Below are 114,250 nucleotides of genomic sequence, written 5' to 3'. Positions count from 1 at the left end.
CCCGCGGGCGCCACCACCACCTACATCCACGATGAGCGCGGCCACATCGCCGCCGTCACTGACGCCTTGGGCAACACCACCCGCCTCTACTGCGACAAGGCGGGCCTGCCGATCTCGGTCACCGACCCCCTCGGCGCGGTGACCCACTACCGCCGCGATGCCTTCGGCCGCACCACCTCGGTCACGGACCCGCTCGGCGAGACGACGCACATGGTGTGGACCGTCGAAGGCAAGCTGGCGGCCCGGATCGACGCGACCGGCGCCACAGAGGAGTGGACCTACGACGGCGAAGGCAACCGCCTCACCCACACCGACGCCATCGGCCAGACCACCCGCTTCGAATACACCCACTTCGACCTGCTGACAGCCCGCACCGACCCCGACGGCGTACGCCACGAGTTCACCCACGACACCGAACTCCGCCTCACCCAGGTCACCAACCCCCAGGGCCTGACGTGGAATTACGGCTACGACGGCGCCGGCCGCCTGATATCGGAGGCCGACTTCGACGACCGCGTGCTGACGTACGCCTACGACACCATCGGCCAGCTCGTCACCCGCACCAACACGCTCGGCGAAGTAACCACGTACACCCACGACGCTCTCGGCCGCATCTCCGAGAAGAATGCCGCGGGCGTGGTCACCACGTACGCCCACGATGCCAGCGGCAACTTGCACCAGGCCGCCAACCCCGACGCCACTATCACCTACGCCCGCGACATACTCGGCCGCATCACCGCCGAAACCGTCAACGGGCGCACCATGTCGTTCAACTATGACGCCCTGGGCCGCCGCACCTCCCGCACCACCCCCACCGGCCACACCACCACCTACACCTACGATGCCGCCGGCAACCGCACCGCCATGGACATCGCCGGCCACGTCCTCGCCTTCGACCACGACTCCGCAGGCCAGGAACTCACCCGCACCATCGACGGCAATTTCGCCCTCACTCACACTTGGGACCCAACCGGCCGTCTCACCTCCCAGTCGCTCACCACATCAGCCACCGCCGCCCTCCAGTCCGCTACCGGGACCGCCCCCGTACCAAGCGTCACCGCCGAAGCACGACGGCTCCTCCACCGCGGCTACGCCTACCGACCCGATGGCAACCTCATAGCCATCGACGACGCCCACACCGGCCGCCGCACCTTCTCCCTCGACCGAGCCAGCCGCGTCACCGCCGTCCATGCGACCGACTGGACCGAGACCTACGCCTACGACGAAGCAGGCAACCAAACCCACGCCACCTGGCCCGACCGACACACCAACCCCTCAGCCCGAGGCGATCGCGCCTACACCGGCACCCGTATCACCCGTGCCGGCGCCATCCGCTACGCGCACGACGCCCTCGGTCGCGTCACCCTCCGACAAAAAACCCGCTTGTCCCGGAAACCGGACACCTGGATATTCTCCTGGAACGCCGAGGACCGCCTCACGTCAGTGGTGACACCGGACCGCAGTACCTGGCGCTACCTTTACGACCCCTCAGGCCGCCGAATAGCGAAACAACGTCTAAGCGACACATCAACAGTCGTCGAACAAACGGAATTCACTTGGGACGGACCCACACTCACTGAACAAACCACCTACATCACAGGCTCATCGAAGTCGATCACCCTAACCTGGGACCACAGCGGCCTCGCACCGCTCGCCCAGACCGAACGGAAGACCTCTACAGCGCAAGACCTTCCTTCTCCACAACAGGTCGTTGATGCGAGATTCTTCGCCATCGTCACTGATCCTATTGGGACGCCGACTGAACTCATCTCGGAATCGGGCAAGGCCGCCTGGAAAAGAACGGCCACAGTGTGGGGTGCTGCCACCTGGGATAGTAGCGTGACGGCATATACACCGCTACGCTTTCTCGGCCAGTACTTCGATGCGGAAAATCAGCTCCACTATAATTTGGACCGCTACTACGACCCACACACAGCCCGCTACTTGTCCGCAGATGTCCTGGGCCTCAGCACTAGCCCTAACCCAATTACGTATGTCAGCAACCCGCTCACGCATTCAGACCCGCTAGGTCTCTTCGACTGCGAAACGACCGGCGAAGGGACCAGGAACTCCCAGCGGAACCCTGGGGGGCGACATGGCCCGCCGGTCACCATTGACCACGTAAAGCGAGAGCTAGGTCGCGCAGGCATGCCGGTTCATCAATATGACATCGAGCACGTTCCTCGCATCGATGGCCCGTCAGGGCCAGCGTACGGAAATAGTCCACACACCGACGGCCTCCCTGACCTCGGAAGCAGGGGGCGACCTAAAATTGAAATTTCCGACATCGGACTGCGGGACATTGACCAAGCGGTAGCCACAATCCATCATGAAATTTTTCATCACAAGCACTTCATCTTGACACGCAACAATAGAATGCTATGGCAAGACGAAGGGATATTGCCAGCAAACAGGTGGGGCGGAACGGAGGATGCGGCGGAGGCGTACGGCCAGAAGATGCTAGAAATATTCAAAAGGCGCACCCACTAGGCACTGGAGGCTGAAATGCGTGAATTTAGCAGCTTGGAGATCAAGTCCCTTCTCTCCGATGAACGCTTCATTGACCACCCTAGGGAACAGTCATGCCCCGCATGCGGTTCGAAATCCGTGCGCACGTACGTGTACCGTAGGCAGGTGGGTGAGCGTCTAAATCTCGTCACTTATTCATGGTGTGCAGAATGCCGGAGATTCAAGGGCTGGACAGGACCCGATCTGGGCGATCTAGAATTCACTGACCCGCTTCTGACGCTACCAGAAAGCGTGAGAGAGGAACTCATGAGCAACTTGAATTCCTTGTTCCGTCACCTCGATACGCTCTGGGAGGGTGACTTCCTTCCGCAGAATTTTAGTAAGATTCCTGCGCGGTAGCGACGCATCGGGATCGCCCCCTTGACCGGAACCCCGGCCCATACACCTTCGCCCGCCACCGGCTTTGGGTGTCGGCAGCAAGAGCCCCCTCCCCCGCTCTGACGCCCAAAAACACCGACCCGCTTCCAAATTTCGAATTCTACTTGGCGAGGTACGGGAAGAGCCCGCTCTGGACCAGCCTGGAGTCGCTTGACGGCGATTCAGAAAGTAGCTCAGACGTAGGATCTCGCGTCTTCGGCTTCACCTTCGGACTGAGAGAGTGATCACTGTGGCTCGCACCACACTCCAAGTTAGCGAGCCATGTGAGTTGGTGCCTGGTGCGTCGCCGTTGCTCGAGGCCCTCCTCTCTGCAGTGGTTCAAGATGATCTCCGATCGCCGGACTTCATCAATCCTTCTCGGGCTTTCGGTCGTGCCTCGGAAAGAAAGAAGCAAATGACAACGCCGCAACAACCTCCAGGTGGCTATGGACAAGCGCCGGGCTACAGCTCACCCCAAGGAATGCCGCAGCCCGGCCCGCCGGTCGGGTATCCGCCAGGTGCCGCCCCCGGCGGACCGGGGCCGTACGGGCAGCAGCCGCATCCCGCCGGGCCGGGGCCGTATGCGCAACAGCCGGGGCCGTACGGAATGCCGCAGCAGGCCCCCCAATTCGGGTACGGCGGGCCGGGAATGCCGCCGCCCATACCGCCCAGGCAGAAATCCGGGAAGGTGGTGGGCATCCTTGGGGCCGTGGCCGCGGTGCTGGTGATCGGGACACTGGCGTCGGCCGGGGCGTTCCGTGGTGGAGGGAGTTCGTCGGGTGGGCCCGACGCCGGGCCGAAGTACCGGATCACCGTGCCGCAGACGCTCGCGGGCGGCGAGTACAAGCTCGCCAAGGACATATCCCAGCAGGCCGCCAGTGCGGTGCCGTCTGACGGGGCAGGTGCGCACAACATCAAGGCTGTGGGCGGCCAGTACTCGTCCGGAACGAAGTCGCTGGTGATGCTGGGCCTCTACGGCGCCATCGACGATCCCGAGACGGCCGTCGACCACACCATCCGCGGGATGACGCGCGATGGCAAGACGGAAGCCGTCGTGACGGACAAGGAGTTCACGCCCAGCGGGGGTGGGGATTCGCTCACCTGCGGTGTGGATGTGCGGACGGAGATGGGGCAGAAGGTCACGCTGCCGTTCTGCGTCTGGGCCGATTCCAGTACGAGCGGGAATGTCGCCGAAACCGACGCGGCGCATCTGTCGAAGGACCCGCGGTCCATCGATCTTCAGGCCTTCGCCGACAAGGCGGACAAGATTCGCAGTGAGGTCAGGAAACCGCTGGGGTAATGGCACGTGCTCGCGTCCGTACCTGGCGCGAGCACGTGCCCATGTCCGGGTCCGTCCCCGTGCGCGTCCGCGGCCTCTCTCGCCGCCGCCGCGCGCTCCCTACGCCTCCTCAGCCAACTCCAGCCACCGCATCTCCAACTCCTCCTTCTCCGCGCTCAGTTCGCGGAGTTGAGCGTCGAGGCCGGCGACCTTTTCGAAGTCCGTGGCGTTTTCGGCGATCTGGGCGTGGAGCTTGGTCTCCTTGTCGCCGAGCTTGTCCAACTGGCGCTCGATCTTCTGGAGTTCCTTCTGGGCGGCGCGGTTGACGGCGGCGGCCTTCTTGGGGGCCGTGGTCTGCGGTGCGGGGGCCGGGGTGGCGGCGTCGATGACCTGTTGGCGGCGTTCCAGGTACTCGTCCAGGCCGCGGGGCAGCATCCGGAGCGTGGCGTCGCCGAGGAGGGCGTGGACGCGGTCGGTGGTGCGCTCGATGAAGTAGCGGTCGTGGCTGATGACGATGAGGGAGCCGGGCCAGCCGTCGAGGAGGTCCTCCAGCTGGGTCAGGGTCTCGATGTCGAGGTCGTTGGTGGGCTCGTCGAGGAAGAGGACGTTGGGCTCGTCCATGAGGAGGCGCAGGATCTGCAGGCGGCGGCGTTCACCGCCGGAGAGGTCGCCGACCGGCGTCCACTGCTTCTCCTTGGTGAAGCCGAACTTCTCGCAGAGCTGGCCGGCGGTCATCTCGCGGCCCTTGCCCAGGTCGACGCGCTCGCGCACCCGCTGGACGGCCTCCAGCACCCGCAGTGCCGGGTCGAGTTCGCCGACCTCCTGGGAGAGGTAGGCCAGTTTGACGGTCTTGCCGACGGTGATCCGTCCGCCCGCCGGCTGCGTCTCGCCCTGCGTACGGGCCGCCTCGCCCAGCGCGCGCAGCAGCGAGGTCTTGCCGGCGCCGTTGACGCCCACCAGGCCGATCCGGTCGCCGGGCCCCAGCTGCCAGGTCAGGTGCTTGAGCAGCACCTTCGGCCCGGCCTGGACGCTGACGTCCTTCAGCTCGAAGACGGTCTTGCCGAGGCGGGAGCTGGCGAACTTCATCAGCTCGGCGCTGTCGCGGGGCGGCGGGACGTCGGCGATCAGCTCGTTCGCCGCCTCGATGCGGAAGCGGGGCTTGCTCGTACGGGCCGGGGCGCCGCGCCGCAGCCACGCCAGCTCCTTGCGCATCAGGTTCTGCCGCTTGGCCTCTTCGGTGGCGGCGATCCGCTCCCGCTCGGCCCGCGCGAAGACGTAGTCGCTGTAGCCGCCCTCGTACTCGTGGACGTCGCCGCGCTGGACGTCCCACATGCGCGTACAGACCTGGTCGAGGAACCAGCGGTCGTGGGTGACGACCACGAGGGCGGAGCGGCGGGCGCGGAGGTGCCCGGCCAGCCAGGAGATGCCCTCGACGTCGAGGTGGTTGGTGGGCTCGTCGAGGACGATCAGGTCCTGCTCGGCGATCAGCAGCTTGGCCAGCGCGATACGGCGGCGCTCGCCGCCGGAGAGCGGGCCGATGACGGTGTCCAGGCCGTGGGTGAAGCCCGGCATGTGCAGGTCACCGAAGAGGCCGGTGAGCACGTCGCGGATCTTGGCGTTGCCGGCCCACTCGTGGTCGGCGAGGTCACCGATGACCTCGTGCCGGATGGTGGCGGCCGGGTCGAGGGAGTCGTGCTGGGTGAGGACGCCGAGGCGCAGGCCGCCGTTGTGGGTGACCCGGCCGTTGTCCGCGCCCTCCAGCTTGGCGAGAATCCGGATCAGGGTGGTCTTGCCGTCCCCGTTGCGTCCGACGACGCCGATCCGGTCCCCCTCGTTGACGCCGAGCGAGACACCGTCGAGCAGGGCACGGGTTCCGTACACCTTGCCGACGGCTTCCAGATTGACGAGGTTGACGGCCATCTCACTCCTGCGGTTCACACCTGCGGTTCACATCGGGCGACCTTCCCAGCCTAGTCGTCGTGCGGAGCAGGGCCGCCGGGAGATCAATACCTGTGGATAACTGCCGGGAGGTGAGTGCTCGGGAGATGAGTATCCGTACCGATGGCAGGGCCGGCGGGCGCTCCTAGCGTGGACCGCATGATCAACGACCGGGCTCCGGAAGCCCTTCCTGTGCGCGACGCGGCACCGTCGGTGACGGGCGCCACCGTGGGCCGCGTCCTCATCGGTCTGCTGGTGCTGGCGTTCGCCGGGGTGACCGGGCTGTTCGCGCCGCTGCTGGTGATGGCGAGCGACAGCTGCTCCGAGGGGGACGCCCGCGCGATCTGCTCCGCGGGCACCCAGCAGGTCGTCGGCGGCCTGCCGGTCGGCGCCGCCTTCGTGGCCGCCCTCCTGGCGGTGGTGGGCATGGCCAACAGGAGCGCGGCGGGCTGGGGCTGCCTCCTGGCGGCGCCGTTTCTGCTGGTCGTGTCCTGGGTGGTGGCGCTGGGCCTCGCGGGCAGCTGAGGCACCGGCTCGCCGTTGTAACGTGCCGTCATGGCACCGGACATGGGCACGGCGGGCAGCAAGGTGGAGACGGTACGCGGGCTGGTCTACGGGCCGAGCGGCAAGCAGCTGGACGTCCACCGTCCGGCTGAGGCATCGGGGGCGTCCGGCACGATGCCGACCGTGCTGCTGTGGCACGGCATCGGCCCCGACGAGCGCGACATCCTGGAGCCGCTGGCGCGGACCACGGCGGCCCTCGGGGCGCTGGTGCTCGTCCCGGACTGGCGCTCGGACGCCGCGGACGGCGGCCGGGCGCAGCTGCTGGAGTCGCTGGCCTTCGTCCGCGAGGAGGCGGGCGGCCTGGGCGGCGACGAGGCGTCGTACGTACTGGCCGGGTGGTCGGCCGGGGCCGGGGCCGCCCTCGGGGTCGCCCTGCGGCCCGAGTCCATGGCGGAGTGGCGTCCGCGGGCGGTGGTGGCCGTGGCGGGCCGCTACGACCTGCCGGCCCGCACCACCGGGACCGCCCCGCTGGACGATCTCGCCGCGGGTCACGACCCGGGCGTACCGGTCCATCTGCTGCACGGCACCCGCGACACCGTCCTGGACGCCCAGCACTCCCGCGACCTCGCCGCGGTACTACGGACAGCGGGCCGGGCGCTGACCCTCCAGGAGCCGGAGACCGACCACGCGGGCGTCATCATGACCGCGTACGACCCCGCGTCGGACCGCTGCGTCCCGACGACCGCCGAACACGCGGTACGGGCGGGACGGCTGGTGGCGGGGGTGCTGGCGGGGGTCGGCGGGGGCGAGGCGTAGGGGGCCTGCCGCTGGCCGGTGGCCCGGTGTCTCAGCGGCGGCCGCCACCACCGGACGACCAAGGGGCTGAGCCTCCGGGCAGCCGGCCACCAGGGACCCAGAGCCCCCTCCCCCTGGTCAGCTCAACGCCTTCTCGATGGCCTCGAAGATGTCGGCGTCGGTCTCCTGCTGCCAGGCCGGGAGGTCGGGCCAGTCCGCGACGTAGCCCGGCTTCGGGTCGTCGAAATGCTTGAACATCTGGGCGGTCCAGCAGGTCGCGACGAAGCGGCCCTTCTGCTCCCGCGACAGCCGGGACGTGTGCCCGTCGCTGGACTCGACGAACTGGCGCACCTGCTCGTAGACCGACCCGGCCGCCTCGCGCTCCCACTGCGGGGTGTCGGCCCACGGAGTGACGTAACCGGCCTTGGGCTCCCCGGGGAAGTGCTGACGCACACCCGCGATCCAGGTCTCCCGGAACAGTCGTGCACCCTCGGTCTGCGACATGCCATCCCCTCTCGTCACGGCGTGCTCAACGCGGCGATCTCCGCCACCATCTCAGCTGTACCCGGAGGATGAGGCGCGAGCCAGTTGTGCGGACGGCGGCGGAAAGGAACTGCGGGGCTCGTCTCGGCCACCCCGGCCGCCGCCGCGGGCTACGAGCACTTCCAGCAGGTCACGTGCTGGAAGTTGAAGTACACGCGGACGAGTTGGAGCGGGTCGTGCAGTGTCCCGTTCGGCCACGCGCGAGCAGTGGTCGAGTGCGCCGACGGAAAGATCCGTAAGGGCGCGTGGACGGGGCGCGGCACCTGGAAGTTCGGCATGAGCTGCGGCAAGAGCCGGATGGGCGCCATGAATGTGGAGACCAAGAGCAAGTGAAGGCTTGCGGGGATCGCTCCGCACCCGTGAGAAGTCGCCACTGATATATCCGTCGGGGGCGCCACCCCCGACGGATCGCGGCGGGTCAGCGGCGGCCGCCGCCACCGGACGACCAGGTGTTGAGCCTCCGTACGGCCTCCTCCAACTCCCGGCGCCGGGCCGCCTGATCCGCGGGAGGCCGCGCCTGCTCCGACGGGCGGACGGGGACGTACGGCCGGACGAGACGGCCGTCCTCACCGCACAGCGGCAGCAGCTCGGGCGGCAGTCGCCGGACGTGTACGAGGCGGCGCCGCACCGGAGGCTCCGGCGGCCAGGCCGTGGGCGAGAGGGCACCGGTACCGCGGGGCGCCCGGTGGCCGCCACGGCCCGGGAGTAACCAACACAGCAGTCTGCCGAAGGCGGTTCGGACGAGACCGTGCACTCCGTTCAACGGGTCGCCGCCTCGCGCAGCACCTCGGCGAGCCGGCGGGCGGTCGCCGCGTTGCAGTTACCGAGCGCAACCAGCGAGACGCTGTAGACGCCCGCGAAGCCGGGCAGGTCGACGCCGAGCGACGGCAGCGTGATGCCGTGGGCCTGCAACGCCGTGCGCAGCTCTTCGGCGCTGTCGTGCACATCGTCGGTGAGGGAGTGGTCGAGGGGCATGGACCCCGCCTTTCTGTACGCATAGCGACGAACCGCCTACAGAGTGACGTGACGCGGCGTAACGTGAAAGGGGGTTGGGCTCCCGGTCGCGGTGCGGGGAACGCGCGGTGCGGCGTGGTGGAAATGCGGAAACCGCCGGGGCTCGTCCGCAACGACTGTGAATCAGCTCTACGTACGGCGGTGAACCGTGTCACGACGCAAGGACATCGACGGGTCGGCGGGAGTTCCGACCTTCTACGGCAAGGAGCTGCGCTACCAGCGGGAGTTGGCCGGACTCACGCTCCAGCAGCTGGTCGAGGGCAGCTTCTACGGCCAAAGCCACCTGAGCGAAATCGAACGCGGCGAACGCCGGATGCCACCGGAACTGGCCGAGCACGTGGACAAGGTGCTCAAGACGGATGGCTTCTTCCAGCGGTGCTGCGAGGACGTGCGGAGAGCGAAGCGGATGGGCCATCCCACCCACTACGAGCACGTCTTGGAGGCGGAGAAGCGCGCGGACACCATCGAGGAGTGGTGCCCGACCCTCATCCCCGGCCTACTGGAGACCGCCGCGTACACGCGGGCAGTAGTGCGAGCGACGCAACCGTTGGCGACCGACGAGGAGGTGGAGGTGAAGGTCAGCGCCCGCATGGCGCGGGCCCACCTGTTCGAGGACGACCACAAGACCCCTGAATACTGGGTGATCCTGTCCGAGTACGTGTTGCGCTGCCCGCTCCTCCCTCCAGAGGGGATGGCCGATCAGCTCGACCGCATCGCGGGGCTGGCGAGGCGCCACCGGGTCATTCCACAGATCCAGCCGTGGAACTGTGGCCCGCACCCTCTCATGCTGGTGGGCTTGTTGCAGCTCATGACCTTCCCGGATGCCCCGCCGCTGGCCTATCTGGAATCGGAGTACAGCGGTCACTCCATCGACGATCCGGCCCTCGTGAAGAAGTACCGCAAGGCATACGATCGCCTCAGGGCCGCCGCACTACCGCCGGAGGCGTCCCTCACAATGATCGAGGCGGCCGCAGAGGACTACCGAAATGGCAAGCAGCCGGATTGACTTGAGCGCCGCCGTCTGGCGCAAGAGCAGCTACACCAGCGGTGAGGGCGGCAACTGCGTCGAGGTCGTAGACGACCTCCCCGGCATCGTCCCCGTCCGTGACTCCAAGGACCCGCACGGCCCGGCGATCGTCTTCCCCGCCGCCGCCTGGTCCACCTTCGTCGCCGCCGTCAAAGGTGCCGACAGCCGGAACTGAGGCGCGAGCCGTCATCACGTCACGTGAGGCAACCTCTAAGCCTTGACTGGTGCGGCCGACCTGGCGGCCTGTTCGATCTTCGCGCGGTGGGCCGCACGGGCTTCCTCGTCGATGCGCTGCTCGTGTTCGGCGCGCAACCCGGTCCGGCCGTCGAGGTTCTCGCGCAGGATGTCGGCGTGCCCGGCATGCCGGATGGACTCGCCGAGGACATGGACCAGGATGGCGAACAGGTTCGTGTCGGCATGAGGCTCCGGCCACCACGGCACGTGGCCGGGGGCGTCGAGGGGAAGCTCGTTGATCGTCGCGTCCGAGTGTTCCCACGTGCGCCGGTAGAACGCGATGATCTGCTCGCGGGTCTCGTCCTCGGTCGCCCACAGGTCGCTGCCGTCGGAGTCCTGCCACCGGGGCAGCGGTTCCGGGGAAGGGCGGTCGAAGACCTCGCCGAAGTACCTGGCCTCGACGGTGGCCACGTGTTTGACCAGGCCGAGGAGGTTGGTCCCGGTCGCGGTCAGAGGCCGGCGGGCGTCGTATTCGGACAAGCCGTCGAGTTTCCAGAGCAGCGCCTCGCGGTCCCGCCGCAGTCTCCCGTGCAGGTTGTCTTTCGCGAAGTCATCGATCATGCGGCATGAGCCTGCCATGGGCTGCTCGTGGCCTCAACGGTGCCTAAAGAACCCGCGCCCCCACCGCCGGGGAATCCGCCACCCGCACCTGACGGCAGGTCCCGGACGCCATGAGCGCCGACGCGACGACCTCTGCCGCCTCCGCGTCCTTGACCAGGAAAGCGGTGGTCGGGCCCGAGCCGGAGACCAGGGCGGCCAGGGCGCCGGCCGCGGTGCCCGCCTCCAAGGTCGCGGTGAGCGACGGCCGCAGGGACAGGGCCGCGGGCTGGAGGTCGTTGGACAGGGCCGGGGCGAGCGCGGTGGCGTCGCCGGATTCCAGGGCGGCCAGCAGGTCCGGGGCGGGCTCCGGCTCCGGGACGTCCGTGCCGGCCGTCAGACGGTCGAACTCACCGTAGACGGCGGGCGTGGAGAGGCCGCCGTCGGCGACCGCGAAGACCCAGTGGAAGGTGCCGCCGACGGGCAGCGGGGTCAGCAGTTCGCCGCGGCCGCGGCCCAGCGCCGCGCCGCCGACCAGGCTGAACGGGACGTCGCTGCCCAACTCGGCGCAGATGTCCAGGAGTTCGTCCCGCGAGGCGCCCGTCGACCAGAGGGCGTCGCAGGCCAGGAGGGCGCCGGCGGCGTCCGCGCTGCCGCCGGCCATGCCGCCCGCGACGGGGATGTCCTTGGTGATGTGGAGGTGGACGTGCGGCTCGATGCCGTGCCGGGCGGCGAGGAGTTCGGCGGCGCGGGCGGCCAGGTTCGTGCGGTCCAGGGGGATCTGGTCGACGTCGTGGCCCTCGGCGGTGATCCGCAGGGACTCGGCGGGGGTGGCGGTGACCTCGTCATAGAGGCCGACGGCGAGGAAGACGTTCGCCAGGTCGTGGAAGCCGTCCGGGCGGGCGGCGCCCACCGCCAGCTGGACGTTGACCTTGGCCGGTACGCGGACGGTGACCGAGGCGGCGGTCGGGTCGGTCGTGTCGGTCATGCCTGCTCTCCCCCTGATGTGTGTGCTCCCCCCGACTGACGGATGCCGGGCGCGCCGCCCGGACCCTTGTGTTCGGCGATCCGCGCGAACTCCTCGACGGTCAGTGCTTCCCCGCGGGCCTGCGGGGAGACGCCCGCGGCGACCAGCGCGGCCTCCGCGGCGGCGGCCGATCCGGCCCAGCCCGACAGCGCGGCGCGCAGGGTCTTGCGGCGCTGGGCGAAGGCGGCGTCGACGACGGCGAAGACCTCGTCGCGGCTGGCGGAGGTTTCGATGGGCTGGTCGCGGCGTACGAGGGAGACCAGGCCGGAGTCGACGTTGGGGGCGGGCCAGAAGACGTTGCGGCCGATGGCGCCGGCCCGCTTGACCTCGGCGTACCAGTTGGCCTTCACCGACGGCACGCCGTAGACCTTGTTGCCGGGGCGGGCGGCGAGCCGGTCGGCGACCTCGGACTGGACCATGACCAGGGTGCGGTCAATGGTGGGGAAGGTCGCGAGCATGTGCAGCAGCACCGGCACGGCGACGTTGTAGGGGAGGTTGGCGACCAGCGCGGTGGGCGCGGGGCCGGGCAGCTCGGTGACGTGCAGGGCGTCGCGGTGCACCAGCGCGAAGCGGTCGGCGCGCTCGGGCATCCGGGCCTCGACGGTGGACGGCAGCGCCGCGGCGAGCACCTCGTCGATCTCGACGGCGGTGACCCGGTCGGCGGCCTCCAGCAGCCCCAGGGTCAGCGAGCCGAGTCCCGGGCCGATCTCGACCACGACGTCGTCGGGCCGGACCTCGGCGGTCCGGACGATCCGGCGGACGGTGTTGGCGTCGATGACGAAGTTCTGGCCGCGCTGCTTGGTGGGACGGACGCCCAGGGCGGCGGCCAGCTCGCGGATGTCGGCGGCGCCCAGCAGGGGTCCGGGATCGTCGGTGGTGCTCTTGCTCATGCCACAGCCTCGTTGCGCTCGTTCACCCGTGAAGCTTACGGCCGCAGACCGGCCACGGGCTCGCCCCCCTTCGGATGTAGAGCTTCTTGGCCCGGAAGGTCTGTTCCTGGGGGGAGGCGTCCTGCGGCCTGCCGCGGCCGCCGAGGGCCCGCCAGGTGGCGACATCGAACTGGTAGAGCCCGCCGTAGGTGCCGGAGGAGTCGACGGCGTTCGGCCGGCCGCCCGCCTCGCACTGGGCGAGCGCGTGCCAGGCGAGGTGGTCGGCGCCGCGCACGGAGGTGGGCAGGTCCCGGATGCCGAGGTGCACGACCTGCGGGCGCGGGGCGCGGACGACCTCGCTGTGCAGGCGCTTCGGTTTCTGTTTGACGCCGTTGACCATGCGCGTGCGGTAGGTGACGCGTCGCACGCCGGGGCGGCCCTGCTGGACGACCATGACGGTGCCGCGGGCCAGGCGGGAGTCGGCCCGGTGGACGGTGCGGAAGGGGATGGCTTTGTCGCGGACCTCCTTGGAGCCGGTGATCCGCAGCACCGAGAGGGTCTGGCCGTCGTGCGGGAAGCTCTCCGGCGGCACCGAGGTGGTGTCCTGGCCGTGCAGGGTGAGCCCGGCGTCGGCGAGCGCCTCGCGGACGGTGGCGGCGTTGGTGCGGAGCCGGTGGGCGCGGCCGTCGGCGACGATCACCACGGAGCGTTCGGTACGGACCGCCAGCTCCATGCCGCGCTGGGCGATGCGCCGGGAGCGGGAGGCCGAGAGGTAGGCGCCGTCGGCGCGTACGCCGATCTGGTGCAGGGCGCCGGCGACGGTGTCCGCGGTGGTCCACACCGTGCGGCGCTGTCCGTCGATGGTCAGCACGACGGGGCGGCCGTGCCGGACGACGACCTCGTCGCCGCTGCTGAGGGCGGTGCCGGGGGCGGGCGCGACGATGTCGTGGGCGCCGATGTCGAGGCGCTGGGCGGCCAGCAGGTCGTCGACGTCGGAGGCGAAGGTGTGCAGGGTGCGCGGGGCGCCGTCGACGGTGAGCCTGATGGCCTTGTCGTGGGCGATGAAGGCGGTGGTGCCGCCGGCGAGGAAGGCCACGACCAGGGCGCGGGGCAGCAGCCGGCGCAGCGCGTCGGGGTGTTCGGCGCGGCGTCTGCGACGGCCGCGCGCCGCGCGGTGGCTGCTCTGCGAAGGACTCACGGCGCGCTCCCCATGCCACGGATGCGGTTGACGGCGGGAATGTAGCGGAGCCGCCGTCACTCTCCCAACTCGACCCGATACGGAAAGTGATCGGATCGGGGGATGCGGGAGGGCGTTCCGGAGGGGCGTGCGGCCCCTCCGGAGGGTGTCGGGCGCCGGCCGCGAACCGTCAGTAACCGAAGGCCCGGGCCGTGTTCGCCGCGACGGCGGTGGCGAGGGCGTCCTCCGTCATCCCCGTGACGTCGGCCATGGCCCGCAGGGTGACCGGAATGAGGTACGGGGCGTTGGCCCGTCCGCGGTACGGGGCGGGGGTGAGGAAGGGGGCGTCGGTCTCGACGAGGACCAGCTCGGGCGGGGCGACGGCGAGCGCGTCGCGCAGCGGCTGGGCGTTCTTGAAGGTGACGTTGCCGGCGAAGGACATGAAGTAGCCGGCCGCGGCGCAGACCTTGGCCATCTCGGCGTCGCCGGAGTAGCAGTGGAAGACGACCCGGTCGGGGGCGCCCTCCTCGCGCAGGATGCGCAGCACGTCGTCGTGTGCCTCGCGGTCGTGGATGACCAGGGCCTTGCCGTGCCGCTTGGCGATCTCGATATGGGCCCGGAAGGAGGCTTCCTGGGCGGCCATGCCGTCGGGGCCGGTGCGGAAGTAGTCCAGGCCGGTCTCGCCGACGCCGCGGACGTGCGGGAGGGCGGCGAGCCGGTCGATCTCGGCCAGCGCCTCGTCCAGGGCGCCGTCGCCGCCGGGCTCCCGAGCGCCCTGCCGGGACCAGCCGTCGGGGTCGCCGAGCACGATGCGGGGCGCCTCGTTGGGATGCAGGGCGACGGTGGCGTGCACGCTGTCGTGGGCCGCCGCGGTGTCGGCGGCCCAGCGCGATCCGGCCAGGTCGCACCCCACCTGGACGACGGTGGTCACCCCGACGGAGGCGGCCTTGGCGAGCGCCTCCTCGACGGTGCCCATGGGGGCACCTCCCAGCGGTAGCTGGGGGAGCATGTCCAGGTGGGTGTGCGAGTCCGCGACCGGTACCCGAAGCGGTTCGGGCAGCGGGGGCGGGGTGTTCTTGTCCTGCGGTGCCATGGCCGCGATCCTACGAGGGGCGCGGCGCGGGGCTCACTTGCGGTGGTGCTGGAAGGGGTGCAGCAGGTCGGAGAGGTGCCAGTGGTGGCGTCCGGAGTCCTTGTGCCCGGCGGTGCCGGCGGGGTCCGGGTCCGCCGCGGGGGAGGTCTTCTTCTCGCCGCCGTTCCCGCGCTGGTGCATGCTCGCCATCGCGGCGGAGACCATCGAGACCTGGCCCGAGCGCATGATGCGGACGATGTCGGTGCCGCAGTTCACGCAGGTGGGGCAGGTCAGCGGGGACCGGACGCGCTCGCCGTCCGCGTAGTAGACGACATGCAGCTCGCCCTTGCCGTCGACCTGGTGGACTATCTCGTAGGCCTGCTCCCAGCCGTGGCCGCATCGCATACAGGCGAAGGAGTACGCCTCGTGCGCGGCGGCGTCGGGCCGGTGATCGTGATGCTCTCCGCCTGTGGTGGTCGCGGAAACTCCGGTGGTCCTGGCGAAATCGCTCATGCCGAAACCTCGCTTCGCTCGGCCTCGCACTCGCTCGGCGCGCACCTCTGGATGACTCGCTCACTGCGTTCGCTCATGTGCTGCGCTCCTCTTGTCCTCCGGACAAGGTCTTCGGGAACCGTTCGTCCCTCGTCCAGTGGACGCCTTTCCCGGTCACAAAGCAGCAGATCGGCGACCGTATTGGCCCAGATTTGGCCGGAGGCAGGGAAAAGTCCCCGCCATCGCGGCCGGAGCTTTACCTTGCAGGCCAGTCATTTACCTTCTGATGAGTCGGTTTTCACGGCGTTCTTCGCGGCGGTCTTCGCCGCGACCACCGCGTCGAAGACCTCCCGCTTGGGCAGCCCGGCGTCCGCGGCGACCGCGGCGATGGCCTCCTTGCGGCGCTCCCCGGCCTCCTCGCGCACCCGCACCCGGCGCACCAGCTCCTCGGCGTCCAGATCCTGCGGCCCGCTGTCCGGGGCGCCCTCGACGACGATGGTGATCTCGCCGCGCACCCCCTCGGCCGCCCAGGGCACCAGCTCCGCCAGCGGCCCGCGCTTGACCTCCTCGTAGGTCTTGGTCAGCTCCCGGCAGACCGCGGCCCGCCGGGAGGCGCCGAAGATCTCCGCCATCGCGGCGAGGGTGTCGTCCAGGCGGTGCGGTGCCTCGAAGTAGACGAGGGTGCGCCGCTCGCCTTCGACCTCGCGCAGCCGGGTGCGCCGCTCGCCGCCCTTGCGGGGCAGGAACCCCTCGAAGCAGAAACGGTCCACCGGCAGCCCGGAGACGGCCAGGGCGGTGAGCACGGCACTGGGGCCCGGTACGGCGGTGACCTTGATGTCCCGTTCGACGGCCGCAGCGACCAGCCGGTAGCCGGGGTCGGAGACCGAGGGCATGCCCGCGTCGGTGACCAGCAGCACCCGCGCCCCGCCGGCCAGCGCCTCGGCCAGCTCGGGCGTCCTGGCCGCCTCGTTGCCCTCGAAGTACGACACGATCCGCCCGGTCGGCTGGACCTCCAGCGCCTGGGTCAGCCGGCGCAGCCGCCGGGTGTCCTCGGCGGCGATCACGTCGGCGGCGGCCAGCTCGGTGGCGAGCCGCGGCGGCGCGTCCGCGATCTCCCCGATGGGCGTCCCTGCAAGTACCAGCGTTCCAGTCACCCTCCCATCCTCCCAGGGCGCCGCCGCGCTCCGGCCGGTCGGTGTCCCGCCGGTGCGCTCCCGCCGGTCCACAGGCGGTTTCCCTACGATGGGCCGGGTGACGAGTGACACCACCGCGACCGACGCCGCCGCGCAGCACGCCCCGGAGCCACCCGGAGCGCCCCCCGTGTGGCAGCGGCGGCTGCGCCGCTTCGGGCTTCCCGTCCGCCCGCAGACCGATGTCCGCACGCGGCTGGTGCCCGCCTTCCCCGAGCCGAGCGGCCGGCTGTGGGCGGTGTTCGGCGCGGGCCCGGAGGCCGCGGTCCGGCTGACGCGCTGGGCGGCCTGGCTCGGTCCGCTGCTGGTGGCGCTGTTCGCCGGGGTGCTGCGGTTCTGGAACCTGGGCAGCCCGCGGAAGGTGATATTCGACGAGACGTACTACCCGAAGGACGCCTGGTCGCTGCTGCAGTACGGCTACGAGGGCACCTGGGCGAAGAACGCCAACGACGCGCTGGTCGGGCACCCGGCGGAGCTGCTGCTGTCGCCGGAGCACTCGTACGTCGTCCACCCGCCGATGGGCAAGTGGCTGATCGCGGCGGGCGAGGGCCTCTTCGGGATGAACCCCTTCGGCTGGCGGTTCACGGTGGCGCTGCTCGGCACCCTCTCGGTGCTGCTGGTGTGCCGTATCGGGCGCCGGCTGCTGCGCTCGACGGCGCTGGGCTGTCTGGCGGGTGCCCTGCTGGCGGTGGACGGTCTGCACTTCGTGATGAGCCGGACCGCGCTGCTCGATCTGATCGTGATGTTCTGGGTGGTGGCCGCGTTCGGCTGTCTGCTGGTGGACCGGGACCGCACCAGAGCCCGGCTGGCGGCGGCGCTGCCGGTGGGCCCTGACGGGATGGCGCGCCCGGACGAGAGCGTCGGTGACCGGATGCGGCTCGGGTGGCGCCCCTGGCGGATCGCGGCCGGGCTGTGTCTGGGCCTGTCGGCGGCGACGAAGTGGAACGGGCTGTACTACCTCGCGGCCTTCGCCCTGATGGCGGTGCTGTGGGATGTCGCGGCCCGCCGCACGGCCGGGGCCCGGCGCCCCTTCCGCTCGACGCTGCGCCGCGACGTGCTGCCCGCCTTCGCGTCCACCGTCGTCGTGGCCCTCGCCGCCTATCTGGCGTCGTGGTCGGGCTGGCTCGCCACCAAGGGCGGCTACTACCGGGACTGGGCGACCTCACCGGAGGGCCGTACGGGCCACTGGACCTGGCTGCCGGACTGGCTGCGCAGCCTCTGGCACTACCAGACCGAGGTCTACTCCTTCCACACCGGACTGACCACCCCGCACACCTACCAGTCCAACCCGTGGAGCTGGCTGGTCCTCGGGCGTCCGGTCTCCTACTTCTACGAGGACCCCAAGGCCGGCCAGGACGGCTGCACGGCGGCCGAGGGCTGCGCCCGTGAGGTGCTGGCGCTGGGCACCCCGCTGCTGTGGTGGGCGGCCTGCTTCGCGCTGCTCTACGTCCTCTACCGCTGGCTCTTCCAGCGGGACTGGCGGGCCGGGGCGGTGCTCTGCGGCGTCGCGGCCGGTTACCTGCCGTGGTTCCTCTACCAGGAGCGGACCATCTTCCTCTTCTACGCGGTGGTGTTCGTCCCGTTCCTGTGTCTGGCGCTGGCGATGATGATCGGCGCGATCATCGGGCCGCCGGGCTCGACCGAGCGCCGCCGCACGATCGGCGCGGTCGGCGCCGGTGTCCTGGTTCTCCTGATCGCATGGAATTTCATCTACTTCTACCCCCTCTATACGGGGATGCCGATCCCCAAGTCGGCCTGGCACCACCGGATGTGGTTCGACACCTGGGTCTAGGAGCCGGAATTCGACAGTTCCGTAACAGCCGTACAACAGCGCGTCACCGGACCGTGCCCGTATCGAGACTCACCGCCCTCCCGTGTCCCATAGAGTGCGGGGCACGTTCTTGTGTGCGTATTCAGGGACGAGGCTCTGGGAGGGAATCGGTGGCATGCGCCGTGAGGTGAAGTTCGGGCTGATCGGCGGATCGGTGGCCCTGGTGGCGGGAGTCGTGGGCGGCTTCACGCTGTTCGGCGGCTCGGACGAGTCGTCGCAGGAGGTCAGCTCCACGGACGCCAAGTCGGGCGAGGAGGGCACCAAGGTGCCCACCGGCCCGCTGTCGGCCAAGGAAGTGCAGACGACGTCACGGGAGTTCCTGACCGCCTGGCAGTCCGGCGACACGGCCAAGGCGGCCGGGATGACGGACGACCCGGAGAAGTGCAAGGCCGCGCTCGCCGCCCTCAACAAGCAGGCGCGGTTCTCGAAGGTGGCACTCACCCCGGGCACCCCGGCCGGCGACAAGGTGCCGTACACCGTCGCCGCGCAGATCGACTACAAGGGCGCCAAGGCGGCGTACTCGTACCGCACCTCCGCGACCCTGCAGCGCGCCAAGGCCACCGGAAAGCCGCAGATCGCCTGGCAGCCGGCGATGATGCACCCGGGCCTGGCCAAGGGCGACCAGCTGCGGACCGGCGAGGCCGAGGCCCCGCCGATCAAGGCCGTCGACCGCAAGGGCGCGGAGCTGACCCCCGAGGCGCATCCGGCGCTGGCCGGGGTGCTGGACAGCCTGCGCGACAAGTACGGCGACAAGACCGACGGCAAGCCCGGTGTGGAGCTGTTCATCCACCGCGCGAAGGCCGCCAAGCCCGCCGACCAGCTGCCCGACAAGACCCTGAAGGTGCTCTCCAAGGGGACGCCGGGCACCCTCAAGACCACCCTGGACGCCGGGATGCAGACGGCGGCCGAGCGGGCGGTCAAGGGCAAGAAGTCCGCGTCGGTGGCCGCGGTCAAGCCCAGCACCGGTGAGATCCTGGCGCTCGCCAACGCCCCGGAGAAGGGCTTCAACCTGGCCACCCAGGGCTCGATGGCGCCAGGTTCCACGATGAAGGTCGTGACCGCGGCGATGCTGATGGACAAGGGCATGACCTCGCCCGGCAAGCAGCACCCGTGCCCCAAGTACGTGACGGTCGGCGGCTGGAAGTTCCAGAACCTCAACAAGTCCGAGATCAAGAACGGCACGTTCGCGCAGAGCTTCGCGGCGTCCTGCAACAACGCCTTCATCTCGCAGGCCAAGGACCTCAGCGACGACGACCTGACCAAGGAGGCCCGGGACGTCTTCGGCATCGGCATGAACTGGCAGACCGGCATCCCCACCTTCGACGGCTCGGTGCCGGTGCAGAGCGACGCGCAGATGGCGGCGTCGCTGATCGGCCAGGGCGGGGTGCGGATGAACCCGCTCACCGTCGCCTCGCTCTCCGCGACGGTGAGGGCCGGGTCCTTCCACCAGCCGTACATCGTCTCGCCCTCGCTGGACCACCGGACGCTCGCCAAGGCCTCCCGCACGATGAAGCCGTCCACCCTCAGCGGGCTGAAGTCGCTGATGAAGCTGACCGCGACGTCCGGTACGGCCGCCGAGGCGATGGCCGGGGTCAGCGGTGACGTCGGCGCCAAGACCGGCTCCGCCGAGGTCGACAACCAGAAGAAGCCCAACGCCTGGTTCACCGCCTACCGCGACGACCTCGCCGCAGCGGCCGTCGTCCCGGCGAGCGGCCACGGCGGCTCGAACGCGGGCCCGGTGGTCCGCGCCGTCCTCACCGCCCGCTGACCCGCGCGGGGCGCCCGCGGGGGCGCCCCGTCTCAGCGACCGGATCTGGTTCGCATGGCCCGTACAGCTTTCGCTAGCGTGCGGGCCATGAGCGATTCCGCTTCCGGCACCGCCCCGGGCTCCCAGACCGCCATAACCGCCGAGCGCGAGCACACCTCATGACCCCGCTGGTCGTCGCCGCGGTCCTGATGGCCGCCGTCACCCACGCCAGCTGGAACGCCATCGCGCACGGCATCCGCGACCAGCTGCTGGCCTTCACCCTGGTCGGGGGCGGCGGCGCGGTCTGCGGCCTGGCCCTGGCCGCCTTCACCCCGCTGCCCGCCGCCGGCGCCTGGCCCTACCTGCTGGCCTCCGCCGTGCTGCACATCGTCTACCAGGCCCTGCTGATGCAGTCGTTCCGGCTGGGCGACTTCGGGCAGATGTACCCCATCGCCCGCGGCACCGCGCCGCTGGTCGTCACCGTCCTGGCCGCCGTCTTCGTGCACGAGATCCCCGACGGCTGGGCCCTGGCCGGGGTCGCCCTGGCCTCCGCTGGCCTGGTCGGGGTCGCGCTCTGGGGCATCCGCGGCGCCGGGACCCGGCCGCACTGGCCGGCCCTGCTCGCCGCGCTCGCCACCGGCCTCGCCATCGCCTCCTACACGACCGTCGACGGCCTGGGCGTACGTGCCTCCGGCAGCGCCCTCGGCTACATCGCCTGGCTGATGCTCCTGGAAGGCATCGCGATCCCCGTCTACGCGCTCGCCACCCGCCGCCGCCAACTCCTCACCGAGCTGCGCCCCTTCGCGCTGCGCGGGCTGGCCGGCGGGGTGCTCTCCGTGTTCGCGTACGGCCTGGTGCTGTGGGCCCAGACCCGCGCCCCGCTGGCGCCGATCGCCGCCCTGCGCGAGTCCTCGATCATCGTGGGCGCCGCCATCGGCGCCCTCTTCTTCAAGGAACGCTTCGGCGCCCCCCGGATCGCGGCGGCGGGCCTGATGGTGCTCGGCATCGGCCTGATGCTGCACACCGGCTGAGGGGCGCCGGGCCGGCGGCTCAGCGGGTACGGACGCGCCGCACCAGGTCGTCCGCGGCCGCCGGCCAGGCGTCGTACGCGAAGGTGAAGCCCGCGTCGCGCAGCCGGCCGGGCACCACTCGGCGGCTCTTGAGCAGCAGTTCGGTGTCGGAGCGCAGGGCGAACGCGCCCAGCTCGGCCATCCACTTCGTGGCCGGCAGCCCCACCGGGACGCCCCAGGCGGCCCGCAGCGCGCGCATGAAGTCCCGCTGCGGCAGCGGACCGGGCGCGGCGAGGTTCACCGGCCCGGCGAGGTCGCTCCGGTCGACCAGGAACTCGACCGCGCGGACGAAGTCGTGGTCATGAATCCAGGACACGTACTGGGCGCCGCCCGCGACCGGGCCGCCGAGCCCCAGCCGCGCCAGCCGCAGCAGCACGTCGAACACCCCGGCGCGGTCCGGGCTCATCACCATGGCGGACCGCAGCGCGACCTTGCGGGTGTCCGGGGTATCGGCCTGCTCCTGCGCCCGCTCCCACTCCTTGGCGATCTCCACACTGAACGCCCAGTAGTCCGGGACGCCCGGCTCCGCACCGCCGATCTCCCCCGTCGCCTCGTCGTGGGGCGCGTCGAAGCGGTGGGCGTAGACCGTGGCGGTGCTCATCTGGAGCCAGACGCGGGGCGGCCGTTCGGCCGCCGCGATCGCCTCGCCCACGACCCGGGCGGAGTCCACCCGGGAGCGCATCATCTCCTGGAGGTTGGCCCGGGTGTAGCGGCAACTGACGCTGCGTCCGGCCAGGTTGATCACGACATCACTGCCGTCGACCGCCGCCGTCCAGGGCCCGGGCGTCCTGCCGTCCCAGGCCACCTCCCCCGCCCGCGCCGGACGCCTGGTCAGCACCACGACCTCGTGTCCCGCGGCGGTCAGCGCACGGTTCAGAATCGCGCCCACCTGCCCGGTCCCACCGGGTATCACAATCTTCATCGGTCTCCCCCTCGTCACCGGGAGCACACCGCCCCCGAACCAGAACATGCCGCGCACCCGGCCCTGTCAACGAGGCACATGGACCGTCCCGTCGGCCAACACCCTCAGGCTACGGAGACAGTCCCCGCCCACCCCCACCGGGCCGTCCCCGCCCACCAACAGGAGGGGTCAGCCCACCAACCTCCCCCGCTCCCGCCGAAGGCGGGAAAAACCACAGACGAGGTACGCCGGATCACCCGGCACCGTGGGAAACCGCCCGCAGCAGCGCCTGCGCACGAGGATCAGCCGTAACCCCCCGCTGCATCCCATTGGTCACATAGCCGAACGCCAGCCCCCGCTCGGGATCGGCGCAGGCGAGCGCGCCCCCGCGCCCGGGGTGGCCGAAGGCGCCGGGCGCCAGGAGCGGGGAGGACGGCCCGTGGAGCATGAAGCCCAGGCCGAACCGCGTCTGGACCAGGAGGGTGCGGTCGAGTCCGGCGGACTCCTCGGTGCGGGCGAGGGTGAGGGTGGCGGGCGCGAAGAGCCGGGAGCGGCCGTCGACGGGGCCGATGAGCGCGGCGTAACAGCGGGCCAGGGAGCGGGCGGTGGCGATGCCCCCGGAGGCGGGCAGCTCGGCGGCCCGGTACTCCGGCGCGTTCTCGTCGGGGTCGGGGGAGATCGCGCCGAAGGCGCGGCGGGTGAGCGAGTCCGGATCGGCGTACGCGTCGGCGACGGCCTGCTTGGGGCGGACGCGGAGGCCCGCCGCGGCGGAAGGGGCCGGGGGCTCGACGGCGGCGATCCGCCCGACGCGGGACCGCTCCGCCTCGGGGAGGCCGATCCACAGGTCGAGGCCGAGCGGCCCGGCTATCTCGTCGGCGACCCAGCTGCCGAGGGTGCGGCCGGTGGCCCGCAGCACCAGTTCGCCGAGCAGCCAGCTGTAGGTCTGCGCGTGGTAGCCGTGGTCCGTGCCGGGCTCCCAGGCGGGTGCCTGGTCAGCGAGGGCGGCGGGGCCGCTGACGCCGTCGAGGGCCTGCGCCGGGGTGAGCGGGGTGTCCAGTACGGGCAGTCCGGCGCGGTGCGAGAGCAGATGGCGGACCAGGACGCGTTCCTTGCCGGCGGCCTTGAACTCGGGCCAGTACGTGCCGACCGGTGCGTCGAGGTCGAGCTGTCCGCGCTGGTGCAGCAGCAGCGGGACGATGGCGGCGATGCCCTTGGTCGCGGAACGGATCACCTGGGCGGTGCCGGCCTCCCAGGGGGCCGCGCCCGCCGCGTGCTTGCCCGCGTCGCCGTCCCTGGTGCCGCCCCACAGGTCGACGACCTTGCGCCCGTGCCGGTACACGGCGACCGCCGCGCCCCGCTCACCGCGCCGCGCGAAGTTGGCCATGAAGGCGTCCCGGACCGGCTCGAAGCCGTCCTCGACCGTGCCCTGGACGTCCACCACTGACTCCCGCTTCCCATGCATCCGTCGCTTTCGTGACCCATCCATGGTGCAACGCGCGGGTCGGTGCTGATGACCAGGACCGCGGCCCGTGGCCTTCGTCACACGCCGGAAGCGCGGCCTGGGGTGCCGGGAAAGAGCGCCGGCGGTGGGTCAGCGCGGGACGTGGACCGACCGCGGGTCGAAGCCGAAGGGCAGCTCCAGCCGGTGGGTGCGCATCAGTTCCTCGTCGCACAGCAGCTCCTGGGTGGTCCCGTCGGCGACGAGCACACCGCCGGAGAGCACGACGGACCGCGGGCACAGCTCCAGCGCGTACGGCAGGTCGTGGGTGACCATCAGGACGGTGACGTCCAACGACCGCAGGATATCGGCGAGTTCGCGGCGGGAGGCGGGGTCGAGGTTGGAGGACGGCTCGTCGAGGACCAGGATCTCCGGCCGCATCGCCAGCACCGTGGCGACGGCGACCCGGCGGCGCTGCCCGAAGGAGAGGTGGTGCGGCGGCCGGTCGGCGAACTCCGCCATCCCGACCTGGGTGAGCGCCTCGGTGACGCGCTCCTCCAGGGCGGCGCCGCGCAGCCCCGCGGAGGCCGGCCCGAAGGCGACGTCCTCCCGGACGGTGGGCATGAACAGCTGGTCGTCGGGGTCCTGGAAGACGATGCCGACGCGGCGGCGGATCTCGGCGAGGTGCTCCCTGGCGACCGGGAGCCCGGCGACCGCGACGCTGCCGGCGCCCGCTTCGAGGATGCCGTTGAGGTGCAGGACGAGGGTGGTCTTGCCGGCGCCGTTGGGCCCGAGCAGGGCGACCCGCTCGCCCCGGCCGATGGTCAGGTCGACGCCGAAGAGCGCCTGGTGCCCGTCGGGGTAGGCGTAGGCGAGGCCGGAGACGGCGAGGGAGGGGGCGGGCGTGGTGGTGCTCAAAGGGTCCATCCCAGGAGGCAGACGGCGAGCGCGGCGAGGGGCAGGGCGGCCGCGCGGGACCATTGTGTGCGGGTGGCGGCGCTGCCGTCGACCACGGGCATGGTGCCGGTGTAGCCGCGGCTGACCATGGCGAGGTGGACGCGCTCACCGCGCTCGTAGGAGCGGATGAACAGCGCCCCGGCGGACTTGGCGAGCACGCCCCAGTGGCGGACGCCGCGCGCTTCGAAGCCGCGGGAGAGCCGGGCGATCCGCATCCGCCGCATCTCGTCGGTGATCACATCGCCGTAGCGGATCATGAAGGACGCGATCTGTACGAGCAGCGGCGGCATCCGGAGCCGCTGCAGGCCCAGCAGGAGTGCGCGCAGCTCGGTGGTGGACGCGAGCAGCACGGACGCGGCGACGCCGAGCGTGCCCTTGGCGAGGATGTTCCAGGCGCCCCACAGGCCGGACTCGCTCAGGCTCATCCCGAGGACGGTGACCCGCGGCCCCTCGGCGACGAACGGCATCAGCACGGCGAAGGCGACGAACGGCACCTCGATCAGCAGCCGCTTGAGCAGGAACCCGGCCGGGACCCGGGCGGCCCCGGCGGCGGCCGCGATCAGCAGCGCGTACAGCCCGAACGCCCAGACCGCCTCGCGCGGGGTGGAGACGACGACGAGGACGAAGCAGAAGACCGCCGCGATCTTGCAGTGCGCCGGCAGCGCGTGCACGGGCGAGTGCCCGTGCCGGTAGAGCTTGTGCGCATGTCCGGCGCCCATGTCAGACGCTCTCCGACGGGCGGCCGGCGCCCGTGTCCGGCCGCTCCGCGGTGGCGGCGCTCCGGCGGCGGCGCACCACGACGAAGACGCCGGTGCCCACGGCCAGCGTCGCGCCGACGCCGATGACCCCGGCGAGGCCGCCGGACAGCCGCGGGTCGGTGATGTCCTTGACGCCGTAGTCGGCGAGCGGGGAGTCCTTGGCGGCGTGGTCCTCGGCCTTGGCGTCGATGCCGTGGTCGTGGGCGACCTTCTCCAGGCCGTCGGGGTTGGCGGAGGCGTAGTAGCTGAGGCCGCCCGCGCACACCAGGGCGGCGGCGAGTCCGGCCAGCCAGACGCGGCGGACGGAGCGGCGCGCGGGGGCCGGTTCGGCAGCGGGGACGGGGGCGGTGGCCGGGGCATCGGCCGGGGTGGTCCCGTCGGCCGGGGTGGCGAGCGGCGAGGTGCGCAGCTCCAGGGGCTTGGCCAGCCCGCGGGCGCCGTGGACCAGGTCGGGGCGCACCGCGATCACGGCGCCGACGGTCAGGGCGGTGATGGCGGCCTCGCCGATGCCGATGAGCAGGTGCACGCCGACCATGGCGGTGAAGACCTTGCCGATCGGCACGTCCGCGGTCCCGCCGAGCGCGTAGAGGGCGGTGAAGGCGACCGCGGCGGCCGGCACCGAGAGCAGGGCGGCGACGAAGGAGGCCACGGTGATGGAGCGGCGCTTGCGCGGCAGCACCTTCACCAGCCCGCGGAACAGGGCGTAGGCGACCACGGTCGTCACGATCGCCATGTCGGTGATGTTCACGCCCAGCGCGGTCAGCCCGCCGTCGGCGAACAGCACGCCCTGCATCAGCAGCACGACCGAGACGCACAGCACGCCGGTGTACGGGCCGACGAGGATCGCCGCGAGGGCGCCGCCCAGCAGGTGCCCGCTGGTGCCGGCCGCGACCGGGAAGTTCAGCATCTGCACGGCGAAGATGAACGCCGCGACCAGTCCGGCCAGCGGCGCCGTACGCTCGGCGGCGGCCGCACCGACCGGCCCCGCACCCGCCAGCTCACGCCGGGCACCGCGCAGGCTGACCGCGACCGCGGCGGCGGCGACCACACCGGTCGCCGCCGACACCGGCGCGTTGATGAATCCATCGGGTACGTGCATCTCGGGTTCTCCGCTCCAGGCTCTGCAACCCACCAATGGTGGTGCCTCCTGCAAACATGTTGCAAGAGCGCCCATGATGCGGAACGGCTCCGGCGCCTCCGACAGCGGGTCCCGCCCGGGCACTCTCCCCCGATGGCACATCCGTGCGAACGGGCGGACGCCGGTGCCCGCGGGCCGTGCGCGGGGCGGCCGTCACCCGTCCGGGTTGCCGCCCTCTGCCCGTGCCGAAACGATGGGTGCGTGAGCGATGCACCCGAGGCCGTCGGGCAGCGCCCGGAGCCGGACCCCGCCAAGCCTGGTGGGCGGCTGCGCCGGATGCCGGCCCGGCCGGACCCGCCCGGCGGCTCCTATCTGCGCTTTCCGCATCTGCACGGCGACCTGCTCTGCTTCGCCGCCGAGGACGACCTGTGGATCGCCCCGCTCGCCCCGGACGGCGGGGAGCCCGGCCGCGCCTGGCGGCTGACCGTGGACCGCACCCGCGTCGGCCACCCCCGCTTCTCCCCCGACGGGCGGCAGATCGCCTTCACGACCTGGCGCAGCCTCGACCCGGAGGTCCATCTCGCGGCGGTCGAGGGCGGCCCGGCCCGCCGGCTGACGTACTGGGGCAGCACGGACGCCCGGGTCTGCGGCTGGGCGCCCCCCGACCACGAGGGCCACAGCCACGTCCTGGCGGTCTCCTCGCACGGCCAGCCGTTCTCGTACTACTCGTGGGCCTACAGCGTGCCCACCGACGGCAGCCCCGGCGGTCACCTGCCCTGGGGGCCGGTCTCCGACATCGCGGTCGCCGATGTCGGAGGGGAGCACCGCACCCTGCTGCTGACCGGCAAGCCGCCGCACGAGCCGGCCTCCTGGAAGCGCTACCGGGGCGGCGCGATGGGCCGGATGTGGCTGCACGGCACCCGGCTGCTGCCGGATCTGTACGGGCACCTGGACTCGGTGATGTTCGTCGGCGGCCGGATCGCGTTCCTCTCCGACCACGAGGGCATCGCCAACGTCTACTCCTGTCTGCCCGACAGCACCGACCTGCGCCGCCACTCCGACCACGCCGACTTCTACGCCCGGCACGCCTCGACCGACGGCGAGCGGATCGTCTACCAGTGCGCCGGTGACCTCTGGCTGATCGACGGCCTCGGCCCGGACGCGGTGCCGCGCAGGCTGGCGGTGCGGCTGGGCGGTCCGCGGGCCGGGCGGCGCGGCTACCAGGTCCCGGCCGCCTCGCACGTCACCGCGCTCGCGGTGGACACGACCGGGCGGGCCAGCGCGGTGGGCGTCCGCGGCAGCCTGTACTGGCTCACCCACCGCGACGGCCCGGCCCGGACCATCCACGACGTCCCCGGCGTACGGGTCCGGCTCCCCGAGATGCTGGGCGCCAGCGGCCGGATCGCCTATGTCACCGACGCCGAGGGCGACGACGCGATCGAGATCACCAACCTGCCGCGGGCCAGCGCGGCGGGGGAACCGCGCCGGCTGGCCGCCGGTGAACTGGGCCGGGTCCACGAGATGACCGCGGCGCCGGACGGCGAACGGCTGGCGGTGGCCGCGCACGACGGCCGGCTGCTGCTGGTGGACGTGGCCCGCCCGGAGGAGGGGGCGGGCACCGAGGAGGCCGGCTCCGGCGGGGTCACCGAGCTGATCCGCTCCGTCAACGGCCCGGTCCGCGACCTGGCGTTCTCCCCCGACTCCCGCTGGCTGACCTGGTCGCACCCCGGCATCGGACGGACCCTGCGGCAGATCAAGATGGCCCGGCTGTCCGACGGGCACATCGTCGACGTCACCAACGGCCGGTTCGAGGACGAGCAGCCGGTGTTCACCCGCGACGGCCGCTATCTGGCGTTCCTGTCCTGGCGCGGCTTCGACCCGGTCTACGACGTGCACACCGGCGACCTGTCGTTCCCGCTGGGCTGCCGCCCCCACCTCGTCCCGCTGTCGTCGGCGACCCCCTCCCCCTTCGCGCTGTCCCCGGAGGGCCGCCCCGCCGCGGGCGGTCTGGACCCGGACGAGATCCCCCCGCCGGCCGGTGAGGGGCCGCTGCTGGTCGAGGTGGAGGGGCTGGAGAACCGGGTCACGCCGTTCCCGGTGGCGGCGTCCAAGTACTCGTCCCTGGAGCCGGTCGGCGGCGGCGGGCTGGTCTGGCTGCGCTGGCCGATCTCCGGCGCGCTGGGCGAGACCTTCGCCAACCCGGCCGAGACCTCCGGCCGCCCCACCCTCGAACACTTCGACCTGACCAAGGCCCGGCGCACCGAACTCACCAGCTCCCTGGACGGGTTCGCGCTCAGCGGCGACGGCTCCCGGCTGGTCGTCAACGACGAGGGCGACCTGCGCGCGGTACCGGCGACCGAACCACCCGACAGCGACTCCACGGTCTTCCTGGACCTGCGGCGCATCCTGCACGACGTCGATCCGGTCGCGGAGTGGCACCAGGCGTTCGAGGAGGCGGGCCGGATCACCCGGGCGTACTTCTGGGAGCCTCGGATGTGCGGGGTCGACTGGGACGCGGTGCTGGCGCAGTACCGGCCGCGGCTCGACCGGGTCGCCTCCCCCGACGAGTTCGCCGATCTGCTGCGCGAGGTGATGGGCGAACTCGGGACCTCGCACGCCTATGTCACCGGCGCGCGCCGCAACGAGGGGCCGCCGCACTACCAGCGCGCCATGGGCCTGCTCGGCGCGAACCTCGTGTGCCGGGACGGCCGTTGGGTGGTCACCCGGATTCTGCCCGGCGAGTCCTCGGACTCCAGGGCCCGTTCCCCGCTGGCCGGTACGGGTATCCGCGAGGGCAGCGCGCTCACCCATGTCGACGGCCGCCCGGTGGACCCGGTGACCGGCCCCGCTCCCCTGCTGGCCGCGGCCGGCGGCACCACCGTGGAGCTGACGTTCTCCCCGCCGGACGGCGAGGGCCCGGCCCGCCGGGTCGCGGTGGTCCCGCTGGTCGACGAACGGCCGCTGCGCTACCAGGACTGGGTGGCCAAACGCCGCGCGGTGGTACGGGAGTTGAGCGGCGGCCGGTGCGGCTATCTGCACATCCCCGACATGGGCGGCTCCGGCTGGGCGCAGTTCAACCGCGATCTGCGGATGGAGGTCTCCCGGCCCGCGCTGATCGTGGACGTCCGGGGCAACGCGGGCGGCAACATCTCCGAGCTGGTGATCGAGAAGCTGACCCGCACCATCATGGGCTGGGACCTGACCCGGGACGCCGAGCCCGTCTCGTACACCAGCAACGCGCCGCGCGGCCCCGTCGTGGCGGTCGCCGACGAGATGACCTCGTCCGACGGCGACATGATCACCGCGGCCTTCAAGCTCCAGGGCCTCGGCCCGGTGGTCGGCATGCGCACCTGGGGCGGGGTGGTCGGGATGACCGGCCGCCACCGGCTCGCCGACGGCACCGCGATCACCGTCCCGATGAACGCCGCGTGGTTCCGGCTCTACGGCTGGGGCGTGGAGAACCACGGCGTCGAGGTCGACATCGAGGCCCTGCGCTCCCCGCTGCACTGGGCGGAGGGCCGGCACCCCCAGCTGGGCGTCGCGATCCGCACCGCGCTGGAGCTGCTGGAGCGGCATCCGGCGGCCACCCCTCCGGACCTGTCGGACGTGCCGGACCTGCGGCGGCCGCCGCTGCCGCCGCGCAGCGGAGGGACGGCGGAGGCGGCCGGGGCCTGACGCGCACCGGTCCGCGCCGGTGGCCCGCTGTCCGCAGTGGCCCCCCATCTCCGGTGCCCCGCTGTCCCCGGTGGCCCGTTGTCCCCGGTGACCCGCCGCCTCCGGTGACCCGCCGTCTCCAGTGACCCGTTGTCCCCGGTGGCCCGTTCGCCTCACCCCGGGCCGATCAGGAACGTCCGGTCGTCCGCTCCCGCACAGGACGTCGGCGAGCGTGCTGCCGGCGAGCGCCTCGCCCCGCTCCGCCGCCCGCTGTTCGAGCTGACGACAGGTCAACCCGGGCTGTTCCCTGAGCTGTTGTGTCAGGCCGACGAGTTCGGCCGCGTGACCGGACGACCGGTGCCCAACTGACCTGCACGAACGGCCGGGTTCCGGTCCGAGACAACCGATCATCTTCCGGTTACGTGCTCATTACATGGCGGTCCTAGCGTTCCCGGCCGGGGCCTGCGCACGAGCCCCGGCACCACCCCACCGCAACGGAGACTCACCCATGGCAATCCGTCACCGGATCGCGCCGCTGGCCGCCGTGCTGGCACTGGCCGGCGGCCTGACCGCCACCGCAGCAGCCCCCGCGCTGGCCGCCCCGCCGGCGTCCGGGAAGACCACCGAGGCCGCCGCGGCCGGCGGTACGTACCTCTACTTCAACAAGAACCAGAGCGACCCGGGCGACTCGCGGCTCTACCTGATGAAGAGCGTCCCGGACGCCAAGGACACGGTGCTCGCCAAGTACCGCGCCGGCTCCGGCGACGGCGGCCCCAACGGAAAGGACGAGTGCGCCACCTCGCAGGGCTGGCTGCCGAACGGCAGCTACCAGGTGCTGGCCCACGACGCGCACTACAACGGCGGGGACCAGGGGGTGAACGGGAAGGTGATCCACGTCCAGGACAAGGTGTGCGGGAACGGCCGGACCACCCGCGCCGAGCTGTTCGTGCACAGCGAGATGTGGCCCGAGGGCAGCCAGGCCGACCCGCAGCCCGGCAAGGACAGCCCCTACCGCTGGGAGGGCGCCGATGACTACCGCTCGCTGGGCTGCATCAAGCTGAGCCCGGACGACATCACCAGCCTCTTCACCAAGGCCGGGCGCTACGGCTGGCCGACCGAGCTCAAGGTCGTCAGCTGACCGCGGCCACCGACTGACCTCACGGTCACGGGCGTTGAGGGAAACGGGGTAACGGGGCAGCAGGGCAACACGGTGGGGCGCACCCGGTCGACCGGGTGCGCCCCTTCACGCTTGGCGCGTACGTCGCCGTGCGTGGTGTTCAGGACGAGCCACGTCAGCTCTGGTGACGGCCCTCGGCGGCGTCCATCGCGTCCTGGGCCGGCCGGCGGCCCTGCTGGCCGCGCTCACGGGGCTGCTGGCCGCGGTCCTGGCCGCCCTGGCGCCCGTTCTCACGGTCCTGGCGCTGACCACCGCGCTCGTGGTCCGGGCGCTGGCCGCGCTCGTTGCCCTGCTCGCGAGCGTCACCCATGGCCATGTGCGCCTGGTCCTTGCGCTCGTTGGCCTTGTCCTGGAACTGGTCCTTGATGCCCATGCTGTTCACTCCTAGTGGGGTGTAAAGGGGGGTTTTGGGCCCCGTTCAGCGTGACACGCCCGGACATTGCTCGCATTTCGATCACGGTTGACTACGCACCGTGAGCATCTTGGGGGCTCGGCGGCTCGGCCCTGGCTCAGCGGCCGCTCACCGGTCCGCCCGCGCCTTCTCGTCCGCCTCGCCCCCGGCGCCCACCAGCCCGACCCGCATCCCGTCCAGCCGGTCCCCGAAGCGCCGCATCTCGCGCCGCCCCGCCGTCCCGATGAGCGAGGGCAGATATCCGCGCACCGCCTGCATACCGCGCAGCCAGCCCTGCCCGTAGACATGCGCGGAGCGGCGCTCGATGCCCGCGACGATCCGGTCGACGGCGGGTCCCAGCGGATAGGTGCGGTTCGCCGGCCAGGGCAGCCGGGAGCGCAGTTCGCGCATCACCTCGTCCTGGTCGGCGCCCCGCACCATGTCGGTGTCCGTCCAGCTCAGATAGCCGACGCCGACCCGTACGCCCTTGTGGCCGACCTCGGCGCGCAGGCAGTGCGCGAACGCCTCGACGCCCGACTTGGACGCGCAGTACGCGGTCATCATCGGCGCCGGGGTGATCGCGGCCAGCGAGGCGATCTGCAGGAAGTAGCCGCGGGACGCCGTGAGGAGGGGGAGGAAGGCGCGGCCGGTGACCGCGCCGCCGATGAGGTTGACCTCGATGACCCGCTTCCAGGCGACCGGGTCGGAGTCGGCGAACGGCCCGCCGGTCGCCACCCCGGCGTTGGCGACGACCACATCGGCCTTCCCGAAGCGGTCCTTGACCTCGCCCGCCACCCGGGCCATCGCCTCGTGGTCGGTGACATCGGCGTGCCAGTGGTGCGCCGGGCCGTGCAGACCGGCGGCGACGGCACGCAGTGCGTCCGCTTCCAGGCCGACCAGCGCCAGCGTCGCACCGCGCGCCGACAGCTTCCGCGCGAGCAGCGCACCGACCCCGCGCGCCGCACCGGTCACCACGACGACCTGCCCGGTCAGATCCCTGCTCGCCCTCATGCCGTCTCCCCCTTCTCCTGCCGTGCGCCGTGCGGCACTTCGGCGGTCGCGGCCGCCGGCGCCCCGGCGCTTGGCAGGTGGTCCCGGACGAGGGTGCGCAGCAGCCCGGAGACCGCGCCGGGGTCCTCGATGGGCGTCATGTGTCCCCGCCCCGGCAGCTCGGTCAGCCCGCGGAAGTCGGGGAGGACGGAGGCCAGCCGACGGGCCTGCACCAGCGGGGTGAGCCGGTCGGCGGTGCCCGCGAGGACCGCGGTCGGCAGCTCCAGCCGGCCGGCGCCACCGGTCAGTTCGAGACCGTCCAGCACGGCGCCCCAGCGGGCCCGTACCCCGGTCGGGCAGCCGTGCACGATCCGGGCGCAGGCCTCGATCTGCTCGGCGGTGGCGCCCGGCCCCATGGTGGCGTACTTCAGGGCCCGCCGGGTGAGCGGCGAGACCGGGCCGAGCGGGGCCCGTGAGCGCAGCATCAGCTGGTGGGCGCGCCGGCGGCCCCGCGGGCCGCGCAGCGGGAACACCCGTGACTCCGCGGGCAGATCGGCGCTGCCGGTGCTGCACAGCAGCGCGGCCGCGGCCCGTTCGCGCAGCTGTGGCCGCTCGGCGGCGGCCATGATCGTCATGCCGCCCATGGAGTGGCCGCCCAGCACGGCCCGTTCGCCCGCCGCCAGGGTCGCCTCCAGTACGGCGACCAGGTCGTCGGCGAGGGCATGGGTGCTGTGGCCCGCCGGGCGGGCGGCGGGGCTGCGGCCGTGGCCGCGCTGGTCGTAGAGCACGACCTTGTGGTCGGTGGCCAGGTCGCGGACGACCGGGGCCCAGAAGGCGGTCGAGCAGGTCCAGCCGTGCGCCAGGACGACGGCGGGGGCGGACTCGGGGCCATGGATCTCGGTGTACACCCGGGCCCCGTCGGCCGAGGTGACGCTCCGCGTCGTACGCGGTACCGGCGGGGCGTAGGGGCCGCTGGTGACATGGGCGGGCCGGCGGCTCATACGGCCACCTCCGCGCGCTCGCCGGTGCTCCGGCCCGCGGCGCCGCCCGGTGGCCGCAGCACCGCGTACTCCGCGAGGTCGACCTGCCGGGTGACCTTCTTGAACTCCCCGGTCGTGCCCGGCCAGACGGTGGTGTTGCGGCCGTCGGCGTCCAGGTACCAGCTGTCGCAGCCGCCCACGTTCCACACCGTGCGGGTCATCCGCTGCTGGAGCCTGCGGTTCCAGTCCTGGACGGCGGACGGCCGGGCGTCCAGCGCGATCTTGCCGCCGAGGACGTCGAGCTGGCGCATGAAGTCGGCCAGGTAGTTCAGCTGGGCCTCGATCATCAGGATCATCGAGCTGTTCCCGAGGCCGGTGTTGGGCCCGATGATGGTGAGGAAGTTGGGGAAGCCGGCCGCGCTGGCGCCGCGCAGCGCCGCCATCCCGTCCTTCCACTCCTCGGCCAGCGTCGTCCCGTGGACGCCCGTGACGCGCTGGGCGATCGGCAGGTCCGTCACATGGAAGCCGGTGCCGAAGACGATCGCGTCGGCCTCGGTCTCGCTCCCGTCGGCCCCGACGAGGGTGCTGCCGCGGACCTCCTTCAGCCCCGCGGAGACCAGGTCCACATTGGGCTGCGCCAGCGCCGGGTAGTAGGTGTTGGAGAGCAGGATGCGCTTGCAGCCGATGCGGTAGTCGGGGGTGAGCGCGGCCCGCAGCGCCGGGTCCTTGACGGCCTTGTTCAGGTGGCTGCGGGCCAGGCGTTCGATCAGGCCCAGCTCGTTGGGGCGCTTGGTGAAGGCGCTGACCTGCAGCTCCCGGATGCCCCACAGCAGCCCGCGGCGCGCGGCCCGGGTCGCCGGGACCTTGGTGTGCAGCCATTTCTCGGCCGCGCTGATCTTGCGGTCGGCGCGCGGCAGCACCCAGGGCGGGGTGCGCTGGAAGAGCGTGAGGCGCTCCACCTCCGGCTGGATGGCCGGCACGATCTGGATCGCCGAGGCCCCGGTGCCGATCATGGCGACGCGCTTGCCGCGCAGGTCGTAGTCGTGGTCCCAGCGGGCGGAGTGCGAGACCTTGCCGGGGAAGGTGTCCAGCCCGGGGATGTCGGGCACCTTGGGGTCCGACAGCGGCCCGGTCGCCGACACCACCACATCCGCGATCAGCGGCCCGCTCGCGGTCTCCACCTCCCAGTGCAGCGCGTCCCCGTTCCACCGCAGGGCGCGCACCTCCGAGTTGAAGCGGAGGTGCGGGCGCAGCCCGAAGGTGTCGGTGACCCGCTCCAGGTACGCGCGGATGTGCGGCTGCCCGGAGAAGTTCCGCGGCCACTCCGGGTTGGGTGCGAAGGAGAAGGAGTAGAGGTGCGAGGGCACATCGCACGCACACCCCGGATAGCTGTTGTCCCGCCAGGTGCCGCCGACCGCGTCGGCCCGTTCCAGGATCACGAAGTCGGTGATCCCCTGGCGCCGCAGCCGGACCGCCGCCCCCAGGCCACCGAACCCCGATCCGATCACCGCAACCCGCACATGCCTGCGTTCGCGCCCGTCCATCCCGCCGCCTCCCGAGTCCGACGTTCTTCCTGCCATTTTCGGTGCCGTGCTCCCGGGCACGGCAGCCGTCCCAGCCCTCCGGTCAACCGCGCCAGCAATCACTGGCGCAATGGGAGCGTAGGGCAGCCACGTACCGAGCGGTAGGGGGCGGACGGCAGGAAGTTACCCCCGGTCGCACCCCGGCCCCGATACTCACCCCCCGGCATAGGCTGAACCCGTGGCAGCGAACGAGAACCCCCAGGACGCGCGGACGGAGCCCGCGGACCCCCGCCCCCCGCGCGAACTCCGGATGGCCGACCTGGCCAGGGAAGCCGGCATCACGGTCCGTACGCTGCGCTTCTACCGCGAGCGCAAGCTCATCCCGCCGCCGCGCCGCGAGGGCCGGATCGCCTGGTACAACGAGCACCACCTCGCCCGGCTGCGCACCATCGGCGCCCTCCTGGAGCGCGGGCACACCCTCGGCGGCATCGCCGAACTCCTCGCCGCCTTCGACACCGGCCGCGACGTGGGCGAACTCCTCGGCCTGGACAACCCCCTGGTCCCGCCCTGGTCCGAGGAGACACCGGTCCGCCTCACCCCCGAGGCGCTCGCCGACCACTTCAGCGAGGACATCACCCCCGAGAACCTCAGCACGTCCCTGGACATCGGCTATCTCGCCGTCGACGGCGACGAGTTCGTGCACATCAGCCGCCGCCTCCTGGACGCCTCCACCGAACTCGTCCACAAGGGCGTCCCGCTGGCCGCCGTCCTGGAGGCCGGCCGCCAGGTACGCGCGCACGCCGACGCCCTCGCCGACGTCTTCACCGGCCTCATCCGCACCCACCTCCTCTCCGACGTCCTCGGTCGCCTCGCGGCGTGCGAGGACGTCGCCCCCCACGAGGTCGACCGGATCAGCGAGACCATCGAGAAGCTCCGCCCGCTCTCCAAGGGCGTGGTCGAGGCCGAACTGTCCATGGCCATGGACCGCCGGGTGCGCGCGGAGGTGGCGAAGTGGCTGCCCCCGGAGAGACCGGCGGGACCGGAGGGGCCGGACGGACCGGAGCAGAGGTGACCGCGGGCCGCCGGGGGACGGCCTCGCGCCGTCACCGCCCGTGGAGCGCCATGTGGTCCCGCAGCCGCTCCCGGGCGAGGTCCCGGTCGGCCGGGGTCTCCTCGGACGCGACCCGCTGCGCGGCGTAGAGGCGCACCAGCTCGGTCCGTACGTAGTGCCCCTGCGCATGCTCCTCGACCAGGTGCGCGTCGCTCAGTTCGGCGAGGTGGCGGTGGGTGCGTTCGGCATCGCGGCCGGCCAGGGCCGCGGCGGCGGGCAGGTCCACGTCCGGGCCGGGGTGGAGCCCGAGGAGACGGAACAGCCGGGCCGCCCCGCTCGACAGTGCGCGGTAGCTGAGATAGAGGCAGGCCTCCACCGCCAGGTCGGCGTCGTGTGCGGACAGTTCCTGGAGCCGGCGGCGCTCGTCGGCCAGCTTCCCGGTCCAGCAGCCCAGTGGCCAGTCGGGGTGCGCCATCAGCCGGGCCGCGGCGATCCGCAGCGCCAGCGGCAGCCGGTCGCAGCGCTCGACGAGCTCCCGGGCGGCCGCCGGGTCCGCCGCGAGGCGCGCCGGGCCCAGCACGTTGGCCAGCAGCTCCAGGGCGTCGTCCGCGGCGAACGGCCCCACCGTGACCAGGGCCGCGCCGTCCCGGACCACCAGCCCGCTCAGCCGCCGCCGGCTGGTCACCACGGCCAGACAGCCCGGCGTCGCGGGCAGCAGCGGGCGCGCCTGTTCCGCCGTGCCGGCGTTGTCCAGCACCACGAGCATCCGCCGCCCGGCGAGCAGCGCACGGTAGAGCGCCGAGCGCTCCGCCAGTCCGTCGGGTATCCGCCCCTCGGGCACCCCCAGGGCCCGCAGGAACATCCCCAGCACGGTGTCGGGCCGCATCGGGGGACGCTCGAACCCCCGCAGATCGGCGAAGAGTTGCCCGTCGGGGAACTCCGCCCGGTGGCGGTGCGCCCAGTGCACCGCCAGCGTGGTCTTGCCGGCCCCGCCGCCACCCGCGAGCACCACACAGTCCGGCCGCGGCAGCCGGTCCAGCGTCTGGTCCAGCGCGACGATCTCCCGCGCCCGTCCGCAGAAGTCGGCGATACGGGGCGGGAGTTGGGCCGGTCGGGGCGGGGGCGGGGTGGAGGGGCGGTCGGGTCCGTAGGGGCTGGCCTGGCCGTAGGGGGCAGTCGGGTCGTAGGGGGCGGCGGGGACGTACGGGTCGGTGAGGTCGTATGACGAGGTGGGGCCGGGGTGGGGGCCGCGCGGCGCGGCCGGGCCGGGGGCGTACGGCGCGGCCGGATCGGGGGCGTACGGCGCGGCGGCACCCGGACCGGAGCGGACGCCGGCCCCGGGACCGGCACCGATACCCACACCGGCACCGACACCGGACCCGGCCCCCACCCCGCTCCCGGCCCGCGCCTGAGTGGCGAAGGGCGGGGTGGCCACGGGCTTCCCGCTGAGCACCGCCAGATAGGTCTCGCTGAGCGCCGGGCCGGGGTCGATACCCAACTGCTCTTCCAGATGGCGTCTGGTGCGGTGGTAGTGGTCGAGGGCCTCCGCCTGTCTGCCGCTGGCCTGGAGGGCGCGCATCAGGAGCGCGGTCAGCTCCTCGTGCAGGGGGTGCTCCGCGAGCCAGGCGGTCAGCTCCGTGATCAACTCCCCGTAGCGGCCCAGCATCAGCAGCCTGGAGCCCAGCTCCTGCAACGCCGCCACCCGCGCCTGCGTCAGCCCGACGCCCAGCATCCGCCGCACCCGCTCACCGGGCACGTCCGCCAGCGCCTCGCCCCGCCACAGCCCGAGCGCCTGGCGCAGTTTGGCGACGGCGGTCCGCGGCTCGTCCTCATAGGCGCCGGACACCAGGTACCGGAAGCGGTTGACGTCCACCGCGCACGGATCGGCGAGCAGCGCGTACCCCTGGCCGCGGGTGGCGATTTCGGCCTGGCCGACCAACAGCCGCCGCAGGCGGTGCACATGATTGTGGACCACACCTCTCGCCCTGGCCGGCGGGTCCGCGTCCCAGGCCAGGTCGATCATTCTGCTCACCGTGATCACCTGATTGACCTCGCTGATCAGAATCGCCGCCACACTGCGCAGCCGGCCGGTTCCCAAACTCAGCAGTCGCCCATTGTTCACTTCAATTTCAACTGGCCCTAGTAGCCGCAACTGAACCATTGTGACCTCGACTTCACGCCGCCGGTGGACGCACGGCAAACCGCCCCTTTTTCCAGGAAGACCACCGATAGGAACACAGGGTTCCGTTTCCCTCATTCGCTCTCACTATATGGACACAGTCAGCGAATTGACGAAAAGTCAAGAAAACGCGGGCCGTTGACGGACTCCGTGATCACGACGTGAGCGAATCATGAGCCGGGCCGCGAATCATCGTTTCCGCACCGGCGCAGTGGCATTCCCCAGCGGCTGCCCCGGGCCGCCTCTCCGTCCCCGCAACCGCACCGGGGGCGGGGAGGTCTGCCACCCCCTACACATGGAGGACAACCATGTCCCGGAAGAACCTCGTGAAGAAGAGCCTCGCCGCAGCCGCTCTGTGCGCCGCGCTGACCGGCACCGCCGTGGCCTTCCCGGCGACCGCCTCGGCCACGCCGGTGGCCGCCGCCGCGGCCGCGGGCGAGTCGCCCGTCAGCGTCGGCGCCAACGCGAACCTGAACCTCAACGTCGACGTTCTGGGCATCGCCAACAAGATCGAGGCGTCGATCAAGACCGCCCAGAACCGCGAGGGCTTCGTCAAGAGCTTCATGGAGTCCGCGTTCTACGCGGCCGGCGGCAAGTACAACGTCATGGTGCACAACCTGAGCCAGCCGTACGAGGACCACTTCAACGGCGTGAAGTCGTTCGGCACCGCCACCTACGACGGCGTCGTCTACGGCATCTGGGTCTTCGAGGACGGCGAGTTCACGAACCAGGGCGACGGCGGCTACATCAACTGGGCCTTCCGCGGCATCTGGGAGCGCCCCGACAACGGCGGCTACGTGAAGTTCTCCCGCGTCTCCTGACCCCTCCCCTCACAACTCACAACGGCCCGCCGGCCCACCCGGCGGGCCGTTGTGCATACCCCCCACCGCAACACAAAAGCCCCGAGATATCCCTTGCGCAGGACCGCCCCCTGAATTCCCTGCGGCCGGACCTGGACACCGCAGGCGGAATTGCGGCGCGAGAGGGCCCCTCTTCCGGGCGTCAGTCGTTCCGCCGGAAGAACCCCCGCACCTTCTTGACGCCGCGATAGCCCACGTAGCCGAAGAAGCCGACGTAGACAACGAGGACGAGGACCACCTCCCACGGCTCCTTCAGGTGGGAGTGACCGTTCGTCCCTACGCTGTGGCTCCTGTAGGCGAGTTGCACCTTGCCGACGCCGGCGCTGCCGAGCTCGCCGTGACGGCCGCTGGGGGCACTGTGACCGCCGCCCCGCCCGTACGCGACACGCGAGACCGCGTCGTTCGACGGCGCCGCATGGGCGGCCGTGGCCGGCGCGGCCCCGAGCAGGGCAGCAAGCAGCAGAAGGACGGTTGCCGGACGCATGAAGATGAAGACTCCCTGGATGGCGGCGGATCACCGCCGCGTCATGTACACGGCGATGCACGCTAGGGCATCCGGTGGGCGGGTGCCACCTGCGCCCACCGTGCGAGAGCCGCAGGAGCTCCGTTCCTCGCCGGCCCTTCACCAGCGGTTCCCGTGCGGGGCGTCCCGGCAGTGAACTACCGCTCGAACACCACCGTCACCGGCGCATGGTCCGACCACCGCTGGTCATGGCTGGCCGCCCGCTCCACGTAGGCCTTCGTCGCGCGGGCGGCGAGGCCGGGGGTGGCCATGGCGTAGTCGATGCGCCAGCCCGCGTCGTTGTCGAAGGCGCGGCCCCGGTAGGACCACCACGAGTACGGGCCGTCGGTGTCCGGGTGCAGGGCGCGGACGACGTCCACGTAGCCGCCGTGGGTCTCGTCCAGGACGTCGGTCAGCCAGGCGCGCTCCTCCGGGAGGAAGCCGGCGTTCTTCCGGTTGGCCTTCCAGTTCTTGAGGTCGGCCTCCTGGTGCGCGATGTTCCAGTCGCCGCACACCACCACCTCACGGCCGTCCGCCGCGGACCGCTTGCGCAGGTCGACGAGGTAGGGCAGGAACTCCGCCATGAAGCGTTCCTTCTCGTCCTGCCGCTCCGTGCCGACCTCGCCGGAGGGCAGGTAGAGGCTGGCGACGGTCACGCCGGGCAGGTCCGCCTCGACGTAGCGGCCGCTGCCGTCGAATTCCGCCGAGCCGAAGCCGACCCGGACGCGGTCCGGCTCCCGCCGGGTGTAGAGCGAGACGCCGGCGCGCCCCTTGGCGGCCGCCGGCGCGTGCACGGTGTACCAGCCCGCAGGCTGCCGCACCTCCTCCGGGAGCTGGGCGGCCTCGGCCCGTACCTCCTGCAGGCACACCACGTCCGCCGCGGTCCCCGCCAGCCACGGGACGAATCCCTTCTTGGCCGCGGCGCGCAGCCCGTTCACATTCACAGAGGTCACGGTGAGCATCCGGGCACGATACCCACCCCCGGTGGCTCCTCGCGCCGGGCACCGGCCCGCCCGTACGATTTCTGGAATGGAGATACGCCCCGTCCGCTATGACCACCCCGACGCGGTCACCCTCGACGCCCTGGTGCAGCAGGAGTACGCCTGGCGCTACGGCGACGACGGCGACATCACCCCGCTCGCCCCGGAGATGTTCGCCCCGCCGCGCGGCATGTACCTGATCGCCTACGACGGGGCCCGCCCGGTGGCCACCGGCGGATGGCGACAGCAGGAGGACGCGGCGGAGGGGTACGCGGTCGGCGACGCCGAGATCAAGCGGATGTACGTGGTGCCGGAGGCGCGCGGGCGGGGGCTGGCACGGCAGATCCTCGCCGTCCTGGAAGCCGACGCACGCGCCGCGGGGCGCTCCCGCATGGTGCTGGAGACCGGGATCAAGCAGCCCGAGGCGCTGGAGCTGTACGCCTCGTGCGGCTATGTACCGGTCGAGAAGTTCGGCCTCTACCGGACGTACGACGACAGCCGCTGCATGGCGAAGTCGCTGGCCGCGGAGGGCTGAGGCGGCCGGACCGCCCCGCTCCCCCGAGCGGGCGGCCGCCCCGCCCGCCCGCTCCTCGCACCGCCCCTCCCCCTCCCTTTGTTGACAGGCGTCCGGGCCGCTCCCCATACTCATTCCACTAATCAACTAGCTAAAGGGGGGATCTGGGTGAGCGACCCGAGCCCATGGGCCATCGAGGCCGAAGGACTGGGGAAGCAGTACGGTCGCGGCTGGGCGCTGCGGGACTGCTCCTTCCGGCTCCCCGCGGGCCACATCTGCGCCCTCGTCGGCCCCAACGGCGCCGGCAAGAGCACCTTCCTGGGCACCGCGACCCGCCTGGTGCAGCCGACCACCGGCACGCTGAAGCTGTTCGGCGTCCCGGTCTCCGACCCGGAGGTCCTGACCCGGGTCGCCTACCTCGCCCAGGACAAGCCCCTCTACCCCCGCTTCACGGTGGCCGAGACGCTGCGGCTGGGCCGTGAGCTCAACCCGCGCTGGGACCAGGAGCTGGCCGAGCGGATCGTCCGCTCCGGCAAGGTGCCGCTCAACGCCCGCGTCGGCACCCTCTCGGGCGGCCAGCGCACCCGCGTCGCCTTCGCCCTCGCCTTCGGCAAGCGGCCCGAGCTGCTGCTGCTCGACGAGCCGATGTCCGACCTCGACCCGCTCGCCCGGCACGAGCTGTCGGGGCTGCTGATGGCCGAGGCCGCCGAACACGGCACGACCGTCCTGATGTCGTCCCACATGCTCTCCGAGATGGAGGTCATGTGTGACTACCTCCTCGTCCTCACCGAGGGCCGGCTGCGGATGGCCGGCCAGACCGAGGACCTGATCCCCGCGCACCTGCTGGTGACGGGCGTCGCCGAGGGGGACGACGGGGTGCCCGAGGAGCTGCGCCGGCAGCACACCGTGGTCGAATCCCGGGTCACCGGGCGGCAGTTCAGCGCCCTGGTGCGGGCCGGCGGCCCGCTCTCCGACAGCTGGGAGGTGCTGGCGCCGAGCATGGAGGAGGTCCTGCTGGCCTACCTGCGCGCGCCCGACGCCCCCAGCCTGATCGCGGACGAGGCCCGCGTCGACGGACCGCGGGAGGCCGCGGCGTGAGCACCACCCGCACGTCCGGCGCCGCGGACGTCACGGCCGCGGCGGCCGGGGCGAGCGGTACGGCCGGCGCCCGCCGCGGGCTGCTGCACGGCCTGCCCTGGCTGGTCTGGCGCCGGCACCGCGCCCTGCTGCGCACCACCCTGGTGGTCACCGCCGTCGGCTGCGCCGTCTTCGCCTACCAGCGCATCGGCGTGCAGGACTTCCTGCACGACCACGGCGGCACCCCCGACGCCGACGGGCGGCTGTACACCGAGTTCCAGAGCCGGTTCGGCCGCATGTTCGGCCTCGACTTCGCCCTCGTGCAGTACTTGCCCGTCCTCTTCGGGATCTTCCTCGGCGCCCCGCTGATCTCGGCCGAGCAGGAGCACGGCACCGTCAAGCTGGTCACCACCCAGTCGGTGAGCCGCAGCCGCTGGATCGCCGCCGCGCTGGGCCTGCCGCTGGCCGTCGCGGCACTGTGCACCGCCGCGCTGTCGGCCGTCCTCACCTGGCTGTGGGCCCCCGCCCACGCCCTGGTCAACGGCGGCGACTGGCTGACCGGCGGCGCCTTCGACAGCACCGGCCCCATACCCGTCGCCAGGACCCTCTTCCTGGCCGCCTGCGGTGTCGCCCTCGGCATGCTGATCAAGCGGGTGGTACCGGCCATGGCGGCCACCGCCCTGCTCACCGCGGTCACCGGCCTGCTCTGGGCCGAACGGGTCCGCCCCCGGCTCGGCACCCTGCGCAGCTCCACCTACCCGTACGGCTCCGACAGCGGCCCCGCCCTGCCGCCCGACGCCGTACGGATGGACGACTGGGTGTCCACCGCGGACGGCAGGCTCTACGGCTTCGGCACCTGCACCGGCGGCGACGCCCAGGCCTGCCGCGCCAAGCTGGGCATCGTCAGCCGGGTGACCCAGTACCTCGACTACGGGCAGATGGCGGGGATGCAGTGGCTGGGCGCGGCGCTGCTGCTGGCGCTGACCGCCGCGGTGCTGGCGTTCGTCGTCCGGCGGACCCACCGGCGGCCGCTCTGAACGGGCGGCGGCGCGACGGCCGGGACGGGCGGCCGGACATGTGTTCCCGCCGTACGGGGCACGTCCCGGGCGGCGCTTTGACACCCGGCACGGCCGGGCCGATCATCAAGCGGTCGGGCAGTCCGGCACACAGGACGGCACGGACGAAAGCAGCAGAGAGGTGGTGAGCGTCGTCGAATTCCGGATCGACCGGCGCAGCGGTGTCGCCACCTACCTCCAGATCGTGCAACAGGTCCAGCAGGCACTGCGGTTGGGCGTCCTGGTGGAGGGCGACCGGCTGCCGACCGCCGCACAGGTGGCCGCCACGACCAAGGTCAACCCCAACACGACCCTCAAGGCCTACCGCGAACTGGAACGCGAGGGCCTAGTCGAACCGCGCCCCGGCCTCGGCACCTTCGTCAGCCGCACCCTCGCCCGCCCCCAGTCCGCCGCGGACACCCTGCTCCGCGAGGAACTCCGCGCCTGGATGGACCGGGCCCGCGCGGAGGGCCTGGCCCGGGAGGACGTCCAGGCCCTGGTCAGCTCGGTGCTCCAGGACCGCTACCCGGACGGCTGAGGCGGACGGGGCGATGGTGCCGGGGTACCGGCCCACCGCTCCGCCCCCCCGCTCTCCCGCTCTCCCGCTTGACCCTCACCCGACGTCAGGCCGCACGGTGACGGAGCGGCACGGCCCCGGCCACCGGTGACCGCACCACGGAGGACAGCGGGCCGGCCGGACATCACGGGAAGAAGGGCGCTGCGATGAGCTACTCGGTCGGGCAGGTCTCCGGTTTCGCGGGGATCACGGTGCGGACCCTGCACCACTACGACAAGGCCGGCCTGCTCTCCCCCAGCGACCGCAGCCCCGCCGGCTACCGCCTCTACAGCGAGGCCGACCTCGCCCGGCTCCAGCAGATCCTCTTCTACCGGGAACTCGGCTTCCCGCTCGACGAGATCGCCACCATCCTGGAGGACCCGCAGGCCAACGCGCTCGACCACCTCCGCGCCCGGCACCGCCTCCTCAACGACCAGATCGCCAAGCTGCACCGGCTGGTCGAGGTCGCCGAACACGCCATGGAGGTCCAGCAGACCGGCGTGGAACTGACGCCCGAGGAGCGGTTCGAGGTCTTCGGCGAGGTGACCTTCGACCTCACGTACGCCACCCAGGCCCACCTCAAATGGCAGCACCGCGAGGGCCATCAGCGCTCGATGGCACGGGCCGCCGCGCACTCCAAGGAGGACTGGGCGACGATCATGGCCGAGGCCGCCGACTGGCGCCAACGGCTCCTCGCCGCCTTCGACGCCGGGGAACCGGCCGACGGCACCGCCGCGATGGACCTCGCGGAGGAGCACCGGCAGCACCTCACCCGCTGGTTCACCCCGTGCCCCACCGACATGCACGGCCGGATCGCCGACGACTTCGCCGCCGACCCCCGCGCCTTCGCCCTGCTCGTCCCGCCCACCGAACAACGCCCCGGCCTCGCCCCGTACCTGCGCACCGCCGTCCACGCCAACGCCGTCCGTCGGTCCCCTGCCCACGAGGACTGAGACACCCCACGGGGCCGCCCGGGGTCGGGTAGCCGCGGGCTCACGGCGCAGAGGCGCGGTACGGGACTCCCGCGCGGAGCGGGGACTCCCGCGCGGTACGAGCACTCGCTCCCCCGCCCATCCACCCACCCGCTCCGCCCGAAGAAGGCTGACCACAGAAGGCTGACCACCCATGACCAAGATCCTGATCACGGCCGCCGGCTCCCACGGCGACATCGCCCCGTACACCGGCCTGGGCGCCCGGCTCAGCGCCGCCGGGCACGAGGTCGCCTTCGCCACCCACGACAGCTACTCCGCGCTCGTACGGGCCGCCGGCCTGGAGTTCCGCCGGCTGCCCGCCGACCCCCGCACCCGTCGCACCGACACCGCGGTCACCACCGGACAGACACGCCCCACAGGCCCCGACGGCAAAGGCGCCCTCATGCGCCAGGCCGCCGCCTTCATCAGCGAACTGGGCGGCGGCATCGCCGACGCCGTCCACGACGACACCGGCCTCCTCCTGCTCTCCGCCACCACCGCACCGCTCGGCCACCACCTGGCGGAGGCGCGCGGCATCCCGTTCCTTGACCTGCCCCTCGTGCCCGGCGCCCCCACGGGTGACTTCCCCCCGGTCGTCAGCGGCGGCCGCTCACTGGGCCGCTGGGGCAACCGCGCCGCCGGCCGGCTCTCCCTCCACATCATCGACCGCCTCTACGCCGACGCGGCCCGCGAACTGCGCGCCCGCCTCGGACTGCCGCCCGCCACGCCCCGTACGGTCCGCCGCCGTGCCGAAGCCGCCGGCCGGCCGGTCCTGCACGGCTTCAGCGAGGTCCTGGTGCCGCGCCCCACGGACTGGCGCCCCGGCCTCGGCGTCGTCGGCAACTGGTGGCCCTGGCACGCGCCGGACGCCCAACTCCCGCCCGCCGTGGAGGACTTCCTCGCCGCGGGCCCGCCCCCGGTCTTCATCGGTTTCGGCAGCATGGCGGGCGGCGAGGGCGAGCGCCTGAGCACGATCGCGGCGGCCGCCCTGCGCCGGGCCAAGCTCCGCGGCGTCCTCCAGTCCGGCTGGGCCGGCCTGTCCACCGGGCCCACCGCGGCGGACGCCGACCTCCTCACCGTCGGCGAGGTCCCGCACGCCCTCCTCTTCCCGCGGATGGCCGCGGTCGTGCACCACTGCGGCGCCGGCACCGCGGCCGCGGGCGTCCGCGCCGGAGTCCCCACCGTCCCGGTCCCGGTCACCGCCGACCAGCCCTTCTGGGCCGCCCGCCTGTCCGCCCTGGGCGTCGCCACCGCGCCGATCCCCTTCACGGAGCTGTCCACGGACCGCGCCGTGGCCCGCCTGTCCCACGCCCTCACCCAGGCCACCGCCGCCCCGGCCCGCCGCGACCACGCGCGCGCCGCCGCCCACCGCCTCACCGCCGAGGACGGCGCCGGCGAGGTCCTCAAGGCGGTCGAACGCCTGACGGACTGAGCCCGCGCCACGAGTACGGCCGGGCGGCCGGCGGGGCCCGCCCGGCGGACGTTCCGCCACCCGTTCGGCGGGCCGGTGCCCCGCCCCGGGATGCGACCACCCGCCACAAGGCGTGGGCTCGCAACTATGACCACGTTCCGCAAAAGCACCCCGCTGCGCAGAATGCTGCTGCTCGCCATAGCCCCGACCGCCACCGGCTGCGTCCTCGCGCTGGCGGCGTCCCAGGTGGCCCTGGCCGCCCCGGCGGGCACCGGGAGCCACCCCACGAAGGCCCGCCACCGCATCAGCTCGCCCTACGGCGTCCGCGGCACCTGGCAGGCCGGTCACCACACCGGCATCGACCTCGCCGTCCGCACCGGGACCAAGGTCAGGTCCGTGGGCTCCGGCACGGTGGTCCTCGCCAGACGGTCCGGCGCATACGGGAAGGCCGTGACGATCCGGATGAAGGACGGCCGCTACACCCTCTTCGGCCACCTCTCCCGCATCACGGTCCGCCCCGGCCAGAGGGTCCGCGCTCGCACCCACCTCGGCTACAGCGGCGCCACCGGCCGCGCCACCGGCCCCCACCTCCACTTCGAGGTCCGCACCACCCGCCACTACGGCTCGGACATCAACCCCCTCCCCTACCTGGCCCGCCACGGCATCCACCTCACCCCCCACACCCCCAGATCCCGCCCCCACCGCACACACGGCCCCCACCGCCCGCACCGTGTCCAGGGCCATCACCGCTCGCACCATGTCCAGGGCCACCACCCCCGTCCCCACCGCACACACGGCCTTCTCCGCCCGCACCGCGCCCAGGGCCACCACAGCACCCACCGCGCCCAGGGCCACCACCACCGTCCCCACCGCAGCCACGGCCACCACCGGCCGCACCACCGTCGATAACGGCCCCCGAAACGGCGGAATCCCGCCCGGCCGAAGAGACCGTGCGGGATTCCGTGCCTCACGGGGCCACGGGAACGGTGACCGTGGTGTGGTCAACGGTGGGCTGCCAGTTCGCCGGGGATGATGAGGTGAACCAGGTCGTCGACAGTCCGTGCGGCGTTGAAGGAACGGAGGTCGAAGTCGACGCCGAGCCGGTCCTCGAGCAGAGTGAGGGCCTCCAGGGACCTCAGGCTGTCCCAGGCATGGGTGGCGAGCACCGGATTGGCCCGGAGATCATCCACCGGGGTTTCGAGAACCTGGCCGAGGGTTTCCAGCACGGCCAGCCTGGTCGCTGCGAGTTCACTCATGATCATGCCCTGCTTTCTTCGTTTTCGACGATGTTGATCCATGCGGGTGCCGGGCCGTTCCCCATGGTCAGGTCCAGCTCGAAGACGCCGTCCTCGTCGGTGGGGGTGAACCCGGCCCTGGTCCAGAACTCGGCGGCCACACCGTTTCTGCCGGAGGGCACGAACCTCCCCTGGAGAGTCGAGGCGCCGGCCGCCCTGGCCCGGTCCGCGAGCCAGCCAGCGATGGCCAGCTCGATACCCCGGCCCAGCACCCGGCAGCTGAGCACCAGGTTGGTCACGCGCCAGGTGCCGGCACCGCGCTCCACCCAGACGGCGCCGGTGACGCCTTCGTCACCGAACCGGTCGCGCACCGAGAACGCGGCGACCAGATGAGCCGGGTCGGCACTCATCGCGGCCGTGCCCGGCTCGTCGTAGCGGATTCCGGTGAGGTTGAACTGGTTGGTACGAGCGGCGAGTTGAGCGATTCGGGGCACGGAGTAGGCAGTGGCCTCAGCCGCCGTCAGCTCCAGGCCCAGGGCGTGCAGATACTCCTCGGGGGAGCCATGCTCACCGGCGAACTCGTTGCGCCGGGCCCGGGTGCGGTACAGCTCGGGCCGTTTGCGGTCGGTGGTGGTCAGCTCCATGACGTCGAACCACCCGTGCCGCAGCAGTGAGCGCACCAGGTGCGCCGGATCGCCGTCGGCCGGCACGAGCGCGACTTCGGGCAGCTCGGCGGCGACCTGACCGCGCTCGAAGGGCGAATCGTCCATGAAGACGAACGAGCCGGTGGCCAGGTCGAGAGCATCGGCCATGGCACGCAGATTCCCCGCCTTGGGCTGCCAGTTGACGGCGGTGGCGGAGAAGGACTCGGGCCTCAGCAGCATCTCGGGGTGTTCGGTGAGGGCCTTGTCGACCGGTTCGGCGTCGTTCTTGCTGGCCAGTGCCAGCACGACGCCCTGGTCGCGCAGGCGGGTGACCGTGCGCTGCAGTTGCTGGTAGCAGTTGCCCGGGTAAAGCCCACCGAGTTCCACGCCCTCGGCACCGACCTCGCCGAGGACGCCGCCCCACAGGGTGTTGTCCAGGTCGAGCGCGAGGACCTTGCGGGACAGGCCCAGCTTGGCCTGCACGAACCGGCGTACCTCGTGGGTGAGCACGAGTAGCGCCCCGTCGGTGTACGGCATGTCGCCGAAGGCGTGGAGGCGGTCGTCGCGGGCGCGTACCGCGTTCTCGGCGAGGGCGCCCGCCAGGTCCACGGCCTCGATCCGGCTGCTGTCGTCGGCCAGGGCGAGGATGTCGGCGTTCAGCCTGTGCCACGCCTGCGCCAGCCGGGTACGGGCCCGGCGGCTGATGATGCTGTCGCTGACCCGTGCGGGCAGTGGCAGCGTGTGCACGAGCAGGGTCGCCGAGGACCGTTCGTTGCTCGTGCTCAGCAGCTGCCGCAGATCGGCAAGGCGCGTCGCCAGATGCTCCTCCAGGGCGGGGACATCGGTGGCGTCCCAGTCCTCCGGCAGGAAGTACGACTCGTCCAGCAGACAGCTGACGACGTCGGGGTCGCCGTTCTCGGCGAACGCGGCGGTGGCAAGGGATATCTCGAACATCCCGTATCCGCCGGGCTCGACGGTCGGCAGTGCGCCCGCGCCGACCAGAGCGGTCCGCAGGAGGCCGGGATAGGAGCCGAGGGTGCAGGTGGCCAGTATCCCGACGCGTATGGGCCGGAGCTCGCCGCCTTCGGGGCGCAGGCTCTCCAGGATCTTGCCCGCGCGCAGAGCCTTCTTCGGGTCGTCGAGCTGCAGCAGCTCGCCGCGAACCGCGGGCCCGGGTGCCAGGCCGGCTTCCACGGCGTCACGCAGAAGCGCCAGGAGATCGGTTTCCACAGTGGTGTCGGTCATGTCTTCCCCCTCACAGTCCGCTAGATCTCGAACAGAGTGCAGATCCAGCGCATACCGGCTGATATGCCGCATAGCGCCACGATCTCCCCACGCTTGAGATCGCCGCGTTCCAGGTGCAGGCCGAGCGAGACGAGTTGGTCGGCGGCGCCCATGTGGCCGTGGTTCCGGGCGAATTCGGCGTTGGTGCGCTCGATCGGCAGACCGAGCGGATCGGAGACGGCCTCGATGGCGCCCGGCCGCGCGTCGTTGATGTAGATGACGTGGTCCAGATCGGCTCGGGTGAGGCCGACCCTGGCGCAGGCCCGGTCGACGATTTCCGCGACCCGTTCGTCACGCTGCTCAAGGAATGCCCGCAGCCGCTTCGGGTCCTTGCCGAAGTGCGCCTGGAACCATCCCACGCTGGAGCCGTCGACGTTCTTCCAGTCCGCCGGAGGAACAGGGTTGACGGCCCCGCCGTATTCACCGCGGAATCCGTCGACCAGGTCGGGGTCGGTGAACTGTTCGGTGGTCAGCCAGCGATTAGTGCCGTGCCCGCGACGCAGAACGACGGCCACCGCCCCGTCGCTGTGTACGCACTGATTGATGGCCATACGGTTGCGGCGGTATTCGTCGACGCGGTTGACGACGACGAAGAGCGCGGTGTTCAACTCGGGCTGGAGGGCCAAGGTGCCCGCGATCTGGCCGAAGGCGGTGGTGCCCGCGCCGCAGCCCTCGTTGTCGAAGAGCAGGGTCTGCGTCTTCTTGATCTTCAGCGCCCGGGCGAGTGCGGAGGCGGAGTCCCAGTACAGGTACTCGGGGTTCTCCGCAGTGGCCAGCGCGACCAGGTCGACCTCGTCGGCACCGATGCCCGCGCGCTCCAGCGCCTGTTCGGCCGCCTCAGCGGCAAGGTCGACCGCGTACACGCCGTCCGGGGCCCGGTGGAACGTGGTGCAGCCCCACTGCAGCACCCGCTCGGGGTCGTCAACGTAGTCCTTGGCGACCTTTTCGACGTGCTGGTCCTCTCCGAATGCGAATCCGAAGTCCGATATACCGAACTCCACAGGCCGGTCGCCCATCAGGCATCTCCTCCACATTGCCGATCAGTCGCTCACGCCTTGACCATGCTAGGGGCCGAATAGCGACAGAGGGAACGACGTTCGAGCAATTACAGAGGAATTCAATTCCTTCAGGAGATCGAATATGGAGCCAATATAGAAATGGACAGGAAAAAGAGCCGGCCCCGGCCTGTGTAGGCCGGGGCCGGAGTACCGGTAGCACGGGGGATGTTGCTACCGGTCGTCAATTTCGTTCGGCAGGCTTGATGTTGTGGGTGAAACGAAACAGGTTGTCCGGGTCGTGGCGCGCCTTGATGCGTGCGAGCCGCTCATAGGCGTCCGCGTCGAACAGTTCACGCACCTGCTCCTCGTCCACAGGAGAGCCGTCGTGGTAGACGAAGTTGAGGCTGCGCCCCACGGTCCACTGCTTCATCGCGTCGTAGACCCGCTGGTGGGCGGCGCGCACGGCCTCGGCGGGGGCCGGTGCCCCGCCGGTCATCACGCGCAGGATGTACTGGGCGTCGCGTCCGCCGACCGCGCTGGCGCGGGCCGGCGGGCGGGAGAATGCGCCGCCGAGGTGGCGGATGTCGATGATGCACGGGACGGCCGAGCCGGGGCCCGCGAGGTCCATGAGGGTCTGCAGTGCGGTGGGGTCGAGCTCACGAAGCAGCACGTTCCCGCCGAAGTAGGGGTGGGGGAAGTCCGGATCGTGGTAAACGGAGCCGGCTTCCTCGTACGGCATCTCCCGGAGGGAGTCGATGAGGCGCGGCCCGAGTGCGCGCAGCGGGGCCACCAGCTGCTCGCCGTCCGCCGGGTCACCGTTGAAGACGATGCGGATCTCGGCGACGTACCGTCCCTGCAACTCCTGGGGGAAGACCGGCATCGGCGGATAGAACATCATCCCGATCGAGGAGGTCAGCTGCTCGGGCGCGGTCAGCGTCCACTCCCGGTAGGCCCGCAGCATCTCGACGGGGTCGTCCGCCTCGAAGTAGAGCCCACCGCCGTAGAACCGGGCGACCGGGAACAGGTCGGTCTCGACGGCGGTGACCACGCCGTAGTTCCCGGCGCCGCCGCACAGCGCCCAGAACAGGTCGGGGTCTGAGTCCGGGGTGACATGGTGCGGTGTGCCGTCGGCCGTGACGAGATCGACGGCTCGCAGATGGTCACAGGAGTAGCCGAACTCGCGGCCCATGATTCCCGTTCCGCCGCCGAGCAAATACCCCACGACGCCGACGTGCGGGGCGGAGCCGTTGAGCGGGGCGAGCCCGTGCGGAGCGGTCTTCTCGATCACCTGGCCCCAGCGCGCACCGGCCTCGATGCGCACGGTGCGGTTCTCGGCGTCGACCTCTATGCCCGTCATGCGGCGCGTGCTGATCAGAACGCCTTCGCCGTCCAGGGCGGTGACGATGCCGTGCCCCGTGGAGTGCACGGCGACGGGCAGTCCACGCTCGGCGGCGAAACGGACCGCGGCACGCACGTCCTCGGCGCCGGTTGCTCCGACGATGACTGCGGGGCGGTGCTGGAATCCGGCCTGGAAGCCGGCCCGCTCCTCGTCATAGCCGTCACTGCCGGGCTGCAGGACGGGCCCTCGTACCGTGGCGGTCAGCGCTTCCACGTCGACGCTCATCTGCTCGTTCCTTTCCGGGGGGCGGGTCCTCACCCTGCCCCCGTGTCCATCCGAAGTCCACTGTCCGGCCCCTTGCACACCCGCAGGGTTGATCAGCCGGCGTCACCGGCGACGCGCCGCCAGTGCAGGACCCTGCGCTGCGGCCGACCGACCAGGGCGTTGCCGTGCAACACCAGCTCGTCACCTTCCAGTTCGAGGTCACGGGACTGCTCCGTACCCAGCCAGCCCGGCTCGGGGGCAACGTCGATGGTGTGAACAACACGGTCCCCCTCACGTCGCCAGGTGCCCGCGTAACTCATGTAGTTGCTGCGTTCGGTGTGGGCGGGCCCGGTGCGCATCATGGTCACGGAGACGTGGCCGTCGGCCGAGTAGAAGAGCAGCCCCCGTGGCTCGGGCCCGAGCGGCCCTTCCTGCGGTGTTCCTGTGCCGTCGATGTCGCGGAAGGACTCCAGCCGCCATACCCCGACGAGTTCCTGTGCCGTCATCGTGTCCTGTCACTCCGTCCGTTCCCGGTGGTCTTCGTGTCTGCGGGTCTCCGGCTCACGGCACGGGGACAGCGGGGGCGGTCACCCGGCCCGGATCGCCGCCGAGTACGGCGTCCCGGGCGAGAGCGTTGACCTCATGGGGCGCGCCCGCGGGCACCGTGCCCGCCGCACACAGCCGGGCGTACTGCTCGTCGGTGAGGGTGAGGTCGAGGGCGGCGAGGTAGTCGTCGAGTTGTCCAGGGCTGCGGGGGCCGATGACGGGCACCAGGGCGGTGGCAGCCCGCCGGGCGCGTTCGCGCACCCAGGCGACAGCGACCTGGGCGGCAGGCGCCCCGGTCTCCTCTGCGACAGCCCGCACCACGTCGACGACCGCCTCCTGGCGGCCACCATCGCCGCCTCGGATGGCCCGCTTGCCGTCGCTGACCCAGCCGTCGGCGCCCCGCCGGTACAGGCCGGTGAGCAGCCCGCCGCCCAGCGGCGACCACATGGCGACGCCCAGCCCGAGGCTCTCCGCCATCGGCAGCAGCTCCCGGTCAGGGGTGCGCTGCGTCAGGCTGTACTCGGTCTGCACGCCGATCAGCGGCGACCAGCCCCGCAGGTCCGCCATGGTGGCGGCACGGGCGATCCGCCACGCAGGGAAGTTGGAGAGCCCCGCGTAAAGGATCTTCCCGGCACGAACGAGGTCGTCGAAGGCCGCCAGGATCTCCTCAACGGGCGTGAGATCGTCGGGGAAGTGGGTCCAGTACAGGTCGATGTAGTCGGTACCCAGGCGTTTCAGACTGGCCTCGACGGAGCGCACCATGGTCTTGCGGCTGTTGCCGGTCCCGGTGACCCGGGGCTGCGGCGACGTGCCGTTGGTGAACTTGGTCGACAGTACGAAGTGGTCCCGGTCGGCGGCGAGGAACTCACCGAGCAGCTCCTCCGCCTCGCCGAACTGATAGCAGTCCGCGGTGTCGACGAAGTTGCCCCCCGCCTCGGCGAAGCGCTCGAACAGCGCCCGGGCCGTGTGCCGGTCGGCACCCGCGCCGCGCCTGGCCCACAGCAGCTGTGAGCCCTTGCCGCTCTCGCCGCAACGGGTACCGAAATTGCCCGTCCCGAGTGCGTACTCCGACACGCGCAGGCCCGTGTTCCGTCCGAAGGTCTGATAGCGCACGGCATGCCTCCTCAGGCGGCCAGGGGAACGACGGGGGAGTGGTCCTCAGCGAGCGCCCGCCAGTCCACGGAGGCTCCGGCCTCCCAGAGCCTGCCGAGCGTGGCCAGCAGGCCCGCCGGCTCCGGTGTCCGGCCGCCGGGGTGCGGCAGCGAGGAAAGGGCCAGGGTGTGCGGCGGCAGATCGGAGCGGCGCTTGACGAGGCTGGTCAGGGCAGGGCCGGGGCCGGTCTCCAGGATCACGTCCGGAGCTTCGGCCAGTACGGTGCCCACCGCCTCCGAGAACCGCACCGGCTGCCGCAGATGACGGGCCCAGTAGTCGGGGTCGGTGGCCTGGTCCGCGGTGATCCAGGTGCCGGTGACCCCCGAGACGAAGCGCTCGGTGGGCGGCCGCAGGCCGATCCGGGCGGCGGCCTCGCGCAGTTCGTCCACACAGCCGTCCATGAGCCTGCTGTGGAAGGCGTGCGAGACACGCAGCCGCTGGCCGGGGGTCCCGGCCGCGGTCAGCATGTCCTGGACGCGGGTGATGGTCTCCTCGGTTCCGGCCAGCACACAGGACGCCGGAGCGTTCACCGTGGCGAGGTCGGCGCCCAGTTCGAGGTACCGGGCCAGCCCCTCCTCCGGCAGCGGCACCGCCAGCATCGCGCCGGCCGGCGCCCGCTGCATCAGCCGGGCCCGCAGCGCCACGAAGCCCAGGGCCTCGCGCACCGGCATGACCCCGGCGAGGGTGGCGGCGACGTACTCGCCGAGGCTGTGCCCGACCATCGCGGCGGGCCGCACACCGAGTCGCTGCCAGGTCCTGGCCAAGGCGTACTCCAGGACGAAGAGGGCCGGTTGGGCGACGCCGGTCTGCTGGAGTCCGTCGCCGGCCGCAGCCTCCAAGACGGGGCGCAGGTCGTGCCCCGACTCCTTCTCCAGCAGGGTCAGGCACGCGTCGAACTCCGCCCCGAACAACGGGAGTTCCTGGGCGAGCCGCAGTCCCATACGGGCGTACTGGGAGCCCTGGCCGGGGAAGACGAGGGCGACTCGGGGTCCGTCCGCCTTCGGCGTCGGCGTGGCCGGCTTGGCAAGGGCCCTCACCAGGGCCTGGTGGGTCTCCCCGGCGGCGAACCGGCGGTACGGCAGTACCGCGCCCTCTTCGGCTCCGGCGCCGGGGGCGGGCGCGGGCCCTGCTCCGGCCAGGTGGTCCCGCATCCGTCCGGTCGCGTCATCGAGGGACTGCGGGGTGTCCGCGGCCAGCATCAGCAGGTGGTACCCCCCGGCCCGGCCGAGCACGGTGACCGCTTCGGAGGCCGGCGCCGCGGTCGCGGTCGTGGCCACGGCGCCGGGCGGGGCAGCCATGCCCTCCCTTATCCGGCCGAGGAGTTCGTGGCGCTGCTGCGGGTCGCGGAAGTAGAAGTGGCCACCGGGCAGGTGGGTGACGTCGAACGGGCCGGTGGTGTGGGCCTGCCAGTTCTCGATGTGCAGGGTCTCGCGCTCCTGGTCACCCGCGAAGACGGAGACCGGTACCTCCAGCGGTGGGCCCGGCTCGTACCGGTAGGTCTCGAAGATCGCGAGATCGGACCGGAACGCCTCCAGTACGATCTCGCGCAGCGTGGCGTCGGTGTGGACCTGGGCCGGCAGCTCACCCCAGCGCCGTTCGATCTCGGCGAGCAGTTCCTCGTCCGGGAGGGTGTGGAGCACAGTCGCGCCTCGGGTGTGCGGGGGCGGCGGGCTGGACGACAGGTACAACCGTCGCGGCAGCTGCCGGCCGCGGTCCCGCAGTGCCCGGGTCACTTCGAAGGCCACCAGGCCGCCGAGGCTGTGTCCGAGGAAGGCGAACGGCCGTCGTGGGTCGAGGGCCCCGACCACGGCATCGACAAGCTCCGGCATGCCGGTGACGGCGGGCTCGGCGCGCCGCGAGGCGCGGCCGGGCAGCTGCAGTCCGTACACCTGTAGTTCGGGCAGGTCGTCGCCGAAGCGCACATACTCTCCGGGCGATCCTCCGGAATGGACGAAGCAGTAGAGGTCCGCGACGGCGTCCGGGCGGCGGGTGCGGGTGACCAGCCACCGGCCGCCGCCGCGGGCGGCTGCGGCCCTCGGCGTACCGGCATTCATTCCTGGTGCTCCTTTCAGAACGTGGGGCGCCGGGGTCGGCGCCCTGTGGTCACGCCGCCGACGCCGGCTCGGCGGCGCCCCGGCGGCCCAGCCGCTCATCGATCAGCTCGGTGAGTTCGGCCGCTGTCTGCGCTTCGTACAGCGCGCCGGTCTCCAGCTCCACCGAGAACAGTTCACGGGCACGGGCCAGCAGCTGGGTGGCGATGAGGGAATCTCCACCGAGATCGAAGAAGCTGTCGTCGGGGTCGATGTCGTCGAGTCCGAGGGTCTGCGCGAACAGTTCGGCGACGGCCGGGAGGGTCCCGAGGGCACCGGCGTCCTCCACGGCCTGCGCGGGCGCCGACTCGACCGGGGGTACCTGCTTGGTCGCGGCCTGCCCCGCCGGCTCGACGACGTAGCGCTCGCGCTGAAAGGGATAGACCGGCAGTGGGACCCGCAGGCGCGGCAGTTCCTCGTGCACGCCGGTCCAGTCCACCGGTGTGCCGGCCAGCCACAGCCGGCCGAGGGTGTCGAGAAGCGCGGCAAGGACACCGGGGTGGCCCGTCGTGTCGGTGAGGACGGGCAGCACGGTGTGGTCGCTGTCGCCGGCGAGGGGGCGCGGAACGTTCGGCAGCACGGGGATGCGGGGGGTGCCCTTCGTGCTCCCGCCCTTTGTTCCCGGGCCGGTCCCGTCCCCGTCGATGACCCTGCGCACCGCGTCCCGGAGGGTGTACGCCCCGGCCACCGTCTCGGCGACCAGGACCCCGGTGCCGTGACCGGCAACCGCTGCCGGCCGCACACCCCACGCCGCCCACAGTTGGGCCAGGGCGAACTCGGTCGCGAAGACGTCGAGTTCGGCAGGTACCTCGTCGCGGACGCCGGCCACGGCCAGGCACTCGTCGACCGCCCGGCGGAAAGCCGGCTCCCCCTCGTACAGTTCGCCGGTCTGTTCGGACGTCACCGTACCCGGGAACACCAGGGTGACCGGCCCGGTCCGAGGACGGCCGGCGGAGCCGACCAGCCGCCCGCGGTCCAGCCCTCCGAGCACCCGCACCGCGTCCTCTGAGCGGTTGACCACGGCGTACCGCCGGACGGGAAGCTCACGCCGGCCGGTCTGCAGGGTCCAGGCCACGTCGGCGAGCGGCACGTCGGGGTGGGCCCGCAGATGCTCGGCGAGCCGGCCCGTCGCGGCTTCCACGGCGGATTCGGTGCCGCCGGAGACCACAAGCAGCTGCCAGGGGCGGGCGGGGCCCGGCGGGGCCGGTTCGGGGGCCTGTTCCAGGACGACGTGGGCGTTGGTTCCGCCGATGCCGAAGGAGCTCACCCCGGCCCGCCGTGGGACCCCTCCCTCGGGCTGCCACTCCTCCAGGGTGGTGGCCACGGTGAAGGGACTCGATGCGAAGTCGATGGCGGGGTTGGGCGCGGTGAAGTTGAGGCTCGGCGGGAGCACTCCGTGTTCGAGGGACAGCACGGTTTTGATGAGTCCGGCCGCACCGGCCGCGGCGTCGGTGTGCCCGATGTTGGACTTCACCGCGCCGATCCGGCAGAAGCCGGTGTGATCGGTGTCCGCACGGAAGGCCTTGGTGAGGGCGGCGATCTCGATGGGGTCACCGACCGGGGTCGCCGTGCCGTGGGCCTCGACGTAGGTGATGGTCCGGGCGTCGACCCCGGCGACGAGCTGGGCGTCACGTACCACCGCGGCCTGCCCCTCGACGCTGGGCGCGGTGAACCCGACCCGGTTCGAGCCGTCGTTGTTGACGGCCGAGCCGCGGAGCACGGCGCGGATTCGGTCGCCGTCGGCCAGCGCGTCACCGAGCCGCTTGAGGACGACGATGCCGGCGCCGTCACCGCCCACGGTGCCGCCCGCGGCGGCGTCGAAGGTGCGGCAGGTGCCGTCGGCGGAGATGATCCCGCCCTCGATGTACGGGCTTTCCTTGGCCGGGACCCGGACGGCGACGCCGCCCGCGAGGGCCATCTCGCAGTCGCCGGACAGCAAGGCCTGAACAGCGGTGTGCACGGCCACCAACGAGGTGGCACAGGCGGCCTGCACCACTACGGCGGGCCCGCGCAGCCCCAGCTTGTAGGCGACCCGGGAGGCCAGGTAGTCGGGTGCGTTGGCGACCAGGATCTCCATGTCGGTGACCGAGGGCAGCTCGTCCTGGCGGTCCTTGAGGATCTGCGCGTACGCGGTGTCGGTGCTGCCGGCGTAGACGCCGATGGAACCAGGGTGGCGCGCGGGGTCGTGGCCGGCGTCCTCCAGTGCCTCGACCGCGCACTCCAGGAAGACCCGGTGCTGGGGGTTGAGCAGGCGTGCCTCGCGCGGCGAGTAGCCGAAATACCCCGCGTCGAACCACTCTGGGTCCTTCAGCAGCCCGCGGGCAGGGGTGTACTCGGTGCCGCCACGCGGCGCGGGGCGGCGCGGGAAGCGGGTGACGGTCTCCAGACCGTGGCTGAGGTTGTGCCAGAACGCGTCGGGGCCGTCGGCACCCGGGTAGCGGCAGGCCAGGCCGATGACGGCGACGAGCGAGTCGTCGCCGTCGTCGTGCTCCTTCTGGTGCATGGGGTCACTTGCCATCGCCGGTGCCTCCCGTTTCGGTACGCGTCCGGCGGTCACGGCGGCCGGCCAGCCGGGCGCGGCCGCCGGAGCGCAGGGCTTCACGGCGCAGCGGCTCCTCTGCGACGCCCCCGTCGAGATGACCCGCGAGGCCGCGGACCGTGGGGTATTGGAAGAGGTCCACGAGAGGGGGGGTCTTGCCGAGCCGGGTGGTGATCCGGTCTTGGACCATGTGCAGCAGGACGGAATGGCCGCCAAGGTCGAAGAAGTTCTCCTCCACTCCGACCTCGGAAAGTTCGAGGACTTCGCTCCAAATGCCGGTGAGAACACGCTCGGTGTCCGTTGCCGGGGGATGAGAAATCACGGTCTTCTCCCAAGTCTTTCGTGGCTTGACGAATTCAGTGCTGATAAGTGCGGGCCGCGGTCAGCGGCTTCGGCTCCGCGTGTGCAACTGGTGTTTCCCCTCGGTTGCACACGGACCGTCCCGCGCACATGCACAGCAGTACCGCGACGACGAGTGCGCCGATGCTGATGAGGAGGGTCGCGTGGAGCGCCGGGAGCACGGTCGCGACGAGCAGGCCGCCCAGGACCGAGCCGAACTGGCGGTTGCTGTTGATGACACCGGAGGCGGCCCCGGCGAGTTGTGGCGGGATGCTGTGGGTGGCCACGGTCTGCAGCGGCCCGAAGGTACCGCCGACTCCGACGCCCGCGACGAGGAAGCCGGGCAGGTACGCGTACCAGGGCCCGTTGACGGCCACCACGAGCGGGACCGTTGCGGTGCCGAGCGTGTAGAGGGTGAGTCCCGAGGTCAGGACGTACTTACCGCCGATCCGGTCGGCCAGCCGTCCCGCGAACGGCGCGACGAAGGCCGAGACCACCGCCTGCGGGGCCATCAGCAGGCCCGCCTGCAGGGCGCTGTAGCCCAACGCGGACTGCATGTGCATGTTCAGCGGCAGATACACGCCGACCACCGCGACCGAGATCAGCACGATGACCGCGTTCATCAAGGTGTAGTCGCGATGGCGGAACAGGGTGAAGGGGATGAGCGGATCGCGGCGCGGTCTGCTGTGCCGGCCGTGCTTGCCCCGTGCGTGCTGCTTGCGTGTCTGGTCCACCAGGAACAGCAACAGGAGGACAGCGCCGCCGCCGACGATCCCGGGAATGGTGACCGGGCCACGCACGGTACCCCAGTGGTAGCGGCTGCCCTCGGTCAGCCCGTACGTGAGCAGCAGCAGTCCGGCGGTGGAGAGCGCCACGCCGAGGACGTCGATCCTGCCTTTTTTGCCGGGGCGGACGTCCGTCAGCAGCAGTGGTCCGAGAAGCAGGACCGCCAGCCCGATCGGCACGTTGATCAGGAACACCCAGCGCCAGCCGGCGAAGGTGACGAGCAGCCCGCCCGCGGTCGGGCCCACCACAGTGGCGATGCCGGTGATGGAGCCCCACACGCCGAGGGCCGTGCCCCGCTTCCCGGCCGGGAAGGTGGCGATGATCGTGGTCATCGTCTGTGGCAGCAGTAGTGCGGCGCCCAGTCCCTGCAGGAAGCGGCTGGCGATGAGCTGCCCCGGGGTGGCGGCGAGCCCGCAGGTGACGGAAGACAGCGTGAACAGGGCGGTCCCGACGAGGAAGAGGTTCCGGGGGCCCCACACGTCACCGAGCCGTCCAGCGGTGATCAGCAGGACGGCGAGCACGAGAACATAGCCGTTGACCACCCAGGCGATGTCGTCGAGTGTGGCGTGGAGATCGTCGGAGATGCTCGGCACGGCGACATTGATGATGGTCACGTCGAGCATGGTCATGAAGTAGCCGAGGGAGAGCGTCACCAGCATCGCCCACGGGTTGCCGCGCCACTTCTTCACGTCGGTGCTCCTTGTCGCGTCGTCGCGTCCAGCGCCGGTCACCCGGTCCGCGTCAGGCGAAGAAGGGCCGGTCGAGGACGATCAGCCAGCTGCCGTCGGACTGCCGGTGGGCGACCTCGGCACGGGCCCCGCCGTCATCGGTGCGCGAGGCGGTCTGCGCCCAGTCGCCGCTGACGATGGTGGGCAGTGCGGTGCCGGGGCCGAACTCGGGCTTCCTGGCCAGCATCTGCTCGTACGCGGCACGGATCGCAGCCTGTCCGGCGACCGTGCGGCCGCCCGGAAGGGCGACTACCGCGTCGGGTTCGTAGAGCTCCACCAGCCCTTCGAGGTCCCCGGCATTGGCGCGCTCGACGAAAAGCCGGGCCAAATCCCCGGGAGCGGCGGCCTTTTCACGTACAGCAGTCATTTCCAGCTCTTTCCCTACGGGTTCCGGTGGTACAGGCATCCTGGGCCGCACGACCTCCAGAAGTCCCATAGCGGGTCTATAGAGCAACTGACGCCCCGGTGACCTGTGCTGCTTTGCAGGGTGAATTCCGTGGGCAACTGCGGATACTTGCTCGCTTTCGAAGCCGCCCCGTACGGTTCCGGCTGCTGCGTTCGAACGGGAGGAATCTGAATGATCGCGACGAGCACGACCGGCCGGCAGCTGCCGGAATTCCCGCTCCGGGGCGCCGAAAGGCGCGCGGACGCGGCCGAGGACTACGCCAGGATCGCGGCCGGGGAACCGGTCACCCGGGTACGGCTGCCCAGTGGCCGTCCCGCCTGGCTGATCGCCGGGTACCGGGAGGTACGTACCGCACTCACCGATCCGCGGTTCTCCCGGCAGGAGGCGGTCCGCGACCCCGGGGGCCACCTGCTGGCCGTCGAGGCCGTGGGCACCTCGATACTCAATCTGGACCCACCGGACCACACTCGCCTGCGCCGGGTCGCCGCACGGGGCTTCACGGAAGCCCGCATCGCACGCCTGCGGCCGCGTATCGCGGAGATGACCGGTGAGCTGCTCGACGACCTGGCGCAGCAGCCGGCCCCCGCCGACCTGTGCGAGAGCTTCTGCATGGTGCTGCCGATGCGCGTCATCGGCGAGATCCTGGGCGTGCCCCTGGAGGACCGGCACCGGATCGAGAAGTGGCGGGACGGGCTCCACGCACCGATCACCGGAACCGGCACCCCCGACACCTCGGCCCACACCGAACTCCTCTCCTACATCGGCGAGTTGGTGCGGGAACGGCGTGCCGACCCGCGGGACGACCTGCTCAGCGTCCTGGCCCGGGGCGGTGCGGACGGTGAGGCCGAGGACGTGCTCACCGATCAGGAGATCGTCGCCCTCGGCGGCACCCTGCTGGTCGCCGGGTTCGAGACGACCGTGGCCCAACTGGGGCTGGTTCTGCGGGAGGTGCTGGCAAGCCCCGAGGGGCTGCGCGGCCTGCCCGAGGACCCCGAGAAGCTGGCGGCGGAGGTGGAGGAGCTGATCCGGAGGCTGCCCATCGGTGACTACGGCGGCACTCTGGCGCGCAAGGCGACCGAGGACGTCGAACTGGGCGGGGTCACGATCAGGGCCGGCGACATCGTGATCGCCGCGACCCAGGCTGCCAACTTCGACGCCGACGCTTTCCCCGGGCCGCGCCGCCACGACCCGGACCGCGACACGGTCGCCCATCACCTGGCCTTCGGCTACGGGGTACACCGCTGCCTGGGCGCCCCGGTGGCCCGGATCGAGCTGCAGGAGTCTCTGCGGGCGCTGCGCGAGCGCCTCCCCGGCATGCGGCTGGCCGTACCGGACGACACGCTGCGCTTCCACCCGGCGGCGGTCAACAAGCGGCTGGTGGAACTGCCCGTCACCTGGTGACCGCGGGATGCACAACGGGTGATGCCCGGCCTCCGCAAGGAGCCGGGCATCACCCGTTGTGGGCTGGGCCGTTCAACCGCGGATGACGCCCTTGGTACGCATCAGGAAGTGCGCGAGGTAGCCGTCGTGCGGGATGCCCGTGGCCGTCCAGTACGTGGGGTGGTCACCGATGTACACGTTGGCGATGGTGGGCTCGTCGAGGAACGCGTCGATGAGCCGGTCATCTTCGGTGTACGCCCCGAGGATCAAGGTGTCACGCAGCGGCGCGACACCTTCCTCGCGCGACCAGGGCGCCACCCACACGCAGGGGAAGGGAAGTTCGGCACCGGCCCGGGGATCGTCGGCGCGCTCCAGCTGGTGGACGACGGGACGCAGCACCGCGCTGCCGTCGCCGAGTTCCTCGACGAAGCCGTCGCCGCCCAGATGGGCGAGGGCGCCGGCGGCCCGGTCGCGCACGTACTTCTCCAGCGCCCGCGCGGAGACGGCCGACTGGACCGGAAGGATCGCCCTGTCGTCCTCGGGCGGCAGACTGGGGAGAGCCGAGAGACGCTCCGCGATCGCCTCGGCGACCGGGGTGGGGTCGCCCTCTACGAGGACGGCGGTGGCGTTGACGCAGCCGGTTCCGCCATGGTGGGCAATCGAGTCGACGACGGTGTCCAGATGCTCACGCCAGTCGGTGTCCGCCGTGAGCAGGATCTTGGAGCGGCCCGGGATGAGCGGCAGCACGGCGGGGTCGCCGGCGTACTGGCGGATGACCTCGTCGCTGCCGTAGGCGAGGTCGGCGCCGCGCAGCAGGGCCTCCGCGGCGGCGTGGTCGGTAGGCAGCAGGACCACCTGGTCCTCGCCGAATCCGGCCATGCGCAACGCGGTCACGAGGCGGTGAGGGGTGAACGGCTCACGGCGCGAGGGGCGTACTGCGACGCGGTAGCCGAGGGCCAGTGCCTCGGGCCAAAGAGTGTGGGTGCCTGGGTGGTTTCCGGCGGCGTGTACCGCGAAGACCTCACCGCGCCGGGTCCACACGGCCCGCCCGGCGCGGGTGAGCGGGTCGCGCCAGTCGCCCACCGCGCCCCAGGGGCGGGCATGCTGCAACCCCTGGTGGAGCTGCGCGGAGCGCTCCAGTGCGGTGCGGGTGGCGGCGCGGACCACCTGGAGGGGTACCCCGCCCACGCGGCTCACCGCGTACTCGTACTCCCCCACGGTCAGACCGTTGATGGTCCCGGTGGCGAACAGCCGCCCGGCGCGGACGATGGCAGCGACCCGCTCGTCCACCGGCAGCGGCCGGGCCCGGCGCAGCGCGGTCATGGCCCGGTCGACGTACACGGCGGGCGCGAGGGAGAGTTCCACGGCCGGCCGGCCGGAGACATCCGGCACGGTGGCCCGGTTGCGGGAACGGTAGGTTCCCGACGGCCCCAGCACGTCCAGCTGGATCAGACCGTCGGTCCGATCGGTCTCCTGCGACGCCACCATCAGTACACCCCCTCGATGACTGCCTCGTTCTCGAAGCGCCCGACCGGGGCGATGTCGGCGGCCGCGTCACCGACGTGGCCGCCGACCGGCTCGACACGGGTGGCGAGGTCGCGCTCCAGGTTGTTGGGGAGGAGCAACGCCTTGGAGACGTGGTTCATGACGACCTGTCCGCGCTCGCCGTAGGGCACCGGGCGACGGGTGGCCGGGTCGACGACCGAGAAGGTGACGTACGGCGAGAAGGTGTCGAAGACACAGGAGTCGCCGGAGCCGGGCCGCTGGCCGGCGATCCCCATGATCATGGTGCTGCCGTAGTGGCCGTACAGGACGGTCTCGGGGAAGATCTCGGTGCGGTAGAGGTGGTGGGTGTCGGGGTCCAGCTGGGTTCCGCCCCAGCGGATCGCCCTCACCTTCTCGTTGACCAGCGCGACCAGGCCCTCACGGCGCACCAACCGTTCCAGGAGAGCGGGGGTGATGGTGAGGACCCCGATCTCCTGGGTCCGCAGGATGAACTCGGCCTGGTCGATGACGTGTTCCGCGTAGGCGTCGGCCTGATCGCCCCTGCCGTCGGCGATGAGCCTCTTCACCCAGCGCGGATCGAGGTCGACCTGGAAGCCGTGACGGCCGTGGGTGGCGGCGGACCGGCGGAAGATCTCACCGACGATGTGCGGGCCGGAGGGGGTCAGGCCAAGCCAGTCGACGCCCCTGGGGAAGCCGTGCTCGTCCAGGTTGGCGTTGCTCCATTCGACCAGGCGCTCCATCCAGTCCCGGGTGCACACCACGCGTTTGGGGGCTCCGGTGGTACCGCCGCTCTCGTAGACGCCCACGACGTCGGGGCGCGGTCCGTAGCCCTTGGGTATCAGGGCGTGGACGGGCACCTTACGCATCTCGTTGACGACGTTCGGGAAGAGCTGAAGGTCGTCGTGGCTCTTGACGTCCGTACGCGGATCGAAGTCCAGCGACTTGGCCCGCTCCAGCCAATAGGGCGAACCGGTATCCGGATGGAAGTGCCACTCCATCGCGGCACGGATGAACTCCTCCGGGTCGGGGTGACTGTCGAACGGGAGGTCCAGAACCGGATGGGCTGCTGTCGACACGGTCTCTCCTTGGTCGCGGGACTGGCTGCTCCACCAGACCACGCGGGGGCCGGACCGGGCGTGAGTAGCCACCACTCATCCGCACCGCCGGTCGCTCGGCGGCGTGCCCGCTGACGGACTGCCGGTGCTTCGGCTCCTTCACCGGCAGCGGCGGTCCTGATCGCCCTGCTCCCCGGCCTGCTGCTGTTCGGCCGGCTGCTGCCGCACGACGTCGTGGCGACGCCCCGCCCTGCGTGCCTGGCCCCGCCCCGTACCGGACCGGTTTGAGTGACGGCCACTCACGAACTCCGGCCCCCCGGATGGTGTGCTCATCGGTGCCGAGGGCCAACCACCCCCGCGGCCCCCTCTTCAGGCCCGTGACACCAGGCCACTCGAAGGAGACGACTCCATGGCCGACGCCGCCATCCCCGTCATCCCCGCCTACGCCATGCCGACGGCCGACCGGCTGCCGGAGAACACCGCCTCGTGGACGGTCGACCCGCGCCGTGCGCTGCTACTCGTCCACGACATGCAGCACTACTTCCTGAGATTCTTCGCCGGCCGGTCCCCAGGGACCGAGCTGACGGCCCATGCGGCCGCCCTGCGCAAAGCAGCCGCCACCGCCGGTGTACCGGTGGCCTACACCGCGCAGCCCGGTGACATGACCCCCGAACAGCGCGGCCTGCTCGCGGACTTCTGGGGTCCGGGCATGCGGGCCACGGCTGCCGACCGGGACATTCCGGGGGCGCTCGCGCCGACCGCCGAGGACACGGTCTTCGTCAAGTGGCGGCCCAGCGCCTTCTTCCACACCGGCCTGCTTGATCTGATGCGCGCGAACGGCCGCGACCAACTCGTGCTGTGCGGGGTGTACGCACACGTCGGGCTGCTGCAGACCGCGTGCGAGGCCTTCGCCCACGACATCCAGCCGTTCCTCGTCGCCGACGCCGTCGCCGACTTCTCCGCCGAAGAGCACCGGATGGCGCTGGAGTACGCCGCGAAACGCTGCGCCATGGTCGTGCCCACCGACACGGTGCTGGACGCGCTGGCGCTCGAGACCACAGGAGCCCTGCGATGACCGGACACCCGGACCACTGCCTGCTGGACGAGTTGACCGGTCCGGCGCCGCCGGTCGCCTTCGCGCTGCTGCACCGCCCGGAGGCGGACGGCGGCCGGGTGGAGCTGCTCACCGGCGACCTACGCGAGGCCGACGTCATCGCGGACGTCCCCCTCCCGCCCGAGGGCGGCCGCAACCGCCACGAGGCGCTGGTGCTGCTGCCGTACCGGCAGATCGCCGAGCGGGGCTTCGAGGCCCCCGACGACGGCGCGCCGCTGCTCGTCATGGACATCGCCCGGCAGGCCGCCGCCCCCGTCGACGAGGTGCTCGCACGTCTCCCCGACGTCCCGGTCACCGCCCACGACCTGGGGTTCGACCTGGACGACGACGCGTACGCCGACGCCGTGCGACGGGTGATCGACGAGGAGATCGGCACCGGTGCAGGGGCGAACTTCGTGCTGAAGCGCACCTTCGCCACGCAGCTCGACCACTGGTCGCCGCGCACGGCGCTGGCCCTCTTCGGCCGGCTGCTGCGCCACTCGGCGGGCGCGTACTGGACGTTCCTGGTCCACACCGGGGACCGCACCCTGATCGGCGCAAGCCCGGAGCGCCACATCACGGTGGACTCCGGTACGGCGGTGATGAACCCGATCAGCGGCACCTACCGCTATCCGCCGTCCGGCCCGTCGGCGGACGGGGTGCTGGAGTTCCTGGCCGACCGCAAGGAAGCCAATGAGCTCTACATGGTCGTCGACGAGGAACTGAAGATGATGAGCCGGGTGTGCGAGGGCGGTGGCAGGGTGGTCGGGCCGCGGCTGCGCGCGATGGACCGGCTCGCGCACACCGAGTACTTCGTCGAGGGCCGCTCCCGCCTCGACGCACGGGAGATCCTCCACGAGACGCTGTTCGCGCCGACGGTGACCGGCAGCCCGCTGGAGAGCGCCTGCCGGGTGATCTCCAAGTACGAGCCCGATGGCCGCGGTTACTACGCGGGGGTCGCGGCACTCGTGGGCCGTGACGCGGACGGGGACCGTGCGCTGGACTCGGCCATCCTCATCCGTACGGCCGACGTCGACCGCTCCGGAAGGCTGCGGCTGAGCGTCGGTGCGACGGTGGTACGCGACTCGGACCCGTACAGCGAGGCCGCCGAGACCCGGGCCAAGGCCGCCGGACTTCTCAGCGTGGTCCACGGCGGACCCGGCGCGGGCCGGGGCGCCGAGCCGGGTGAGGTCTCCCCGGCCGCAGCGGCGGCCCGTCGGCTGACCCTGATGCCGGCGGTGAGCTCGGCTCTGGCCGCCCGCAACGAGCCGCTGGCACCGTTCTGGCGCACCGCCCCCGAGCGGCGGCGGCGTGATTCCCCGCTGGCGGGACTGCGCGTGCTGTTCGTGGACGCGGAGGACACCTTCACCGCTATGGGCGCGGACCTGATGGGTTCGCTGGGGCTCGATGTACGCGTCCGCCGCTTCGACGAGGCATACGAGATCGACGGCAACGACCTCGTCGTGGTCGGCCCCGGACCGGGTGATCCCCGGGACTCCGGTCAGCCGAAGATCGCCCATCTGCGCTCCCTCACCCGGGAGTTGCTGGCACGCGGCACCCCGTTCCTGTCGGTGTGCCTGGGCCACCAGGCACTCAGCGGCGTCCTCGGCCTGGAGCTCCGGCGCAAGGAGGTGCCCCACCAGGGGGTGCAGCGCAGCATCGAGCTGTTCGGGCAGCGTGAGGACGTCTACTTCTACAACACGTTCACCGCCGTCAGCGCGGCGGATGTCTTCCCCGGCCCACCCGAACGGCCCGGCCTGGTCGAAGTCGCCAGGCATCCCGTCACCGGGGAGGTGTACGGGCTGCGCGGCGCGGGGTTCGCGTCCGTGCAGTTCCACCCGGAGTCGGTCATGTCACGCGGCGGCGTGAGCATCTTGGAACGGCTGGTCAGCGGCGTCTTCCCGCACGGGCAGGCGTTTTTGGAATCTTCTCCCTCTTCCACGGATCGTGAGGTCGTCGCATGAGTGCGCTCCTGGTCAGTTCGCCCACCACCGCCCCGGAAGCCTTGCAGCAGCCGGTATGGCCCGACGGCGCCGAGCTGGAGACGGTCACGGAGCGGCTCGCCGCCGGGCTGCCGCTGGTGCTGCCCGCGGAGTGCGACACCCTGCGGCGGCGGATGGCGGCCGTCGCACTCGGCGACGCGTTCGTGCTGCAGGGCGGCGACTGCGCCGAGACCTTCCGGGACCTGTCTCTCGATACCGTCTCACGCAGGATGGACACCCTGTTCGCGACGGCGGACGAGCTGAGCGAGGCCATGTTCCTGCCCGTCGTGGTCGTGGCCCGGCTGGCCGGCCAGTACGCCAAGCCGCGGTCCCAGCCCGTCGAAACCAAGGACGGGGTGACACTGCCCTCGTACCGGGGCGACGCCGTGAACGGCCTGCAGTTCACCGCCGGGGCCCGCACCCCCGACCCGCACCGGATGCTCCAGATGTACGCGGCGTCGGGCGCGACGCTCAACGTGGTGCGTTCGCTGCTCGCCGAGCACGGCGGGCAGGCCGCGTGCCGGGAGCTGTTCGTCTCGCACGAGGCGCTGCTGCTCGACTACGAGCGCCCGCTGGCCCGTACCGACGCCCGCACAGGTGAGGCGTACTCCGGCTCCGGCCACCTGCTGTGGGCGGGAGAGCGGACCCGGAACGCGGACGGCGCGCACATTGATTTCCTGTCCCGCCTCCGCAACCCCGTCGCGGTGAAGGTCGGTCCGACGGCCACGCCGCAGGAGTTGCTCGCCCTCGTGGAGCGGCTCGATCCCGGCCGGGAACCCGGCCGGCTGACCTTCATCGCACGGATGGGCGCCGAGCGGGTACGGGACGTGCTGCCGGGCCTGGTGGAGAGCGTCACCGCGGCGGGGGCACCGGTCGCCTGGGTGACGGACCCGATGCACGGCAACACCTTCAGCGCGCCGTCCGGGCACAAGACCCGTCACTTCGACACCGTCCTGGACGAGGTCACCGGCTTCTTCGAGGTGCACCGGGCGCTCGGTACCCACCCCGGCGGCCTGCACCTGGAGATGACCGGCGAGGAGGTCACGGAATGCGTCGGCGCAGGGGTGGGGCTCAGGGATGTGCCACGTCGCTACGAGTCGGCCTGCGATCCCCGTCTCAACCGCAGCCAAACGCGGGAACTCGGCCGTCTGGTGGCCGAGTTGGCGACTCCGGTGGGCGTGTGAGGCGGGACACGGAGGAGGGCCCCGGCCGCTCGCCGGCCGGGGCCGCCCCGCTGCCCTCCCTACAGGTGGTGGGCGAGTTCGCTGCGTGCGGTCACACCGAGCTTTCCGTAGACGCGGTGCAGATGGTTCTCCACGGTACGGACCGACACCACCAGCCGGTCCGCGATCTCCTGGTTGGACAGCCGGGAGACCGCCAGCCAGGCCACCTCGCGCTCGCGGGTGGTCAGCCGGGCCGTGACGGCGGCGGGCCCGGCCGCGGGAGCCGCCACCCAGGGCGGCAGCCGCCCGTCGCACCCGGCGAGGAGTTCGGCGCAGCGCACCCGTGCCGTGCGGCTCATACGGCGGCGACCCGCGGTCCGGTGGGCGCGGGCGGCCTGCGCGGCGGCCTCCGCGGCCAGCGGCAACACGCCGAGAGCGGCGAACCGGTCGGCGACGGCGTCGAGCGCGTCGCCGTCGTACCGGGAGAGGGCGCGCACATGGGCCACCAGCAGCGCGAGGTATCCGCGGCCCTCGGCCGGTACCGCCAGGTCGGCAAGGCGTGCCGCGGCCGGTCCCGGGTCACCGACGCGGCCCGCCAGGTGCCATGCCGTGACCGCCTGCTGGAGGCGCCCGGCGGCCGCCGCGCCGACCCCGACCCGCTGGGCGTGGCGTACCGCGCCGAAGCGGTCGCCGACGTGCGCGAGGACCAAGGCGTGCTCCAACGCTGTGCCGTCGGCCGCGAGCGGGTACTCCACCGCCTGCCGCTGGACGGCAAGGGCGTCGACGACGGTGTGTACCGCCTCGGCGTGTTCGCCGGCCTCGGCCAGCGCGCCGGCGAGCTGCGCCGTCGTCCAGGCAGGGGTGGTGAACCAGTCGAAGGGGTCGGCCAGGGCGCACGCACGGCGCAGGAGTGCCACGGCCTCGGCGTAACGCCCGGCGCTTCGATAGGTACGGGCCCGCAAGACGGCGGCCCTCGCCTCACCGCGGTGCCCGGCGCCGTACCGGCGAGTGCTGTCCAGCGCCGTGGCGAGTTCGGCCGTCTCGCCGGTCTGGAAGGCGGCGCGAGCGGCCAGCAGCTGTGCGGCGAGCCGGTTCTCCCGGTCCCAGCCGTCGAGTGCGGGGCGTACCTCCCGCAGCAGGGCGAGGGCCCCCGCGGCGTCGCCCCGCTCGATGCGGGCGAAGGCGGCGAGGGGCATCAGGGCCGGTGCCGCGGGGGAGTCCGGAGAGCCGGCCGCCGCCACCTCGCCGGTACGGTCCTGCAGCAGTCGCAGCTCGGACCGCGCGCCGAGCAGCCCGGCATCCGCTGCACCGGCCGCCAAGGCCGCCGCCACGAGGCCGTCTGCCTCCGCCACCCGGTGCAGTCCCCAGGCCATGTTCACCGCTCGTTGCGCGGCGCCTCCGTCAGCCCGCGCGAACTCCTCTTCCGCCTCCTCGTGGCGCCCCTGTCCGGCCAGCGCCTGCGCGAGCACCGGCCCGGTCCCGGCGGGCGCCGGGCCACTGCCGGCGGCCCGCGCCCGGCGGCCCAGCCGTTCCGCGAGAGCGAAGTCGCGACGGTCCAGGGCGGACCGGGCCGCGGCCGCCAGCTGTGCGGGGGGCGGTTCAAGGCCGGCGGCGAGCCGGAGGGAGACCACCCGGGGGCCGTCTTCGGAGCGGCACCCGCCCGCGGCTTCGATGGCGTCGGCCAGCCGCAGCCGCAGGCGGCGGGCCGTGAGGTCGGGAAGGTCCGCGGTAAGGACCGGCCCGAAGAGCGGGTGGGCGAGACGCAGCCGCAGCCGGCGGCCGGCCCGTTCGGCCACGACGATGCCGCGTCGGTTCAGGGACTCGGCGGCGCGGGCGAGTTCTTCGACGGGCGCCAGACCCGCCTCCAGGGGCTCGGCGAGAGCGATCATCTCGGCGAGTTCGGCCTCGTCCGGTGCGAGCCGCCCGAGGTGCAGCCGTACCACTTCGGCAAGCCGCGGGTAGGGCTCGCGGGGGAGGCCGGGCCACTGCCAGGCCTCCCCCACCGGCCGCAGGGTGCCCGCTTCGAGGGCGGAGTCCACCAGTTCGCACAGAAACCGCGCGTTGCCGAGGGTGAGTGACCACAGCCGGTCCCGTGCCGCCCCGGCAACATGGCCGCCGAGCCGTGCGTGCAGAATCCGGGCGAACGCGGAGCGGTCGAACACATCGACATCGATGCGCTCGACCAGCCGCTCCACCCAGAGCCGGGAGATCCCTTCCGGCAGTACGGCTCCCGCCGGGGCCGCCGCGACCAGGGCGGCCCGGCCTGCTCGCACCAGTCCGTAGAGGCGCTCCGCCGCGCCCGGGTCAGCGAGGTGTACGTCGTCGGCGCCGAGCACCAGCCGCCTCCCGTCACCGCCGTCGGCCGGGGCCTCGCCCAAGTGCCGGACGAGGTCCGTGTCGAGCGGGCCGTGCAGCCACGCGATGGCGTGCCCGGCCCGTTCCGCGCGTTCCAGGGCGGCGTGCAGCAGCCGGCTCTTACCGGTGCCCGGCCCACCTGTCAGCAGCGCGCCGCCCCGCACCAACGAGGCGGCGACACCGTCGAGTTCGGGTTCTCTGGCCGTCAGGGGCCATTCGGTTCCGCTGTCTTGCGGCATGACTGTGCCACTCCCCCGTCCTTCAGGCCATGAGCCCGGCGCGGGCAACGATGACCGCCGAACCGCCCACCTCGATCGACTCGACGTGTTCGGCCTTGCCCGTCGCCGTGGCGAACATGGTGGAAAGGCGCCCCATTTCGACGCCCTGCTGGATTTCGATCTGTTCGTCGAACTTGATCAGGCCGTGCCGCGCCAGGTGCAGTGCAAGTGGACCGGCGGCCGATCCGGTGGCCGCGTCCTCCACCACCCCGTACGCGGGCGAGAACATCCGGTTGCGCCAGTGGGTGCCGGACCCCGCGAAGCAGTTGGCGGCCATGTCCGTGAACTTGGTGAGCGCCTTGTGGTCCGGTTCGAGAGCCGAGAGCGCCTCGATGCTCTCCAGTCCCACGTAGACGTGACGGGGGCCGTTGCGATAGGCCGTCACCGGCAGTGTGGAGGCGTCCAGACCGAGCGCGGCCAGCAGTTCCTCGGCGTGCTCGTAGACCTCCCAGGTGGGTATGGGCTGTTTCATCCGGGCGGAAACGATCTTGCCGTCGTCGCCCCGGTCGAAGACGAACGGGATGACGCCCATCCCCGTTTCGAGCCGCAGGCGGTTGGCGCGGATCGATTCGCCCAGGACAATGGCGGTACCCAGCATGGGATGGCCCGCGAACGGCAGCTCGTTGACCGGGGTGAAGATGCGGATACGGGCGTCGCCGCCCTCTTGGGGCGGGAGGACGAAGGTGGTCTCCGACAGGTTCATCTCCCGTGCGATGCGCTGCATACGCGGGCCCGGTATGTCAGCCGCATCGAGGAAGACGGCCACCGGGTTGCCTTCGAGGCGCGTACTCGTAAAGGCGTCTGCGACCATGTAGGCGTGCATCATCCGTCCATTCGCGCGGGCGCCGGAGCCATGTCCGTCACCTTTCTGTCGTGTGGGAGGGGTGGGTCGAGCCCGGCAGGGTGAGCCGAAGCGCCCGCCGGCGCGCGCGGCCGTACGGGCGGGCTTCGGACTCACTCGTCAGGGCTGGAGCCAGCGCGTGGTCCAGCCGTCGCCGGTGCTGAGGTAGTTCAGGCGAAGGTGCAGCCGGTCCTGGCGGGACTGCCAGAACTCCACCGATTCGGGGACCAGCAGATAGCCGGCGAAAGGCGCTGGCCGGGGCAGCACTCCGAGCGCGGACAACCGGTCCGCCTCGGCGCGCAGCCCCGCCTCGTCGTCGAGGGTTTCGCTCTGCCGGGAGACCGTGGTCATCGCATGGGTCTGCACCGGGCGCGAGAACCACAGTTCGTCCGCCTCGGCGTCCGGCAGCCGTTCCACCGGTCCGGCGAGGACGATCTGCTGGCCGCTCTCGCGCCAGTAGAGCACCCCTGACGCCCACGGCCGGGCGGCCAGTTCGCGGCCCTTGCGACTGCTGTCGTGGCTGGTGAACACCAGGCCCCGCTCGGTGACGGCACTGATCTGGACGATGCGGCTGGAGGTGCGTCCTTCCGCGTCGGCGGTGGCCAGTGCGAGGGCTCCGGGCTCCCGGACACCACGCTCGGGCGCCGTGCCGAACCATGTGCGGAAGAGCTCGATCGGGTCGGCGGGAAGATTCTGGAATTCGGACGAGTCGCTCACGTGTGCCTCCACCGTGCTCATGCTTGAAGGGCGAGGCCCTGACCGGCGAGGCGGGGCAGCGCATGGACGCCTTCGGCGATGGCCTCGATGTCGAACACCCAGCGGTGTGTGGGCGGGTATCCGATGAGTTCGGCGGCGCTGCGCGGGTGCGGTGGCGCGGCGGCCTCGGCCGACTCCCAGATGAAGACGGCGCCCCAGCGGTCGTTCTCCTGGTCGGCGATCCAGTACTTGTGGATCAGCCCCGGCACGCGGTTCCACGCGTCGACCGCCTCGTCGCGCAGGAAATCCCGCAGGGACTCGATGGTCTGGTCGGATTCCCCCAAATCCCACCAGGCGATCATTGCCCTCATGACGTATAAACCCTTTCTACGGTAGTGGTGGACGACGGGTGCCGCCCCGGTCGGCGTACGGCCCTCGTTTCCGGTCGGTGCCGCGCGGAAATGTGTCGCGTACGGCACGTCCGCGCAGCCGGCCACCTGGAACGGAGCGCAGCTTGCCCTTCCCTAGGTGGGAATTCCCTTCCGCTCGATCACCGGCACATCAATTCCCAGTGCCCGGAGCTGGTTGAAGGGATTCATGAACTCCCGGGCCTGCTTGATCTTGCCGTTCTCCAGCAGGAACGAGTGGATGAAGTGGTTCTCGTAGTAACCCTCGGGATAGCCGGGGAAGCGGATTTTTCCCTTGCCGTCGCACTCGACCCAGAAGCGGTTCGGGTCCTGCGTCTCGTGGATCTCGATGTTGTACCAGACCCAGTCGGGGAAGCACTGCAGCGACCAGACGGCGTGCTCGCCGAGCCTGTCCCGGCCGTGTATGGCTATCGGGCCGGGGGTGTCGGCAGTCCACAGGCCGCCGACACCGTCGTCGGTGAAGAGGTGATGACGTTCCAGCCGGTCCTGACCGAGGGTGTGCATATACCTCTCGACCACGGACCGGTTGGTGCGGCGGAGTTCGACGTCGGTAGCGGTGCCGCCCAGCTGTGCGGTGTCGGACACGGATGACCTCCGGCGGATCGTGGATGGATGGATACTGCCGCCGGTCACCGTGAGCCCGGCATCTATAGCCTCGGACCCCTCGCCCATATTTCCTCTATACGGCCCTGGCAGCGTCCTGCCGTCGCAACTTCCTGACTCCGTGCTCTGCAGTTGCGCAGGCGCCGTGCGCCCAGAATGACAAGCGCAAGGATCGATCCCACTGATCCTTCGTCAGTCCGGGGGGAGCCATGAAATTCCAGCTGCTCGGAAACATCGGGGCGATCAACGCGGACGGCATGGTTGTGCTGTCGGGGGCAAAAGTGCGGACGTCGCTCGCGGCACTGGTGCTGGCACGCGGCTGGACCGTGCCCGACAGCACGCTGAGCTCGGCGCTTTGGGGCTGGAATCCCCCGGGGACGAAGACAGCGCAGCTCTATACCTACATGTCACGGCTCCGCGGAGTCCTGGGGCCCGAGGTCGAGTTGGTGCGCCGGCAGTCCGGCTATCTGCTCCGGGCCGAGGACGCCGTCGTCGACGTGCTGGAATTCGAGCGGCTGGCGGCCGAGGGAGCCCGGGCATTGCGCGACCGCCAGTTCGAACGGGCGGGACGACAGCTCGCACTGGCCTTACGGCTGTGGCAGGGACGCGCTTTGGCCGATGTCACCGAGCCGTTCGCGAACGCCGAGCGACCGCGGCTCGAAGAGGCCAGGGCGGTCACCCTGGAGGACCGGCTGGAGGCGGATCTGGCGATGGGCCGGCACCGGGAACTGATCCCGGAACTCACCGGGCTGGTGCACGCCTTCCCGGTGCGCGAACGGCTGCGCGCCCAGTTGATGACGGCGCTGTACCGCTGCGACCGGCAAAGCGACGCGCTGGCGGTGTTCCACCACGGACGGCAGCTGCTCGCCGACGAGCTGGGGGTCGACCCGGGCACCACACTGAGCGCCACGTACTACGCGGTGCTCAACAACGATCCGGCGCTGGTCGCCCCTGCACCGGGAGCGACGGAGGCGGTCCGCATCGACGTCTCCGCCGCACCGCCCGCAACGGGCGCGCCCGGTTCCGTACCGGCCATGCTCCCGCCGGAGGCCGGCGACTTCACCGGGCGGCAGCGGGAAGCATCCGAACTGCTGCGGCTGCTTCCTCCGGAGCACCCGGGCGCGCCCGACGGATCGACGCGGCGGCCGAGGCGTTTCCTGCTCACCGGCACGGCGGGAATCGGGAAGTCCACGCTGGCCGTCCACGTGGCGCACACCGCGGCGCCGGCCTTCCCCGACGGCCACCTGTACGCCGATCTCACTGACCGGGACGGCTCGGCGAAAGATCCGCGCAGGGTGCTGGTCCCGCTGCTGCGAGCGCTCGGCGACGACGCCCCGGGCGACGCAGAGCTGACCGAACTCGTACAGCGCTACCGTACGAGGACCGCGGGCAGCGCGCTGCTGGTGGTCCTCGACAACCTGGTGTCCGAGCTGCAGTTGGACGCGCTGCTGCCCGGCGGGAGCCGGTCCGCGGTGATCGTCACCAGCCGCACGCCCCTGGCGGCCACCCCCGGCATCCACGCGGTGCTGCTGGAGCCACTGCGGCCCGGGGAGTCACTGGCCCTGCTGGAAGCGGTGGCCGGACCGGAGCGCTTGGTGCGGGAGCCGGACGCGGCACGCGACGTGGTGGCGTACTGCGCCGGACTGCCGCTCGCGTTGCGGATAGCGGGGGCCCGGCTCGCCGCCCGTCCCCGTCTGCCCATGACCTGGCTGGCCGACCGACTCGCAGAACCGGCCGCGCGCCTGGGGGAGTTGCGTTACGGCGGGCTGTCGGTGGCGGAGAGCATGGGGCGTTCGGCGCGGCAGCTGGATGCGGAGTCCCTGGCGGTGCTGCGCGCGCTGCCGGGTCTCGGCGGGCGGCCCTTCACCACCCGGGATGCGGCGGCGCGGCTCGGCCTGTCCCCGGTCGAGGCGGAACGGATGCTGGAGGCACTGGCGGATACCAGGCTGCTGGAGCTGCCCGGCACGGACGAACGGGGATGGCCGCTGTACCGCTGCCCGGAACTGGTGCGACTGTTTGCCGAGTCGCTGGGCGAGGATGCCCCGGCCGGGCCGGCGGTCCGGCCGACGGTGCACGGCATGTTGCGGACATGAGCGCCCGTGGAGAACCGTTGCGGGCCCCGTCACGTCCCCGGCGCCACGACCGGGTGGGTATCCGGGTCGAGCCAGCCGCGAGCGGCAGCGAGCGCCCCCGCCTGGAAGCGACTGCGGGCGGACAGCCGGTTCATCAGCTCTGCGGTGATCCGGCGGCTGGTACGCACGGAGATGCCGAGCTTGCGGGCGACGACATCGTCGGTGTGCCCGGCGACGAGCAGTTCCAGCACGGCCCGCTCCTGGCTGCTGGGGCGGTCCCCGTCGGCGGGCACCGGGGCGGCGTCCAGCGGCTCGGCCTGCTGCCACACCTGCTCGAAGAGGGTACGCAGGGCCGTGACCACACCCCCGCCGTCCATCACAAGGATGCCCTTGTCGGCGGCCTCGGGGTCGATGGGCACCACAGCGGTGCGGGAGTCATAGACGGCCAGGTGCAACGGCAGCTGAGGCACGCACCGTACATCGCCGCCGTTGTTCCGCAGCCACCGGGCGTGCGCCAGCCCGGCCCGGTCGTTGCCGAGGCTGGCGAGGCAGACGTACCGGGCCCGCAGGCCACGGGCGAGCACCGCCTGGTCGAGCTGGCGGGAGGCCTCGGGCGTCCCTCCGATCTGTGCGCCGCGCGGGGCGAACACCGCGATCTCACGCTCGCAGCTGTGGGCGTACCGTTCCAGCTGTGAACGGACGGCGTCCGTCCCGGTGAACTGCCGGACACCGCAGGTGCGGGACGCTGAACCGGCGTCGACCAGGTCGATCAGCATTTTGCTGATCTCCATCCGCGCGTCGGCCACCGCTTTCTGGCGGGCGAGCACCTGCCGTTCCTGCCGTACGAGCAGATGTGGCAGGCTCAGTTCCGGGTCGACCAGCCGCATCCGCCCGGGCTGTTCCGCGGAGGGGCGAACGAGCGTCAGCCGGCCCAGCTCGTCCCAGGCGTCCTCCACCCGGTCGGGTGCCCAGCCCAGCCTCTCGGCCAGCTCTGACCTTCCCAGCTGCGGCGTCCTGAGCATGACGCCGTACACGGTTTCGGCGTCCGGCCCCAGACCCAGTTCGTCAAGCATCGATTCCTCGTTCGGTGCGGCAACACGGACCTGCGTTCGCAAGCTCGGATTTCCGGCCCCGTGGTGTGCGACTGCTGCAGAACAGCGGTCGCACGGCGGGACCCGGCGTCAGTCCTGCCGGCCGTCCAGGCTGTGGGCGAGCTCCAGCCAGGCGGCGGCGCATTGGCGGGCCAGCGCGGCCGCCAGGGGGGTGCAATGGGACGGGACGCTCTCGGCGAGTTGCCGGCGCCGACCGGCCGGGACTGCATGGGTGGCCATCAGCCGCAGCAGGTACCGGCCGTTCTCGGTGAGGCGCACCGAGGGGTCCCGGCTCAGCATCTGCAGCAGCTCGCCGCTGTCCTCGGGCGTCGGCTGGGCGGCTTCGGTATCGGCCCTGACGCGCGGCTCCGGCCGACCGCCCTTCTGGTGCGGGGCGGCCGCCCGGGATTCACGGCACTCGCGCTGGCCCGGCGGTACGGGGTCCTCGCCGCGCAACAGCCGCTTGCGGACGTCCCGGACCGTGCCCGGTGAGATGCCGACCGCCGCGGCGACCTCGCGCAGCGAGGCCGCGGGGTGCTCGGCGATGAACTCGCTCGCCTGCCGTCGGGCGACCGCCGTGCTGAGCGGGCGGACCCGCCCGTCCCGGCCGACCCGCGAGCCGGCCTGCGGCTGTGTCCCTTCGGTGCGCTGACGGATGGCACACACCGTCCGGGCCGAGAGTCCGGCCGCCGCCGCGATGGCGCGATCCGACCACTGTGGGTGCGAGCGCAGGATGCGGGCGGCGGCAGCGACCCGGTCCGCGGTGGAGAGCGGCAGGCCGTGCTTGACGTTGAGTTCAACGGCGAGGACGAAGGCGTCCTGCTCGGCGCCCTCGAAGAAGCGGACCGGCAGCCGCTCCTGGCCTAGCAGAACAGCGGCGCGCAGCCGGTGCATCCCGTCGACCACGCGCATCGTGTCGCGATGCACGATGATCGGCGGGAGGGTCGCGTCGGAGTCGGCGAGGGCCCGCACATGGCCCGGGTCCTCCCCGTCGAGCCGCGGCGAGGCGGCCGGCAGCAACGAGGCGATGGGAATCACCTCGACCGGCGAGAGCCGGCCGTGCTGCGGCTCCGGTGCGCCCTCCGCGTCGCCCGGCAGGTGTACGGAGTCCACCGGGGCCAACGGCATGCGGACCGCGCCGATTCCGGTTCCGATGCCCGTGCTGATGTCGGTGATGCTCACAGGACCGCCCCCACTAACACTCGGTCATGGAATCGGCCGCAGCGCACTCCCGAAGGGCCGCAGGCCCCTGCCCCGCGCGTGGTCCGGCAGGCCGTTGCCACGTATGCCTCCTGCATGGTGCGTCTGCCCCTCTCTACGGACCGCGCGCGGTTCCCCGCGTCGCGCGGCCGGGGCGGCCGCCCCGGAGCGGCGGCCTCGTCCCCGTGACAGTTTAATACCTTCGCGAAGGAATTTTATGCCCCAAGCGGTGCGCCCGTGGCAACCCGGCCACCAGTTCCGCGTTGTCGCCCACGACGACGGGGTGGCCGACCTCGGTCAGCATCGGCAGGTCGGAGACGTGATCGCCGTACGCGAAGCAGTCCTCGGGGTCCACATCCGGGTAACGGCTCAGCAGCTCCCTCACGAGCCGACGCTTCCCCTCGGCGATGACCGGCCCGCCGACCAGGTCGCCGGTGAGCACGCCGCCCCGCACCTCCGGACGTGCGCACAGCAGATGGTCCGCCCCGACCGCTGCCGCGATGGGATCGAGCACTGCCGGGAACGAGCCGGAGACGAGGGCGACGACGGCACCACGGGCGCGGTGCGCGTGCAACGCGGCCCGGGTGTACGGCCGGAAGAAGTCCGGGTCGCACGAGCGCTGCGCATACCAGCGCCGCCCCGAAGCGGCGACCGTGGCGGCCCGCTCGCCCGCCCAGCCCCGGTAGAAGCTGCGGTTCGCTTCCTCGCGCGATGCCCCCGCGTCCTGCTGTGCGCGCAGCGCGTCGACGACGGCGCCGCTGTGGCGCGCCCCGCTGGCGCCGTAGCGTTCGGTGAAATGGAAAAGGAGAAAGTCGAGCAGGCTCTTGCAGCCGATCAACGTCTCGTCCACATCACAGAACACCAACGCGGAAGGGCGCACCCCGCCCACAGCCAAGGGCCCGGCCGCCACCACCCCCCACATGGTCACGACCGGATCACCGTCCCTGCGACAGCACCGCGGCCGTCGCCCGGCCGTACGCCTCCGCCGCTGCCCCCAGCCGAAGCGCCGCGTGTCCGGTGGCGGTGTGCACGTCCCGCCAGGCGCGCTGCAGTTCCCCCTCGGCATGACCGCCGTGCGAACCGCCGGTCCTGAACAGCCGCTCGACGGCGTTGACCACCAGCTCCGCGGCAACGGCGGCGTCCCGCCGGCCGTGCGCGACGCCCCCCTCGGCTCTCGGTTCGGCGTCCGCACGGCGCACCACCTCGCGCAACAGCAGTGCGGCGGCGTCCAGTTCGGCCGAGGAACGGGCCAGCGCCTCCCACACAGGAACGGCGAAGTCGGCGGTGCCCTTGGCCGCCTTACCCACGACCAGCTCACTCCAGACCCGCAGCGCACGCCGGGCCGCCCCCAGCGCCGGGGCCATCATCAGTACTCCGCCGACCAGTTGGGCGGGGGCCGCGTAGCAGCGGGCCCGCCCGGGCCGCGCGTCTCCACTCATCATCCGGGCCATCCCGAAGGAGCGCCGCTCCGGAACGACGACCGACCGGAGGACGACCTCGTGGCTGCCCGTGCCACGCAGCCCGACACTGTTCCAGGAATCCACGATCCGCAACTCCTCGCGCGGCACGGCGAAGACCAGCGCCTGCCCGCCCGTCTCGCACGGCTCCGGTACGGCGACCAGCAGCCAGTCGGCGTGATCCACCCCGCTGGCGAAACGCCAGGTGCCCTGCACGCGCCAGCCCCCGTCCACCGGCTCCGCGCTGCCCGCGGGAGGCACGACCGCGGCCGAGATCCGCACATCGGGGGACTCCCCCCACAGGTCCCGCTGCCCCTCCTCGGGCAGGAACGCGGCGAATCTGCCGTGCCCCGCCCACAGCGCCCCGCACCAGGCGGCTGACGCACAGCCCTCGGCCACCTCGACGGTCGCGTCGAACAGCTCGGTGAAAGCCCCTTCACCGCCGCCCCAGCGCTGGGGCACGAAGTGCCGGGCGAACCCGGCCTCCGTCAGGGCCTGCGCGGTCAGCGCGCCGATGCGCCGCTCCCGCTCGGCGGCCGCCACGCCGCAGGAGGCCACAGCGGCGGCATCAGCCGCGGAAATCCCTCCCGGGGAATCAGGGAGGGCACGGGAAACACCGAGGACAGAGGACTGGGTGAGCGCAGTCATCGCTTGAACTCCTGTGAAGGTTGAGATGGGTTGATGCCCTTCATCACGGCGAAGGCCTGCCGACTTCCACGCAAGGAAAATTCCTGCGTGAAGGTATCTTTAGAGAGGCGGGCCATAGAAGGGAAGAACGGATGGCCGGGAAGCAAGCACGGTCTTTGCAGACATACGAGCGCGTACTGGACGCGGCGGCCTTCGAGTTCGCCCAGCAGGGCTACCCCAACACGAACCTGCAGCGGGTCGCCGAGCGTACCGGCCTCACCAAAGGGGCCCTGTACGGCCACTTCTCGTCGAAGGAGGAACTCGCCGCGGCCCTGGTGGAACGGCTGGACGAAGCGGTTCGGACGCTGGCCGACAGCGCGGACGACCCGCATGCCCCAGCGTGGGAAAAGCTCCGCTCCCTGACGTTCTCACTCGCCGACCGACTCCACACGGATATCCGTGTCACCGCTGCGCTGCGGCTGGCGCTGGACAGCGCGAAGGCCGGAGCGGAGCCGCCGGCGGTGCTCTCCCAGCTGCGGGACCACACGGTGCGCCTGGTGGGCGACGCCCAGCGCGAGCAGGACATCAGCCCGGAACTCCCCCCCGAGACGGTCGCCGATCTCCTGCTCGCCGTACTCTTCGGCGCGCACTGCACGGCGCCCGTCTCGGGCTGGAAGGAACTGCCGAGCCGGGTCCGCGAGATGTGGGACATCCTGGCTCCCGCCCTGCGCAAGCGCTGACAGTGGTCAGCGGGGCGCCGATCAGGGCAGCGGCTCGGCCCACACCATCGTGGAGTCGGCGATCACCCGGCCGCACTGCACCGCGTCCACTCGCAGCCGACGCGCCCCTGCCATCCGGCGGTCGTCCCGGACGGCCAGGGATACCGGCAGGTCCAGTTCGGCGAAGAGGTGGCACGTGACGGCACACGAGACAAGGGTGTGCGGGGCGGCGGGCGCCTGACCCAGGTTTCCTGACGGGTCGTCATGGGTGAGCAGATGGCCCAGCTGACGGAATCCCTCCATGGCGACCATGAGCGGTAGATGGTCGCTGGGGTGGTCGAAGAGGATCGCGTGATCCGTGTCGACCCGCATCCTCCACTCGCCGCCCGGCTCCCTCCGCTCCAGCACACAGTCCTTGCCGCGGAGCCTGCCGACAGCCTCCGCCGACACGCTCGTGGCGGAGCCGCCGGTGCCCGATGACGCCGGGGCGACGTGGTCGCCCGGCACGGAGTTACGGGCCCGCAGGGCGCGATAGACGCGCTCGTCCACGGCGACGAAACGGAAACCGCCACGACCGCAGACCTCGCCGTCGACCGTCAACACGACCTCCATGCGCAGGCCGTGGCGGCGCGGGGGCCGGTGCCCCACGGTGGCGCAGCGCGCCTGGAGCACCACGGCATGCGGCGCCCCCGCCACCCGCAGCGCGGAGGCGTCCGTGATCTGGAAATCGAGGTCATAGGCCACGAACCGGTGGCCGTGCGGTACGTCGTAGTACTCGTGCGCGAGATAGACGAGCGCCTGTCGAATCGTTTCCGCAAAAAGCAGCGGATCGGTGCGGCCGGACAGGTCAGGATGGTAAAGGGAGTGGTCCCGGGGCCACTGGGCGGCCACCAGGAAGGCGTCATCCCCGACCTTGACCGCGTCGGTCAAAAAGACCTCGGTCGTGGCCGCACGGTGCACGAGGGTGCGCGGCACAGGCCGGAGGTACTCAAGAGGTCGCGCGACACCGACGGACCAGCCGCCGACGGACCCCCCTTCCGTCACTTCGGGTAACTCTGATCCAGCCACACTTGAACCGTTGAGCACGTTTTCCCCCATAGCCCCGTGGTGAACGCTGTGTGGATCGTTCCTGTGCCGGCCGGCCGACACAGCGAAAAAATATACCTTCGAGAAGGAATATTGCAATGCCCCTTCGCGCAACGGACGATGGAGGCAGCACGCGAGAACAGCGCCATGAAGAGGAGCACTGTGAAAGCCGCAGACAAGCCGCTGCGCCGGGCCCCGGCCAAGGGCAGCAAGCCACGGGAGCTCAAGCAGGAGCGGGCCGTCCGCACACGGGAACAAGTCCTCAGCGCTGCCGCGACCGCGTTCGCGGAGCGGGGGTTTCCCGCTGTGACCATGCTCGATGTCGCCGAGCTGACCGGGATGACGAAAGGCGCCGTCTACTTCCACTACGCGAACAAGGAAGCCTTGGCGGTGGCCGTCGCCGAGGAGTTCTACCAGCGGCTTCCGCTGATCACCGAGAAGGTCCGGAAGGCCGGACTGCCGCCGGTGCAAGCCGTCGCCGAGTTGCTGCACCGTACGGCCGCCGCCTTCCGGGACGACACGATCATCCAGGCGGGGGCACGTCTGCAGATCGAGTCGTCACTCATCGACGCCACCCTGCCACGGCCCTTCGACGGCTTCACCGAATCGATCACCGAGTTGCTCGGCGAGGCCAAGGAAGCCGGGGAGCTGCCGGCCTCGTGCAAACCCGAGGTACTGGGGCGGGTCCTGGTCGCGGCGTTCTTCGGGATGCAACACATCTCATGGCGGCTCAACAACCGCGCGGATCTGACCACGCGCGTGGAGGAGATCATCGAGGCCGCCCTCCCCCAGATCAAGAAACCCGCACACGAGGCAAGCTGACGAACTCCACGACGGATCACGGTGCAGCCGCCGTGGTGTCCCGTCCCGCCGGGTGCCCTGCGGCAGGCCGCAGCCACACGCAGCGCCCCCCATGAGCCGGACCGTGTACGGACGACGGCGGCACCCCGCCGGCTCGTGCCATGACCGGCGGCCCGCTCACCGGATCCGAAGGTGGTCGAGGTACGACTGCACGTTGCGGCGGGTCTCCGGCACGCTGTCACCGCCGAACTTCTCCGCCACCGCATCCGCGAGGACCAGCGCGACCATCGCCTCCGCCACGATCCCGGCGGCCGGCACGGCGCACACGTCCGAGCGCTGGTGATGCGCCGTGGCCGCCTCTCCCGTCGCGACATCCACCGTGGCCAGCGCGCGCGGCACGGTGGCGATCGGCTTCATCGCCGCACGTGCCCGCACCACCTCACCCGTCGTCAGACCGCCCTCCACACCGCCGGAGCGGCCCGATGCGCGCCTGATGCCGTCTCGGGTCGCCCTGATCTCGTCGTGGGCCCGGGAACCAGGCACCCGGGCCAGGGCATTGCCGTCCCCGATCTCTACGCCCTTGATCGCCTGGATGCTCATCAGGGCCGCCGCGAGCCGCGCGTCCAGCCGGCGGTCCCAGTGCACATGGGAGCCGAGGCCGACCGGCACACCATGGGCCAGCACCTCGACCACACCACCCAGCGTGTCACCCTCCTGGTGGGCCCGGTCGATCTCCGCGATCATCGCCCTGCCCGCGTCCGGGTCCAGGCAGCGCACCGGATGTGCGTCCAGCCTCGCCACATCGGCCGGGGCCGGATATCCACCGTGTGGCGCCTTCACCGACGCCAGCTCCACCACGTGCGAGACGACCTCGATCCCGGCCGTCTCCTTCAGATACGCCCGGGCGACCGCGCCCAGTGCCACCCGGGCCGCAGTCTCCCGCGCGGAAGCCCGCTCCAGCACCGGACGCGCCTCAGCGAACCCGTACTTCTGCATCCCCGCCAGGTCAGCGTGGCCCGGCCGGGGCCGGGTCAGCGGCGCGTTGCGCGCGAGTGCGGCCAGCTCCGCCGGTTCCACGGGATGCGCCGCCATCACCCGCTCCCACTTCGGCCACTCCGAGTTCCCCACCACTACCGCGACCGGCGACCCCAGCGTCCGGCCGTGCCGCACCCCGCCGAGGAAGGTCACCTCGTCGCGCTCGAACGTCATGCGCGCGCCACGCCCATGGCCCAGCCGCCGCCTGGCCAAGTCGTCCGCCACCGCCTCCGTGGTGATCGGAACACCGGCGGGAAGCCCCTCCAGCGTCGCGACCAGAGCGGGGCCGTGGGACTCCCCCGCGGTCAACCAGCGCAGTCCGCCACCCATTCCGTTCATGCCGCCATCCGCCATCCGGGCCGCGGCCCCGCGGCCCACGACGTAGCCGTTGCCGCCCCGTTCGCGGGAGTCGGGGCATGCCAGGGAGCGCCGTGCCGCGCGCCGTTCACGATGGTGTGCGCCGTCCCGCTCTGTGCTCCGGCGCTCAGGGACAGCACCGTGCCGAGCGCCACCACCAGCGCCGCCACCTCCTCCGCGGTGGGGTCGCCCCTGACGATCCGCCAGGAACCGGCCGCGAGCAGTTCTCGTACGGATGCCTCCTCGGCCCGCGGGCTCACTGGGGCTGGTTCCCGTGCTTGCGGCTCGGCATGGAGGCGTGTTTCCCGCGCAGCATGGCGAGCACGTCGATCAACACCGACCGGGTCTCAGCGGGGTCGATCACGTCGTCGACCAGGCCGCGTTCGGCAGCGTAGAAGGGATGCATCAGCTCACGCCGGTACTCCTCGATACGGCGGCGACGGGTGGCCTCCGGGTCAGGAGAAGCAGCGATCTCGCGCCGGAAGACGATGTTGGCCGCGCCTTCGGCACCCATCACGGCGATCTCGTTGGTCGGCCAGGCCAGCGCTACATCAGTCCCGATCGACCGGGAGTCCATCACGATGTACGCGCCTCCGTAAGCCTTGCGCAGGACCAGGGAGACCCGGGGCACGGTGGCATTGCAGTACGCGTACAGGAGCTTTGCTCCGTGCCGGATCACACCGTTGTGTTCCTGATCGACACCCGGCAGGAAGCCCGGCACATCGATGAGGGTGACCAGCGGGATGTTGAAGGCGTCGCAGAACTGGACGAAGCGCGCGGCCTTCTCGGAGGCGTGGATGTCCAGCACCCCGGCCATGGCCAGCGGCTGGTTGGCCACGATCCCGACCACCTGGCCGGCCAGCCGGGCCAGCGCGCACAGCACATTGGGCGCCCACGCCTCGTGGACCTCGAAGAACTCTCCGGCATCGGCGATCTCCTCGATGACCCGGCGCATGTCATACGCCTGGTGGGGGTCGGCGGGCACCAGGTCGAGCAGCGCGTCGGTGCGCCGCTTCGCCGAGTCGCCGACCGGTACGACGGGCGGCCGCTCACGGTTGTTGGCAGGCAGGTACGACAGCAGATGCCGCACGTCCTCCAGCGCGCTCTCCTCGTCGTCATACGCGAAACCCGCCACACCGGAGCGGCCCGCGTGCACATCCGCGCCGCCCAAGCCGTCCTGGGTGATCCGCTCACCGGTGACCGTCTGGACCACGTCCGGCCCGGTCAGGAACATCTGCGAGGTGCCGCGCACCATGAAGACGAAATCGGTCAGCGCCGGACTGTAGGCGGCGCCGCCCGCGCACGGCCCCATGATCACACTGATCTGCGGAATCACTCCGGAGTTGCGGACATTGCGCTGGAAGATACCGCCGTACCCGGCCAGCGCCGTTACCCCCTCCTGGATACGGGCACCGGCACCGTCGCACAGCCCCACGATCGGGGCGCCGGCCTTTTCCGCCAGATCCATCACCTTGTGGATCTTCTGCGCGTGCGCCTCACCGAGGGCCCCACCGAAGATGCGGAAGTCATGGGCGTACGCGAAGACCTCGCGGCCCCAGACCCGGCCCCAGCCGGTGATCACACCGTCCGTGTACGGCCGGTTGTCCTCCAGGCCGAAACCAGTGGCCCGATGCCGGCGGAACCCTTCGGTCTCGGTGAACGCGCCGTTGTCGAAGAGGAGTTCCAGGCGTTCACGCGCCGTCAGCTTTCCCTTCCTCTTCTGCGCCTCGGTGGCCTTTGCGCTCGGTCCGGCCAGCACACGTTCGCGCACCGCCGTCAGTTCGGCCACCCTGGCACGCAGTCCGGGCGGCTGCTCCGGGGGAGCGAGTGCGTGCGGCCCGGCGGACCGGCACAGCAGGTCTTCCTCGACAATGCTCACCCATGCCCCTTCCGGAAGCGGTCGGGCCGAGCAACCACGACCTTCGTACGACGGACGTCTCTCATCGTGAGCGCCCGCCATTGCAGGGACCTTGCAAAGTTCTGCACGCGGAGCATCAGGCAGGCCCGCCCGCCCACGGCGCACTGCGTCCTCACGAGCGGAAGCCCTCCGCCAAGACGGACGGGGAAACCACCACGCCCCGTCCGCGTGCCGTGAGGATCAGGCTCTGCCTCCATGCCTGCGGTCCCCCTCGGCATGTCGGCATCTCCACCCCCGATCAACTCCGGGCGGCGAAGCCGCGCTTCCCGGAGCCCCGATGGACCGACTTCCGCATTAATCGAGGCCGAAACGCCGAAATCCCGGTCAGACGGTGACCGTCTGACCGGGATCTCGTGAACAGTTCGGGGGCCAACCCGCGAACTGTTCATCACGTGGACCTGAGGGGATTCGAACCCCTGACCCCCTCGTTGCGAACGAGGTGCGCTACCAGCTGCGCCACAGGCCCTTGCGACGAGTGAAACTCTAGCATCTCGGTCGCGGTGCTCGGAAATCGCTTCCGGTGCTGGTCAGCGGAGGGCTGTCACTCGTTCGCCGCGCGGGGGCGGTCCTCGTCCTCGTACTGGTCGAAGAGGGGGGTGCGGCCGCGGGTGCGGCGGCCGGGGTGGGTGGGGCGGTCCGCCTGGGGGTCGTGGTGAGGGCGGTCCGCGGCGGCGCTGGAGCGGGCGGAGCTCCAGGCGTCGTCGGCGTCCAGGTCGACGTGGCTGGTGGCGCGCGGGGCGACCGGGGCGGTGACGTAGGTGGGCAGGGGTACCGGGACCGGCTCCCAGGTGCCGTCGGCGGGGCGCGGGCGCTCGCGTTCGCGCTGCTGGTCGACCCACTCGGCGTGGTCGGTCTCCTCGACCAGGGCGCGGCGGCCCGCGGTGTGGGCGGGGGTCGCGGGGCGGGGCGGTTCCGGGGCGGGGTCGGCCGGGGCGTCAGCGTGGGCCTCGACGGGGTGCTCGTCGGCGGGCGGCTGCTCGGCCGCCTGCTGAGGGCGGCGTCTGCCCTCCCGCAGCCGCTGGGCCGCCGCCTCCGCCTTGCGCCGGTCCATGGTGAAGGTGAAGCGCCGCCGCTCCTGGATACGGAGGTAGACGATGTAGGCGGTCAGGAGGAGGGCGGGGAGGGCGGGGGCCCAGAGGAAGGGGAGACCGCCGACCGCGGCGACGACGGCGCCGATGGTGAAGGTGAGGAACAGGACCGTGGTGGTGCGCCGGCGGCGGGCGAGGACCTTGGCGCGCTTGGTCCGCTCGGCGGCGGAGGGGCGCGGCGGGGTGGCCTGCACCCGGGTGTGGCCGGCCTCGGCCGGAGCGGGGTCGCCGAAGGACCGGGCGGCGGCCTCGTCGGCCGGAGCGTCCGGGTCCGCTTCGTCGCCCGCATCGTCGGCGGGGTACTCCCCGTGCCGCTTGTCGTAGCGGCGCTGCATCGCCGCGCGTCCGGACAGCAGCCGGATGGCGGTGCTGAAGCGCTCGGTCGGACGGGCCTCGTTGAGCTCGTCCTGCCTACGGAGCCACATCGGCACCAAATAGGCGGCCCAGGCCCCGACGATGACTGCGTAGATGAGGCCGCTGCTTCTCACAACTCACACGGTAGAGGGGTTTGCAGGGGGCCATCCGCCAATTGGGCCGGTGTGTCGCACGATCTGGCTGATATCTCGAACTTTTTTGTGATCGTAGAGATCAGCACCTCCGCCAATCCGGTCAACCGGCGAATACATTCGAACATTTATTTTATTTGTGGGATGCGCCGGGCGTGCGGGGATTCCCGCGCCGCCAGCGGCTGAGCAGGCCTTCGGGCACCTCTTCCGCGGTGAGCGCGAATACGGCGTGGTCGCGCCAGGCGCCGTCGATGTGGAGGTAGCGCGGGCGGATGCCCTCGTCGCGGAACCCGAGCTTTTCGACCACCCGGCGGCTGGGGGTGTTCTCCGGGCGAATACAGATCTCGATGCGGTGCAGGCCCACGGTCCGGAAGCAGTGGTCGACGGCGAGCGCCACGGCCGTCGGAATGACCCCGCGCCCTGCCACGTCCTGGTCGACCCAGTAACCGACATGGCCGGAGCACATGGAGCCCCAGGTGATGCCCGCGACGGTCAACTGGCCGACGAGCTGCCCGCGGTATTCGACGACGAACGGCAGCATCCGGCCGGCGTGTGCCTCAGCACGGAGATGGCGGACCATCTGACGGTACGTCGGACGGTGCGGCGGGGCGAGGCCGGGCGGGGGCGGCGGGATGGTGGCTTCCCAGGGGCGCAGCCAGTCGCGGTTACGGCGGTTGACCTCGCGCCAGGCCCGTTGGTCGCGCACCCTTATCGGGCGGAGGGTGACCTCGCCGTCCGTCAGGATCACCGGCCAGGGCCAGGGCGCGTTCAGCTCGGGCTCCCGGAAGGTCTGGGGTGGTCGCCGCCGCGGATCTGGTCGACGGCGTGCGGCAGCAGCTCGGCGAGGACGGCGAGGCCGTCGCGGACACCGCCGGTGGAGCCGGGGAGGTTGACGATCAGGGTCGTACCGGCGACGCCCGCCAGGCCGCGGGAGAGCGCGGCGGTGGGGACCTTCGTCCGGCCGGCGGCGCGGATCGCCTCGGGGATGCCGGGGACCTCGTAGTCCAGGACCCGGCGGGTGGCCTCGGGGGTGCGGTCGGTGGGCGAGAGGCCGGTGCCGCCGGTGGTGAGGACGACGGCGTAGCGGGCGGAGGAGACGGCGCCGCGCAGGGCGGCTTCCACCGGCTCGCCGTCCGGCACCACCTGCGGGCCGTCGACCTCGAAGCCCATGGCGGCCAGGCCCTCGGCGAGCAGCGGGCCGCCCCTGTCGGGGTAGACACCGGCCGCTGCCCGGTTGGAGGCGGTGACGACCAGGGCGCGGGCGGGTGTCATGACCGGCTCCAGTCGCCGGACTTGCCGCCGGTCTTCTCCTCCACGCGGATGTCGGAGATCACCGCGGCCTTGTCGACGGCCTTGACCATGTCGACGACGGTGAGCGCGGCGACCGAGACGGCGGTCAGCGCCTCCATCTCGACGCCGGTGCGGTCGGTGGTCTTGACGGTGGCGGTGATCTCGACGGCGTCGTCGGTGACGGAGAGGTCGACCTTGACGCCGGAGACGGCCAGCGGGTGGCAGAGCGGGATCAGCTCGGGGGTGCGTTTGGCGCCCATGATGCCGGCGATCCGGGCGGTGGCCAGGGCGTCGCCCTTGGGCACTCCCTCGCCCCTCAGCAGCTCGATGACCTGCGAGGACACCAGGACGCGGCCACGGGCACGGGCGGTACGGGCGGTGACGTCCTTCGCGGAGACGTCGACCATCCGCGCCGCGCCGGCCGCGTCGAGATGGGTGAGGTGTTGCTGGCCGCTGCTCATCGTTCTCCCGGTACCAAACTGCCGCCTGTGGGACGACACCGTACCCCCGGCGGCAGCGGATCAGCCGAGCAGGACGACGTCCACCTCCTCGCCCGCGGGGACCTCGGTGGTGTCCTCGGGGACGACGATCAGCGCGTTGGCGTGCGCCATGGCTTTGATCAGGTGGGAGCCGGCGCCGCCGACGGGGGTGACGGTGCCGGCCTCGGCGTCGTAGGAGCCGCGCAGGAACTGGCGCTTCCCCTTGGGCGAGGAGGCGACGGCCTCGGTGCACCGGGCGGGAGTGGTGGGGCGGTGGACCTCGGGCAGGCCCATGAGGGCGCGGATGGCCGGGCGGACGAACAGCTCGAAGGAGACGTACGCGCTGACGGGGTTGCCGGGCAGGGCGAGCAGCGGGATGCGGTCGGGGCCGATGAGGCCGAAGCCCTGGGGCTTGCCGGGCTGCATGGCGAGCCGGCGGAACTCGACGGCGCCGTCCTCGGCGGAGAGCGCGGCCAGCGTCTCCTTGACGACGTCGTAGGCGCCGACGCTGACGCCGCCGCTGGTGACCAGGATGTCGGCCCGGATGAGCTGGTCCTCCAGGGTGGCACGGAGGGTCTCGGCGTCGTCGGCGACGGCGCCGACGCGGTAGGCGATGGCTCCGGCGTCGCGGGCGGCCGCGGTGAGCTGGAAGCTGTTGGAGTCGTGGATCTGGCCGGGGCCCAACGCCTCGCCGGGCTGGACCAGTTCGCTGCCGGTCGACAGCACCACGACGCGGGGGCGCGGGTGGACCCGGACCGTGCCGCGGCCGACGGCGGCGAGCAGGCCGATCTGGGAGGGGCCGAGGACGGTGCCCGCGCGCAGCGCCTGCTCGCCTTCGGTGACGTCGCTGCCGCGGGTGCGGACATGGGCGCCGGCGGCGGCCGGGCGGTGGACGCGGACCTCGCCGCCGGCGTCCTGCGGGGCGGCGCTGTGGGCGCGCATCGTGGCGGCCGGTCCCTGGCCCGTACCGCCGTCGGTCCACTCGACGGGGACGACGGCCTCGGCGCCGGGCGGCAGCGGGGCACCGGTCATGATGCGGGCGGCCTGGCCGGGCCCGATGGCGGGAAGTGCGCCGCTGCCGGCCGCGACGTCACCGATGACGGTGAGGACGGCCGGGGCGCTCTCCGTGGCGTCCGCGACATCGGCGGCCCGGACCGCGTAGCCGTCCATGGAGCTGTTGTCGAAGGGCGGCAGGGCGACGGGGACCGTGATGTCCTCGACCAGGACGCAGCCCTGGGCGTCGAGGAGTTGCAGCTCGATCGGGTCCAGCGGGGCGATCTTCGCCAGGACGTCGTCGAGGTGCTCGGCCACCGACCAGACACGGTCCTGGTGGCTGGTCCGGCCGGTGGCGTGGTTCAACGTCTCACATCTCCTCGGTGACGTAACTGCGAAGCCAGGTCCGGAAGTCCGGGCCCAGGTCCTCACGTTCGCATGCCAGTCGGACAATGGCACGCAGATAGTCGCCGCGGTCGCCGGTGTCATAGCGGCGGCCCTTGAAGACCACGCCGTGCACCGGGCCGCCCAGGGAGGGGTCGGCGGCCAGCGCCTGGAGGGCGTCGGTGAGCTGGATCTCGCCACCGCGTCCCGGGGCGGTCTTGCGCAGCACCTCGAAGACGGCCGGGTCGAGGACGTAGCGGCCGATGATGGCGAGGTTGCTGGGGGCCTCGGCCGGGTCGGGCTTCTCGACCAGGTCGGAGACGGCCACCACGTCGTCGTCGCCGGTGGGGGCGGCGGCCGCGCAGCCGTAGAGGTGGATCTGCGCCGGGTCGACCTCCATGAGGGCGATGACGGAGCCGCCGTACTGCTCCTGTATCTCGACCATGCGCGCCAGCAGCGGGTCACGGGGGTCGATCAGGTCGTCGCCCAGCAGGACCGCGAAGGGCTGGTCGCCCACGTGAGGTGCGGCACACAGCACCGCGTGGCCCAGACCGCGGGGGTCGCCCTGGCGTACGTAGTGCATGGTCGCCAGGTCGCTGGATTCCTGCACCTTGGCGAGCCGGGACTCGTCGCCCTTGCGGTGCAGCGCCTCCTCGAGTTCGTAATTACGGTCGAAGTGGTCCTCCAGGGGGCGCTTGTTGCGGCCGGTCACCATCAGGACGTCGGAGAGCCCGGCGGCGGCGGCCTCCTCCACCACGTACTGGATGGCGGGCTTGTCGACGACCGGGAGCATCTCCTTGGGCGTGGCCTTGGTGGCGGGGAGAAACCTGGTGCCGAGGCCGGCTGCGGGGATGACAGCCTTGCTGATCCGTGTGTGCGATGGGGTCATGCGCGACACCATAACCGGCCCTATCGGAACGATGATGAGGGTCCGGTGAAAAGAGCATGAGAGCGGGAGCAAGGGCACACAGTGAGCGTGAATCACGATAGAAAGCGCAGGTTGCGGCGGGATCTCCTGGAGGTGAGGAGAGCGTTGCCGCCGGATGTCGTCGCGGCGACGGGCGAGGCGCTGGCGCGACGCACGCTGGAGCTGGACGAGTTGGTGTGGCCGGTCGCCCCGCGCCCCGAGGCGCTGCCGACGGTCGCCGCGTACGTCTCGATAGGCGGTGAGCCCTCCACCCGCGCCCTGCTCGATCTGCTGCGGGCGGAGGGGGTGCAGGTGCTGCTGCCGGTGCTGCTGCCGGACAACGATCTGGACTGGGCTCTCTACGAGGGCGCCGGGAGCCTCGTACGGGCGGGCCGCGGGCTGCTGGAGCCGGACGGGCCGCGGCTGGGCCCGGAGGCCGTCACGGAGGCGGACGTGGTGCTGCTGCCGGGGCTCGCGGTGGACCGCGGCGGGCTGCGGCTGGGGCGCGGCGGCGGCTCCTACGACCGGGTGCTGGCGCGGCTGGAGCGGGCCGGTGCGCGGGCGTCGCTGGTGGTGCTGCTGTACGACGCGGAGGTGCTGGCGGAGGTGCCGGCCGAGCCGCACGACCGGCCGGTGCATGCGGCGGTGACCCCGTCGGGGGTGCACCGGTTCACGGCGCCCGGGGAGCGTCCGGAGGACTGAGCCGGCCACGGGCGGGCGGTCCGGCCGCCCTGGACGGCGCGCGACCGCGAGGGGACCGCGGTCCCGGCCAGGGAGCCGGAAAGCCGTCGGGCGGGCCGGAGTCCTCCGGCCCGCCCGACGGCTTGGCGTGCACCAGGTGGCGGCGTGTGCGCCGCGCGCCCCTACGGAGACAGCGTCAGCGTGTCCTTGCCCGCCGCCTTGACGGCCTTCTCGCTGTACGCCCAGGGCAGCAGGTCGCCCTTGGCCCACTTGTCGGTCTGGTCGTAGTAGTGCGCGTCGTAGGCGTGCCCGGAGGCGCCGGTGAGGTTGATCCAGCGGGACTTGTCGAGGTCGGCGAGGTTGACGACCATCCGCATGGACGGGACCCAGGTGACCTTGTAGCCGCCGGCGGCGTTCCAGCCGGTGGCGTCGACCGCGGCCTCACCGCCGCCGAGGTTCCAGGGGCCGCGGTTGAACAGGCCCTGCAGCATGCCGGGTCCGTCGGTGCCCAGGGTCTGGTTCGTCAGGAACATCTGGTGCAGCCGTCCCCAGCTCCAGTTGTCGATGTTCTTGCCCAGCTTGGAGGTCAGCTCGTAGCGCGCGTCCTTCATGGCGTGCGCGAGGAGCTGGTCGCGGTTCTTGTCACCGGGGCGGTTGGGCCGGTCCTCGGTCTTCCACCAGTCGTTGTCGGGGTCGTCGAGGATGCCGCGGACGACCTCGTACCAGCGGTCGCCGCCGTCGGGCTGGGCGGTGTCGCCGGCCCGCTCGCCGCATTCGCGGAGGTACTTGTCGTTCTCGTCGGCGGGGCCGGTCTCGTCGGCCGGGCGGACGGTGAGGCACTGTCCGTCGGGGCGCAGCTCCTTGGGCATCTTGTTGCCGAAGGCGAGCTTGAGGGCGTTGCGCCAGACGGCGTTGAAGTAGGCGGCCGCGGCGGAGTCGGGCTCCTGGGTGAAGTCCCAGCCCTCCAGCAGCTGCTGGGCGTCGCGGACGTACTTGTCCTTGATGTCGATCTTCGTCAGGTAGGGCGTCAGCAGCCGGGCGATCTCGCTGCTGTTGTCCATCTGGAAGGTCTGCATGTCGTCGGTGGAGACGGTGTCGCCGGCCTTGATCTTCGACTCGATCAGGTCGTTGATCCGCTGGCTGCGGGAGCCGTAGCCCCAGTCCTTGGTGAGGAGGTAGGGGTACTTCTCGTCGGTGACGGCCTGGTTGGCGGTGACGATGTAGCCGCGCCGGGGGTTGTACTCGTACGGCAGGGACCGCTGCGGGATGTAGCCGGTCCACTGGTACTTCGGGTCCCAGCCGGGCGCCGGGTAGGTGCCGTCGAACTGGCCGTCCCCCTTGCCGCGGACCGGGATGCGGCCCGGCGCCTGGTAGCCGATGTTGCCCTTGGTGTCGGCGTAGACCAGGTTCTGGGACGGGACCTCGAAGTGCGCGGCGGCCTTGCGGAAGCCGTTCCAGTCCTTGGCGCGGTTGAGTTCGAAGACGGCGTCCATGGACCTGCCGGGGTTCAGCGCGGTCCAGCGCAGCGACACGGCGTAGCCGTCACCGCGGTCCGGGGCGGCGTTGCCGACGGGGGCGGACTTGCCGACGCCGGCCAGTTCGCCGTCGCGGTCGGAGACGATCGGCCCGTTCCTGGTGGACCGGACGGTGATGTCGCGGCTCTCACCGCCGGCGACCTTGATGGTCTCCCTGCGGGTTATGAAGGGCCGCTGCTTGTTGTCGTAGAAGTAGCCGTCGGCGCCGACCTTCTCCAGGTACAGGTCGGTGACGTCCGCGCCGAGGTTGGTCATGCCCCAGGAGATGTCCTGGTTGTGGCCGATGACGACGCCGGGCATACCGGAGAAGGTGAAGCCGGAGACGTCGTAGTTGCACTTGGGTCCGGTGGTCCGGCAGTGCAGGCCCATCTGGTACCAGAGCGAGGGCATCTGTGGTGCCAGGTGCGGGTCGTTGGCGAGCAGCGGCTTGCCGGTGGTGGTGTGGGCGCCGGAGACGACCCAGGAGTTGGAGCCGATGCCGTTGCCGTTGGGGCCGAGCAGCGCCGGGACCCTGTCCAGCGTCTTGGACAGCGAGGACAGCTGTGCCTGGAGGCCCGCGGCGGCCCCGCCGGGACCGGCCGGGGCGGCGTTCGCCGAACCGCCGGGCTTGAACTCCTTGGAGGAGGGGTCGACCGCGCCGCCCTCGACGATCGGCTTGTTCCGCTTGTACGGGTATGCCGGGTAGAGCTGGGCGATCTGCGCGGGGGTGAAGCGGCTGGTCATCAGGGACCGGTCGATCTCCTCCTGCATGTTGCCGCGCAGGTCCCAGGCCATCGCCTTGAGCCAGGCCACCGAGTCGACCGGGGTCCACTTCTCGGGCTTGTAGTCGTTCTCGAAGTCCAGTGCCGCGTACTCCAGGGACAGCGCGGAGCCCTTGTGGTCCTTGAGGTAGGCGTTGACGCCCGCGGAGTAGGACTGGAGGTACTTCTTGGTGCTGGGCGACAGCTTGGTGTCGTACTCCTTCTGCGCCACCTCGTGCCAGCCGAGGGTGCGCAGGAAGGAGTCCGTCTTGACCTCGCTCTTGCCGAACATCTCCGAGAGCCGGCCGGAGGTCATGTGCCGCCGTACGTCCATCTCCCAGAAGCGGTCCTGGGCCTGGACGTACCCCTGGGCGCGGAAGAGGTCTTCGTCGGTGTCGGCGTAGATCTGCGGAATGCCGTGGGCGTCGCGGGTGACGTCCACCGGGTTGGTCAGCCCCGGGAGTTTGAGTGAGCCGGTGGTCTGCGGGAACGACGCGCGGACGGTACTGACTCCCCAGAACGCGCCGAAGCCGATGCCCGCCACGAGCAGCAGCACGACCGTGATCGCGACGAGGCGGCCGCGCCGCCCCTTCTTCTTCCTGGGGACTGGGCCGGACTTGTTGGCGGGCATCTCTGTCCTTCGAGGGGCAGGGTGGGAGTGCTGGAGCAACCATAGGCGCACGGGTTCGGCGACCCCTACGCGGAGTCACCGCCAGCACATCCAACCTTCAAGCAATGGTAAATTGTTAGTCTCAGTAACTAGATACGGTAAGGAAAGTCGCCCGCCCCGGCGCCCGTGCGAGGAAGGATCAGCTCCTGACTGTCGACCACCTCAACGAACTCCTGCTGATCTGCTCGCTCGTACTGCTCATTGCGGTCGCCGCGGTACGGCTCTCCTCGCGCAGCGGGCTCCCCAGCCTGCTCATCTACCTGGGGATAGGCGTCGCCATAGGACAGGACGGTCCGGGCGGCGTCATCTTCGACAACGCCGAGCTGACCCAACTCCTCGGCTATGCCGCGCTGGTCGTGATCCTCGCCGAGGGCGGCCTGGGCACCAAGTGGAAAGAGATCAAGCCGGCGCTGCCCCGGGCGGCGGTGCTGTCGACGGTCGGGGTCGCGGTGAGCGTGGGGGTCACCGCGGCCGGAGCGCACTACCTGGCCGGGCTCGACTGGCGCCAGGCGCTGCTGATCGGCGCCGTGGTCTCCTCCACGGACGCCGCGGCCGTCTTCTCCGTGCTGCGGAGTGTGCCGCTGCCGGCCCGCCTGACCGGCGTACTGGAAGCCGAATCCGGCTTCAACGACGCCCCCGTGGTCATCCTCGTGGTCGCCTTCTCCACCGCGGGACCGGTCGAGCACTGGTACGCGCTGCTCGGCGAGATCGCCCTGGAGCTGGCGATCGGCGCCGCCATCGGCCTGGCCATCGGCTGGCTCGGCGCGTACGGCATGCGGCATGTGGCGCTGCCCGCGTCCGGTCTGTACCCGATCGCCGTCATGGCCATCGCGGTCTCCGCCTACGCGGCCGGCGCCCTGGCCCACGGCTCCGGCTTCCTCGCCGTCTATCTGGCCGCGGTGATCCTCGGCAACGCCAAACTGCCGCACGCCCCGGCCACCCGCGGCTTCGCCGAGGGCCTGGGCTGGCTCGGCCAGATCGGCATGTTCGTCCTGCTGGGCCTGCTGGTGACCCCGCACAACCTGATCGACGACATCGTCCCGGCGCTGCTGATCGGCATGATCCTGACGCTGGTGGCCCGGCCGACGTCCGTGTTCGTGGCGCTGCTGCCGTTCCGGGTGCCCTGGCAGGAGAAGGCCCTGCTGTCATGGGCCGGACTGCGCGGTGCGGTGCCGATTGTGCTGGCCACCATCCCGATGGTGGGCGACGTGCCGGGCAGCGAGCGGGTCTTCAACATCGTCTTCGTGCTGGTCGTGGTCTACACCCTGGTCCAGGGGCCGACCCTGCCCTGGCTGGCCCGGCGGCTGCGGCTGGGCGACGGCAAGGAGGCCGCCGACCTGGGCATCGAGTCGGCGCCCCTGGAGCGGCTGCGCGGCCATCTGCTGTCCACCTCGATCGGCCCGACGTCCCGTATGCACGGCGTCGAGGTCGGGGAGCTGCGGATGCCCGCGGGCGCGGCCGTCACCCTCATCGTCCGGGACGGCTCCAGCTTCGTGCCCTCGCCGTCGACGGTGCTGCGGCGCGGCGACGAGCTGCTGGTGGTCGCGACCGATCCGGTGCGTGACGCGGCGGAGCGGCGGCTGCAGGCGGTCTCCCAGGGCGGCAAACTGGCCGGCTGGCTGGGAACCGGCGGCCCCTCGGGGCGGGGCCACAGCCGCCACTGACCCCGCGCCGCAGCGGGGGACGCGGAAATGTGCCGCATCTCTCCACGGATACCAAGGAATTCCGCGTGAAGCCCTGGCCTATCCCAGGGCTTCACGCGCTGCGGCCTGTAGTATGAAGAGGCACATCGACGAACCAACTCTGCCTGATGCAGAGCTGGCGCGACCGCTCGGCGGCCGCGGTCCCCCTGCCCCATGCAGCCACCTCTCCGGTGCGGACCACGCGGTATCACTCGGTCCTGCGCGAGAGGACAGCTCTCGGCGCGTACCCGTGAGGACCTCGCGGGTGGCGCTACCAGGCGGCAGAAAGGCCCGGCCGTGGCATCCGCGGTCAAGGACACCCGTACCGGATACGGACCACTGCTCCGCACCCCTGGTGCATGGACATTCCTGCTGCCCGGCTTTCTGGCCCGGCAGCCCTTCGCCATGCTGACGATCGGCATCGTGCTGCTCGTCCAGTCCACCACCGGCTCGTACGGCACCGCGGGCGCGGTGTCCGCCACCACCGGTGTCTCGATGGCCCTGTTCGCCCCGCAGAGCGGCAAGCTCGCCGACCGCTTCGGGCAGCGTGCGGTGCTGATCCCCGGCGTCCTGGCGCATGTCGCCGGCGTCGCGGCGCTGATCACCCTGGCCCTCGCCCACGCCCCCCTGTGGACGCTGCTGGCGGTGGCGGTCCCCACGGGTGCCTCGACTCCGCAGGTCGGCCCGATGGTGCGGGCCCGCTGGGCGGCCCGGCTGGGCGGCAGCCCGCTGATGCCGACGGCCGCCGCCTTCGAGTCGGTGACCGACGAGTTCACCTTCGTGGTCGGCCCGGTGCTGGCGACCGCGCTGTGCACCGGGGTCCACCCGGCGGCCGGGCTGGTCGCCGAGGCCGCGCTGACGCTGGCCGGCGGGCTGCTGTTCGCCGCGCAGCGGCGCAGCCAGCCGGCGGTGCACCGGGCGCGGACCGGCGAAGGGGCGCGCGTCTCGGCGCTGTCGATCCCCGGTGTCCGCGTGCTGATCGTGGCCTTCCTGGGCATCGGCTCGGTCTTCGGCGGCATGCAGGTCTCGCTGACGGCGTTCACCGAGCACATCGGGCAGCCCGGCATCAACGGCGTGCTCTACGGGATCTTCGCGGGCGGCAACATGCTCGCCGGGATCGTCTGCGGCGCCCTCGCCTGGAAGGTGGGCCCGCGGCGCCGTCTGCTGGTGGCCTACGGGCTGCTGGCGCTGGCCACCGTCCCGCTGTGGGCGGTCACCGCGGTGCCGCTGCTGGGTGCCGTCGGCCTGGTCGTCGGCCTGTGCATCGCCCCGGCCCTGATCACCGGCTACACGCTGGTGGAGTCGCTGGTGCCGGCCGCCGCCCGCACCGAGGCCTTCACCTGGCTGACCGGCGCGGTCGCGCTGGGCCAGGCGGCCGCGGCGACCTCGGCCGGCCAGCTGGCGGACCGCTTCGGGCCGAGCACCGGGTTCCTGGTGCCGCTGGCCGGTACGGCGCTGGCCCTGGTGGTGCTGCTGGCGCTCCGCGCCCACCTGCTGCCGCGCGCCCCGGCCGCGGCCTCCCGCGTCCCCTCGCAGGGCGCCGACGCCCGGGTCCCGGCCGTTTCCGACGACCGGGAACGGGAGCTGGCGCGCGCCTGACCGAGCGTGGGGTCGGTCACCGTCCGCCGGTCACGGTGGACTGGCGGGCGGGAATACTGCAAGATGGAGCGTCGTTAGCACTCATCGAGTGAGAGTGCCAGGAGGAAGTCAAGTGCCGACCTACCAGTACCAGTGCACCGAGTGCGGCGAGGGCCTCGAGGCGGTGCAGAAGTTCACCGACGACGCGCTCACGGAGTGCCCCAGCTGCGACGGACGCCTCAAGAAGGTGTTCTCCGCGGTCGGCATCGTCTTCAAGGGCTCCGGCTTCTACCGCAACGACAGCCGCGGCTCGTCGTCCAGCAGCAGCCCCGCGAAGAGCTCCAGCACCTCGGGCACGTCCTCCTCGGACTCGTCCGGCTCCTCTTCGGACGCGTCGAGCTCCTCGTCCGGCAGCTCGGACAGCAAGTCCGCCTCCCCGGCCGCCGCTTCGTCCTCGGGCAGCAGCTCCGCCGCCTGACCCGCGCTTCTCCGGGCCCCGCCGTCACCGACGGCGGGGCCCGTTGCCTTGCGGCCTTCTTTCGTCTCCGTCAGCCACTCTCCCCCGTTGCCGCGCCCCGATAGTGTGACCGGCATGGCTGACGCGGAGATTGGCGTTATCGGCGGATCGGGCTTCTACTCGTTCCTCGACGACGTGACCGAGATCACAGTGGACACCCCGTACGGGCGCCCGAGCGACTCCCTGTTCGTGGGGGAGGTCGCCGGCCGCCAGGTCGCGTTCCTGCCCCGGCACGGCCGCGGCCACCATCTCCCGCCGCACCGCATCAACTACCGCGCCAACCTGTGGGCACTGCGCTCACTCGGCGTGCGCCAGGTCCTCGGCCCGTGCGCGGTCGGCGGGCTGCGCCCCGAATACGGCCCCGGCACGCTCCTGGTCCCCGACCAGCTCGTCGACCGCACCAAGGCCCGCACCCAGACCTACTTCGACGGCGAGCCCCTGCCCGACGGCAGCGTCCCCAACGTCGTCCATCTGACCTTCGCCGACCCCTACTGCCCCACCGGACGCCGGGCCGCCCTCTCGGCGGCCCGCGGCCGGGACTGGGAGCCGGTCGACGGCGGCACCCTCGTCGTCATCGAGGGCCCCCGCTTCTCGACCCGCGCCGAATCGCGCTGGCACGCCGCCCAGGGCTGGTCCGTGGTCGGCATGACCGGCCACCCCGAGGCGGTCCTGGCCCGCGAACTGGGCCTCTGCTACACCTCGTTGTCCCTCGTCACCGACCTGGACGCGGGCACCGAGACCGGCGAGGGCGTCTCCCACGAGGAGGTCTTCCGGGTCTTCGCCGAGAACGTCGGCCGGCTGCGCGAGGTCCTCTTCGACGCCGTCGCCGCCCTCCCCGACAACGCGGCCCGCGACTGCCTGTGCACCGGCGCCCACACCGGCTGGGACCTGGGCATCGAACTGCCGTAACGCCGCCGCAGGACGCTCGGCCTCCCCCTCCCGGGTGGCCGAGTTGTCCACAGCGACGGGGCCGTCCACAGCCCGGAGCGGGCGGACGAGGTCGTGCGGCACGGTGGTGATCAGCGGTTCACCGACCTCACCACCTCACAGGCGGTTCCACCATGCTCCGTACCTCGCCCGCTCCCCCCTTCCCCGGCCCCGCCGGCGCCTCCCACCTCACCAGCCCCGATCCCCTCTCTCCGCCGCTCCCCGCTCCCCCGCCGTGTGAGGTGCCGCACTTCCCGCCGGTACGGGCCGGCGGCGGGAGGCACCGAGGGGGGCGGACCGCGCGGCAGCGCTTACTGGCGGCCGGGCTGGCGATGACCGCCGCGGCACTGGCCGGCGGGGCGTCGTACGGGGCCGTACGAGACGCTCCCGCGCCCGGCTGCCCGTCGCCGGCGGCGCCGGGAGGGCGGTGATCATGCTCCAAGATCAAGTGGCCTCTGCTCCCGGCCCCCGTGAGACTGTCGCGCATGGCGGGGCACCCGCCGCGCGCCAATGGGGGCGCGCCCACCGCACCGGTACCGCGGTATCCGTCCACCGGGTCCGTGTTCTCGGGCCACTCCGCCGGAACCTTCCGTTCCGCGCCGACGCACCGGCCGCCCGATGGCTCGTGTCACACGACTGGACACCCCCGCCCCGCCCTGACGTAAGTTGCGGTGCTGAGTGTGGGTGCACCGTCCGCAGTGAGCAGGGAAAGAGGCTGTCAGGTGAGCGAGAGCAAGGGCGTCATTCAGGGATTCAAGGAATTCCTGATGCGCGGCAACGTCATCGAACTCGCGGTCGCGGTCGTCGTCGGTGCTGCCTTCACCAACATCGTCAACGCGGTGGTGAAGGGCATCATCAACCCCATCGTGGGCGCGCTCGGTTCGCAGAACCTCGACCACTACCAGTCCTGCCTGACCGCCACCTGCGCCAAGGACCCCAAGACGGGCGCCTTCGCCGACGGGATCTACATCCTCTGGGGCTCGGTGCTCAGCGCCGCCCTGACGTTCCTGATCACCGCCGCGGTCGTCTACTTCCTCATGATCCTTCCGATCAACAAGTGGAAGGAACGCCAGGCGGCCAAGCAGCAGGTCGAGGCGGCCACCGCGGACCCGACCGAGATCCAGCTGCTCATCGAGATCCGGGACGCCCTGCTCGCCCAGCGCACCGGTTCGCCGTCCGCGCCCTCGTCCGCCTCGGGCACCATCGGCACACAGAAGACCCACGAGTAGCAGGCGCCCACGGCCGGCAGACGCCGCCCCGTCGCCTCGCTCAGAGGTGGTGGGGCGGCTTTTCGTCGAGGAAGCGGGCGAGGTCGGCGGCGCTGTCACCCCCGGCCGGGCGCTCGCCCCAGCCGCGGTCGGTGTCGTCGGAGGACTGCCGGCTCAGCGGATCGTCGAAGACCAGCCGCGCGGCGGCCTTGGAGGCCGCCGGGCGTGCGGCGGGGGAGGCGGGAGGCTGCTCGGGGTTGGCGGCGGCGGTTGCGTCCTGGGGCGTGGGGGCCGGCGCGGGCTCGGGGGCCGACTCGGGTGTGGGGGCCGGCCCGCGTGCAGGGGCCGACTCGGCCTCGGGGGCCGACTCGGGCTGCTCGGCGGCCGCTGCGGGTTCGGGGGTGGTGCTCACGGCTCCAGGGTACGGGCGGGCCGGGAGCGGACACGGCTCGGCGTGGGCCCATGGCGCCTCTTCGGCGGTGGTACCGGGCGCCACGAGGGCGAGCCCCGGGCGAGGACGCGCATTCCCTCGTGGTGGCCCGGGCGGCCGGTCACGGGTGATAGAGGGCCTGTGCGCGAGCCGAGTCGAGAGAACCGTCCTCGGGAATCGGCAGAAAGTGCTTCACCTGCCACGCCTGCGCGGTGCGGGCCTGCCGGTTGGTGGTCTCCACCCATGGCGGATAGACGCGAAAGGCACGCTTTCCGCCGGAGCCGTTCCGGGAGACGATGCCCCGTTCACAGAGCACCTCACGCGGAAAGACGAAGTGCCCGAAGTTCTGGTCCGCGCGGCAGCTGATGACGAAGAGATCCACCGCATCTCCGGAATCGAAGGGCTGAATCGGCCCGCCGGGGCTCCGCTTCCACACCGTGACGAACTGCCCGACCTTCGTCGGGGTGGTCTTGGCGACCCGATACCTGACGTCGGAGCCGTCGAGCGTGAATTCATGCGCCGCGTACTCCGCGCTCTCCGCTTCCCGGACCGGCTGCGAGCAGGTGAACCCACAGGGGTCGTAAACCAGGCTCTTCGCCGCGAGAAGCTCGGAATGCAGGGATGCACCCTCCGGCCACGTCCCGGAAACTGTCGGCCGGTACTCGGAGGATTCTTCGGGCTTTGTCGCCATTCCCCCATCGTGTCATTGCGGGCCACGGGACCTGGCGGCGGGATATCGGCGGGGCGGGGATACCGGTGAGGGCGGGGGTTGCGTGGGCGCGGGGGCGGCGTAGTCGCTGGGGCGGCGGCGGGCGCGAGGGGAGCCGGGGGGAGGGAGCGGGGGACGGAGGGCCGGGGCGGGCGGAGGGCGGGGGGGGAGGGGGAGGACGGGAGGCGCGTCAGGTGTCCGGTGTGATCCGGGTGGGACACGAACGGCCTCTGTCCTAGCGGCCCTTGTCGTGGGTGGGTATGGGGTGCGGGCGATGACCGTCATGGGGCCTGGTCGGCGGGCCCTGTGAGCCGCGGCGCCTGAGCGGCCGGCTGCGGTCGCTCCCGGGCAGGGGGTGGCGGGGGTGTGCGTACTCATGACGAGCCATGGGGCAGCGACCTTTCCGCTGGGGCGGCGCCCGGTTGCCTTCGGAGCCGCGGCCCGAGGCGGGTGGGGCGTCTGAGGGCTGTGCCGTGCTCCACGCTAGGGGCGGATGAGGCGAATGGCTCGATTCTGGTGGCCTGAGTGGGTGAGGCCGTGGGTGGTTGTGGGTGGCTGTGAGTGGCTGTTCATCGCGGCGTACGGCGGGTACTCGCGGCGTACGGCGAGGCAGTCGCTGGCACTCCCCGGAACGGCCCTACGCCCAGTCGCCGCGCTCCGAAGCGCCCGCCCCGCGCCGCGCCACCCGAAGCGCCTCGACCCGCGCGCCGGACCTGCCCGAAGCGCCGTGCTCGTTCGCGCCGCTCGTGTCCTTCACAACGCGCCGCGCCCAGCTGTAGCGATTCCCCGAAGGGCCGCACCGCGCCGGAGGCCCGCACTGTGCCGGAGGGGCCGCATTACGTCGGGGAGAGAGGCCGCCGGCTCGCGACCGGTGGGGTGTCAGTGGCCGGCGGACGGTACGCCCAGGGCCTCGTGCCACCACAGGTCGCGTCCGGGCTTCCAGGAGACCGGGCGCGAGCAGCGGTTCACGACCAGGACGGTGCGGTCCACGGCGGGGCCCGAGGCGCTGCCCCGCGCCAGGGCGTGGTCGAGCAGGGCCTTCACGGGCCGTACGGCGCCGTCCCAGAACGCCGCATCGGCCGTGATCAGCACCCGGGCCGAGGACTCGCGGGTCCGCGCGACCAGTTCGGGCACTGTCAACGAGACCGGCAGCGTGGTGCGTATCGCGTCCAGCCGGCCGCAGGCGAGCGTGGCGATGACCGACTCGGGCACCAGCGGCAGATGCACCGCGACCCGGTCACCGGCCCGTACGCCGAGCCGGCGGAGTACGGCGGCGGCGCGTTCGGCCTGGTCGAGGAGCATGCCGTGCGTCAGCTCCTCCTGACGTCCGGGCTCCCCACTCCAGGTGAGGGCGATCCGCGACGCCTCCGGTTCTTGCACTTCCCGGGCGTCATCTGCATGCTCTGAAGTCACACGGCGCAACATGCGGTTCAGCATGGAGATCACCGATCAACGTTCGCTGAACGTCCGTTGTACGGGGCCGCGCCGCCCCTTCCCGCACCTCCGCGGCAGCAGATCGCTCCCGGCCCTCGCGGTCACCGCACGGGCTGCCGCCCCGGCCGCCCGGCTCGTCGCTCCGGGCCTCCCGGCCGGGCGCGCAACCCGCTCCGGGTTCCTGCCCCTTTCCGGTGCACTCCATCCCCCTCTCCCCCTCCCTTTTCCGTTTTCCTCCGCAGGCGCGAGAGGCGGACCCGTGAGAGGCGGCCCGATGCCCGTCATGCCGGAACCCGAACCACACACCTACCTGGAGCCGCAGGCCCGTTGGACGCTGGCCGCCGTCGCCACCGGCGCGTTCTGCGTCCAACTTGACTCCTTCGCGCTGAACTTGGCGCTGCCCGTCCTCCGCGACGCGCTGCACGGTTCCGCGACGGGCACCCCTTGGGTCGTCAGCGGCTATCTCCTCGCCGCGGGGTCGCTGATGCCGCTCGCCGGGCGTCTCGGCGACCTGTACGGGCGGCGCCTGGTGCTGACGGGCGGGCTGGCGCTCTTCGGTGTCGCGGCCGCGCTGTGTGCGCTCGCGCCGTCGCTGCCGCTGCTGGTGGCGGCGCGGGTGGTGCAGGGCGTGGGCGGTGCCCTGATCATGCCCGCGGGGCTGGCGCTGCTGACCCGCGCCTGTCCGCCGGGGCGCGGACGCCGGACGATGGGCCGTGCGCTGGGGCTGGCCGGACTGGCCACCGTCTGTGGCCCGTTCCTCGGTGGTGTGCTGGCCCGGTCGGTGTCCTGGCGGGCCGTCTTCTGGCTGACGGTGCCGCTCGCCCTGGCCGCGCTGCTGTGTGCCCGCCGGGCGGCGGAGTCCCGCGATCCGGATGCCGGGAGGTCCCTCGACATCGTCGGCGCGCTCACCGCGACGGGCGTGCCGGCCTGTCTGGCCCGCTGGCTGGAGCACCTCACGGCGTGGGGCTGGGCGGTCGGCGCGGTGCTGCTGGGCGCGCTGTTCGTGCGGGCCGAGCGGCGCGCGCCCGCCCCGTTGGTGGACCTCGCCCTGTTCCGCAATCGCCCGTACGTGGCACTGACCGTGGCCGGTGCGGTCGCCAACTCCGCGACCGTGGCGCTGTTGTACGTGGTCCCGTGGACGCTTCAGCAGGGCGAGGGGTGGTCGGTGCGGGACGCGGGGGTGTTCTTCGTCGTCCCGGCGGGCGCGCTGGCCGTGGGCGGTCCCCTGGCCGGGCGGGTGCGTCCGGCGGCGGCGGTGCCGGTGATGGCGCTCTGCCTCGCCGCCGCGGGGATCGCGCTGGCGGCCGCCACACGCGGTACGGGCACGCCCGCCCTGCTGCTCGCGTCGACGGCGGCCGCGGTCGCGCTCGGGGTGGCCGGCGGGCTGGCCCTCACCGGCACGCAGGCGGTGGTGCGCCGCGAGCGGGCGGGCGAGGCGTCCGGCGTGACCAAGGCCGTGCTGACGACCACGGCGGGGGCCGGACTCACCCTCACCGGCGCCGGGGCGGCGGGGGACGGCGGCGGCCCGTCTCTGCTCCTCCCCGCCCTTGTCTGCCTGGCCGCTGCTGCGGCACTTGTGTTGCCTTCCGTACGTGCGCTGCTGGTCGGGCGGGGGCTGGGTTCGTGGTGGGGCGGGTAGGGGGCTCGGGTGGAGCGGGGCGCGCTGGCGTGATTGGGGCGGGCGGGCCCGGCTGCTGCTCGTTCGCTTGGGGCGGCTCGTGCTGGTGTGTTGGGGCGGGCTTGGGGGCTGGCTTGTCGCGTACGGCAGCTTGTGCCGAAGCGCCCCGGGCAGGCCCGCCCCGGCGGGCTTCTGCCCCCTGCCCCTGGTCAGGAGGCCAACCCAGGGCGGACCGGCGGGGATAAGGCGATCGCGCACGTCAGGCACTCGTCTGAATGAGGCCGTGACGCGCGTGGCGTGCCCCCGCACCCCGCAGCCGAAGCCCCGCCGCCCGCGCGACTACCCCGCTCCCGCACCCGCTTCCGCCGCGTCATACCCACCGATCACGTCACAGACCTCCGTGAAGCCGTGGGCCTCCAGCAGGGCTGCCGCGATCACCGAGCGGTTGCCGCTGCGGCAGTACAGGACCACCGGGCGGGCCGGGTCCAGTTCGGTGAGGCGGTCGGACAGGCCGGCCAGGGGGACATTGCGGGCGCCGGGGAGGGCGCCGGCCTCGTATTCGGCCGGATTACGGACGTCGATCAGCTGGACGCCGACGGGTTCGGCGCCGACGGCCTCTGCATCCACGGATTCGGCATCGGCGGGTTCGACGCCGCTGGGCCTGGCATCCGCGGATTCGGCATCGGCGGGTTCGACGCCGCTGGGCCTGGCATCCACGGATTCGGCATCGGCCGCCGGGGCGCCACTGCGGCCCGCGCTCTGGTCTCCGCCCGCCGAGCCCTCCGCCGTCGGTTCCCCCTGTGCCACCCCAGTGCCGTGCGCCGCCAGTTCCTCATGGTGGATGCGTCGGCTGCTGCGGCTGAGTTCGGGTGTGCGGTCCAGTACGGCGGCCGGGTCGGGGAGGTGGCCGAGGACGTGGTCGTAGCCGATGCGGGCGAGGCGGAGGCGGGCTTCCTGCTCCGTGCCGGGGGTGGCGAGCAGCACGATGGGGGTGCCTGGGGCGACCACGCTGCCGGCGTACTCGGCGAAGCGGGTGTCCAGGCTCGTGTGGAGCGAGCCCGCCAGATGTGCGCGGGTGTAGTCGGCCAGCGGGCGGCAGTCGAGGAGGGCGGCGCCCTGGTCGCGAGCGGTGAGGGCCTCATCCAGGGTGAGGGCGGGCGGTGGGCCGGGCTCCAGGAGGGGGTGGCCGTCGCGGTTGAGGGCCGCGTCGTGGGCGAAGTAGCCGGGGGTGGCGGGCTGGCCCGCGGTGATCAGGCGGACGAAGTCGGCTTCCGGCATGGGCTGGAGGGCGTAGTTGAGGCGGCGCTGGTCGCCGATGGTGGAGCTGGTCTCGCTGGAGAGGTTGCGCCCGCAGGCGGAGCCGGCGCCGTGTGCGGGGAAGACCCGGGTCGCGTCCGGGAGGGTCAGGAGTTTGGTGTGCAGGGAGCGGTACAGACGGGCGGCCATGTCCTGTGGGGTGTGCCCAGCGGCGGAGAGCAGGTCCGGGCGGCCGACGTCGCCGACGAAGAGGGTGTCGCCCGTGAGCACGCCGAACGGTACGTCGTCCTCCGGGTGTTCGTGCAGGACCAGACAGATGGATTCGAGGGTGTGCCCGGGGGTCGCGAGAACGGTGAGGGTGACTCCCTCGCCGCCGTCCGCCCCGAGCGAGAGGCGCTCACCGTCCCGTAACCGCCGTATGGGGAAGCCGGTTTCGGCGGCCTCCCCGAAGGCGACGGTGGCGCCGGTGGCCCGCGCGATTTCGAGGTGCCCGGAGAGGAAGTCGGCGTGTACGTGCGTCTCGATGACGAGTTCGATCCGCAGGCCGGCGGCTTCCGCGTCGTGCAGGTAGTCGTCGATGTCGCGGCGCGGGTCGACGAGGACGGCGCGTCCGGTCGTCTCGTCGCCGATCAGATACGACGCCTGGGAGAGGCAGTCGAGGTAGTACTGCGCGAAGTGCACGGTCGGCCTCCAGGGGTGCGCGGGGCCCGTGCGCGGCGGCCGGGGCCCGTTCGGGCAGGGTGCGTTGTGCGGATGCACGGATGTACGTACATTAGGTAGCCGGATGGCGGGCGACAAGCCGGGCAGTACTGGACGCCCCGTCAACCGGCGTGGGCCATACGGCCTTTGATCGTCCTCAGCGGCTCGGTGGATGGCGTTTCCGTGACGCCCCAACGGGGCCGCGCTTCGTTTGACCGCTCCTCCGGTGTCGGCGGCCTCGTTGCTCCGGCGCCACCACGACCACCAGCGCAGCGACCAGCACTGTGCGACCAACCCCCGTACGCCCGCGGAGGAATCACCATGACGACCGAGCCGCCGCACGGCGCGCACGGCCCGCGCCCCCTGGACCGGCGCTCGCCGCTGCCCCTGTGGGCGCAGCTCTCCACCGATCTGCGCCGCCGGATGGAGGCCGGCGCGTTCCGTGCGGAGTTCCCGGCCGAGCACCGGCTCACCGGCGAGTACGAGGTCAGCCGGCACACCGTACGGGAGGCGCTGCGCAAGCTGCGTGCCGACGGTCTGGTGATCGCCGAACGCGGCCGGACGAGCCGGCTGAACACCCGCCGCATACAGCAGCCGCTGGGTTCCCTCTACAGCCTCTTCCGCGAGCTGGAGGGCCAGGGGGTGGAGCAGCGCAGTGAGGTGCTGCGGCTGGAGCGGACCGTGGACGGGACGGTCGCCGGGCAGCTGGGGCTGGTCCCGGAGGCGCCGCTGGTGGTGCTGGAGCGGCTGCGGCTCGCGGACGGCGAACCGCTCGCGCATGACACCGCCTATCTGCCCGCCGAGGTCGCCGAGCCGCTGCTGGAGGCCGACTTCGGGCACACCTCGCTCTACGGGGAGCTGACGCGGCGCTGCGGGGTGAAGGTGACCGGTGGCCGGGAGCGGATTCAGCCCTTCCTGCCGGACATCCGGCAGACGTGGCTGCTGGGGCTGGCCGACCGGGAGGCGGCGTTCGCCATCGAGCGGCTCGGGCAGGCCGGGGAACGGCCGGTGGAGTGGCGCGAGACGGTGGTGCGCGGCGACCGGTTCACCTTCGTCGCGGAGTGGTCCGATGACAGCCGGGCGGTCGCCCTCGCGCCGCGGGCCTCGTGTCCGTCCTCATAGCCCTGGCGGCGCTGCCGTGCGGGCTGCTGATCGGGCTGCTGCTGGGTGCGCTCGGCGGCGGCGGTTCGGTGCTGGCGGTGCCGGTGCTCGTCTATCTGCTGGGGCAGTCGCCGCACGAGGCGACTGCGGGGGCGCTGGTCGTCGTCACGGTCGGCGCGGTGACCGGGCTGTGGTGCCACGGCCGGGCCGGGCGGGTCCGGTGGGCGGCCGGTGCGGCCTTCGGGGCGCTGGGTACGGCGGGCAGCTACCTCGGCTCCCGGTGGAGCGCGTCCCTGGACCCCACGGTGTTGATGGCGGCGTTCGCGGGCCTGCTGCTCGTGGTGGCGGCGATGCTGGTGACACGGGGGCGGCACGAGCGGCGGGCGGCAGCGGCAACGGCAACGGCAACGGCAACGGCAACGGCAACGGACAGCGTGCGGCCCTTACGGGGGCCGGGGGAGAGTGCACCGTCACGCGGCTCGGTGGAGGGCTCCTCCCTACGGGACCCGGCGGAGGACTCCTCCGTACGGAGTTCCCCGGCTGCCGTGCCCTTACGGGGTCCGGCGGGGACGGTGTCCTCGGCGGAGGCCGCGGAGGCCGTGCCCTTACGGGAGCCCGCAGAGGGGCCGTCCCCGGAGGTCTCCCCGAAGCCGTCCCCCAAGGAGCCCGTAGAGGCTGTTCCCTTACGGGAGGCCGTTCCGTCGCCGAAGGCCGTTCCCTTACGGGACTCCTCGGACCCGGCCGCCGCCGAGGACGAGGGCGGGGCCGCCCGCCGGGCGCCCCTGCGGCCCGCGCGCTTCGCTGTGACGGCGTCCGCCGTCGGGCTGCTCACCGGCTTCTTCGGGGTCGGCGGCGGATTCGTCGTCGTACCGGCGCTGACGCTGGTGCTGGGCCTGGAGATGCCGGTCGCCGTCGGCACCTCGCTTCTTGTCATCCTCATCAACTCCCTTACGGCGCTGGGCACCCGGGCCGGTACCGGTGCCCTGGACTGGCCGCTGCTGGCCGGTTTCGCGGCCTGTGCGGCGGTCGGCAGTCACCTCGGCAACCGCCTCACCACGCGGCTGCGCCCCGAGGTGCTGGCCACGGCCTTCGCCTGCCTGGTCACCGTCCTCGCCGTCGTCATGGCGGCCACCGCGCTGCCCCGTCTCTGGTAGCCCCGCGCCCCGTACACCGACCCCGACCTCCCCCCCCGACCTCGACCCCGACCCCACCGACCCACCTGACCCCCACCACCTCCAGGAGGAGTTCATGGCCCCCGCACCCGCGGCCCCGTCCCACCACCAGGTCCTCATCGTCGGCGGCGGCACCGCCGGTATCACCGTCGCCGCCCGGTTACGCCGTGCCGGTGTCCGGGACATCGCGCTGCTGGAGCCCTCCGAGACGCACTGGTACCAGCCGTTGTGGACGCTGGTCGGCGGTGGTCAGGCGCCGCTGCGGTCCTCGCTGCGCACCGAGGCGGAGGTCATGCCGCCGGGGGTGCGCTGGCTGCGGGAGCGGGCCACCGCCGTCGATCCGGCCGCCCGTACGGTCACGACCGCCTCGGGGCGGGTGCTCTCCTACGGGCGGCTGGTGCTCGCCCCGGGCCTGCAGCTCGACTGGGACGGGGTGCCCGGTCTCGCCGCGGCCCTCGGGCACGGTGGGGTGAGCAGCAACTACCGGCCCGATCTCGCGCCGCTGACCTGGGATTTGATTCGCCGGATGCGGCGCGGTACGGCGCTGTTCACCATGCCGTCCGGGCCGATGAAGTGCGGTGGCGCGCCGCAGAAGATCGCGTATCTGGCGGCGGACTACTGGCGAAAGCGCGGGGTGCTGGGGAACATCCGCACCATTCTGGTGCTGCCGGAGCCCGCGATGTTCAAGGTGCCGGTGTTCTCCCGTGCGCTGACGGAGACGGCCCGGCGGTACGGGATCGAGGTGCGGCTGAGTTCGGAGATGACCCGTCTCGACGGCGCGGCGCGGGAGGCGGTGATCACCGATCACACCACCGGCACGACCGAGACCGTCCCCTACGACCTGCTGCACGCCGTACCGCCGCAGCGCGCCCCCGAGTGGCTGGCCGACGGTCCGCTGGCCGACCCGGACTCCCCGTACGGGTACGTCAAGACCGACCGGGAGACGCTCCAGCACCCCGATTTCCCGAATGTGTTCGTGCTCGGGGATGTGGCCAGTCTGCCGACGTCGAAGACGGGCGCCGCGATCCGCAAGCAGGCTCCGGTCGCGGTCGCCAATCTCCTCGCCGGGCTGCGCGGGCGTCCCGCGACCGCCCGCTACGACGGCTACACGTCCTGTCCGCTGGTCACCGCCCGGCACAAGATGCTGCTCGCCGAGTTCGACTACGACCTGCGGCCCACGCCGTCGATCCCGTTCCTCGACACCACCCGGGAGCGCACCGACATGTGGTTCCTCAAGCGCTACGGCCTGCCGCAGCTCTACTTCAAGGGGATGCTCAAGGGCCTGGCGTAACCCCACTCACCACCGGGAAGGGCTCTGCAAGGGGCGTATCTCCCCCCTAGGGCCCATCCCCCACCCCCGCCCTAACCCCCCGCCATCTCGCCCACCGCACACCCCACGTTGTCCGGCGCCCCCGCCTCGCGTGCCAGCCGGATGAGTTCGCGTACGGCCTGGTCGGGGCCGTCGGCCGTGGCCAGCACCTGCTGGATGGTCTCGGCCGGCACGGTCCCGGTCAGGCCGTCGGTGCACAGCAGATAGCGCTCCCCGGGACGGGCCTCCAGGAGCTGCAGATCGGGGGCGAACTCGGTGGCCCCGTCGAGCGACCGCAGCAGTTGTGCCCGCTGCGGGTGCGAGGCCGCCTCCTCGGGGGTGAGCCGGCCCTCGTCGATCAGCGACTGCACCAGGCTGTGGTCGTGGGTGATCTGGAGGAGGCGGGCGTCGCGCAACACATAGGCGCGGGAGTCCCCGACGTGCAGCAGCGCCAGCTGTGTGCCGGAGCGGAGCAGCGCGGCGAGGGTGCTGCCGCTCGCCTCGTCCGCCGGGGCGGCGCGGTGGGCGCGGCGGGCGGCCTCCTCCAGGACGGCCGGCAGGTCCGCCGCGGTCAGGTCCTGTTCCTCCAGGTCCTTGAGCACCTCGATGGCTGCTGTCGCGGCCGGGCCGCCGACGGGGCCGTAGCCGTCGGCCACGGCCAGCAGCCGCGGTCCGGCGTGCGCGGCGTCCTGGTGGGACGTGCGCACCAGCCCCTGGTCGGTCAGGGCGGCGTAGCGCATCGTCAGGGGCGTGTGGGGTGTGGTCATGGCGGTGTTCTTCCTCTCCAACTGGTCGACGAGGAAGGCGGCGAGGTCCCGGCGGGCCGCGGTGTCGGCCTCGACCTGCGCCCAGTACGCGGCGACCGCCGCGGCCGCGGCGTCCGGTGCCAGCGCGCACACCTCGCGGATACGGGCCAGCGGCATACCGAGCCGGCGCAGCCAGGCCACCAGCCGGGCCCGCTCCAACTGGGCCGGGGCGTAGTGGCGGTAGCCGCTGTGCGGGTCGACACGGGCCGGGGGCAGCAGGCCCAGCTCGTCGTAGAGGCGCAGTGCCTTCGGCGAGAGCCGGGAGGCCCGTGCGAAGGCCCCGATGGTCAGCAGCGCGTCGTTGTCGTACGGCGCCATGCCCCGTCTCCGTTCACCCGTCCGTCCTCCTCGTACCGGGCGCCTCGCCCGGCACCGCCGATGCTGGGGCTTGCCCCAAGGGCAAGGTCAACGGACGCGGTGGCGCCGGCACGCGCCGCACCGTCGCACCGCTCCACTCGACCCGGCCCGCCCGGCCCGCGCCACGCCTCACCGCACCGCCCGGCCCGCGCCACGCCGCACAGCACCGCCCGGACCGTCCAGACCGCACCGCACAGCCCCGCACCATCCGGCCCCGCGGCACCACACAGCCCCGCCGCAACTCACCACCCGCCGAGCCGCCCCCGGGCATCACTCCCCGGCATCACCCCCGACACCTCCCCCCTGCTCGCCATCCCCCCGCTCGCTATCCCCCGCTAGCCCCCGCCCCCTCCACCCCCACCGGCCCCAACCGGTTCAGTGCCGCGGCGGTCAGCGCCTCGACGCCGGTGGTGAGGGTGGGCCGGACCACGGGGACGAAGTGCGGCGAGTGGTTGGAGGGGAGGTCCGCGAGGCGCCCGGCTGCCAGTGCTGCCTGGAACTCCGCCGGGTCCCAGCCGCCCAGCCACCAGTAGTAGAGCGGGGCTCCGGCGGCGGTCGCGAGCAGGCCGGCGTCCTCGCTGCCGGTGGCCGGCTCGTAGGCGAACAGCCGCTGCGGACCGAAGAGTTCGGTGAACTGCTCGTTGACCTCCCGCAGGGTCGTGGCGTCATTGACGGTGACGGGGAAGGAGCCCAGGACCTCGGTGTCGGGTGCGCGGTCCGCGCCGGAGGCGGTGGCCTCGGCGCGCGCGATGCGGTCGATGGCGGCCAGCACGGCGGCGCGGACCGTCTCGTCGAAGGTGCGGACACTGAGCCGTACGACGGCGCGGTCGGGTATCACGTTGGCGGAGTCCCCGGCCTGGAAGGAGCCGACCGTGACCACCGCCTGGTCCTTCGCGGCGACTTCGCGGGCCACCACGGACTGCACCCGCTGGACGAAGGACGCCGCCATCAGGATCGGGTCGGTCGTGGTCTCGGGGCGCGAGCCGTGGCCGCCGGTGCCGTGGAAGGTGATCTCCAGGCTGTCGGCGGCGGCCATGCAGGGGCCGGGGCAGTAGGCGATCATCCCGGCGCCGAACGGGGCGACATGCTGGGCCAGCACCACATCGGGGGTGGGGACCAGGTTCTTGTCGTAGAGGCCGGCGTCGAGCATGGCGCGGGCGCCGCCGCCGGCCTCCTCGGCGGGCTGGAAGAGCACGATCAGGGTGCCGGACCAGTGGTCGCGGCCCGCCGCGAGCAGGTCGGCGGCGCCCAGCAGGCAGGTCACATGGACGTCGTGCCCACAGGCGTGCATGCGGCCGGGGACCGTGGAGGCGTAGTCCAGGCCGGAGTTCTCGGTGACGGGCAGCGCGTCCATGTCGGCGCGCAGCAGGACCACGGGGCCCGGGCCGTTGCGTAGTACGCCGACGACGCCGGTCCCGGCGATGCCGGTGGTGACGTCATAGCCGTGGTCGGTCAGCCGGCGGGCGGCCTCGGCGGCCGTACGGGTTTCCTGGAAGGCGAGTTCGGGGTGGCGGTGCAGGTCTTTGTAGAGGGCTTCGAGATCCGCGAGGCGGTCGTCGAGCGGGGCCAGGACGGCGGCGGGGACGGAGCTGCCGCGGGGGTCGGCGTTAGCGGTCGTGACGGTCGTGTCGCTGTCGCTCATACACGCATTCGACCATGAATCCGCGGGCCGGCGGCGGTCGGTGGCCCCGGCAATCCCCGGAGCCCACCCCCTAGGACCTGTCGTCAAACTCCCGCCTGCCCCGCGGCGTCTGGCACGCACGCTCGCCGCGTTGTCGGGTTCGCCCGCCGGTGCAGTAGTGCGGGACCCGGAGCACCGCGCCCTTGGCCGGTACGGCCCCGAAC

100 protein-coding genes and 1 tRNA gene (1 of these 101 cut by a window edge) are annotated in these 114,250 nt (G+C 72.0%); 38 read left to right on the top strand and 63 right to left on the bottom strand.

Annotated features, from left to right (window positions below; all coding sequences use genetic code 11):
• Together ACWC9R_RS11290 and ACWC9R_RS11285 are read left to right on the top strand one after the other, a co-directional pair.
• On the top strand, positions 1–2,490 hold the 3' portion of the coding sequence (locus ACWC9R_RS11290; RefSeq protein WP_450730588.1) for a putative T7SS-secreted protein. 2,367 nt of this gene lie to the left of the window's left edge; only the last 2,490 of its 4,857 coding nucleotides appear in the window; its start codon lies off the left edge, out of view; it ends in the stop codon at positions 2,488–2,490.
• Positions 2,491–3,595: 1,105 nt separating this feature from the next.
• Positions 3,596–4,186, top strand: coding sequence for a hypothetical protein (locus ACWC9R_RS11285; protein WP_450730586.1), 591 nt, complete (start codon positions 3,596–3,598; stop codon positions 4,184–4,186).
• 99 nt (positions 4,187–4,285) lie between these two features.
• Here the strand turns inward: ACWC9R_RS11285 and ACWC9R_RS11280 are convergent, their stop codons facing one another.
• The gene (locus ACWC9R_RS11280; protein ID WP_450730584.1) at positions 4,286–6,085 is read right to left on the bottom strand and encodes an ABC-F family ATP-binding cassette domain-containing protein; all 1,800 of its coding nucleotides are present in this window, start codon (positions 6,083–6,085) and stop codon (positions 4,286–4,288) included.
• 177 nt (positions 6,086–6,262) lie between these two features.
• On the opposite strand from ACWC9R_RS11280, the gene ACWC9R_RS11275 reads away from it, so the two are divergent.
• A complete protein-coding gene (locus ACWC9R_RS11275) occupies positions 6,263–6,628 on the top strand; it encodes a hypothetical protein (protein ID WP_450730582.1) in 366 nt (121 codons plus the stop codon).
• A gap of 30 nt (positions 6,629–6,658) precedes the next feature.
• Positions 6,659–7,423, top strand: a complete 765-nt coding sequence (locus tag ACWC9R_RS11270; RefSeq protein ID WP_450730580.1) for an alpha/beta hydrolase fold domain-containing protein — start codon at positions 6,659–6,661, stop codon at positions 7,421–7,423.
• 117 nt (positions 7,424–7,540) lie between these two features.
• On the opposite strand, the gene ACWC9R_RS11265 is transcribed toward ACWC9R_RS11270, so the two are convergent.
• Positions 7,541–7,906, bottom strand: a complete 366-nt coding sequence (locus tag ACWC9R_RS11265; protein WP_450730579.1) for a hypothetical protein — start codon at positions 7,904–7,906, stop codon at positions 7,541–7,543.
• A 246-nt stretch (positions 7,907–8,152) separates the two neighbouring features.
• Here ACWC9R_RS11265 and ACWC9R_RS11260 point away from each other — a divergent pair, with 246 nt between their 5' ends.
• On the top strand, positions 8,153–8,278 hold the full coding sequence (locus ACWC9R_RS11260) for a hypothetical protein (protein WP_450730577.1): 126 nt from the start codon (positions 8,153–8,155) through the stop codon (positions 8,276–8,278).
• Positions 8,279–8,363: 85 nt separating this feature from the next.
• Here ACWC9R_RS11260 and ACWC9R_RS11255 read toward each other — a convergent pair whose 3' ends face one another.
• Together ACWC9R_RS11255 and ACWC9R_RS11250 are read right to left on the bottom strand one after the other, a co-directional pair.
• The gene (locus ACWC9R_RS11255) at positions 8,364–8,573 is read right to left on the bottom strand and encodes a hypothetical protein (protein ID WP_450730575.1); all 210 of its coding nucleotides are present in this window, start codon (positions 8,571–8,573) and stop codon (positions 8,364–8,366) included.
• A 131-nt stretch (positions 8,574–8,704) separates the two neighbouring features.
• Positions 8,705–8,920 (bottom strand): hypothetical protein, encoded by a 216-nt coding sequence (locus ACWC9R_RS11250; RefSeq protein ID WP_450730574.1) that lies wholly within the window; start codon positions 8,918–8,920, stop codon positions 8,705–8,707.
• Between the two features lie 187 nt (positions 8,921–9,107).
• On the opposite strand from ACWC9R_RS11250, the gene ACWC9R_RS11245 reads away from it, so the two are divergent.
• Together ACWC9R_RS11245 and ACWC9R_RS11240 are read left to right on the top strand one after the other, a co-directional pair.
• The gene (locus ACWC9R_RS11245) at positions 9,108–9,965 is read left to right on the top strand and encodes a helix-turn-helix domain-containing protein (protein WP_450730572.1); all 858 of its coding nucleotides are present in this window, start codon (positions 9,108–9,110) and stop codon (positions 9,963–9,965) included.
• On the top strand, positions 9,946–10,161 hold the full coding sequence (locus ACWC9R_RS11240) for a DUF397 domain-containing protein (protein ID WP_450730570.1): 216 nt from the start codon (positions 9,946–9,948) through the stop codon (positions 10,159–10,161). Before ACWC9R_RS11245 ends, ACWC9R_RS11240 begins: the two co-directional genes overlap by 20 nt.
• Positions 10,162–10,196: 35 nt before the next feature.
• Here ACWC9R_RS11240 and ACWC9R_RS11235 read toward each other — a convergent pair whose 3' ends face one another.
• The 7 genes from ACWC9R_RS11235 to rsmI all read right to left on the bottom strand — a co-directional run bounded on the left by ACWC9R_RS11235 (position 10,197) and on the right by rsmI (position 16,548).
• Positions 10,197–10,781 (bottom strand): DinB family protein, encoded by a 585-nt coding sequence (locus tag ACWC9R_RS11235; RefSeq protein ID WP_450730568.1) that lies wholly within the window; start codon positions 10,779–10,781, stop codon positions 10,197–10,199.
• A gap of 43 nt (positions 10,782–10,824) precedes the next feature.
• Positions 10,825–11,745 carry a 4-(cytidine 5'-diphospho)-2-C-methyl-D-erythritol kinase gene (locus ACWC9R_RS11230; RefSeq protein ID WP_450730567.1) on the bottom strand — a complete coding sequence of 307 codons (921 nt, stop codon included), beginning with the start codon at positions 11,743–11,745 and terminating at the stop codon, positions 10,825–10,827.
• A complete protein-coding gene (rsmA, locus tag ACWC9R_RS11225; RefSeq protein WP_450730565.1) occupies positions 11,742–12,674 on the bottom strand; it encodes a 16S rRNA (adenine(1518)-N(6)/adenine(1519)-N(6))-dimethyltransferase RsmA in 933 nt (310 codons plus the stop codon). The genes ACWC9R_RS11230 and rsmA overlap by 4 nt, the downstream gene beginning before the upstream one ends.
• 22 nt (positions 12,675–12,696) lie before the next feature.
• On the bottom strand, positions 12,697–13,851 hold the full coding sequence (locus tag ACWC9R_RS11220; protein WP_450730563.1) for a ubiquitin-like domain-containing protein: 1,155 nt from the start codon (positions 13,849–13,851) through the stop codon (positions 12,697–12,699).
• A 169-nt stretch (positions 13,852–14,020) separates the two neighbouring features.
• Positions 14,021–14,923: a TatD family hydrolase gene (locus ACWC9R_RS11215; protein WP_450730561.1), complete on the bottom strand. Its 903-nt coding sequence runs from the start codon at positions 14,921–14,923 to the stop codon at positions 14,021–14,023.
• Positions 14,924–14,956: 33 nt separating this feature from the next.
• Entirely contained in the window at positions 14,957–15,415 is a 459-nt protein-coding gene (locus ACWC9R_RS11210) for a hypothetical protein (protein WP_450730560.1), read from the bottom strand.
• Between the two features lie 251 nt (positions 15,416–15,666).
• Positions 15,667–16,548 (bottom strand): 16S rRNA (cytidine(1402)-2'-O)-methyltransferase, encoded by an 882-nt coding sequence (rsmI, locus tag ACWC9R_RS11205; RefSeq protein WP_450730558.1) that lies wholly within the window; start codon positions 16,546–16,548, stop codon positions 15,667–15,669.
• A gap of 88 nt (positions 16,549–16,636) precedes the next feature.
• Between rsmI and ACWC9R_RS11200 the strand changes: the two genes are divergently transcribed.
• The 3 genes from ACWC9R_RS11200 (at position 16,637) to ACWC9R_RS11190 (ending at position 21,193) form a co-directional block, all read left to right on the top strand.
• A complete protein-coding gene (locus ACWC9R_RS11200; RefSeq protein WP_450730556.1) occupies positions 16,637–18,376 on the top strand; it encodes a dolichyl-phosphate-mannose--protein mannosyltransferase in 1,740 nt (579 codons plus the stop codon).
• 154 nt (positions 18,377–18,530) lie between these two features.
• Positions 18,531–20,183: a penicillin-binding transpeptidase domain-containing protein gene (locus tag ACWC9R_RS11195; RefSeq protein ID WP_450730554.1), complete on the top strand. Its 1,653-nt coding sequence runs from the start codon at positions 18,531–18,533 to the stop codon at positions 20,181–20,183.
• Between the two features lie 158 nt (positions 20,184–20,341).
• Positions 20,342–21,193: an EamA family transporter gene (locus ACWC9R_RS11190; RefSeq protein ID WP_450730553.1), complete on the top strand. Its 852-nt coding sequence runs from the start codon at positions 20,342–20,344 to the stop codon at positions 21,191–21,193.
• Positions 21,194–21,212: 19 nt separating this feature from the next.
• On the opposite strand, the gene ACWC9R_RS11185 is transcribed toward ACWC9R_RS11190, so the two are convergent.
• The 5 genes from ACWC9R_RS11185 to ACWC9R_RS11165 form a co-directional block, all read right to left on the bottom strand.
• Complete coding sequence (locus tag ACWC9R_RS11185) at positions 21,213–22,154, bottom strand: TIGR01777 family oxidoreductase (protein WP_450730551.1); 942 nt, start codon at positions 22,152–22,154, stop codon at positions 21,213–21,215.
• Between the two features lie 232 nt (positions 22,155–22,386).
• Positions 22,387–23,595, bottom strand: coding sequence for a serine hydrolase domain-containing protein (locus tag ACWC9R_RS11180; RefSeq protein ID WP_450730550.1), 1,209 nt, complete (start codon positions 23,593–23,595; stop codon positions 22,387–22,389).
• A gap of 129 nt (positions 23,596–23,724) precedes the next feature.
• On the bottom strand, positions 23,725–24,498 hold the full coding sequence (locus tag ACWC9R_RS11175; protein ID WP_450730549.1) for an energy-coupling factor ABC transporter ATP-binding protein: 774 nt from the start codon (positions 24,496–24,498) through the stop codon (positions 23,725–23,727).
• Positions 24,486–25,247 (bottom strand): cobalt ECF transporter T component CbiQ, encoded by a 762-nt coding sequence (cbiQ, locus tag ACWC9R_RS11170; RefSeq protein WP_450730547.1) that lies wholly within the window; start codon positions 25,245–25,247, stop codon positions 24,486–24,488. The genes ACWC9R_RS11175 and cbiQ overlap by 13 nt, the downstream gene beginning before the upstream one ends.
• 1 nt (position 25,248) lies before the next feature.
• The gene (locus tag ACWC9R_RS11165) at positions 25,249–26,385 is read right to left on the bottom strand and encodes an energy-coupling factor ABC transporter permease (protein ID WP_450730545.1); all 1,137 of its coding nucleotides are present in this window, start codon (positions 26,383–26,385) and stop codon (positions 25,249–25,251) included.
• Between the two features lie 315 nt (positions 26,386–26,700).
• Between ACWC9R_RS11165 and ACWC9R_RS11160 the strand changes: the two genes are divergently transcribed.
• Positions 26,701–30,039 (top strand): S41 family peptidase, encoded by a 3,339-nt coding sequence (locus tag ACWC9R_RS11160; protein ID WP_450730647.1) that lies wholly within the window; start codon positions 26,701–26,703, stop codon positions 30,037–30,039.
• Between the two features lie 487 nt (positions 30,040–30,526).
• On the top strand, positions 30,527–31,156 hold the full coding sequence (locus tag ACWC9R_RS11155) for a hypothetical protein (RefSeq protein WP_450730543.1): 630 nt from the start codon (positions 30,527–30,529) through the stop codon (positions 31,154–31,156).
• Positions 31,157–31,310: 154 nt separating this feature from the next.
• Here the strand turns inward: ACWC9R_RS11155 and ACWC9R_RS11150 are convergent, their stop codons facing one another.
• The 4 genes from ACWC9R_RS11150 to ACWC9R_RS11135 all read right to left on the bottom strand — a co-directional run bounded on the left by ACWC9R_RS11150 (position 31,311) and on the right by ACWC9R_RS11135 (position 35,100).
• Positions 31,311–31,568, bottom strand: coding sequence for a hypothetical protein (locus tag ACWC9R_RS11150; protein ID WP_450730542.1), 258 nt, complete (start codon positions 31,566–31,568; stop codon positions 31,311–31,313).
• Positions 31,569–31,715: 147 nt separating this feature from the next.
• Entirely contained in the window at positions 31,716–32,597 is an 882-nt protein-coding gene (locus ACWC9R_RS11145; protein WP_450730540.1) for an SDR family oxidoreductase, read from the bottom strand.
• Complete coding sequence (locus ACWC9R_RS11140) at positions 32,594–33,577, bottom strand: alpha/beta fold hydrolase (protein WP_450730538.1); 984 nt, start codon at positions 33,575–33,577, stop codon at positions 32,594–32,596. The genes ACWC9R_RS11145 and ACWC9R_RS11140 overlap by 4 nt, the downstream gene beginning before the upstream one ends.
• Entirely contained in the window at positions 33,574–35,100 is a 1,527-nt protein-coding gene (locus ACWC9R_RS11135) for a flavin-containing monooxygenase (RefSeq protein ID WP_450730536.1), read from the bottom strand. The genes ACWC9R_RS11140 and ACWC9R_RS11135 overlap by 4 nt, the downstream gene beginning before the upstream one ends.
• 217 nt (positions 35,101–35,317) lie before the next feature.
• On the opposite strand from ACWC9R_RS11135, the gene ACWC9R_RS11130 reads away from it, so the two are divergent.
• A complete protein-coding gene (locus ACWC9R_RS11130) occupies positions 35,318–36,151 on the top strand; it encodes a MerR family transcriptional regulator (protein ID WP_450730534.1) in 834 nt (277 codons plus the stop codon).
• Between the two features lie 31 nt (positions 36,152–36,182).
• Here ACWC9R_RS11130 and ACWC9R_RS11125 read toward each other — a convergent pair whose 3' ends face one another.
• Entirely contained in the window at positions 36,183–38,252 is a 2,070-nt protein-coding gene (locus ACWC9R_RS11125) for a BTAD domain-containing putative transcriptional regulator (protein ID WP_450730533.1), read from the bottom strand.
• A gap of 365 nt (positions 38,253–38,617) precedes the next feature.
• Between ACWC9R_RS11125 and ACWC9R_RS11120 the strand changes: the two genes are divergently transcribed.
• Positions 38,618–39,130, top strand: a complete 513-nt coding sequence (locus ACWC9R_RS11120; protein WP_393361307.1) for a stress protein — start codon at positions 38,618–38,620, stop codon at positions 39,128–39,130.
• 181 nt (positions 39,131–39,311) lie between these two features.
• On the opposite strand, the gene ACWC9R_RS11115 is transcribed toward ACWC9R_RS11120, so the two are convergent.
• Positions 39,312–39,653, bottom strand: a complete 342-nt coding sequence (locus tag ACWC9R_RS11115; protein WP_450730531.1) for a hypothetical protein — start codon at positions 39,651–39,653, stop codon at positions 39,312–39,314.
• 176 nt (positions 39,654–39,829) lie between these two features.
• Positions 39,830–40,633, bottom strand: coding sequence for an exodeoxyribonuclease III (locus ACWC9R_RS11110; protein ID WP_450730529.1), 804 nt, complete (start codon positions 40,631–40,633; stop codon positions 39,830–39,832).
• A gap of 67 nt (positions 40,634–40,700) precedes the next feature.
• Here ACWC9R_RS11110 and ACWC9R_RS11105 point away from each other — a divergent pair, with 67 nt between their 5' ends.
• The 7 genes from ACWC9R_RS11105 (at position 40,701) to ACWC9R_RS11075 (ending at position 47,144) form a co-directional block, all read left to right on the top strand.
• Positions 40,701–41,186 carry a GNAT family N-acetyltransferase gene (locus ACWC9R_RS11105; protein ID WP_450730527.1) on the top strand — a complete coding sequence of 162 codons (486 nt, stop codon included), beginning with the start codon at positions 40,701–40,703 and terminating at the stop codon, positions 41,184–41,186.
• 147 nt (positions 41,187–41,333) lie between these two features.
• Positions 41,334–42,263 carry an ABC transporter ATP-binding protein gene (locus tag ACWC9R_RS11100; RefSeq protein ID WP_450730525.1) on the top strand — a complete coding sequence of 310 codons (930 nt, stop codon included), beginning with the start codon at positions 41,334–41,336 and terminating at the stop codon, positions 42,261–42,263.
• Entirely contained in the window at positions 42,260–43,279 is a 1,020-nt protein-coding gene (locus ACWC9R_RS11095) for an ABC transporter permease subunit (protein ID WP_450730524.1), read from the top strand. Before ACWC9R_RS11100 ends, ACWC9R_RS11095 begins: the two co-directional genes overlap by 4 nt.
• Before the next feature lie 160 nt (positions 43,280–43,439).
• A complete protein-coding gene (locus ACWC9R_RS11090; RefSeq protein ID WP_362602551.1) occupies positions 43,440–43,835 on the top strand; it encodes a GntR family transcriptional regulator in 396 nt (131 codons plus the stop codon).
• Positions 43,836–44,020: 185 nt separating this feature from the next.
• Positions 44,021–44,806, top strand: coding sequence for a MerR family transcriptional regulator (locus tag ACWC9R_RS11085; RefSeq protein ID WP_450730522.1), 786 nt, complete (start codon positions 44,021–44,023; stop codon positions 44,804–44,806).
• 172 nt (positions 44,807–44,978) lie between these two features.
• The gene (locus tag ACWC9R_RS11080; RefSeq protein WP_450730520.1) at positions 44,979–46,256 is read left to right on the top strand and encodes a glycosyltransferase; all 1,278 of its coding nucleotides are present in this window, start codon (positions 44,979–44,981) and stop codon (positions 46,254–46,256) included.
• Positions 46,257–46,382: 126 nt separating this feature from the next.
• Positions 46,383–47,144, top strand: a complete 762-nt coding sequence (locus ACWC9R_RS11075; protein WP_450730518.1) for a M23 family metallopeptidase — start codon at positions 46,383–46,385, stop codon at positions 47,142–47,144.
• A gap of 92 nt (positions 47,145–47,236) precedes the next feature.
• Here ACWC9R_RS11075 and ACWC9R_RS11070 read toward each other — a convergent pair whose 3' ends face one another.
• The 11 genes from ACWC9R_RS11070 to ACWC9R_RS11020 form a co-directional block, all read right to left on the bottom strand.
• Positions 47,237–47,491, bottom strand: coding sequence for an acyl carrier protein (locus ACWC9R_RS11070; protein WP_450730516.1), 255 nt, complete (start codon positions 47,489–47,491; stop codon positions 47,237–47,239).
• Between the two features lie 2 nt (positions 47,492–47,493).
• Positions 47,494–49,359, bottom strand: a complete 1,866-nt coding sequence (locus tag ACWC9R_RS11065) for an HAD-IIIC family phosphatase (RefSeq protein WP_450730514.1) — start codon at positions 49,357–49,359, stop codon at positions 47,494–47,496.
• 20 nt (positions 49,360–49,379) lie between these two features.
• A complete protein-coding gene (locus ACWC9R_RS11060) occupies positions 49,380–50,414 on the bottom strand; it encodes a 3-oxoacyl-[acyl-carrier-protein] synthase III C-terminal domain-containing protein (protein ID WP_450730512.1) in 1,035 nt (344 codons plus the stop codon).
• A 223-nt stretch (positions 50,415–50,637) separates the two neighbouring features.
• Positions 50,638–52,020 (bottom strand): FAD-binding oxidoreductase, encoded by a 1,383-nt coding sequence (locus ACWC9R_RS11055; protein ID WP_450730510.1) that lies wholly within the window; start codon positions 52,018–52,020, stop codon positions 50,638–50,640.
• A gap of 92 nt (positions 52,021–52,112) precedes the next feature.
• A complete protein-coding gene (locus tag ACWC9R_RS11050) occupies positions 52,113–52,505 on the bottom strand; it encodes a lipocalin-like domain-containing protein (protein WP_450730508.1) in 393 nt (130 codons plus the stop codon).
• A gap of 55 nt (positions 52,506–52,560) precedes the next feature.
• Positions 52,561–53,658, bottom strand: coding sequence for an aldo/keto reductase (locus tag ACWC9R_RS11045; protein ID WP_450730506.1), 1,098 nt, complete (start codon positions 53,656–53,658; stop codon positions 52,561–52,563).
• An 11-nt stretch (positions 53,659–53,669) separates the two neighbouring features.
• Positions 53,670–55,751 (bottom strand): acyltransferase domain-containing protein, encoded by a 2,082-nt coding sequence (locus ACWC9R_RS11040; RefSeq protein WP_450730504.1) that lies wholly within the window; start codon positions 55,749–55,751, stop codon positions 53,670–53,672.
• Positions 55,752–55,800: 49 nt separating this feature from the next.
• Positions 55,801–58,305 (bottom strand): type I polyketide synthase, encoded by a 2,505-nt coding sequence (locus ACWC9R_RS11035; RefSeq protein ID WP_450730502.1) that lies wholly within the window; start codon positions 58,303–58,305, stop codon positions 55,801–55,803.
• On the bottom strand, positions 58,295–58,648 hold the full coding sequence (locus tag ACWC9R_RS11030) for a phosphopantetheine-binding protein (RefSeq protein ID WP_450730500.1): 354 nt from the start codon (positions 58,646–58,648) through the stop codon (positions 58,295–58,297). Before ACWC9R_RS11030 ends, ACWC9R_RS11035 begins: the two co-directional genes overlap by 11 nt.
• A 34-nt stretch (positions 58,649–58,682) precedes the next feature.
• Positions 58,683–60,140, bottom strand: coding sequence for an MFS transporter (locus ACWC9R_RS11025; protein ID WP_450730498.1), 1,458 nt, complete (start codon positions 60,138–60,140; stop codon positions 58,683–58,685).
• Between the two features lie 52 nt (positions 60,141–60,192).
• On the bottom strand, positions 60,193–60,546 hold the full coding sequence (locus tag ACWC9R_RS11020) for a YybH family protein (RefSeq protein WP_450730496.1): 354 nt from the start codon (positions 60,544–60,546) through the stop codon (positions 60,193–60,195).
• Between the two features lie 210 nt (positions 60,547–60,756).
• Here ACWC9R_RS11020 and ACWC9R_RS11015 point away from each other — a divergent pair, with 210 nt between their 5' ends.
• Entirely contained in the window at positions 60,757–61,986 is a 1,230-nt protein-coding gene (locus ACWC9R_RS11015) for a cytochrome P450 (RefSeq protein ID WP_450730494.1), read from the top strand.
• Positions 61,987–62,058: 72 nt separating this feature from the next.
• Here ACWC9R_RS11015 and ACWC9R_RS11010 read toward each other — a convergent pair whose 3' ends face one another.
• On the bottom strand, positions 62,059–63,453 hold the full coding sequence (locus tag ACWC9R_RS11010; RefSeq protein WP_450730492.1) for an aldehyde dehydrogenase family protein: 1,395 nt from the start codon (positions 63,451–63,453) through the stop codon (positions 62,059–62,061).
• Positions 63,453–64,547 (bottom strand): phenazine antibiotic biosynthesis protein, encoded by a 1,095-nt coding sequence (locus ACWC9R_RS11005; RefSeq protein ID WP_450730490.1) that lies wholly within the window; start codon positions 64,545–64,547, stop codon positions 63,453–63,455. Before ACWC9R_RS11005 ends, ACWC9R_RS11010 begins: the two co-directional genes overlap by 1 nt.
• A gap of 388 nt (positions 64,548–64,935) precedes the next feature.
• Between ACWC9R_RS11005 and ACWC9R_RS11000 the strand changes: the two genes are divergently transcribed.
• The 3 genes from ACWC9R_RS11000 to ACWC9R_RS10990 are packed head-to-tail and all read left to right on the top strand — an operon-like array spanning position 64,936 to position 68,785.
• Positions 64,936–65,601 carry an isochorismatase family protein gene (locus tag ACWC9R_RS11000; RefSeq protein ID WP_450730488.1) on the top strand — a complete coding sequence of 222 codons (666 nt, stop codon included), beginning with the start codon at positions 64,936–64,938 and terminating at the stop codon, positions 65,599–65,601.
• Positions 65,598–67,583, top strand: coding sequence for an anthranilate synthase family protein (locus ACWC9R_RS10995; protein ID WP_450730486.1), 1,986 nt, complete (start codon positions 65,598–65,600; stop codon positions 67,581–67,583). Before ACWC9R_RS11000 ends, ACWC9R_RS10995 begins: the two co-directional genes overlap by 4 nt.
• Positions 67,580–68,785, top strand: a complete 1,206-nt coding sequence (locus tag ACWC9R_RS10990; protein ID WP_450730484.1) for a 3-deoxy-7-phosphoheptulonate synthase — start codon at positions 67,580–67,582, stop codon at positions 68,783–68,785. The genes ACWC9R_RS10995 and ACWC9R_RS10990 overlap by 4 nt, the downstream gene beginning before the upstream one ends.
• Before the next feature lie 59 nt (positions 68,786–68,844).
• Here the strand turns inward: ACWC9R_RS10990 and ACWC9R_RS10985 are convergent, their stop codons facing one another.
• The 5 genes from ACWC9R_RS10985 to ACWC9R_RS10965 form a co-directional block, all read right to left on the bottom strand.
• The gene (locus ACWC9R_RS10985; RefSeq protein WP_450730482.1) at positions 68,845–71,358 is read right to left on the bottom strand and encodes a LuxR C-terminal-related transcriptional regulator; all 2,514 of its coding nucleotides are present in this window, start codon (positions 71,356–71,358) and stop codon (positions 68,845–68,847) included.
• A 22-nt stretch (positions 71,359–71,380) separates the two neighbouring features.
• Complete coding sequence (locus ACWC9R_RS10980) at positions 71,381–72,208, bottom strand: PhzF family phenazine biosynthesis protein (protein ID WP_393361478.1); 828 nt, start codon at positions 72,206–72,208, stop codon at positions 71,381–71,383.
• 150 nt (positions 72,209–72,358) lie between these two features.
• The gene (phzG, locus tag ACWC9R_RS10975; protein WP_450730480.1) at positions 72,359–72,955 is read right to left on the bottom strand and encodes a phenazine biosynthesis FMN-dependent oxidase PhzG; all 597 of its coding nucleotides are present in this window, start codon (positions 72,953–72,955) and stop codon (positions 72,359–72,361) included.
• 17 nt (positions 72,956–72,972) lie between these two features.
• The gene (locus ACWC9R_RS10970) at positions 72,973–73,305 is read right to left on the bottom strand and encodes a hypothetical protein (protein ID WP_450730478.1); all 333 of its coding nucleotides are present in this window, start codon (positions 73,303–73,305) and stop codon (positions 72,973–72,975) included.
• A 153-nt stretch (positions 73,306–73,458) separates the two neighbouring features.
• The gene (locus ACWC9R_RS10965) at positions 73,459–73,947 is read right to left on the bottom strand and encodes a PhzA/PhzB family protein (RefSeq protein WP_393361232.1); all 489 of its coding nucleotides are present in this window, start codon (positions 73,945–73,947) and stop codon (positions 73,459–73,461) included.
• 227 nt (positions 73,948–74,174) lie between these two features.
• Between ACWC9R_RS10965 and ACWC9R_RS10960 the strand changes: the two genes are divergently transcribed.
• Positions 74,175–76,058 (top strand): BTAD domain-containing putative transcriptional regulator, encoded by a 1,884-nt coding sequence (locus ACWC9R_RS10960; RefSeq protein WP_450730476.1) that lies wholly within the window; start codon positions 74,175–74,177, stop codon positions 76,056–76,058.
• A 29-nt stretch (positions 76,059–76,087) separates the two neighbouring features.
• On the opposite strand, the gene ACWC9R_RS10955 is transcribed toward ACWC9R_RS10960, so the two are convergent.
• The 4 genes from ACWC9R_RS10955 to ACWC9R_RS10940 all read right to left on the bottom strand — a co-directional run bounded on the left by ACWC9R_RS10955 (position 76,088) and on the right by ACWC9R_RS10940 (position 80,343).
• A complete protein-coding gene (locus ACWC9R_RS10955; protein ID WP_450730474.1) occupies positions 76,088–77,110 on the bottom strand; it encodes a LuxR C-terminal-related transcriptional regulator in 1,023 nt (340 codons plus the stop codon).
• Positions 77,111–77,218: 108 nt separating this feature from the next.
• Positions 77,219–78,310 (bottom strand): ParB/RepB/Spo0J family partition protein, encoded by a 1,092-nt coding sequence (locus tag ACWC9R_RS10950; protein ID WP_450730472.1) that lies wholly within the window; start codon positions 78,308–78,310, stop codon positions 77,219–77,221.
• Between the two features lie 211 nt (positions 78,311–78,521).
• Positions 78,522–79,250: an HAD family hydrolase gene (locus ACWC9R_RS10945; RefSeq protein ID WP_450730470.1), complete on the bottom strand. Its 729-nt coding sequence runs from the start codon at positions 79,248–79,250 to the stop codon at positions 78,522–78,524.
• A gap of 13 nt (positions 79,251–79,263) precedes the next feature.
• Complete coding sequence (locus ACWC9R_RS10940; protein WP_450730468.1) at positions 79,264–80,343, bottom strand: acyl-CoA dehydrogenase family protein; 1,080 nt, start codon at positions 80,341–80,343, stop codon at positions 79,264–79,266.
• Positions 80,344–80,564: 221 nt separating this feature from the next.
• Between ACWC9R_RS10940 and ACWC9R_RS10935 the strand changes: the two genes are divergently transcribed.
• Positions 80,565–81,152: a TetR family transcriptional regulator gene (locus ACWC9R_RS10935; RefSeq protein ID WP_450730466.1), complete on the top strand. Its 588-nt coding sequence runs from the start codon at positions 80,565–80,567 to the stop codon at positions 81,150–81,152.
• A gap of 21 nt (positions 81,153–81,173) precedes the next feature.
• Here the strand turns inward: ACWC9R_RS10935 and ACWC9R_RS10930 are convergent, their stop codons facing one another.
• A complete protein-coding gene (locus ACWC9R_RS10930; protein ID WP_450730464.1) occupies positions 81,174–82,106 on the bottom strand; it encodes a ScbA/BarX family gamma-butyrolactone biosynthesis protein in 933 nt (310 codons plus the stop codon).
• Positions 82,107–82,379: 273 nt separating this feature from the next.
• On the opposite strand from ACWC9R_RS10930, the gene ACWC9R_RS10925 reads away from it, so the two are divergent.
• Positions 82,380–83,039, top strand: coding sequence for a ScbR family autoregulator-binding transcription factor (locus tag ACWC9R_RS10925; protein WP_450730462.1), 660 nt, complete (start codon positions 82,380–82,382; stop codon positions 83,037–83,039).
• A 156-nt stretch (positions 83,040–83,195) separates the two neighbouring features.
• Here ACWC9R_RS10925 and aroC read toward each other — a convergent pair whose 3' ends face one another.
• The 10 genes from aroC to galU form a co-directional block, all read right to left on the bottom strand.
• On the bottom strand, positions 83,196–84,383 hold the full coding sequence (gene aroC, locus ACWC9R_RS10920; RefSeq protein ID WP_450730645.1) for a chorismate synthase: 1,188 nt from the start codon (positions 84,381–84,383) through the stop codon (positions 83,196–83,198).
• Positions 84,384–84,388: 5 nt separating this feature from the next.
• Positions 84,389–84,670: a hypothetical protein gene (locus ACWC9R_RS10915; RefSeq protein WP_450730460.1), complete on the bottom strand. Its 282-nt coding sequence runs from the start codon at positions 84,668–84,670 to the stop codon at positions 84,389–84,391.
• The gene (locus ACWC9R_RS10910) at positions 84,667–86,265 is read right to left on the bottom strand and encodes an acyl-CoA carboxylase subunit beta (RefSeq protein ID WP_450730643.1); all 1,599 of its coding nucleotides are present in this window, start codon (positions 86,263–86,265) and stop codon (positions 84,667–84,669) included. Before ACWC9R_RS10910 ends, ACWC9R_RS10915 begins: the two co-directional genes overlap by 4 nt.
• A gap of 456 nt (positions 86,266–86,721) precedes the next feature.
• Positions 86,722–86,794 (bottom strand) — tRNA-Ala (locus ACWC9R_RS10905).
• A gap of 75 nt (positions 86,795–86,869) precedes the next feature.
• Positions 86,870–87,904: a divisome protein SepX/GlpR gene (sepX, locus tag ACWC9R_RS10900; RefSeq protein WP_450730458.1), complete on the bottom strand. Its 1,035-nt coding sequence runs from the start codon at positions 87,902–87,904 to the stop codon at positions 86,870–86,872.
• Positions 87,905–88,055: 151 nt separating this feature from the next.
• Positions 88,056–88,670, bottom strand: coding sequence for a GNAT family N-acetyltransferase (locus tag ACWC9R_RS10895; RefSeq protein WP_450730456.1), 615 nt, complete (start codon positions 88,668–88,670; stop codon positions 88,056–88,058).
• Positions 88,671–88,690: 20 nt separating this feature from the next.
• Positions 88,691–89,194: a MogA/MoaB family molybdenum cofactor biosynthesis protein gene (locus ACWC9R_RS10890; RefSeq protein ID WP_450730454.1), complete on the bottom strand. Its 504-nt coding sequence runs from the start codon at positions 89,192–89,194 to the stop codon at positions 88,691–88,693.
• Positions 89,191–89,673 carry a cyclic pyranopterin monophosphate synthase MoaC gene (moaC, locus tag ACWC9R_RS10885; RefSeq protein ID WP_362602569.1) on the bottom strand — a complete coding sequence of 161 codons (483 nt, stop codon included), beginning with the start codon at positions 89,671–89,673 and terminating at the stop codon, positions 89,191–89,193. The genes ACWC9R_RS10890 and moaC overlap by 4 nt, the downstream gene beginning before the upstream one ends.
• A 60-nt stretch (positions 89,674–89,733) precedes the next feature.
• Positions 89,734–91,050, bottom strand: coding sequence for a molybdotransferase-like divisome protein Glp (gene glp / locus ACWC9R_RS10880; protein WP_450730451.1), 1,317 nt, complete (start codon positions 91,048–91,050; stop codon positions 89,734–89,736).
• A 4-nt stretch (positions 91,051–91,054) separates the two neighbouring features.
• Positions 91,055–91,957, bottom strand: coding sequence for a UTP--glucose-1-phosphate uridylyltransferase GalU (gene galU / locus ACWC9R_RS10875; RefSeq protein ID WP_362602575.1), 903 nt, complete (start codon positions 91,955–91,957; stop codon positions 91,055–91,057).
• Positions 91,958–92,044: 87 nt separating this feature from the next.
• On the opposite strand from galU, the gene ACWC9R_RS10870 reads away from it, so the two are divergent.
• Positions 92,045–92,677: a 5-formyltetrahydrofolate cyclo-ligase gene (locus ACWC9R_RS10870; protein ID WP_450730449.1), complete on the top strand. Its 633-nt coding sequence runs from the start codon at positions 92,045–92,047 to the stop codon at positions 92,675–92,677.
• A 161-nt stretch (positions 92,678–92,838) separates the two neighbouring features.
• Here the strand turns inward: ACWC9R_RS10870 and ACWC9R_RS10865 are convergent, their stop codons facing one another.
• Entirely contained in the window at positions 92,839–95,562 is a 2,724-nt protein-coding gene (locus ACWC9R_RS10865; protein WP_450730447.1) for a penicillin acylase family protein, read from the bottom strand.
• A gap of 185 nt (positions 95,563–95,747) precedes the next feature.
• On the opposite strand from ACWC9R_RS10865, the gene ACWC9R_RS10860 reads away from it, so the two are divergent.
• The 5 genes from ACWC9R_RS10860 to mscL all read left to right on the top strand — a co-directional run bounded on the left by ACWC9R_RS10860 (position 95,748) and on the right by mscL (position 101,534).
• Complete coding sequence (locus ACWC9R_RS10860; protein ID WP_450730641.1) at positions 95,748–97,265, top strand: potassium/proton antiporter; 1,518 nt, start codon at positions 95,748–95,750, stop codon at positions 97,263–97,265.
• Between the two features lie 315 nt (positions 97,266–97,580).
• Positions 97,581–98,882 (top strand): MFS transporter, encoded by a 1,302-nt coding sequence (locus tag ACWC9R_RS10855; protein ID WP_450730445.1) that lies wholly within the window; start codon positions 97,581–97,583, stop codon positions 98,880–98,882.
• Positions 98,883–98,994: 112 nt separating this feature from the next.
• Positions 98,995–99,339 carry an FmdB family zinc ribbon protein gene (locus ACWC9R_RS10850; protein ID WP_450730443.1) on the top strand — a complete coding sequence of 115 codons (345 nt, stop codon included), beginning with the start codon at positions 98,995–98,997 and terminating at the stop codon, positions 99,337–99,339.
• Between the two features lie 114 nt (positions 99,340–99,453).
• A complete protein-coding gene (locus tag ACWC9R_RS10845) occupies positions 99,454–100,287 on the top strand; it encodes an S-methyl-5'-thioadenosine phosphorylase (protein WP_450730441.1) in 834 nt (277 codons plus the stop codon).
• Positions 100,288–101,027: 740 nt separating this feature from the next.
• Positions 101,028–101,534 carry a large conductance mechanosensitive channel protein MscL gene (mscL, locus tag ACWC9R_RS10840; RefSeq protein WP_450730439.1) on the top strand — a complete coding sequence of 169 codons (507 nt, stop codon included), beginning with the start codon at positions 101,028–101,030 and terminating at the stop codon, positions 101,532–101,534.
• 40 nt (positions 101,535–101,574) lie between these two features.
• Here mscL and ACWC9R_RS10835 read toward each other — a convergent pair whose 3' ends face one another.
• From ACWC9R_RS10835 to ACWC9R_RS10825, 3 genes are all read right to left on the bottom strand, one after another.
• Positions 101,575–101,925, bottom strand: coding sequence for a hypothetical protein (locus tag ACWC9R_RS10835; protein WP_450730437.1), 351 nt, complete (start codon positions 101,923–101,925; stop codon positions 101,575–101,577).
• Between the two features lie 139 nt (positions 101,926–102,064).
• The gene (locus ACWC9R_RS10830; RefSeq protein WP_450730435.1) at positions 102,065–102,634 is read right to left on the bottom strand and encodes a MepB family protein; all 570 of its coding nucleotides are present in this window, start codon (positions 102,632–102,634) and stop codon (positions 102,065–102,067) included.
• Between the two features lie 897 nt (positions 102,635–103,531).
• Positions 103,532–104,065 (bottom strand): AMP-binding protein, encoded by a 534-nt coding sequence (locus tag ACWC9R_RS10825; protein ID WP_450730433.1) that lies wholly within the window; start codon positions 104,063–104,065, stop codon positions 103,532–103,534.
• Between the two features lie 304 nt (positions 104,066–104,369).
• Here ACWC9R_RS10825 and ACWC9R_RS10820 point away from each other — a divergent pair, with 304 nt between their 5' ends.
• Positions 104,370–105,725 (top strand): MFS transporter, encoded by a 1,356-nt coding sequence (locus tag ACWC9R_RS10820; protein ID WP_450730431.1) that lies wholly within the window; start codon positions 104,370–104,372, stop codon positions 105,723–105,725.
• A 318-nt stretch (positions 105,726–106,043) separates the two neighbouring features.
• Here the strand turns inward: ACWC9R_RS10820 and ACWC9R_RS10815 are convergent, their stop codons facing one another.
• Positions 106,044–107,642 carry an MBL fold metallo-hydrolase gene (locus tag ACWC9R_RS10815; protein WP_450730429.1) on the bottom strand — a complete coding sequence of 533 codons (1,599 nt, stop codon included), beginning with the start codon at positions 107,640–107,642 and terminating at the stop codon, positions 106,044–106,046.
• 339 nt (positions 107,643–107,981) lie between these two features.
• Between ACWC9R_RS10815 and ACWC9R_RS10810 the strand changes: the two genes are divergently transcribed.
• From ACWC9R_RS10810 to ACWC9R_RS10800, 3 genes are all read left to right on the top strand, one after another.
• Positions 107,982–108,782: a GntR family transcriptional regulator gene (locus ACWC9R_RS10810; RefSeq protein ID WP_450730427.1), complete on the top strand. Its 801-nt coding sequence runs from the start codon at positions 107,982–107,984 to the stop codon at positions 108,780–108,782.
• A complete protein-coding gene (locus ACWC9R_RS10805; RefSeq protein ID WP_450730425.1) occupies positions 108,767–109,915 on the top strand; it encodes a TSUP family transporter in 1,149 nt (382 codons plus the stop codon). The genes ACWC9R_RS10810 and ACWC9R_RS10805 overlap by 16 nt, the downstream gene beginning before the upstream one ends.
• A gap of 94 nt (positions 109,916–110,009) precedes the next feature.
• On the top strand, positions 110,010–111,224 hold the full coding sequence (locus tag ACWC9R_RS10800) for an FAD-dependent oxidoreductase (protein ID WP_450730423.1): 1,215 nt from the start codon (positions 110,010–110,012) through the stop codon (positions 111,222–111,224).
• Between the two features lie 71 nt (positions 111,225–111,295).
• Here ACWC9R_RS10800 and ACWC9R_RS10795 read toward each other — a convergent pair whose 3' ends face one another.
• The gene (locus ACWC9R_RS10795) at positions 111,296–112,366 is read right to left on the bottom strand and encodes a MerR family transcriptional regulator (RefSeq protein ID WP_450730421.1); all 1,071 of its coding nucleotides are present in this window, start codon (positions 112,364–112,366) and stop codon (positions 111,296–111,298) included.
• Positions 112,367–112,730: 364 nt separating this feature from the next.
• Positions 112,731–114,047, bottom strand: a complete 1,317-nt coding sequence (locus tag ACWC9R_RS10790; protein WP_450730419.1) for an amidohydrolase — start codon at positions 114,045–114,047, stop codon at positions 112,731–112,733.
• Between the last annotated feature and the right edge of the window lie 203 nt (positions 114,048–114,250).

This window comes from Streptomyces sp. NPDC001219, assembly GCF_053597915.1.
This window is presented reverse-complemented; position numbering and strand designations above follow the sequence as displayed.

What these genes read in the sequence shown, in the direction of transcription:
- ACWC9R_RS11015 (WP_450730494.1), top strand. Translation starts at nt 60,757, where the DNA reads ATGATCGCGACGAGCACGACCGGCCGGCAGCTGCCGGAATTCCCGCTC.
- ACWC9R_RS10845 (WP_450730441.1), top strand. Translation starts at nt 99,454, where the DNA reads ATGGCTGACGCGGAGATTGGCGTTATCGGCGGATCGGGCTTCTACTCG.
- ACWC9R_RS11185 (WP_450730551.1), bottom strand. Translation starts at nt 22,154, where the DNA reads ATGAAGATTGTGATACCCGGTGGGACCGGGCAGGTGGGCGCGATTCTG.
- ACWC9R_RS10890 (WP_450730454.1), bottom strand. Translation starts at nt 89,194, where the DNA reads ATGACACCCGCCCGCGCCCTGGTCGTCACCGCCTCCAACCGGGCAGCG.
- ACWC9R_RS11155 (WP_450730543.1), top strand. Translation starts at nt 30,527, where the DNA reads ATGGCAATCCGTCACCGGATCGCGCCGCTGGCCGCCGTGCTGGCACTG.
- ACWC9R_RS11010 (WP_450730492.1), bottom strand. Translation starts at nt 63,453, where the DNA reads ATGGTGGCGTCGCAGGAGACCGATCGGACCGACGGTCTGATCCAGCTG.
- ACWC9R_RS11270 (WP_450730580.1), top strand. Translation starts at nt 6,659, where the DNA reads ATGGCACCGGACATGGGCACGGCGGGCAGCAAGGTGGAGACGGTACGC.
- ACWC9R_RS11050 (WP_450730508.1), bottom strand. Translation starts at nt 52,505, where the DNA reads ATGACGGCACAGGAACTCGTCGGGGTATGGCGGCTGGAGTCCTTCCGC.
- ACWC9R_RS10800 (WP_450730423.1), top strand. Translation starts at nt 110,010, where the DNA reads ATGGCCCCCGCACCCGCGGCCCCGTCCCACCACCAGGTCCTCATCGTC.
- ACWC9R_RS10830 (WP_450730435.1), bottom strand. Translation starts at nt 102,634, where the DNA reads ATGGCGACAAAGCCCGAAGAATCCTCCGAGTACCGGCCGACAGTTTCC.
- ACWC9R_RS11240 (WP_450730570.1), top strand. Translation starts at nt 9,946, where the DNA reads ATGGCAAGCAGCCGGATTGACTTGAGCGCCGCCGTCTGGCGCAAGAGC.
- ACWC9R_RS11165 (WP_450730545.1), bottom strand. Translation starts at nt 26,385, where the DNA reads ATGCACGTACCCGATGGATTCATCAACGCGCCGGTGTCGGCGGCGACC.
- ACWC9R_RS11135 (WP_450730536.1), bottom strand. Translation starts at nt 35,100, where the DNA reads ATGGACGGGCGCGAACGCAGGCATGTGCGGGTTGCGGTGATCGGATCG.
- ACWC9R_RS11200 (WP_450730556.1), top strand. Translation starts at nt 16,637, where the DNA reads ATGGGCCGGGTGACGAGTGACACCACCGCGACCGACGCCGCCGCGCAG.
- ACWC9R_RS11215 (WP_450730561.1), bottom strand. Translation starts at nt 14,923, where the DNA reads ATGGCACCGCAGGACAAGAACACCCCGCCCCCGCTGCCCGAACCGCTT.
- ACWC9R_RS11150 (WP_450730542.1), bottom strand. Translation starts at nt 31,568, where the DNA reads ATGGGCATCAAGGACCAGTTCCAGGACAAGGCCAACGAGCGCAAGGAC.
- rsmA (WP_450730565.1), bottom strand. Translation starts at nt 12,674, where the DNA reads ATGAGCAAGAGCACCACCGACGATCCCGGACCCCTGCTGGGCGCCGCC.
- ACWC9R_RS11000 (WP_450730488.1), top strand. Translation starts at nt 64,936, where the DNA reads ATGGCCGACGCCGCCATCCCCGTCATCCCCGCCTACGCCATGCCGACG.
- ACWC9R_RS11210 (WP_450730560.1), bottom strand. Translation starts at nt 15,415, where the DNA reads ATGAGCGATTTCGCCAGGACCACCGGAGTTTCCGCGACCACCACAGGC.
- ACWC9R_RS10810 (WP_450730427.1), top strand. Translation starts at nt 107,982, where the DNA reads ATGACGACCGAGCCGCCGCACGGCGCGCACGGCCCGCGCCCCCTGGAC.
- ACWC9R_RS11040 (WP_450730504.1), bottom strand. Translation starts at nt 55,751, where the DNA reads ATGAATGCCGGTACGCCGAGGGCCGCAGCCGCCCGCGGCGGCGGCCGG.
- ACWC9R_RS10960 (WP_450730476.1), top strand. Translation starts at nt 74,175, where the DNA reads ATGAAATTCCAGCTGCTCGGAAACATCGGGGCGATCAACGCGGACGGC.
- ACWC9R_RS11275 (WP_450730582.1), top strand. Translation starts at nt 6,263, where the DNA reads ATGATCAACGACCGGGCTCCGGAAGCCCTTCCTGTGCGCGACGCGGCA.
- ACWC9R_RS10935 (WP_450730466.1), top strand. Translation starts at nt 80,565, where the DNA reads ATGGCCGGGAAGCAAGCACGGTCTTTGCAGACATACGAGCGCGTACTG.
- ACWC9R_RS11120 (WP_393361307.1), top strand. Translation starts at nt 38,618, where the DNA reads ATGTCCCGGAAGAACCTCGTGAAGAAGAGCCTCGCCGCAGCCGCTCTG.
- ACWC9R_RS11195 (WP_450730554.1), top strand. Translation starts at nt 18,531, where the DNA reads ATGCGCCGTGAGGTGAAGTTCGGGCTGATCGGCGGATCGGTGGCCCTG.
- galU (WP_362602575.1), bottom strand. Translation starts at nt 91,957, where the DNA reads ATGACCCCATCGCACACACGGATCAGCAAGGCTGTCATCCCCGCAGCC.
- ACWC9R_RS10995 (WP_450730486.1), top strand. Translation starts at nt 65,598, where the DNA reads ATGACCGGACACCCGGACCACTGCCTGCTGGACGAGTTGACCGGTCCG.
- ACWC9R_RS11075 (WP_450730518.1), top strand. Translation starts at nt 46,383, where the DNA reads ATGACCACGTTCCGCAAAAGCACCCCGCTGCGCAGAATGCTGCTGCTC.
- ACWC9R_RS10990 (WP_450730484.1), top strand. Translation starts at nt 67,580, where the DNA reads ATGAGTGCGCTCCTGGTCAGTTCGCCCACCACCGCCCCGGAAGCCTTG.
- ACWC9R_RS10970 (WP_450730478.1), bottom strand. Translation starts at nt 73,305, where the DNA reads ATGAGGGCAATGATCGCCTGGTGGGATTTGGGGGAATCCGACCAGACC.
- ACWC9R_RS10980 (WP_393361478.1), bottom strand. Translation starts at nt 72,208, where the DNA reads ATGGTCGCAGACGCCTTTACGAGTACGCGCCTCGAAGGCAACCCGGTG.
- ACWC9R_RS11160 (WP_450730647.1), top strand. Translation starts at nt 26,701, where the DNA reads ATGCCGGCCCGGCCGGACCCGCCCGGCGGCTCCTATCTGCGCTTTCCG.
- ACWC9R_RS11055 (WP_450730510.1), bottom strand. Translation starts at nt 52,020, where the DNA reads ATGAGCGTCGACGTGGAAGCGCTGACCGCCACGGTACGAGGGCCCGTC.
- ACWC9R_RS11190 (WP_450730553.1), top strand. Translation starts at nt 20,342, where the DNA reads ATGACCCCGCTGGTCGTCGCCGCGGTCCTGATGGCCGCCGTCACCCAC.
- ACWC9R_RS10955 (WP_450730474.1), bottom strand. Translation starts at nt 77,110, where the DNA reads ATGCTTGACGAACTGGGTCTGGGGCCGGACGCCGAAACCGTGTACGGC.
- ACWC9R_RS11180 (WP_450730550.1), bottom strand. Translation starts at nt 23,595, where the DNA reads ATGCATGGGAAGCGGGAGTCAGTGGTGGACGTCCAGGGCACGGTCGAG.
- ACWC9R_RS10945 (WP_450730470.1), bottom strand. Translation starts at nt 79,250, where the DNA reads ATGTGGGGGGTGGTGGCGGCCGGGCCCTTGGCTGTGGGCGGGGTGCGC.
- ACWC9R_RS11085 (WP_450730522.1), top strand. Translation starts at nt 44,021, where the DNA reads ATGAGCTACTCGGTCGGGCAGGTCTCCGGTTTCGCGGGGATCACGGTG.
- ACWC9R_RS11140 (WP_450730538.1), bottom strand. Translation starts at nt 33,577, where the DNA reads ATGAGCCGCCGGCCCGCCCATGTCACCAGCGGCCCCTACGCCCCGCCG.
- ACWC9R_RS11060 (WP_450730512.1), bottom strand. Translation starts at nt 50,414, where the DNA reads ATGGGCGACCGGCCTGTGGAGTTCGGTATATCGGACTTCGGATTCGCA.
- aroC (WP_450730645.1), bottom strand. Translation starts at nt 84,383, where the DNA reads ATGGGTGGCGGACTGCGCTGGTTGACCGCGGGGGAGTCCCACGGCCCC.
- ACWC9R_RS11070 (WP_450730516.1), bottom strand. Translation starts at nt 47,491, where the DNA reads ATGAGTGAACTCGCAGCGACCAGGCTGGCCGTGCTGGAAACCCTCGGC.
- ACWC9R_RS10790 (WP_450730419.1), bottom strand. Translation starts at nt 114,047, where the DNA reads ATGAGCGACAGCGACACGACCGTCACGACCGCTAACGCCGACCCCCGC.
- ACWC9R_RS11235 (WP_450730568.1), bottom strand. Translation starts at nt 10,781, where the DNA reads ATGATCGATGACTTCGCGAAAGACAACCTGCACGGGAGACTGCGGCGG.
- ACWC9R_RS11175 (WP_450730549.1), bottom strand. Translation starts at nt 24,498, where the DNA reads ATGGACCCTTTGAGCACCACCACGCCCGCCCCCTCCCTCGCCGTCTCC.
- ACWC9R_RS11065 (WP_450730514.1), bottom strand. Translation starts at nt 49,359, where the DNA reads ATGACCGACACCACTGTGGAAACCGATCTCCTGGCGCTTCTGCGTGAC.
- ACWC9R_RS10795 (WP_450730421.1), bottom strand. Translation starts at nt 112,366, where the DNA reads ATGGCGCCGTACGACAACGACGCGCTGCTGACCATCGGGGCCTTCGCA.
- cbiQ (WP_450730547.1), bottom strand. Translation starts at nt 25,247, where the DNA reads ATGGGCGCCGGACATGCGCACAAGCTCTACCGGCACGGGCACTCGCCC.
- ACWC9R_RS11280 (WP_450730584.1), bottom strand. Translation starts at nt 6,085, where the DNA reads ATGGCCGTCAACCTCGTCAATCTGGAAGCCGTCGGCAAGGTGTACGGA.
- ACWC9R_RS11265 (WP_450730579.1), bottom strand. Translation starts at nt 7,906, where the DNA reads ATGTCGCAGACCGAGGGTGCACGACTGTTCCGGGAGACCTGGATCGCG.
- ACWC9R_RS11230 (WP_450730567.1), bottom strand. Translation starts at nt 11,745, where the DNA reads ATGACCGACACGACCGACCCGACCGCCGCCTCGGTCACCGTCCGCGTA.
- ACWC9R_RS10865 (WP_450730447.1), bottom strand. Translation starts at nt 95,562, where the DNA reads ATGCCCGCCAACAAGTCCGGCCCAGTCCCCAGGAAGAAGAAGGGGCGG.
- moaC (WP_362602569.1), bottom strand. Translation starts at nt 89,673, where the DNA reads ATGAGCAGCGGCCAGCAACACCTCACCCATCTCGACGCGGCCGGCGCG.
- ACWC9R_RS10820 (WP_450730431.1), top strand. Translation starts at nt 104,370, where the DNA reads ATGCCGGAACCCGAACCACACACCTACCTGGAGCCGCAGGCCCGTTGG.
- ACWC9R_RS11115 (WP_450730531.1), bottom strand. Translation starts at nt 39,653, where the DNA reads ATGCGTCCGGCAACCGTCCTTCTGCTGCTTGCTGCCCTGCTCGGGGCC.
- ACWC9R_RS11035 (WP_450730502.1), bottom strand. Translation starts at nt 58,305, where the DNA reads ATGGCAAGTGACCCCATGCACCAGAAGGAGCACGACGACGGCGACGAC.
- ACWC9R_RS11145 (WP_450730540.1), bottom strand. Translation starts at nt 32,597, where the DNA reads ATGAGGGCGAGCAGGGATCTGACCGGGCAGGTCGTCGTGGTGACCGGT.
- ACWC9R_RS10985 (WP_450730482.1), bottom strand. Translation starts at nt 71,358, where the DNA reads ATGCCGCAAGACAGCGGAACCGAATGGCCCCTGACGGCCAGAGAACCC.
- ACWC9R_RS11250 (WP_450730574.1), bottom strand. Translation starts at nt 8,920, where the DNA reads ATGCCCCTCGACCACTCCCTCACCGACGATGTGCACGACAGCGCCGAA.
- ACWC9R_RS11105 (WP_450730527.1), top strand. Translation starts at nt 40,701, where the DNA reads ATGGAGATACGCCCCGTCCGCTATGACCACCCCGACGCGGTCACCCTC.
- ACWC9R_RS11020 (WP_450730496.1), bottom strand. Translation starts at nt 60,546, where the DNA reads ATGACTGCTGTACGTGAAAAGGCCGCCGCTCCCGGGGATTTGGCCCGG.
- ACWC9R_RS11110 (WP_450730529.1), bottom strand. Translation starts at nt 40,633, where the DNA reads ATGCTCACCGTGACCTCTGTGAATGTGAACGGGCTGCGCGCCGCGGCC.
- ACWC9R_RS11080 (WP_450730520.1), top strand. Translation starts at nt 44,979, where the DNA reads ATGACCAAGATCCTGATCACGGCCGCCGGCTCCCACGGCGACATCGCC.